106 protein-coding genes, 1 tRNA gene and 3 pseudogenes (1 of these 110 only partly in view) are annotated in these 110,631 nt (G+C 63.2%); 57 read left to right on the top strand and 53 right to left on the bottom strand.

Annotation, left to right across the window (positions count from 1 at the left end; translation table 11 throughout):
• Positions 1-119 carry the final stretch of a nuclear transport factor 2 family protein gene (locus tag FJ527_RS07615; protein WP_140712677.1) on the top strand. 253 nt of this gene lie to the left of the window's left edge, so the window shows 119 of its 372 coding nt (coding positions 254-372); its start codon lies off the left edge, out of view; its stop codon occupies positions 117-119.
• Positions 120-136: 17 nt separating this feature from the next.
• Positions 137-601 (top strand): SRPBCC family protein, encoded by a 465-nt coding sequence (locus tag FJ527_RS07610; RefSeq protein ID WP_140822495.1) that lies wholly within the window; start codon positions 137-139, stop codon positions 599-601.
• A 26-nt stretch (positions 602-627) separates the two neighbouring features.
• On the opposite strand, the gene FJ527_RS07605 is transcribed toward FJ527_RS07610, so the two are convergent.
• The 3 genes from FJ527_RS07605 to FJ527_RS07595 form a co-directional block, all read right to left on the bottom strand.
• Positions 628-891: a metalloregulator ArsR/SmtB family transcription factor gene (locus FJ527_RS07605; protein WP_010911936.1), complete on the bottom strand. Its 264-nt coding sequence runs from the start codon at positions 889-891 to the stop codon at positions 628-630.
• A gap of 31 nt (positions 892-922) precedes the next feature.
• Positions 923-2,170, bottom strand: a complete 1,248-nt coding sequence (locus tag FJ527_RS07600; RefSeq protein WP_140822493.1) for an MFS transporter — start codon at positions 2,168-2,170, stop codon at positions 923-925.
• A 90-nt stretch (positions 2,171-2,260) separates the two neighbouring features.
• A complete protein-coding gene (locus tag FJ527_RS07595; protein WP_140822490.1) occupies positions 2,261-2,455 on the bottom strand; it encodes a DUF1192 domain-containing protein in 195 nt (64 codons plus the stop codon).
• A 122-nt stretch (positions 2,456-2,577) separates the two neighbouring features.
• On the opposite strand from FJ527_RS07595, the gene FJ527_RS07590 reads away from it, so the two are divergent.
• The 3 genes from FJ527_RS07590 to FJ527_RS07580 all read left to right on the top strand — a co-directional run bounded on the left by FJ527_RS07590 (position 2,578) and on the right by FJ527_RS07580 (position 4,987).
• Positions 2,578-3,588, top strand: coding sequence for an NAD(P)H-quinone oxidoreductase (locus FJ527_RS07590; protein WP_140662729.1), 1,011 nt, complete (start codon positions 2,578-2,580; stop codon positions 3,586-3,588).
• A gap of 201 nt (positions 3,589-3,789) precedes the next feature.
• Entirely contained in the window at positions 3,790-3,930 is a 141-nt protein-coding gene (locus tag FJ527_RS07585) for a DUF1127 domain-containing protein (protein ID WP_013892619.1), read from the top strand.
• Positions 3,931-4,291: 361 nt separating this feature from the next.
• The gene (locus tag FJ527_RS07580; RefSeq protein WP_015315358.1) at positions 4,292-4,987 is read left to right on the top strand and encodes a DUF1013 domain-containing protein; all 696 of its coding nucleotides are present in this window, start codon (positions 4,292-4,294) and stop codon (positions 4,985-4,987) included.
• A 64-nt stretch (positions 4,988-5,051) separates the two neighbouring features.
• On the opposite strand, the gene FJ527_RS07575 is transcribed toward FJ527_RS07580, so the two are convergent.
• From FJ527_RS07575 to FJ527_RS07560, 4 genes and pseudogenes are all read right to left on the bottom strand, one after another.
• Entirely contained in the window at positions 5,052-5,771 is a 720-nt protein-coding gene (locus FJ527_RS07575; RefSeq protein ID WP_013529238.1) for a YafY family protein, read from the bottom strand.
• A 72-nt stretch (positions 5,772-5,843) separates the two neighbouring features.
• A pseudogene (locus tag FJ527_RS29900) lies at positions 5,844-6,070 on the bottom strand (hypothetical protein).
• 64 nt (positions 6,071-6,134) lie between these two features.
• Positions 6,135-6,725 carry a DJ-1/PfpI family protein gene (locus tag FJ527_RS07565; RefSeq protein ID WP_140822488.1) on the bottom strand — a complete coding sequence of 197 codons (591 nt, stop codon included), beginning with the start codon at positions 6,723-6,725 and terminating at the stop codon, positions 6,135-6,137.
• Between the two features lie 85 nt (positions 6,726-6,810).
• The gene (locus tag FJ527_RS07560; RefSeq protein ID WP_015315361.1) at positions 6,811-6,978 is read right to left on the bottom strand and encodes a hypothetical protein; all 168 of its coding nucleotides are present in this window, start codon (positions 6,976-6,978) and stop codon (positions 6,811-6,813) included.
• Between the two features lie 264 nt (positions 6,979-7,242).
• On the opposite strand from FJ527_RS07560, the gene FJ527_RS07555 reads away from it, so the two are divergent.
• Both FJ527_RS07555 and FJ527_RS07550 read left to right on the top strand, forming a co-directional pair.
• On the top strand, positions 7,243-8,196 hold the full coding sequence (locus tag FJ527_RS07555; RefSeq protein ID WP_140822486.1) for a ring-cleaving dioxygenase: 954 nt from the start codon (positions 7,243-7,245) through the stop codon (positions 8,194-8,196).
• A gap of 116 nt (positions 8,197-8,312) precedes the next feature.
• Entirely contained in the window at positions 8,313-8,474 is a 162-nt protein-coding gene (locus tag FJ527_RS07550; protein ID WP_015315363.1) for a hypothetical protein, read from the top strand.
• A 26-nt stretch (positions 8,475-8,500) separates the two neighbouring features.
• Here FJ527_RS07550 and FJ527_RS07545 read toward each other — a convergent pair whose 3' ends face one another.
• The 7 genes from FJ527_RS07545 to tkt form a co-directional block, all read right to left on the bottom strand.
• Positions 8,501-9,217: an SGNH/GDSL hydrolase family protein gene (locus FJ527_RS07545; protein WP_140822484.1), complete on the bottom strand. Its 717-nt coding sequence runs from the start codon at positions 9,215-9,217 to the stop codon at positions 8,501-8,503.
• A 154-nt stretch (positions 9,218-9,371) separates the two neighbouring features.
• Positions 9,372-10,115, bottom strand: a complete 744-nt coding sequence (locus FJ527_RS07540; protein ID WP_140822482.1) for a thioredoxin family protein — start codon at positions 10,113-10,115, stop codon at positions 9,372-9,374.
• Between the two features lie 175 nt (positions 10,116-10,290).
• Positions 10,291-11,316 carry a class I fructose-bisphosphate aldolase gene (locus FJ527_RS07535; protein WP_140822480.1) on the bottom strand — a complete coding sequence of 342 codons (1,026 nt, stop codon included), beginning with the start codon at positions 11,314-11,316 and terminating at the stop codon, positions 10,291-10,293.
• A gap of 144 nt (positions 11,317-11,460) precedes the next feature.
• Positions 11,461-12,657 (bottom strand): phosphoglycerate kinase, encoded by a 1,197-nt coding sequence (locus FJ527_RS07530; protein WP_140822478.1) that lies wholly within the window; start codon positions 12,655-12,657, stop codon positions 11,461-11,463.
• Between the two features lie 154 nt (positions 12,658-12,811).
• Positions 12,812-14,689 (bottom strand): potassium/proton antiporter, encoded by a 1,878-nt coding sequence (locus FJ527_RS07525; RefSeq protein ID WP_140822476.1) that lies wholly within the window; start codon positions 14,687-14,689, stop codon positions 12,812-12,814.
• Between the two features lie 185 nt (positions 14,690-14,874).
• A complete protein-coding gene (gene gap, locus FJ527_RS07520) occupies positions 14,875-15,885 on the bottom strand; it encodes a type I glyceraldehyde-3-phosphate dehydrogenase (protein ID WP_140822474.1) in 1,011 nt (336 codons plus the stop codon).
• A gap of 212 nt (positions 15,886-16,097) precedes the next feature.
• Positions 16,098-18,089: a transketolase gene (gene tkt / locus FJ527_RS07515; RefSeq protein WP_140822472.1), complete on the bottom strand. Its 1,992-nt coding sequence runs from the start codon at positions 18,087-18,089 to the stop codon at positions 16,098-16,100.
• A gap of 260 nt (positions 18,090-18,349) precedes the next feature.
• Here tkt and FJ527_RS07510 point away from each other — a divergent pair, with 260 nt between their 5' ends.
• From FJ527_RS07510 to FJ527_RS07495, 4 genes are all read left to right on the top strand, one after another.
• Entirely contained in the window at positions 18,350-18,622 is a 273-nt protein-coding gene (locus FJ527_RS07510) for a DUF4164 domain-containing protein (protein WP_140822470.1), read from the top strand.
• 11 nt (positions 18,623-18,633) lie between these two features.
• On the top strand, positions 18,634-18,999 hold the full coding sequence (locus tag FJ527_RS07505) for a cell division protein ZapA (RefSeq protein WP_015315372.1): 366 nt from the start codon (positions 18,634-18,636) through the stop codon (positions 18,997-18,999).
• A 208-nt stretch (positions 19,000-19,207) separates the two neighbouring features.
• Positions 19,208-19,867 (top strand): peroxiredoxin, encoded by a 660-nt coding sequence (locus FJ527_RS07500; RefSeq protein ID WP_015315373.1) that lies wholly within the window; start codon positions 19,208-19,210, stop codon positions 19,865-19,867.
• Positions 19,868-20,012: 145 nt separating this feature from the next.
• Positions 20,013-20,885, top strand: coding sequence for an MBL fold metallo-hydrolase (locus FJ527_RS07495; protein ID WP_140822468.1), 873 nt, complete (start codon positions 20,013-20,015; stop codon positions 20,883-20,885).
• Positions 20,886-20,971: 86 nt separating this feature from the next.
• Here FJ527_RS07495 and rpoH read toward each other — a convergent pair whose 3' ends face one another.
• Positions 20,972-21,883 carry an RNA polymerase sigma factor RpoH gene (gene rpoH / locus FJ527_RS07490; RefSeq protein ID WP_015315375.1) on the bottom strand — a complete coding sequence of 304 codons (912 nt, stop codon included), beginning with the start codon at positions 21,881-21,883 and terminating at the stop codon, positions 20,972-20,974.
• 190 nt (positions 21,884-22,073) lie between these two features.
• The gene (locus FJ527_RS07485) at positions 22,074-23,129 is read right to left on the bottom strand and encodes an RluA family pseudouridine synthase (RefSeq protein WP_140616706.1); all 1,056 of its coding nucleotides are present in this window, start codon (positions 23,127-23,129) and stop codon (positions 22,074-22,076) included.
• 26 nt (positions 23,130-23,155) lie between these two features.
• Here FJ527_RS07485 and FJ527_RS07480 point away from each other — a divergent pair, with 26 nt between their 5' ends.
• The 4 genes from FJ527_RS07480 (at position 23,156) to FJ527_RS07465 (ending at position 25,309) form a co-directional block, all read left to right on the top strand.
• Positions 23,156-23,539, top strand: coding sequence for a fimbrial protein (locus FJ527_RS07480; protein WP_140616707.1), 384 nt, complete (start codon positions 23,156-23,158; stop codon positions 23,537-23,539).
• A 36-nt stretch (positions 23,540-23,575) separates the two neighbouring features.
• Complete coding sequence (locus tag FJ527_RS07475) at positions 23,576-23,983, top strand: VOC family protein (protein WP_140616708.1); 408 nt, start codon at positions 23,576-23,578, stop codon at positions 23,981-23,983.
• An 89-nt stretch (positions 23,984-24,072) separates the two neighbouring features.
• Positions 24,073-24,147: transfer RNA gene (locus tag FJ527_RS07470), tRNA-Glu, on the top strand.
• 796 nt (positions 24,148-24,943) lie between these two features.
• Positions 24,944-25,309, top strand: coding sequence for a hypothetical protein (locus FJ527_RS07465; RefSeq protein ID WP_015315379.1), 366 nt, complete (start codon positions 24,944-24,946; stop codon positions 25,307-25,309).
• A gap of 96 nt (positions 25,310-25,405) precedes the next feature.
• On the opposite strand, the gene FJ527_RS07460 is transcribed toward FJ527_RS07465, so the two are convergent.
• Positions 25,406-25,621: a hypothetical protein gene (locus FJ527_RS07460; RefSeq protein WP_140616727.1), complete on the bottom strand. Its 216-nt coding sequence runs from the start codon at positions 25,619-25,621 to the stop codon at positions 25,406-25,408.
• 271 nt (positions 25,622-25,892) lie between these two features.
• Here FJ527_RS07460 and FJ527_RS07455 point away from each other — a divergent pair, with 271 nt between their 5' ends.
• From FJ527_RS07455 to phoB, 8 genes are all read left to right on the top strand, one after another.
• Positions 25,893-26,129, top strand: coding sequence for a hypothetical protein (locus FJ527_RS07455; protein WP_015315381.1), 237 nt, complete (start codon positions 25,893-25,895; stop codon positions 26,127-26,129).
• Between the two features lie 610 nt (positions 26,130-26,739).
• The gene (locus tag FJ527_RS07445; RefSeq protein ID WP_181166301.1) at positions 26,740-31,290 is read left to right on the top strand and encodes a PAS domain-containing protein; all 4,551 of its coding nucleotides are present in this window, start codon (positions 26,740-26,742) and stop codon (positions 31,288-31,290) included.
• A 532-nt stretch (positions 31,291-31,822) separates the two neighbouring features.
• The gene (gene pstS / locus FJ527_RS07440) at positions 31,823-32,878 is read left to right on the top strand and encodes a phosphate ABC transporter substrate-binding protein PstS (RefSeq protein WP_015315383.1); all 1,056 of its coding nucleotides are present in this window, start codon (positions 31,823-31,825) and stop codon (positions 32,876-32,878) included.
• A 66-nt stretch (positions 32,879-32,944) separates the two neighbouring features.
• A complete protein-coding gene (pstC, locus tag FJ527_RS07435) occupies positions 32,945-33,928 on the top strand; it encodes a phosphate ABC transporter permease subunit PstC (RefSeq protein WP_140712709.1) in 984 nt (327 codons plus the stop codon).
• Between the two features lie 3 nt (positions 33,929-33,931).
• Complete coding sequence (pstA, locus tag FJ527_RS07430; RefSeq protein WP_015315385.1) at positions 33,932-34,783, top strand: phosphate ABC transporter permease PstA; 852 nt, start codon at positions 33,932-33,934, stop codon at positions 34,781-34,783.
• On the top strand, positions 34,780-35,583 hold the full coding sequence (gene pstB / locus FJ527_RS07425) for a phosphate ABC transporter ATP-binding protein PstB (RefSeq protein WP_140509733.1): 804 nt from the start codon (positions 34,780-34,782) through the stop codon (positions 35,581-35,583). Before pstA ends, pstB begins: the two co-directional genes overlap by 4 nt.
• A 25-nt stretch (positions 35,584-35,608) precedes the next feature.
• The gene (gene phoU / locus FJ527_RS07420) at positions 35,609-36,316 is read left to right on the top strand and encodes a phosphate signaling complex protein PhoU (protein WP_140662983.1); all 708 of its coding nucleotides are present in this window, start codon (positions 35,609-35,611) and stop codon (positions 36,314-36,316) included.
• A gap of 19 nt (positions 36,317-36,335) precedes the next feature.
• Positions 36,336-37,025, top strand: coding sequence for a phosphate regulon transcriptional regulator PhoB (phoB, locus tag FJ527_RS07415; RefSeq protein ID WP_010911896.1), 690 nt, complete (start codon positions 36,336-36,338; stop codon positions 37,023-37,025).
• Positions 37,026-37,027: 2 nt separating this feature from the next.
• On the opposite strand, the gene FJ527_RS07410 is transcribed toward phoB, so the two are convergent.
• Positions 37,028-38,263, bottom strand: a complete 1,236-nt coding sequence (locus FJ527_RS07410) for an ROK family protein (RefSeq protein ID WP_140822466.1) — start codon at positions 38,261-38,263, stop codon at positions 37,028-37,030.
• A 264-nt stretch (positions 38,264-38,527) separates the two neighbouring features.
• Here FJ527_RS07410 and xylF point away from each other — a divergent pair, with 264 nt between their 5' ends.
• From xylF to FJ527_RS07390, 4 genes are all read left to right on the top strand, one after another.
• A complete protein-coding gene (gene xylF, locus FJ527_RS07405) occupies positions 38,528-39,568 on the top strand; it encodes a D-xylose ABC transporter substrate-binding protein (RefSeq protein ID WP_140822464.1) in 1,041 nt (346 codons plus the stop codon).
• Between the two features lie 238 nt (positions 39,569-39,806).
• Positions 39,807-41,156, top strand: coding sequence for a sugar ABC transporter permease (locus FJ527_RS07400; RefSeq protein WP_140822462.1), 1,350 nt, complete (start codon positions 39,807-39,809; stop codon positions 41,154-41,156).
• Positions 41,157-41,166: 10 nt separating this feature from the next.
• Positions 41,167-41,991, top strand: a complete 825-nt coding sequence (locus tag FJ527_RS07395; RefSeq protein WP_015315391.1) for an ATP-binding cassette domain-containing protein — start codon at positions 41,167-41,169, stop codon at positions 41,989-41,991.
• A gap of 140 nt (positions 41,992-42,131) precedes the next feature.
• Complete coding sequence (locus FJ527_RS07390) at positions 42,132-43,754, top strand: CHASE domain-containing protein (RefSeq protein ID WP_140662975.1); 1,623 nt, start codon at positions 42,132-42,134, stop codon at positions 43,752-43,754.
• Positions 43,755-43,845: 91 nt separating this feature from the next.
• On the opposite strand, the gene FJ527_RS07385 is transcribed toward FJ527_RS07390, so the two are convergent.
• The 6 genes from FJ527_RS07385 to FJ527_RS07365 all read right to left on the bottom strand — a co-directional run bounded on the left by FJ527_RS07385 (position 43,846) and on the right by FJ527_RS07365 (position 47,362).
• Positions 43,846-44,091: a YMGG-like glycine zipper-containing protein gene (locus FJ527_RS07385; protein ID WP_027141909.1), complete on the bottom strand. Its 246-nt coding sequence runs from the start codon at positions 44,089-44,091 to the stop codon at positions 43,846-43,848.
• Positions 44,092-44,173: 82 nt separating this feature from the next.
• Positions 44,174-44,500, bottom strand: a complete 327-nt coding sequence (locus FJ527_RS07380; RefSeq protein WP_140822460.1) for a hypothetical protein — start codon at positions 44,498-44,500, stop codon at positions 44,174-44,176.
• Between the two features lie 164 nt (positions 44,501-44,664).
• On the bottom strand, positions 44,665-44,841 hold the full coding sequence (locus FJ527_RS29260; protein WP_015315395.1) for a hypothetical protein: 177 nt from the start codon (positions 44,839-44,841) through the stop codon (positions 44,665-44,667).
• A gap of 133 nt (positions 44,842-44,974) precedes the next feature.
• A complete protein-coding gene (locus tag FJ527_RS07375) occupies positions 44,975-46,009 on the bottom strand; it encodes a sensor histidine kinase (protein WP_140822458.1) in 1,035 nt (344 codons plus the stop codon).
• A gap of 187 nt (positions 46,010-46,196) precedes the next feature.
• The gene (locus FJ527_RS07370; RefSeq protein ID WP_010911886.1) at positions 46,197-46,361 is read right to left on the bottom strand and encodes a DUF1328 domain-containing protein; all 165 of its coding nucleotides are present in this window, start codon (positions 46,359-46,361) and stop codon (positions 46,197-46,199) included.
• A gap of 206 nt (positions 46,362-46,567) precedes the next feature.
• Positions 46,568-47,362, bottom strand: coding sequence for a response regulator (locus FJ527_RS07365; RefSeq protein ID WP_015315397.1), 795 nt, complete (start codon positions 47,360-47,362; stop codon positions 46,568-46,570).
• A gap of 217 nt (positions 47,363-47,579) precedes the next feature.
• Between FJ527_RS07365 and FJ527_RS07360 the strand changes: the two genes are divergently transcribed.
• Together FJ527_RS07360 and FJ527_RS07355 are read left to right on the top strand one after the other, a co-directional pair.
• Positions 47,580-47,783, top strand: a complete 204-nt coding sequence (locus FJ527_RS07360) for a NepR family anti-sigma factor (RefSeq protein ID WP_140616734.1) — start codon at positions 47,580-47,582, stop codon at positions 47,781-47,783.
• Positions 47,784-47,787: 4 nt separating this feature from the next.
• Positions 47,788-48,339: an RNA polymerase sigma factor gene (locus tag FJ527_RS07355; protein ID WP_010911883.1), complete on the top strand. Its 552-nt coding sequence runs from the start codon at positions 47,788-47,790 to the stop codon at positions 48,337-48,339.
• Positions 48,340-48,384: 45 nt separating this feature from the next.
• Here the strand turns inward: FJ527_RS07355 and FJ527_RS07350 are convergent, their stop codons facing one another.
• Positions 48,385-48,765, bottom strand: coding sequence for a response regulator (locus FJ527_RS07350; RefSeq protein ID WP_167331110.1), 381 nt, complete (start codon positions 48,763-48,765; stop codon positions 48,385-48,387).
• Positions 48,766-48,906: 141 nt separating this feature from the next.
• Here FJ527_RS07350 and FJ527_RS07345 point away from each other — a divergent pair.
• The 3 genes and pseudogenes from FJ527_RS07345 to FJ527_RS07335 all read left to right on the top strand — a co-directional run bounded on the left by FJ527_RS07345 (position 48,907) and on the right by FJ527_RS07335 (position 50,599).
• Positions 48,907-49,666 (top strand): annotated as a pseudogene (locus FJ527_RS07345) (Crp/Fnr family transcriptional regulator).
• 119 nt (positions 49,667-49,785) lie between these two features.
• Complete coding sequence (locus FJ527_RS07340) at positions 49,786-50,112, top strand: DUF883 family protein (RefSeq protein WP_015315401.1); 327 nt, start codon at positions 49,786-49,788, stop codon at positions 50,110-50,112.
• Between the two features lie 10 nt (positions 50,113-50,122).
• Positions 50,123-50,599 carry a hypothetical protein gene (locus tag FJ527_RS07335; RefSeq protein ID WP_140822456.1) on the top strand — a complete coding sequence of 159 codons (477 nt, stop codon included), beginning with the start codon at positions 50,123-50,125 and terminating at the stop codon, positions 50,597-50,599.
• 23 nt (positions 50,600-50,622) lie between these two features.
• On the opposite strand, the pseudogene FJ527_RS07330 reads toward FJ527_RS07335, so the two are convergent.
• Positions 50,623-52,153, bottom strand: a pseudogene (locus FJ527_RS07330) (HWE histidine kinase domain-containing protein).
• A 145-nt stretch (positions 52,154-52,298) separates the two neighbouring features.
• On the opposite strand from FJ527_RS07330, the gene FJ527_RS07325 reads away from it, so the two are divergent.
• A complete protein-coding gene (locus FJ527_RS07325) occupies positions 52,299-52,499 on the top strand; it encodes a hypothetical protein (RefSeq protein WP_023774118.1) in 201 nt (66 codons plus the stop codon).
• 29 nt (positions 52,500-52,528) lie between these two features.
• Here the strand turns inward: FJ527_RS07325 and FJ527_RS07320 are convergent, their stop codons facing one another.
• Entirely contained in the window at positions 52,529-53,449 is a 921-nt protein-coding gene (locus FJ527_RS07320) for a diacylglycerol kinase family protein (RefSeq protein WP_140662967.1), read from the bottom strand.
• 288 nt (positions 53,450-53,737) lie between these two features.
• Between FJ527_RS07320 and FJ527_RS07315 the strand changes: the two genes are divergently transcribed.
• Positions 53,738-55,042 carry a PRC-barrel domain-containing protein gene (locus FJ527_RS07315; RefSeq protein ID WP_015315406.1) on the top strand — a complete coding sequence of 435 codons (1,305 nt, stop codon included), beginning with the start codon at positions 53,738-53,740 and terminating at the stop codon, positions 55,040-55,042.
• 66 nt (positions 55,043-55,108) lie between these two features.
• Here FJ527_RS07315 and FJ527_RS07310 read toward each other — a convergent pair whose 3' ends face one another.
• Positions 55,109-56,668, bottom strand: coding sequence for an alkaline phosphatase family protein (locus tag FJ527_RS07310; RefSeq protein ID WP_140822454.1), 1,560 nt, complete (start codon positions 56,666-56,668; stop codon positions 55,109-55,111).
• Between the two features lie 226 nt (positions 56,669-56,894).
• On the opposite strand from FJ527_RS07310, the gene FJ527_RS07305 reads away from it, so the two are divergent.
• The 4 genes from FJ527_RS07305 to FJ527_RS07290 all read left to right on the top strand — a co-directional run bounded on the left by FJ527_RS07305 (position 56,895) and on the right by FJ527_RS07290 (position 59,959).
• A complete protein-coding gene (locus tag FJ527_RS07305) occupies positions 56,895-57,827 on the top strand; it encodes a VOC family protein (RefSeq protein WP_140712723.1) in 933 nt (310 codons plus the stop codon).
• Between the two features lie 4 nt (positions 57,828-57,831).
• A complete protein-coding gene (locus FJ527_RS07300) occupies positions 57,832-58,452 on the top strand; it encodes an alpha/beta hydrolase (RefSeq protein WP_140822452.1) in 621 nt (206 codons plus the stop codon).
• A 2-nt stretch (positions 58,453-58,454) separates the two neighbouring features.
• Positions 58,455-58,754, top strand: a complete 300-nt coding sequence (locus FJ527_RS07295; protein WP_140822450.1) for a GNAT family N-acetyltransferase — start codon at positions 58,455-58,457, stop codon at positions 58,752-58,754.
• A gap of 146 nt (positions 58,755-58,900) precedes the next feature.
• Positions 58,901-59,959 carry a dipeptidase gene (locus FJ527_RS07290; RefSeq protein ID WP_140616741.1) on the top strand — a complete coding sequence of 353 codons (1,059 nt, stop codon included), beginning with the start codon at positions 58,901-58,903 and terminating at the stop codon, positions 59,957-59,959.
• Positions 59,960-59,965: 6 nt separating this feature from the next.
• Here FJ527_RS07290 and FJ527_RS07285 read toward each other — a convergent pair whose 3' ends face one another.
• Genes FJ527_RS07285 through FJ527_RS07270 form a run of 4 tightly spaced genes read right to left on the bottom strand, consistent with a single transcriptional unit; the run spans position 59,966 to position 64,676 of the window.
• Entirely contained in the window at positions 59,966-60,226 is a 261-nt protein-coding gene (locus tag FJ527_RS07285) for a hypothetical protein (protein ID WP_140616742.1), read from the bottom strand.
• A gap of 2 nt (positions 60,227-60,228) precedes the next feature.
• Positions 60,229-61,461 (bottom strand): aminomethyltransferase family protein, encoded by a 1,233-nt coding sequence (locus tag FJ527_RS07280; RefSeq protein ID WP_140823062.1) that lies wholly within the window; start codon positions 61,459-61,461, stop codon positions 60,229-60,231.
• A 43-nt stretch (positions 61,462-61,504) separates the two neighbouring features.
• Positions 61,505-63,070, bottom strand: coding sequence for an NAD(P)/FAD-dependent oxidoreductase (locus FJ527_RS07275; RefSeq protein ID WP_140822448.1), 1,566 nt, complete (start codon positions 63,068-63,070; stop codon positions 61,505-61,507).
• Positions 63,057-64,676, bottom strand: a complete 1,620-nt coding sequence (locus tag FJ527_RS07270; RefSeq protein ID WP_140822446.1) for an NAD(P)/FAD-dependent oxidoreductase — start codon at positions 64,674-64,676, stop codon at positions 63,057-63,059. The genes FJ527_RS07275 and FJ527_RS07270 overlap by 14 nt, the downstream gene beginning before the upstream one ends.
• Before the next feature lie 343 nt (positions 64,677-65,019).
• On the opposite strand from FJ527_RS07270, the gene betI reads away from it, so the two are divergent.
• Genes betI through FJ527_RS07255 form a run of 3 tightly spaced genes read left to right on the top strand, consistent with a single transcriptional unit; the run spans position 65,020 to position 68,165 of the window.
• A complete protein-coding gene (gene betI, locus FJ527_RS07265) occupies positions 65,020-65,733 on the top strand; it encodes a transcriptional regulator BetI (protein ID WP_140662953.1) in 714 nt (237 codons plus the stop codon).
• Positions 65,734-65,775: 42 nt separating this feature from the next.
• The gene (locus FJ527_RS07260; protein WP_140616746.1) at positions 65,776-66,858 is read left to right on the top strand and encodes an ABC transporter substrate-binding protein; all 1,083 of its coding nucleotides are present in this window, start codon (positions 65,776-65,778) and stop codon (positions 66,856-66,858) included.
• Positions 66,855-68,165, top strand: a complete 1,311-nt coding sequence (locus FJ527_RS07255; RefSeq protein ID WP_140822445.1) for a flavin monoamine oxidase family protein — start codon at positions 66,855-66,857, stop codon at positions 68,163-68,165. Before FJ527_RS07260 ends, FJ527_RS07255 begins: the two co-directional genes overlap by 4 nt.
• On the opposite strand, the gene FJ527_RS07250 is transcribed toward FJ527_RS07255, so the two are convergent.
• From FJ527_RS07250 to FJ527_RS07240, 3 genes are read right to left on the bottom strand one after another with little or no spacing between them, the layout of a single operon-like run.
• Positions 68,129-69,202 (bottom strand): ABC transporter ATP-binding protein, encoded by a 1,074-nt coding sequence (locus FJ527_RS07250; RefSeq protein WP_140822443.1) that lies wholly within the window; start codon positions 69,200-69,202, stop codon positions 68,129-68,131. The genes FJ527_RS07255 and FJ527_RS07250 overlap by 37 nt on opposite strands.
• 52 nt (positions 69,203-69,254) lie before the next feature.
• Entirely contained in the window at positions 69,255-70,076 is an 822-nt protein-coding gene (locus tag FJ527_RS07245; protein ID WP_140822441.1) for an ABC transporter permease, read from the bottom strand.
• Positions 70,073-70,990 (bottom strand): ABC transporter permease, encoded by a 918-nt coding sequence (locus FJ527_RS07240; protein ID WP_140712737.1) that lies wholly within the window; start codon positions 70,988-70,990, stop codon positions 70,073-70,075. Before FJ527_RS07240 ends, FJ527_RS07245 begins: the two co-directional genes overlap by 4 nt.
• A 268-nt stretch (positions 70,991-71,258) precedes the next feature.
• Here FJ527_RS07240 and FJ527_RS07235 point away from each other — a divergent pair, with 268 nt between their 5' ends.
• Positions 71,259-72,677: an aminotransferase gene (locus FJ527_RS07235; RefSeq protein WP_140712739.1), complete on the top strand. Its 1,419-nt coding sequence runs from the start codon at positions 71,259-71,261 to the stop codon at positions 72,675-72,677.
• A 113-nt stretch (positions 72,678-72,790) separates the two neighbouring features.
• Here the strand turns inward: FJ527_RS07235 and FJ527_RS07230 are convergent, their stop codons facing one another.
• On the bottom strand, positions 72,791-73,993 hold the full coding sequence (locus FJ527_RS07230) for an aromatic ring-hydroxylating dioxygenase subunit alpha (protein WP_140712741.1): 1,203 nt from the start codon (positions 73,991-73,993) through the stop codon (positions 72,791-72,793).
• 413 nt (positions 73,994-74,406) lie between these two features.
• Between FJ527_RS07230 and FJ527_RS07225 the strand changes: the two genes are divergently transcribed.
• On the top strand, positions 74,407-74,814 hold the full coding sequence (locus FJ527_RS07225; RefSeq protein WP_140712743.1) for a hypothetical protein: 408 nt from the start codon (positions 74,407-74,409) through the stop codon (positions 74,812-74,814).
• A gap of 129 nt (positions 74,815-74,943) precedes the next feature.
• On the opposite strand, the gene FJ527_RS07220 is transcribed toward FJ527_RS07225, so the two are convergent.
• Positions 74,944-77,031, bottom strand: coding sequence for a PAS domain S-box protein (locus tag FJ527_RS07220; RefSeq protein ID WP_181166300.1), 2,088 nt, complete (start codon positions 77,029-77,031; stop codon positions 74,944-74,946).
• A 76-nt stretch (positions 77,032-77,107) separates the two neighbouring features.
• Positions 77,108-77,881: a response regulator transcription factor gene (locus FJ527_RS07215; RefSeq protein WP_181166299.1), complete on the bottom strand. Its 774-nt coding sequence runs from the start codon at positions 77,879-77,881 to the stop codon at positions 77,108-77,110.
• Positions 77,882-77,926: 45 nt separating this feature from the next.
• Between FJ527_RS07215 and FJ527_RS07210 the strand changes: the two genes are divergently transcribed.
• A complete protein-coding gene (locus FJ527_RS07210) occupies positions 77,927-78,628 on the top strand; it encodes a response regulator transcription factor (protein ID WP_015315428.1) in 702 nt (233 codons plus the stop codon).
• A gap of 73 nt (positions 78,629-78,701) precedes the next feature.
• Here the strand turns inward: FJ527_RS07210 and FJ527_RS07205 are convergent, their stop codons facing one another.
• Together FJ527_RS07205 and FJ527_RS29565 are read right to left on the bottom strand one after the other, a co-directional pair.
• Positions 78,702-78,869, bottom strand: coding sequence for a hypothetical protein (locus tag FJ527_RS07205; protein WP_015315429.1), 168 nt, complete (start codon positions 78,867-78,869; stop codon positions 78,702-78,704).
• Positions 78,870-79,126: 257 nt separating this feature from the next.
• Positions 79,127-79,405 (bottom strand): hypothetical protein, encoded by a 279-nt coding sequence (locus FJ527_RS29565; protein ID WP_246673719.1) that lies wholly within the window; start codon positions 79,403-79,405, stop codon positions 79,127-79,129.
• Between the two features lie 175 nt (positions 79,406-79,580).
• Here FJ527_RS29565 and FJ527_RS07195 point away from each other — a divergent pair, with 175 nt between their 5' ends.
• Positions 79,581-80,036 carry a L,D-transpeptidase gene (locus FJ527_RS07195; protein WP_140712745.1) on the top strand — a complete coding sequence of 152 codons (456 nt, stop codon included), beginning with the start codon at positions 79,581-79,583 and terminating at the stop codon, positions 80,034-80,036.
• Between the two features lie 104 nt (positions 80,037-80,140).
• Here FJ527_RS07195 and FJ527_RS07190 read toward each other — a convergent pair whose 3' ends face one another.
• Both FJ527_RS07190 and FJ527_RS07185 read right to left on the bottom strand, forming a co-directional pair.
• Positions 80,141-83,224: an efflux RND transporter permease subunit gene (locus FJ527_RS07190; protein WP_140712747.1), complete on the bottom strand. Its 3,084-nt coding sequence runs from the start codon at positions 83,222-83,224 to the stop codon at positions 80,141-80,143.
• Entirely contained in the window at positions 83,221-84,585 is a 1,365-nt protein-coding gene (locus tag FJ527_RS07185; protein WP_140712749.1) for an efflux RND transporter periplasmic adaptor subunit, read from the bottom strand. The genes FJ527_RS07190 and FJ527_RS07185 overlap by 4 nt, the downstream gene beginning before the upstream one ends.
• A gap of 146 nt (positions 84,586-84,731) precedes the next feature.
• Here FJ527_RS07185 and FJ527_RS07180 point away from each other — a divergent pair, with 146 nt between their 5' ends.
• Positions 84,732-85,265: a TetR/AcrR family transcriptional regulator gene (locus FJ527_RS07180; protein WP_140712751.1), complete on the top strand. Its 534-nt coding sequence runs from the start codon at positions 84,732-84,734 to the stop codon at positions 85,263-85,265.
• 54 nt (positions 85,266-85,319) lie between these two features.
• Here FJ527_RS07180 and ugpC read toward each other — a convergent pair whose 3' ends face one another.
• The 6 genes from ugpC to FJ527_RS07150 all read right to left on the bottom strand — a co-directional run bounded on the left by ugpC (position 85,320) and on the right by FJ527_RS07150 (position 91,495).
• A complete protein-coding gene (gene ugpC, locus FJ527_RS07175; RefSeq protein ID WP_140822438.1) occupies positions 85,320-86,396 on the bottom strand; it encodes a sn-glycerol-3-phosphate ABC transporter ATP-binding protein UgpC in 1,077 nt (358 codons plus the stop codon).
• Positions 86,383-87,321: a PfkB family carbohydrate kinase gene (locus tag FJ527_RS07170; protein ID WP_015315436.1), complete on the bottom strand. Its 939-nt coding sequence runs from the start codon at positions 87,319-87,321 to the stop codon at positions 86,383-86,385. The genes ugpC and FJ527_RS07170 overlap by 14 nt, the downstream gene beginning before the upstream one ends.
• Entirely contained in the window at positions 87,321-88,343 is a 1,023-nt protein-coding gene (locus FJ527_RS07165; RefSeq protein WP_140822436.1) for an SIS domain-containing protein, read from the bottom strand. Before FJ527_RS07165 ends, FJ527_RS07170 begins: the two co-directional genes overlap by 1 nt.
• Positions 88,340-89,185 (bottom strand): carbohydrate ABC transporter permease, encoded by an 846-nt coding sequence (locus FJ527_RS07160; RefSeq protein WP_140822434.1) that lies wholly within the window; start codon positions 89,183-89,185, stop codon positions 88,340-88,342. The genes FJ527_RS07165 and FJ527_RS07160 overlap by 4 nt, the downstream gene beginning before the upstream one ends.
• Positions 89,185-90,069 carry a sugar ABC transporter permease gene (locus FJ527_RS07155; RefSeq protein WP_140822432.1) on the bottom strand — a complete coding sequence of 295 codons (885 nt, stop codon included), beginning with the start codon at positions 90,067-90,069 and terminating at the stop codon, positions 89,185-89,187. The genes FJ527_RS07160 and FJ527_RS07155 overlap by 1 nt, the downstream gene beginning before the upstream one ends.
• A 187-nt stretch (positions 90,070-90,256) precedes the next feature.
• The gene (locus FJ527_RS07150) at positions 90,257-91,495 is read right to left on the bottom strand and encodes an extracellular solute-binding protein (protein WP_015315440.1); all 1,239 of its coding nucleotides are present in this window, start codon (positions 91,493-91,495) and stop codon (positions 90,257-90,259) included.
• 216 nt (positions 91,496-91,711) lie between these two features.
• On the opposite strand from FJ527_RS07150, the gene FJ527_RS07145 reads away from it, so the two are divergent.
• From FJ527_RS07145 to FJ527_RS07135, 3 genes are all read left to right on the top strand, one after another.
• On the top strand, positions 91,712-92,926 hold the full coding sequence (locus FJ527_RS07145; RefSeq protein WP_140822430.1) for an ROK family transcriptional regulator: 1,215 nt from the start codon (positions 91,712-91,714) through the stop codon (positions 92,924-92,926).
• A gap of 105 nt (positions 92,927-93,031) precedes the next feature.
• On the top strand, positions 93,032-94,642 hold the full coding sequence (locus tag FJ527_RS07140; RefSeq protein ID WP_015315442.1) for an inorganic phosphate transporter: 1,611 nt from the start codon (positions 93,032-93,034) through the stop codon (positions 94,640-94,642).
• 89 nt (positions 94,643-94,731) lie between these two features.
• Entirely contained in the window at positions 94,732-95,754 is a 1,023-nt protein-coding gene (locus FJ527_RS07135; RefSeq protein ID WP_181166298.1) for a transporter, read from the top strand.
• A 63-nt stretch (positions 95,755-95,817) separates the two neighbouring features.
• Here FJ527_RS07135 and FJ527_RS07130 read toward each other — a convergent pair whose 3' ends face one another.
• Positions 95,818-96,978: a patatin-like phospholipase family protein gene (locus tag FJ527_RS07130; RefSeq protein WP_015315444.1), complete on the bottom strand. Its 1,161-nt coding sequence runs from the start codon at positions 96,976-96,978 to the stop codon at positions 95,818-95,820.
• A complete protein-coding gene (locus FJ527_RS07125; protein ID WP_140616765.1) occupies positions 96,971-97,759 on the bottom strand; it encodes an acetoacetate decarboxylase in 789 nt (262 codons plus the stop codon). The genes FJ527_RS07130 and FJ527_RS07125 overlap by 8 nt, the downstream gene beginning before the upstream one ends.
• Positions 97,760-98,003: 244 nt before the next feature.
• Here FJ527_RS07125 and FJ527_RS07120 point away from each other — a divergent pair, with 244 nt between their 5' ends.
• Together FJ527_RS07120 and FJ527_RS07115 are read left to right on the top strand one after the other, a co-directional pair.
• Positions 98,004-98,792 (top strand): 3-hydroxybutyrate dehydrogenase, encoded by a 789-nt coding sequence (locus FJ527_RS07120; RefSeq protein ID WP_140822428.1) that lies wholly within the window; start codon positions 98,004-98,006, stop codon positions 98,790-98,792.
• A gap of 66 nt (positions 98,793-98,858) precedes the next feature.
• Positions 98,859-99,638 (top strand): phosphodiesterase, encoded by a 780-nt coding sequence (locus FJ527_RS07115; protein WP_140616767.1) that lies wholly within the window; start codon positions 98,859-98,861, stop codon positions 99,636-99,638.
• Here FJ527_RS07115 and FJ527_RS07110 read toward each other — a convergent pair.
• Positions 99,625-100,524, bottom strand: coding sequence for a hypothetical protein (locus tag FJ527_RS07110; protein ID WP_246677692.1), 900 nt, complete (start codon positions 100,522-100,524; stop codon positions 99,625-99,627). The genes FJ527_RS07115 and FJ527_RS07110 overlap by 14 nt on opposite strands.
• A gap of 206 nt (positions 100,525-100,730) precedes the next feature.
• Here FJ527_RS07110 and FJ527_RS07105 point away from each other — a divergent pair, with 206 nt between their 5' ends.
• Both FJ527_RS07105 and FJ527_RS07100 read left to right on the top strand, forming a co-directional pair.
• On the top strand, positions 100,731-101,726 hold the full coding sequence (locus FJ527_RS07105; protein ID WP_140822426.1) for a hypothetical protein: 996 nt from the start codon (positions 100,731-100,733) through the stop codon (positions 101,724-101,726).
• Positions 101,727-101,746: 20 nt separating this feature from the next.
• Positions 101,747-103,720 carry a tripartite tricarboxylate transporter permease gene (locus FJ527_RS07100; RefSeq protein ID WP_140822424.1) on the top strand — a complete coding sequence of 658 codons (1,974 nt, stop codon included), beginning with the start codon at positions 101,747-101,749 and terminating at the stop codon, positions 103,718-103,720.
• On the opposite strand, the gene FJ527_RS07095 is transcribed toward FJ527_RS07100, so the two are convergent.
• Positions 103,717-105,189, bottom strand: coding sequence for a class I adenylate-forming enzyme family protein (locus FJ527_RS07095; RefSeq protein WP_140822422.1), 1,473 nt, complete (start codon positions 105,187-105,189; stop codon positions 103,717-103,719). The two genes, FJ527_RS07100 and FJ527_RS07095, sit on opposite strands and share 4 nt — an antisense overlap.
• Positions 105,186-106,241, bottom strand: coding sequence for an acyl carrier protein (locus FJ527_RS07090; protein ID WP_140616771.1), 1,056 nt, complete (start codon positions 106,239-106,241; stop codon positions 105,186-105,188). Before FJ527_RS07090 ends, FJ527_RS07095 begins: the two co-directional genes overlap by 4 nt.
• Positions 106,242-106,524: 283 nt before the next feature.
• Here FJ527_RS07090 and FJ527_RS07085 point away from each other — a divergent pair, with 283 nt between their 5' ends.
• The 4 genes from FJ527_RS07085 to FJ527_RS07070 form a co-directional block, all read left to right on the top strand.
• Positions 106,525-107,853, top strand: a complete 1,329-nt coding sequence (locus FJ527_RS07085) for an NAD(P)H-dependent oxidoreductase (RefSeq protein WP_140662917.1) — start codon at positions 106,525-106,527, stop codon at positions 107,851-107,853.
• A 2-nt stretch (positions 107,854-107,855) separates the two neighbouring features.
• Complete coding sequence (locus tag FJ527_RS07080; RefSeq protein ID WP_140616772.1) at positions 107,856-108,884, top strand: thiamine pyrophosphate-dependent dehydrogenase E1 component subunit alpha; 1,029 nt, start codon at positions 107,856-107,858, stop codon at positions 108,882-108,884.
• Complete coding sequence (locus FJ527_RS07075) at positions 108,884-109,882, top strand: alpha-ketoacid dehydrogenase subunit beta (protein WP_015315455.1); 999 nt, start codon at positions 108,884-108,886, stop codon at positions 109,880-109,882. Before FJ527_RS07080 ends, FJ527_RS07075 begins: the two co-directional genes overlap by 1 nt.
• 3 nt (positions 109,883-109,885) lie before the next feature.
• A partial coding sequence (locus FJ527_RS07070) for an E3 binding domain-containing protein (protein ID WP_140822420.1) occupies positions 109,886-110,631 on the top strand: 746 nt, incomplete at its 3' end.

Raw genomic sequence — 110,631 nt, 5'->3', positions numbered from 1 at the left:
AGACCTTTCGCAACACCGAGCTGCATTCGTTTCGCGGCGACCAGTTGCGCAGCGTCGAGGTCTATTTCGGCGCCAGCTATCGCGGTGGCGCCTTCATTCCGCAGAATCCATCAAGCTGACCAACGAGGACCCAACCGTGACCGAACGTTCCGTCGTCCACTCCACCTTCGTTATCGAGCGCCTCTATCCCGCGGCGCCATCGAAGGTCTTTTTCGCGCTCAGCAATCCGGACGCCAAGCGGCACTGGTTCACCGATCCGGGCAACCCGATGCCCGGCCGATACGAACTGGACTTTCGCGTCGGCGGCAAGGAGATCAACGCTGGTGGGCCAAAGGATGGGCCGATCCATGTCTACACTGCCACCTACTGGGATATCGTGCCCGACCAGCGCATCGTCTACAGCTACGACATGCTGTTCGGCGATATCAGAATCTCGGTGTCGCTAGCCACGATCGAACTTTTTGCCGAAGACGAGGGCACGCGCCTGGTGCTGACCGAGCAGGGCGCTTTCCTCGATGGCCATGACACGTCCGGCACACGCGAGCATGGGACCGGGGTGTTGCTCGATCTTCTCGGCAAGTTTTTGCGGATGGAAACCTGATCGTTGTGGCTGCTGACCGAAGAGGATCAGGCTTCCCAGAATTGATCGAGCCAGATGTTGAGTCTGAGGAAGCCGGCATTGCTCACCGTATAGACACGCCGCGTCCCTTCAGCCTTGGCATTGACCAGTCCGGCGTCGAGCAACACTTTCAGATGCTGTGATACCGCCGGGCGGGAGACTGGCAGCCCGGCCGCCAATTCGTTGACGGTCTTCGGACCGCGTCGAAGTTCTTCCAGAAGATGGCGCCGATTGGGATCGGCGATCGCCATGAAGGCGTCGGAAAACATCATGCCTCATTTGTGAGGCAAAGTTTTTCAAATCTCAACTGTTTGCTTCTGCTTTTCTTCTCGGATCGAGCCGCAATGCTTCGGGGGTCACCGAACGGTCGGCCGGCTGCGTCTTGAAGGCATCGCGATCTCCGATCGGCACCGGCGCGCGGCGGCTGATGCGCAGCAGCGTGTAGCCGGCCAGCGACAGATGCGCGAAGGCTGTCGCCAGGAACAGGCCCTCCGGGCGCATCCAGCCCATCAGCGCTGCCGCCAGCAAGGGGCCGATCATGGTGCCGAAGCCATAGAGCAGCAGCAGCCCGCCCGACACCTTGACGAAATCTTCCGACCGGGCGTGGTCGTTGGCATGCGCCACGGCGATCGAATAGAGCGTGTAGGCGAAAGCGCCGTAGGCGGCGGTGAAGACGAGGACGAAGACCGCCGAGCGCGGCTCGAACAGGAAGATGAGCAGCGCAAACAGCGCCGCGCCGAAGGCGGCACCGGCCAGCACGAAACGCCGGTCGGTCTTGTCGGAGAGGCGCCCGGCCGGAAGTTGCATGGCGGCACCGGCGACGACCACCAGGCTCATCATCAAGGCGATTTCGGCCGTGGAGATCCCGATGCGGGCGCCGTAGACGGCGCCGAGCGTGCCCCAGGCGCCATTGGCGATGCCGATCAAAAGGCAAGCGATCGCCGACACCGGCGAGTTGGCGTAGAGTCCCTTGACGTCGAGCTTGACGTCCTGCAGCGGCTTGGGATGCGAGGCGGTCGACACGGCGGTCGGGATCAGTGACAGGCAAAACAGGATGCCGGTGATCATGAACAACGACGCCGATTTCACGTCGCCGCCGGCGACGATCATCTGGCCGCCCATGATCGAGGCATAGGTGACCATCATGTAAAGGCCGAAGACGGTGCCGCGGTTCTCGTTGGTGGCCTTTTCGTTGAGCCAGCTCTCGATGACCATGAAGGCGCCGGCCATGGTAAAACCGGTGAAGGCACGCAGCAGGATCCAGACATATTCATCTATGACGAGGCCCGTCAGCAGTGCCACGATGGCGCCGGACGCGGCAAAGGCGCCGAAGGCGCGCACATGTCCGGCGCGGCGCACGATGCGCGGCGCAAAGAAACAGCCGGTGACGAAGCCGCCGGCCCAAGCCGTGCCCATCAGGCCGAGCGAAGCGGTCGAGAACCCTTCCACCTGGCCGCGCAAGGGCAGCAGCAGCCCGTGCAATCCCGATGCCGCCAGAAGAAAGGCGGTGCCGCGAAGCAGGGAAAGGATCGGTCTGTAGGCTGCGAGCATTTTTTGATCCGACTGGGGGACTGGGCGGGGACGCGGGTTTGAAGACAGTCGCATTCGGGCTTTTCGGCGGCGGGCGATTGCCCCAGCGATTTATCCGCGGCGGAACAGCGCCTCGGCAGCCGATTTGGTGGTGTCCTTGGCCTTGAGTTCGGCCTCCAGCCGGGCGATCTCGTCGCGCAGGATACCGATGCGCTCTGACAGTTCACCGACGGAAAGCAGCGACAGGTCTTGCCCGATCTCGTGCGGACGTGCCTTCTTCTTGGGTTCGTCGTCGAAGATCGCCATGGCTGCTCCTCCTCCGCCAGACCAGATTGGCCATTTGCCTGATTTGGCAATGAGCATACATAGGGCAAGGGCGTCGATGCAAACAGCCGGTAAGAGTGCGGCGAGGAAAGACGGAAAACTTCATGGCGAGCGGACAGAAAATTCCGGCACGGATGACGGCGATCGCTATCTCGGAGCCGGGTGGCCCAAGGGTGCTGAAACCGGAAACGCGCGACGTACCGCAGCCCGGCCCCGGCGAAATCCTGATCAAGGTGCATGCCGCCGGCGTCAACCGGCCGGACGTGCAGCAGCGCAAGGGGGCCTACCCGCCTCCGCCCGGTGCATCGGACCTGCCGGGCCTCGAGGTGTCGGGAGAAGTGGCCGCTCTTGGCGACCAGATATCGCGCTGGCGCATCGGGGACAGGGTCTGCGCGCTCACGCCCGGCGGCGGCTATGCCGAATATGTCAGGGTTCATGCAGGCAGCGTTCTGCCACTGCCGGCGGGCTTCACCCACACGGAAGCGGCGGCGGTGCCGGAAAACTATTTCACCGTCTGGCACAATGTGTTCGAACGCGGCGGCCTGAAGAAGGGTGAGACACTGCTCGTCCATGGCGGCTCGTCCGGCATCGGCACCACGGCGATCCAGCTCGCCTCGGCCTTCGGCGCTTATGTGATCACCACCGCCGGATCCCAGGAGAAATGCGACGCCTGCCTGAAGATCGGAGCCGACCGTGCGATCAATTACCGCGAGCAGGATTTCGTCACCGCGGTCAAGGAGGTGACCGAAGGCCGAGGCGCCAACGTCATCCTCGACATGGTCGGCGGCGACTATGTCCAGCGAAACTACGAGGCCGCCGCTGTCGAGGGCCGGATCGTGCAGATCGCGGTTCAGGCAGGCGCTGTCGCCAGTGCCGATTTTTCCAAGGTCATGGTCAAGCGGCTGACCCATACGGGCTCGACGCTCAGGCCGCGCACAGTCGAATTCAAGGCGGCGATCGCGGCGGCGCTGGAGGCACAGGTGTGGCCTCTGCTGGGCACGCGCAAGGTGGCACCGGTGATGGACATGATCTACCCGCTCACCGACGCCTGGCGTGCGCATGAGCGGATGGAGGAGGGCGAGCATATCGGCAAGATCGTGCTCGACGTCGGCTAGGACGCCAGCATTTTCGGCTCGGCCCGACCGGATCTCGACACGGTCTGGCCAGCGTCCTTCGCCCCTGCCTACAAGATGAACAGAAGCTTAATGGTGCAATGCAGCATTTGCATCATTGCTATGCAAAATCGGCTGTTCAAGTCCCGCCCGATGATCACTATTTGAGCATCATCGAAACGAACCCAATTCAGGAGGACTACCATGAACCCGATCCGTGCTTTCCGTAACTGGCGCATGTACAACGAGACCGTTCGCGAACTGAACCGCCTCAACGCCCGTCAGCTCAGCGACCTCGGCATCAACCGCGGCGACATCGAGCGGATCGCCCGTCAGGCGATCTGATTGCAAGCGCGACCCGCCGCAAGGCACGGTCGCAATGCAGAGCCGCCGCAGACGCTTGTCGTCGCCGGTTCCAAACCCGCTGGACCCTGTCCGGCGGGTTTTGTCTTTTGGGGGGGGTGGATTCATCTCGGCTTCGGCGTGATATGCCATGGCGATCCGCGGCAAATGCGGCGGCAGGGTTTGGACCGCCGTGGCAAACGTTAGCCGTCACCGCGTGCCTCGGTTGGCCACGTCGTTCCCAGCTCTTCCAAAAACGTTGCGAAAGCAGTCTGGAACGGTTATACAGGCCGCGAATTTCCCATTTTGGTGGCTCTAAACCACCGCCCGCGCGGGAACGCGGGCGAACGAGAAGGATTTGCACATGGCCAATACGCTGCTGATGCCCAAGGCGACCGCCGTCTGGCTGGTCGACAACACCGCGCTTTCCTTTGAGCAGATCGCGCAGTTCTGCGGGCTGCATCCGCTCGAGGTCAAGGCGATCGCCGACGGAGAATCAGCGCAAGGCATCAAGGGCATGGATCCGATCATGACCGGCCAGCTGACCCGCGACGAGATCGCGCGCGCCGAGAAGGACCCGAACCAGCGCCTGAAGCTTTCCGATCCCAAGGTGCGGGTGCCCGAATCCAAGCGCAAGGGCCCGCGCTATACGCCGCTGTCGAAGCGCCAGGACCGGCCGAACGCCATCCTGTGGCTGGTGCGCAACCATCCCGAGCTGAAGGACGCGCAGATTTCGCGCCTCGTCGGCACCACCAAGTCAACGATCGAGCAGATCCGCGAACGCAAGCACTGGAATTCGGCCAATCTGCAGCCGATGGACCCGGTGACGCTGGGTCTCGCCTCGCAGATCGACCTCGACATGGAAGTCAACCGCGCCTCGCGCGGCCGCGAACAGGCTCAGCCGGTCGGCGACACGCTGCTGCCGGCGGCATTGACCGAGCGGTTGGTGCCTGCACCGGAGAAGCCGAAGGATGAGGACGCGGAGCTCGATGCAAACGCCGTCTTCGCCAAGCTGTCGGCGCTGAAGTCGAAGGACACCGATACGGACGACGAGGAATAGACTTTTCGCCAACGCAACAAAATAGCCCGCTTCGAGCGGGCTATTTTGTGCGGCTCGGCAAGTCTTAGCTTCGCGCCGCGCGGTCGGGCGCCATGCCGTAGTCCTCGCTGCGCTCCACCGCCCGGTAGAAATCGGCAAGCTGCTTGCCGCGCTCCGGCTTGAAGATCCGGCCGGCGATGACCACGGAGGCAATGCGGTCGATGCGGAAGGCGCGGAAATCATCGCGCATCTCGCACCAGGCGACCAGCGTCCACACCTTGCCCCAGAACCACAGGCCGAGCGGCCTGATATCGCGCGCGGTGCCGCGGCCGGCTTCGTCCGAGTAGTCGATGGTCAGCACTTGGCGCTTTTCGACCGCGCGCTCGATCAGGTCGATCGCCTCGCGGGCGGCATCGCTGACCACCCACATCGGCGTGTGGATCTCGGTGCGGGCGATGCGGTCTTTCTCGGCATCGGGCAGCACGGCACCGATCTTGACCAGTGCCTCGTCGGCGGCCCGCGCCATGGCGGCGCCGCCAAAGGCGCGCACCATGCGGGCGCCGGCTACTAGCGCCACGATCTCGTCACGCGTGAACATCAGCGGCGGAAGGTCGAAACCCTCCCTCATCATATAGCCAACGCCAGCCTCGCCGTCGATCGGCACTCCGGTCGACTGCAGGTCGGCTATGTCGCGGTAAATGGTTCGCTCGGAAACCTCGAGCCATGTGCCGAGCTTCTGGGCGGTGACAAGGCGGCCACCACGCAGATGCTGCACGATTTGAAAGAGCCTGTCGGCGCGGCGCATCGTTTGCTTCCCCAGTGTTTTTCCCATGCATGCCGTGGCTCCCTGACCGGATCCACTTCCACATGACATGCATTACGGCTTCAGCCCTTCGCGCTTGCGCTGCGCGGCGACGAATTCCGCGCCGAAGGACAGTTTCCTCGTTGTCGGCGTCTTCGCATCGCGGCGACCGTACGCGGATGATAGCCCATGGTGACCGGGCATGTCACTTCGGCGCCATGCTCGATGGCAAGGGCCGTGCGCGGCGTGGGCTTCACGCCGTTGATGCCAGGCGCGTTCAGCCTGTCGTTCCAGTTTTTCATCGATCGTCCTCGGCCGGCCATGCGCATTGTCTCACCATCGCACGCACCTCCTGACAGCATGCTGTCAGGAGGCTTCAGCATACTCCTTGGCGAACAGCGTCCGCATCCGCGCGAGTTCGCTGCCTTTTTCCGGGTAGAGCGTCTGCAGGAAGGCAAGGGCGAAAGTGCCGGGCGCCGAACCTGGCGCGGACACGATTTTGCCGTCGGCCACGGCATGTGGCACATCCTGATAATTGCCGTCGCCGGCATAGCCGGACTCGTGACGGCTAATCCAGTCACGGCCATTGCTGGTATGCCTCGCGTTCTCGAACATGCCGGCTCGGGCCAGCGCCAGCGTTCCCGCACAGATGCCACCAACGATACCGCCGCGCGATGCGACAGCCATCAGCAGTTCGGCAGCATCCGGCGGCGCCTTGTCCGCCCAGTGGTCGGAACCGATGACCGCCACGGCATCGAGATCGGTATTCTCATTGATGCTGGCCGAGCGGTCTGGCGTCAGCTTAAAACCGCTGATTCCGGTCACCGGCTTGCCGTCGGGCGTCAGCGACACAGCGCGAGCGCCGAACCATTCGACCGCCGAGGCCGCCAGCAGCCCATATTCCCAGTCGGCAAAACCTTCGATGAACAGAAAGCCGATTGTCTTCTGATCGGACATGAGCTCGCTCCATCCCTCGCGCGCCGGACTTGATATCTGGGTGCTGACGCGTGAGCATCCAACCGCTGCGTTGAAAATTTTCGTCTCAATTGCCGTGATGTCGACGCTCGGCATACATGTCCGGCCAGCCGATATCCTTGCGAATGTCTGCGGGCAGCGCGTTCATGAACCGCTGGGTCCGGATCTCGTTGCGCATCGTGCGGATCTTGCCGACATAATGCTGCATGCCGCGCAGAATGGTAAAACCGTTCATGACCAATCTCCTCTCTCTAACCGGAGACACTATCGCACACCCCTCCTGACAGCAGTCTGTCAGGAGGATGGCAGGTCGTGTGGCGACTGTTCCGTTCTTGTCGTGACGGGTCGCGCGAGCGCGGATTGTTCACTAAGGAAGGGTTAATCGAGGCAGCATTGTTCATAGCTTGGCGACGAACTGTCGGGATAGGCGGCCTTCAGCGAAGTGACCGGAGTTCTGATATGAAAGGAGAAAATTCTTCCCAAAAACAGGGAGACCACCATGAGCTTGCAACTGACAGGAATTCACCACCTGACCGCCATCACCGCCAATGCGCCCGGCAATCTTCACTTCTACACGAAGGTGCTGGGGCTGCGGCTGGTCAAGAAGACAGTGAACCAGGACGATACCTCGGCCTACCATCTCTTTTACGCCGACGGCGAGGCAACGCCGGGTACCGACCTCACCTTCTTCGACTGGCCGATCGGCCGCGAACGGCGCGGCACACACAGCATCGCGCGGACCAGCCTCAGGGTCGGCAGCCAGGAGAGCCTTGGCTGGTGGAAGCAGCACCTTGCCAGCGAGGGCATCGTGACAGGAGAGATTGCCGATATCGGCGGCTACAAGTCACTGGATTTCGAGGACCCCGAAGGCCAGCGCCTGCGGCTCGTCAGCGATGGCGGCAAGGGCGGCAGCCATCCCTGGGCGCAAAGCCCGGTGCCGGCCGAGCATCAGATCCGCGGACTTGGGCCGATCGTTATCAGTGTTCCCGACATCGCCAACACCGAGGCGGTGCTGACCGGGGCGATGAACATGCGCAAGGTCCGCGACTATGCTTCGCCCGACGGCGAGGGCCAGGTCCACGTCTTCGAAATGGGCGCGGGCGGGCCGGCGGCGGAGCTTCATGTGGCCGTGCAGCCCGGGCTGGCACCTGCAAGGCAAGGCGCCGGTGCGGTTCACCATGTCGCCTTCAGGGCGCCAGACGAGGAGACGCTGCATCAGTGGACGGCGCGCCTGGCCGAATTCCGGCTGCCGTCAAGCGGCGAGGTCGAGCGCTACTACTTCCGCTCGCTCTATTTCCGTGAGCCGAACGGCATCCTGTTCGAGATTGCCACCGACGGGCCAGGGTTCACCGCCGACGAGCCGCTGGAGACGCTGGGCGAAAGCCTTGCCCTGCCGCCGTTCCTGGAAGCAAAACGCGCGTCGATCGAGGCTGGCCTCAAGCCGCTGAAGTAGATTGCTGCGCGGTCAAGGCGTGCATCGCGTTCCGCTTCGGGTTCGCGGCGCCTTTTCTTTCCCGAAGGCCGAACGAACCGCTTTGACAGGCGCAAGCGTTGCTGGTCAAAGGCAGCATGACGAAACTCCTCGCCCTTGTCATCGTCGGGTTCATGGTCATCCAGCTCATCAAGCCGCTCGGCTGGCCGGGGCTCAGGCGCCGCGGCGACTTCTGGAAATTGGCATTGCTCGCCATGGCGGCGATCTCGCTGGCGGCCGTGCTCGGGCACTTGACATAGGGCCTGGCGACAGCTGCGGTCGCTCTTCAGCCGGCAAGCACTGGGCCGACGAGATGTTCCGCCCAAGCCCGGTAGCCGGCCTCCGAGGCATGAAACCCGTCGGAAGCAAAACCGGCCTCGGGGTTGGTGATCGGCAGGCGCGGTGCCGGCACCGCGCCGCGCTCCAGGCAAAGCCGTTCGCCCATCCGGTTCATCGCGGTGGCCCGGATCTCGAGGATCTTGCCGAGCAGCGACGGCATGGCCGGCGCACGCGTGAACTCCAGCACCGGCGACCATACCACGCGCGCCTCCGGCCATTTGGCGCGCAGCGCGTAGAGGAGGCCGCCGAACTCCTTCTTGAAGCGCGGCACGGAATGAAAATTCTTGGTGTCGTTGGTGCCGATGGCGAGCACGATATGCGTCCACGGATCAGCCGACAGATTGGGCAGGACATGGTCGCGGATCTGACCAGATGTCGCCGAATTGAAGCCGGCGGCACGCCAGCGCACAGCGCTGCCGGTGCGCTGCGCAATCATGACAGCAAGCTGCGCGGCAAGTCCGTTTTCGGAATTGCCGATGCCGACCGAGGCGGCGGAGGAATCGCCCAGCACCAACAGCGAGATCGCCGGAGCTTGGCCTGAAATCTCGTGCATGACCGGTCCCCGCGCCGGCAGCATGCGCGAGGTGCGGCGGCGGACAGCCAAGCCCTGCCAGACATAGATCGGGTAGGCGAGCCAGGTGAGGAAGGTCGGAAAGCGTCGCATCGCTGGTCCATTGAACTGGTTTGCGGCCAGCATTTAACGCATGTCGCGAGAGAGGTGAACGAGCTTTTCCGGCGAAAACAGGATCGCCTCGAACGCTCTACCCCTTTGTTTTACGCAATTCCCGAAGGCAAAACCGCTCCGCACTTTTGCTGGGTCAGCCATCGTGGCAATCGCGCTCCGCTTGCGGCTCGCCTGCATATTCGTCATGCAGCCGCACCCAATCCATCAGATTGCGGTGGAGGCCGGTCTCATCGCGGCCCTTCGGCGTCAGGTCCAGATAGTGGTAGGCGCCGATCAGTTGTTCGCCGCCGCGGGCACGCGAAACGAAGGTCAGGAAAATGTCGCCGTTCTCGTCCCTGTAGAAAACGCTGGCGCCCGGAAGCTCCTTCGATGTCCGGGGTCGGGTCTCGAAATTGTAGGTGGTGTCGCCGGCCGCGATCTGCCTGTCGGTGAAGGAAACCTGCATATCGAAGTTGAAATCCGACGCATAGGACGACACCCAGTCGAACTTCCAGCCCATGCGCTGCCTGTAGGCTACAAGCTCGTCCAGCGGCGCGCGCGAGATCACGACCAGCGATACGTCGTGGTGCATGAGGTGCTGGTTGGCACCGTCGATATGATCGGCAAGAAAGGAGCAGCCTTCGCAACGATTGACGCAGCCCGGCCCGAACATGAAATGGTAGACGATCAGCTGGCTGTTGGCGCCAAACAGATCGGCAAGTTTCTTTGGCCCCCGTTCGGTTTCGAAGACGTAGTCCTTGCGGATTTTCAGCCAGGGCAGTTCGCGCCGCTCGGCCGCGACGCGCTCGCGAAGCCGCGTCAGTTCCTTCTCGCGGGCCAGATGTGCCTTATGAGCCTCGAACCATTCTTCGCGCGAAACGACCTTGTTGCGATGCATGAACTTCTCCCTGTCTGCACCCCAAGGACGTACGGGATGGGCTCGCCCCGACATCGCCGCTGTCAGGAATGCCCAGAGAAAATAAGAATTCGAATGCCTTGACCCAAGGCCGGTGCGCCAAAACAAAAAACCCGGGCATTTCGGCCCGGGTTCGAAGGGAGGGATAGCAGGGGCTTCAGGCAGCCCGTTCCAGGCTCGCCTTCCATTTCCCAAGTGCCGCCAGGTGGTTCATGTGAGCGCGGTGGGTGAAGGCGGCCTGGCCGGCGGCGATGTTCGAGTCCTTGCCGCTCCATGCCTTCTGCGGGGCGGCCTGCAGCGCGCGGCCATAGGAGAAGGTCAGCTTCCACGGATGCGGGCCGATGGCGTTGATGGCATTGAGGTTGGCGGTCGCCTCCTCGTCCTCCTGACCGCCGGAGAGGAAGGCAATGCCCGGCACCGCGGCCGGCACCGTCTCGCGGAACAGCTTTATCGTTTTCTCCGCGACTTGCTCAGGACTGTCCACCGTGCCCGACTTCTTGCCGGAAAGCACCATGTTGGGCTTCAGGATCGTGCCTTCGAGGACAACACCGGCAGCGTGGAGCTCGTCATAGAGTTTTATCAGCGTCGCCTTGGAGATCTCAAAACAAGTGTCGATGTCGTGAGCGCCGTCCATCAGCACTTCGGGCTCGACGATCGGCACGATGCCGGCCTCCTGGCAAAGTGCGGCATAGCGGGCAAGCGCATGGGTGTTCGAGTTGATCGAATTGACCGAAGGCACGCCCTTGCCGGTGTCGATGTCGATCACCGCGCGCCATTTGGCGAAGCGGGCGCCGAGCTTGTAATAGTCGGCAAGCCGCTCGCGCAAGCCGTCGAGGCCTTCGGTAATGGTGTCGCCGGGAAAGCCGGCCAGCGGCTTGGCGCCGGCATCGACCTTGATGCCTGGAATGGCGCCCGCCGCCTTGATGATATCGACCAGCGGCGTGCCGTCGGCGGCCTTCTGGCGAATGGTCTCGTCATAGAGGATAACGCCGGAAATGTATTTGGCCATCGCGTCCTTGGCGCGGAACATCATCTCGCGGTAGTCGCGGCGGCTGTCGGGGGTAGATTCGACGCCGATGACGTCGAAGCGCTTCTTGATCGTGCCGGAGCTTTCATCGGCGGCCAGCAGGCCCTTGCCGTTGGCCACAATCGCGGCGGCAATGTCTTCGAGACGTTCGCTCATCATGCTTCTCCTAACCGGTTGGTATCGGCCAGCAGGACACTACCGCCAAAGGAATGACGCCGGAAAGCTCGAATCGAGCGAAAGTGGCCGGCGCTGCCGCCAGCTCCCTTCGAGTTGATCGAATTGCCGGTGAGCCGTGTGCCCTCAGCGCTTCAGCACGTCCACGCCGGGCAATGGCTTGCCTTCCATCCATTCCAGGAAGGCGCCGCCGGCGGTCGAGACATAGGTGAAGTCGTCGGCGACACCGGCGTGGTTCAATGCAGCCACGGTATCGCCGCCGCCGGCAACCGAAACCAGCTTGCCCGCCTTTGTGCGCGCCGCCGCATGCTTGGCCGCCGCCACCGTGGCGTGATCGAACGGCTCGATCTCGAAGGCGCCGAGCGGTCCGTTCCAGACCAGCGTCGCGGCGCGGTCGATCCACTCGCCGATCGTCGTCACGGTCCTGGCGCCGACATCGAGGATCATGCCATCGGCCGGCACGTCGGAGATGGCGATGGTCTCGCAGGCCGCACCCGCCCTGAATTCCTTGGCCACGACGCCGTCGACCGGCAGGATGATGGCGCAGCCGGCCTCCGCCGCTTCGATCATGATCTGCTTGGCGGTCGGAGCCAGGTCGTGCTCGCACAGCGACTTGCCGACGTCGGTGCCGCGCGCGGCGAGGAAGGTGTTGGCCATGCCGCCGCCGATGACGAGAGCATCGACCTTCTTCACCAGGTTCATCAACAGGTCGATCTTCGTCGAGACCTTGGCGCCGCCGACGATGGCAACGACCGGACGGACCGGGTTGCCCAGGCCCTTCTCCAGCGCCTCGAGTTCGGCCTGCATGGTGCGGCCGGCGAAGGAGGGCAAGAGGTGCGCCAGCCCTTCAGTCGACGAATGGGCGCGGTGGGCGGCGGAAAAGGCATCGTTGACGAAGATGTCGCCATTGGCGGCGAGCCGTTCGGTAAAAGCGGGATCGTTTTTCTCTTCGGCCTTGTAGAAGCGGGTGTTTTCCAGGAGCAGCACGTCGCCCTTGTCCATTGCGGCGACAGCGCTGCCTGCCGTGTCGCCGATGCAGTCGGAGGCGAATCCAACGGGACGGCCGAGCACCTCAGCCGTCGCCCTGGCGATCGGCTCCAGCGAGAATTCAGGCGAGGGACCATCCTTGGGCCGACCGAAATGGGCGAGCAGGATGACCTTGGCGCCCTTGCCGGACAATTCGGCGATGGTCGGCGCGATGCGTTCGATGCGGGTGGCGTCGGTGACCTTGCCCTCAGCGACGGGAACGTTGAGGTCGACGCGCACCAGCACGCGCTTGCCGCTGATGTTGCCGATATCGTCCAGTGTCTTGAAGACAGCCATGCCGGTTCCCTTTCGTCTGAAATCGCCGGGACCATACCTCGCATCAATGACGATGCAAGGCTTGGCTGGGGCCGGGTGCGAAATTTTGAGGCGGACGGGGACATAGTCCGTGAAGACCGCCCGGCCTATGTCAGCGGGCAAACGGTCGCCCGCCTCAGCTTTCGGCCGACGCTTTCTCGACCGGGGGCTCAGGGGCGTCATCCGCCTGTGTTGCCCCCCGCGCCTCAGCCGGCTTGCGCCAGCTGCGGATAAAGGCGGCGAGACGGTCGCCGATCTCGCCGGCGCTCAGGAAGACAGGCACGCGCGCCACCGGCGCGGTCGGCTCGAAGGACAGGCCGAGCCCGGTGATTTTGCCCTTGTCGTCGACGTCGCGCACAATCAGCTCGATCGGACCAAGCAGCACGCGGTCGGCATATTCGGCATGGCCGCCGAGCCGCGCCGTGACCAGCGCACCGACGGTCTGTTTCTGCTCGGCCTCGCTGAGACCGGGCGCATAGGCGGCTTCCAGTTCGGCGGCGGATCGCGCCGGATCGACGGCGAATGCGCCGAAGAAATCGGCATCTTCCGGATCGACGACGGCGCGGCTGGCGAACAGCTTGTCGAGCAGGCGGGGATAGCGATCGGGCACGAAGATGTAGACTTGATCGCCGGCGGCGAGCCGGCCCATGTCCTGGAAACGCATCGAGCGGCCGTCACGCAGCACCAGCGAGGGCCGCGCCCAGCGCGGGATGCGTTCGCCGCGCGCCACCGGACTGCCCGGCGCCACACGATAGGCAAGGAGTTCGTGATGCGCGGAGCCGGGCAGTTCCAGTTCGACCTTGTCCAGCGGTCCGAGCCGGGCCGGCACGATCAGGCCGAGGCGCCGCGCCAGCGGGCCGACGGTCCAGCCCTGTATGACCAGGGACACCAGAACGATGATGAAGGCGGCGTTGAAGATGGTGCGGCCGTTTTCCAGCCCGCCGAGCAGCGGTGTGATGGCGAGCAGGATGGACACGGCGCCGCGCAGGCCGACCCAGGAGACGAAGGCGACTTCGGGACGCGGCAGGCGGAACGGGACCAGGCAGAGCCAGACCGCGACAGGACGGGCGACGAACATCAGGAACAGGCCAAGCGCTATCGCAGGCACCATGATCGCCGGGAACTGCGAGGGCGTCGCGAACAGGCCGAGGATGAGGAACATGATGATCTGCGCCAGCCACGACATGCCGTCCTGGAAGCGCTTCAGGATGGTGACAGCGCGGATGTCGGAATTGCCGGCGATGAGCCCGGCGATATAGACCGCCAGGAAGCCGGAGCCGCCGATGGCACCGGCGGCGGCAAAGACCATCAAGGACAGCGTCAGCACGAAGATCGGCAGCAGGCCATGGTCGAGGTTGAGCCGGTCGACAAGGCGCACGATGGCGAGGCCGCCGAGCACGCCGACGATCGCGCCAAGCCCCATGTTGATGAGGCCGAGGATGAGATTGGTGACCAGGACATTGGCTTCGGGGTTGGCGTGGGCGGCGATGATCTCGACCAGCGTGATGGTCAGGAAGATGGCGATCGGATCATTGGTGCCCGATTCCACCTCGAGCGTGGAGCGCACGCGCTCGCGCAGATTGATCTCGCCGGCGCGCAGCAGGAAGAACACGGCCGCCGCGTCGGTCGAGGCGACGGCTGCGCCGAGCAGGAAGGATTCCAGCCAGCTGAGGTCGAGCAGGTAGTAGGCGGCGGCGCCGAACAGGCCAGTGGTGAGAAGGACGCCGAAGGTCGCCAGCGACAGGGCTGGTCCTGCCGCCTGCCGCAGGGCGTTGAGTGGCGTGCCGAAACCGGAATCGAACAGGATGACGGCGAGCGCCAGTGAGCCGGCAAAATAAGCGATGCGGGCATTGTCAAACTGAATGCCGAGCCCGTCGGTTCCGGTGGCGAGCCCGATGCACAGAAACAGGAGCAGGAGCGGGGCGCCGAAGCGAAAGGCGATCAGGCTCGAAAACGCCGCGGCGACAACAAGCGCCGTGCCGACCAGCGTAACGAGATAGATCGCATGCTCCATCCGTGATTTGCCCCTCGAATTCCTCTGCCTCCTGGCTTCACGGCAGAGTGGGGCGAAGGCGTGACCAGTGCAAGGCGGGAGGGTGGTTTTTTGCCCGGCGCCGCCGATTTTCGCGTTGCTGCTCCGGCAAATGAAAACGCCCGGACGAAGCCGGGGGTTTCGAGTGTCGGGAGATCGATCTTCGATCAGGCGATGGTCTTGCCGAAAGCGACCGCGGTGTCGCCCATGCGGTTGGAAAAGCCCCATTCATTGTCGTACCAGGACAGCACCGAAACGAAGTTGCCGTCCATCACCTTGGTCTGGTCGAGCGCCATGATCGAGGACCGCGGATCGTGGTTGAAGTCGATCGACACGTTCGGGTGATGGGTGACTCCGAGGATGCCCTTCAGCTTGCCGTTGGAGGCGGCGATGACCGCCTCGTTGATTTCCTGCACCGTCGTCGAGCGCTTGGCGATGAACTTGAAGTCGACGACCGAGACGTTGGGCGTCGGCACGCGGATCGAGATGCCGTCGAGCTTGCCCTTGAGGTCGGGCAGGACGAGGCCGATCGCCTTGGCGGCGCCGGTCGAGGTCGGGATCTGCGACAGGGCGGCGGCGCGGGCGCGGTAGAGATCCTTGTGCATGGTGTCCAGCGTCGGCTGGTCGCCCGTGTAGGAATGGATCGTCGTCATCATGCCCTTTTCGATGCCGACCGTCTCATGCAGGACGGCCGCCAGCGGCGCCAGGCAGTTGGTGGTGCAGGACGCATTCGAGATGACGATGTGGTCCTTGGTCAGCTTGTCGTGGTTGATGCCGTAGACGACGGTCAAGTCAGCGCCGTCGGCGGGCGCCGAGACCAGCACGCGCTTGGCGCCGGCGGTCAGGTGCGCGGCGGCCTTGTCGCGGGCGGTGAAGATGCCGGTGCATTCGAGCGCGATGTCGATGCCGAGTTCCTTCCACGGCAGCTGCGTCGGATCCTTGATCGCGGTGACCTTGAACTTCTCCTTGCCGACGCTGATCTGGTCGCCGTCGACCGACACTTCATGCGGAAAGCGGCCGTGCACGCTGTCAAAGCGCAGCAGGTGGGCGTTGGTCTCGACCGGACCGAGATCGTTGACGGCGACGACATTGATATCCTTGCGGCCGGACTCATGGATGGCGCGCAGGATGTTGCGGCCGATGCGGCCAAATCCGTTGATGGCAACTCTGACAGTCATTTTTCTCTCCCGGGGAGCTGGAGGGCAGACGATTGGTCCGCAGCTTCATAGCGGCGGACGGGCAAAGAATCCAGCCGCATCGGGCTGGATCTAAATCGATTAGGTTGGGCCAGCCTGGCGAAACCGCTTTTCACGCGATCTCGCCGGGTATTTTGTTTCGTGCATGTCGTTATCCCAAGACCGCGACACACTTTGGGCGACATGCCCGGGCCTCATCCGCCGTGCAGGCGGGCTTCCGCCGCCTTGGCGGCCGCTTCGGCGGTGATGCCGAAATGCGGATAAAGCTGTTCGATCGTACCGCTCGCACCGAAGCCGGTCATGCCGATGAAGATGCCGTCCGAGCCGATGAGATGATCCCAGCCCTGGCGGATGCCGGCCTCGATCGCCATCTTGATCGGTGCCTCGCCGATCGTCTTCTTGCGATAGGCGTCGCTCTGCTTGTCGAACAGTTCGAAGCAAGGCACAGAGACGACACGGGTCGGGTGGCCATGTTTTTCCAGAAGGTCGCGTGCGCCAAGCGCGATCTCGACCTCGGAACCGGTGGCGAAGATCGTCACCGCGGCTTGGCCGCTGGCGGCGGCGAGTTCATAGGCCCCCTGGCTGCTCAGGTTCTTTTCGGTGAACTCGGTGCGCACCGTCGGCAGGTTCTGGCGGGTCAGCGCCAGGGTCGACGGCGTCTTTTCGGATTCGAGCGCGATCTGCCAGCATTCGGCGGTTTCCACCGCGTCGGCCGGACGGAACACATTGTGGTTGGGAATGGCGCGCAGGGCCGCCATGTGCTCGACCGGCTGGTGGGTCGGCCCGTCTTCGCCCAGACCGATGGAATCATGGGTCATGACGAAGATTGAGCGGATGCCCATCAGCGAGGCAAGCCGCATCGAGGGGCGGGCATAGTCGGAGAAGCACAGGAAGGTGCCGCCATAGGCAATAAGACCGCCATGCAGCGTCAGGCCGTTGATCGCGGCAGCCATGCCGTGTTCGCGGATGCCGTAATGGACATAGCGCTGGCCGTAATCGTCCGGCGTGATGTTCTTGGTCTGGCTGGTCTTGGTGTTGTTGGAGCCGGTCAGGTCGGCCGAGCCGCCGATGGTTTCCGGCACCGCGCCATTGATGACTTCCAGCGCCATTTCCGACGACTTGCGGGTCGCGACCTTCGGCTTGTCGGCTGAAAGCTTCTTCTTGTAGTCGGCGATGACGGCGTCGAAATTCGCCGGCAGCTTGCCACTGGTGCGGCGCTCGAACTCGGCCTTCAGCTTCGGATCGGCCTTGGCCAGACGGCCTTCCCAATCCGTGCGCGCCTTGACGCCGGCCTTGCCGGCGGTGCGCCAGGCATCGAGAATGTCAGCCGGGATCTCGAAGGGCGGCGAGTCCCAGTTGAAGAACTTGCGCGCGCCAGCGATCTCGTCTGGGCCGAGCGGCGAGCCATGCGCCTTGTTGGTGCCGGCCTTGGTCGGGGCACCGAAGCCGATGGTCGTCTTGCAGGCGATCATCGTCGGCTTGTCGGAATGGCGGGCGGCCTCGATGGCATAGGCGATCGCTTCCGGATCGGTGCCGTCGATGTGGCTGGCGTTCCAGCCGGAGGCCTGGAAGCGCGCGACTTGGTCGGTGTTGTCGGCGAGCGAAACCGGACCGTCGATCGAGATGTTGTTGTTGTCCCAGAAGACAATCAGCTTGTTGAGCTTGAGGTGACCGGCAAGGGCGATGGCTTCCTGGGAAACACCTTCCATCAGGCAGCCGTCGCCGGCCAGCACATAGGTGTAGTGGTCGACAAGGTCGTTGCCGAAGGCGGCGTTCATGATGCGCTCGCCGAGCGCGAAGCCGACCGAATTGGCGAGGCCCTGGCCGAGCGGGCCGGTCGTGGTCTCGATGCCGGTGGCGTGGCCATATTCGGGATGGCCGGCGGTTTTCGAGCCCAACTGGCGGAAGTGCTTGATCTGGTCGATGGTCATGTCTTCGTAGCCGGTCAGGTGCAGCAACGAATAGAGCAGCATCGAACCATGGCCCGCCGAGAGGATGAAGCGGTCACGGTCGGCCCAATGCGGGGCCTTGGGGTCGTATTTCAGGAAGCGGGTGAACAGCACCGTGGCAATGTCGGCGCAGCCCATGGGCAGGCCGGGATGGCCGGAATTCGCCTTCTCGACGGCGTCCATGGAGAGAAAACGGATCGCATTGGCCATCCGGTCATGTTGTTCACGCGACGTCATGGTACCTCCAGGGTGGGGGTTTGGGGGCTTGGGAGAGCCCTTGAAAAGGGTGCGCGACACATAGCAGGCGCGGGCTTTTAGTCAACAAATCGGGTGCAGATTTGCCGGTCTTGTGATGTCGGCGGCGGACCTACTTTAGCGTTAGCGGGGGACAGTCGCGAGAGCTTTATTGACGTTGCCTTCACCCGGTGCCTAATGTTTCCGGGATAACGCGTTCTGAACGCGAACGATTCGGTGATGGGCAGGCACAGGACGAAGCCATGACCGGGGAAACCACGCTCAAGGAAGTGATCGCCAGGCTGGGCAAGGCCATCGAAGGGCTGGAAAACGCCGTCGCGGCCAAGCTCGAGCATGAACGTGACTATTCGGAAGCCGAGGCCGAAGTACAGCGGATGAATGCCGACCGCTCGCGGTTGGCGCAGGAACTCGACAATTCCGAAGCGCGCGCCGAACGGCTGGGAGACGCCAACAAGGAAGTGTCGCGACGGCTGGTGACCGCGATGGAAACCATCCGCGCCGTGTTGGACAGATAGGAGCTGGCCCGATGGCACAGGTCACGGTTTCAATCGACGGCAAGCAGTACCGCATGGCCTGCGACGAGGGCCAGGAAGAGCATCTGATTGATCTCGCCGAGCGTTTCGACCGCTATGTCTCGCACCTGAAGGATTCCTTCGGCGAGATCGGCGACCAGCGGCTGACCGTCATGGCCGGCATCATGGTGATGGACGAGCTTTCCGAGCTGCAGAAGCGCGTCAAGGGCATGGAAAGCGAAGTGCTGACCTTGCGCAAGACGCGCGACGAGGCGCTGACCAAGGCCGACAAGAGCGACAGCGTGCTGACCAGCGCGCTCGGCGCCCTGGCGCAGCGTATGGAAGATTTGTCGGCGACGCTGGCAATCAACAAGGCCTGAGGCGTCTTCGCTGATCCCTGCCGCTTGTCTCATGCCCGATACCACGACGTATTTTTGGCCTGATCCCGCGTGTGGGGAAAAATTTTTGCCCATCGAGTGAATGGCCGTCATCTCCAGCGTTTAATCAGTCGCGCTGCGGTGCTACGATCAGGTGCCGGGCGCCGGGCGGCGAAGATCCGGCCACATTCACAAGGGGTAGGGATAGGTCATGAGTCTTCGTATCAACGATATCGCGCCGGACTTCACCGCCGAGACCACGCAGGGAGCCATCAAATTCCATGACTGGATCGGCGACGGCTGGGCGATCCTGTTCAGCCATCCGAAGAATTTCACGCCGGTCTGCACGACCGAGCTTGGCACGATGGCCGGGCTCGAGGGCGAGTTCAAGAAGCGCAACGTCAAGATCATCGGCATTTCGGTCGACCCGGTCGAAAGCCATGGCAAATGGCAGGACGACATCAAGACGGCGACCGGCCATTCGGTGCATTACCCGCTGATCGGCGACAAGGACCTCAAGGTCGCCAAGCTTTATGACATGCTGCCAGGCGGTGCCGGCGAAACTTCGGAAGGCCGCACACCCGCCGACAACGCCACCGTGCGCTCGGTCTACGTCATCGGGCCGGACAAGAAGATCAAGCTGGTGCTTACCTACCCGATGACCACGGGGCGCAACTTCGACGAGATCCTGCGGGCGGTCGATTCCATGCAGCTCACCGCCAAGCATCAAGTGGCGACGCCGGCGAACTGGAAACAAGGTGAGGACGTCATCATCACCGCCGCCGTTTCCAACGAGGATGCGATCAAGCGCTTCGGCGCCTACGAGACCATCCTGCCCTATCTCAGGAAGACCAAGCAGCCCTCCGCCTGAGCGAGCACGCCGGAATGGTTTCCGGCGTTTTCCGCTCCTGCGAACCAAGTCATGCTTGACTGGTTCGTCGGGGCGGACAACCATGCTCACGGTGGGTTCCGGCGGAGAAAATCGTTCCTGCCGGCTAGGTCTGGGGAAGCCGGACGTGCAGATAACTTTGGCGAAGCCGCTGGTCAGCGGTTTTTATGACAAGCCGACCGGGGCCATCCAGTATGTCGTCGCAGACCCGGCGACGAAGCGATGCGCCATTATCGATCCAATCCTCGACTTCGATGAAAAATCCGGCGCGACGAGTACGATGAGCGCGGATAGCTTGCTCGATTTCATTGGGGAAAACGGGCTGGAGCTCGAGTGGATCCTCGATACCCATCCCCACGCCGACCATTTCTCGGCGGCGCATTACCTGAAACAGAGGACCGGCGCGCCGATGGCCATCGGCGACAGGGTCGTCGACGTCCAGGCACTGTGGAAGGTGATCTATAACTGGCCGGACCTTCCGGCTGACGGCTCACAATGGGACAGGCTGTTCGCCGAGGGCGAGACCTTCCGGATCGGAACCCTTCCGGTCAAGGTGCTGTTCTCGCCTGGACATACATTGGCATCGATCACCTATGTGATCGGTGACGCCGGCTTCATCCACGACACCCTGTTCATGCCCGACAGCGGCACGGCAAGAACGGATTTTCCCGGTGGAAGCGCCGCGCGGTTGTGGCGCTCGATCCAGGGCATCCTGGCCTTGCCGGAGGAAACCCGGCTGTTCGTCGGCCATGATTACCAGGCCGGCGGGCGCGAACCGATGTGGGAAAGCACGGTCGCGGCGCAGAAGGCGACCAACATCCATCTTGTCGCCGCGCGTACAGAGGCCGAGTTCGTTGCGCTACGCGAGGCGCGCGATCGCACATTGCCGATGCCGCGGCTGATCCTGCACGCGCTGCAGGTCAACATCAATGGGGGGCGGCTGCCAGAGCCGGAAGCCAATGGTCGGCGCTACCTCAAATTTCCGCTGGATTCGCTTTGAGGCAACCGTCGTCCCGGCTGCGGCGTACAAAAAAAGCGGCGCCAGTTTCCTGACGCCGCCCTGCTACTTCCTGCGCGAAGCCGGCTTTAAGCCGCCGGCTGTGCCTCGATGGTGCGCAGCGCCTGCATCTGTCGCTTGGCGGCGGCCTTGACCGCATCCTGCACCTTCTCGAAGGCGCGCACCTCGATCTGCCGCACGCGCTCGCGGCTGATGTCGAACTCGGCCGACAGTTCCTCGAGCGTCAGCGGCTCCTCGGCGAGGCGGCGCGCCTCGAAGATGCGCCGCTCGCGATCGTTGAGCACGGCCAGAGCGCCCGACAGCATGCCGCGCCGGTTTTCCAGCTCGTCCTGCTCGATCAGCATCTCTTCCTGGCTTTCGTGGTCGTCGACCAGCCAGTCCTGCCATTCGCCGGACTCGCCTTCCGTCGCCCGGATCGGCGCGTTGAGTGACGCGTCGCCGGACAGGCGGCGGTTCATCGACACCACTTCGGCCTCGGAAACGTTCAGCCGCGTGGCGATTTCGGCGATCTGGTCGGGCTTGAGGTCGCCATCGTCCAGCGCCTGGATCTTGCCCTTCACCTTGCGGAGATTGAAGAACAGACGCTTCTGGTTGGCGGTCGTGCCCATCTTGACCAGGCTCCACGAGCGCAGGATGTATTCCTGGATCGAGGCCTTGATCCACCACATGGCGTAGGTGGCGAGGCGAAAACCGCGCTCGGGTTCGAATTTCTTGACGGCCTGCATGAGGCCGACATTGCCTTCCGAGATCACTTCGCCGATCGGCAGGCCATAGCCGCGATAGCCCATGGCGATCTTGGCGACGAGCCTCAAATGGCTGGTGACGAGCTTGTGCGCGGCCGTGGTGTCTTCATGCTCGGCGTAACGCTTGGCGAGCATGTACTCTTCCTGCGGCTGAAGCATGGGAAAGCGGCGGATTTCTTCCAGATAGCGGCTGAGGCCGCCTTCACCGGAAACGATACTGGGTAATGACTGGGCCATGATAGCGCCCCCTCTCTATTGGAGTGATGCCCCCGAAACGCGGCAGGCATGTGACGCGAACACCAAAAGGCTCGCTCGCGACAACAGATCTTATACAGGAACAAAACCAGAAAAGACAGGCATTTGTTCAACACGAAACAGTGTGTCACGCTGAAGTGAACAATGCCACTCAGGTTTTTTGATGGCAGGTTCAGAGCTTGCGAAAGCCGCCGACGAGTTCCTCCATGTCCCCCGGTAACGGCGCCTCGAACCTCATCGTTAGATGGGTAGTCGGGTGCCGAAATGCAAGGAGCCATGCATGCAAAGCTTGCCGGGAAAATGCCTCGACCTGGCGTTTCAGCGGTTCGGGCAGCCGATTGGCCTTGGTGCGGAAGGCTAGCCCGTAGTCCGGGTCGCCAATCACGGGATGGCCGATATGGGCCATGTGGACGCGGATCTGGTGGGTGCGACCGGTTTCCAGCCGGCATTCGACGAGGCTAGCGGCAGCGAATTCCCGCTGGCCCTCGCCGAAACGCTCCTGCACGGCAAAACGGGTGACCGCGTGGCGTGCGTCGTCGCGGCCTTCCGGCACCACGGCGCGGCGAACCCGGTCGGAGGCGCGGCCAAGCGGTGCATCGATCGTTCCGGTCGGCCTCTGCGGTATGCCCCAGACCAGCGCCAGGTAGGCGCGCTCGAGATCGCCGGTCAGGCCGTGGTCGGCGAACGCCTCCGACAGAGCCTTGTGGGCACGGTCGGTCTTGGCGACCACCATGACGCCGCTGGTCTCCTTGTCGAGGCGGTGGACGATGCCCGGGCGGCGCACCCCGCCAATGCCAGACAGGCTGTCGCCGCAATGATGAATCAGCGCATTGACCAGCGTGCCGGTCCAATTGCCGGCGCCGGGGTGCACGACGAGCCCCGCCGGCTTGTTGATGACGATCAACTCGTCGTCTTCGTAGAGCACGTCGAGCGCAATGTTCTCGCCCTGCGGCTGCGCCGGCTCCGGTTCCGGCATGGCTACGGACACATTTTCGCCCGCGCGCATCTTGCGCTTGGTTTCGTCGACCGGCTTGCCGTCGATGACGACGGCGCCTTGCCTGATCAGCATCTGCACGCGACTGCGTGACATGTCCGGGCCAAGGGCTGCCGCCAGCCACTGATCGAGCCGTTGGCCGGCCGCATCCGCGCCGGCGACCAGCAAGGTGGGCGCGGCCTCTATCAACAGGTCCTCTATCAATTCGGGGGCCTCTTCGCTATGAGCGCTCATCGAAAAACCATTCCGGAATGTTTGCCATGGCCCGGCCCGATGCCGATGAAGAGCAGGAAAAACCGCTCGCCCCCGAAGTCGACAAGCTGCGCGGCAAGCTCATCCGCTTCATGGCCATCAATCTCGGCCTGCTCTTTCTGGCTCTTATGGTGGTGATCGCGGCGATTGTCTACAAATCACGCAAGGCAACGCCGGTGAGCCCGCCGCTGGCCGGCGACGTCCAGGTGCCCGCTGGCGAACCGCTCAGCGGGGACATCGTTCTGCCGGTTGGCGCCAGGGTGGTCGGTCAGTCACTGTCGGGCAGCCGCCTTTCGATCGACGCCGAGCTTGCCGACGGCAGCCGTGCGATCTTCGTCTACGATATCGCCGAGCGCCGCCTGATCGGCCGTTTTGCGATCCGCAACAAATAGGCCGGCGCCAATGCGGCAAACACATTTGCCACCGACATGACCGGCTTCGCCGAACACCGTCGTGTCGCGACCGTGGCGCTGGTCGTCGCCAGCTATGACGAGGCGATCGCCTGGTATGTCGAGCGGCTGGGTTTTACGCTGACGGAGGATGTCGATCTCGGCGGCGGCAAACGCTGGGTCACGGTCGCGCCGGCCGAGGGGCAGGGCGCCAGGCTGTTGCTGGCCGAGGCGTCCGACGAGACGCAGAGGAAAAGCATCGGCAACCAGACCGGCGGCCGGGTTTTTCTCTTCCTCGAAACCGACGATTTTGCCGGCGACCATGCAGCGATGCTGGACAAGGGCGTCGAATTCCGCGAGGCGCCGCGTCACGAAGCCTATGGCACGGTGGCGGTTTTCGCCGATCTGCATGGCAATCTGTGGGACCTGATCCAGCCGAAACGGTAACGCGGGGCGGCTTTTCATTCGATGCGGCAAAGCCGCCGAACCCCAGTTGCTTTTTCCCGGCCGTCAGCCTATATCGCCCCTTCTTGAGCGCGCCCATCGTCTAGCGGTCAGGACACCGCCCTCTCACGGCGGGAACAGGGGTTCGATTCCCCTTGGGCGTACCAGGCAACGTTCCTGTCGTTGACCTACAGACAATCCTGCAGTTTCGGACCCGTCCCGCATGGGCTCCGCATACCTCGAAAGAGCACGCAAAGCCTGCGAGAGGCCGGGCTTCCCATACCCCGAATCCACCCAATTTAAGTCAAGCCGCGACGCTTGAAAGCACTGCGATCTCTGATACTTGCGGGAGCGGGGATAGCTTTCGCGGCAACGCGGGTTTGGGTCGGGTAGAGTTTGGAATGGCCTCTGTTGGGACGACATGCACGCACTGCCATGGCGGTGGAAAGGTTTTCGACTGCTCGAGATGGCGTGCCTCAAAAGGGTATTGCTGCCCGCACGGGACACATCAAAGCGGTTGCCCGGGAAAGACCATGATATGCGCGCAGTGTGCCGGACTTGGAACGATACCAGAAACCGAGTTCAGGGCCGTCGCGTAGGCCGTCCTATCGCGACAATCATGGACATCGCGGCCATCTATTCCTAGCCTTGCGGGTGGGGACGGCAGGCAGGTTAAGGTTTGGTTTACCAATAGCCTGTCTACTGGGGACAATTCGCTTTCGGCCTGCGACCACGGATGTACTGGCGCAGTTGTCGAGGCGGAAAGGAAAGGTCGGCTCCGTGCCGGCCTTTTTGCTTTTTCGGGCTACATGGCTCGCATCGGCCAGGCGCCAGGGCGGCTTCGCAGTCGGCTTTCTTCGAACAACTTTTTGGCAAGGGATATTGTCATTGCCCATGTCGGCTCTACCATCGATCCCAGCAGTCCGGCGGGTTGCCGGACCGTCGTGACGATGAGGGCTTGCGATGAAACGTGTTGCAAAACTGGCGATTGCGGGTGTGATGTCGGCAGGTGTCGTATGCGCATCTGCCGCAACGCTCAACACTATGGACGATGTCGGGACCGCGATCCAGTCCTGCTGGACACCGCCTGCCGGTGCCGGAGATTCGACTGTAACCCTGAGTTTCAGTTTCAAGCGCGACGGTACTCTGATAGGGCCGCCGCGACCAACCGCCGCCAAGGTGGCTGGCGACGACAAGGCACGTAAGGCGTTCATCGATGCGGCAATAGCGGCGGTGAAGAATTGCACGCCGCTGAGTTTATCGCCGGAGCTGTCGCAAGGGATTGCCGGCAACGTGTTCACGCAGCAATTCGTTTCGCCCAAGCAATAGCGGTAGCGCCCAAAGAACGCCTGCCATGGAGCGGCACGGGTGGTTCGTCGAACCGGAGAACCGGGTCGGGTGTCGTTTTCCCCCGATCGCCGCGGATCAATGGCTCAGGCGCCGTGCTTCGGCATGCCGTGCCAGATCCGGGGTCTCGAAGACGTAGTCGCTCCAGGCCGACTCCGGAATCTGCCCGGCCAGATAGCACTCCAGCAACAGGTTTTGCTCGGGGTTGAGCGGCCGTGGGGCACGCCCGTGATCCAGCCCGAGGGAGTGAAAAAGGCTTCTTGTCAGCTCCGATACGGTGAAATGCATCGACATCCCGCGTTCTCCTTTGCGCCTCAACGCAGCAGCACGGGCAAAGGTTTCAGCGCCGGACACCGGTAACGCCTGATTGATCGCAGGCTCGACGCATCGGCCTGCGACGGCCGCCCAGCTCCAGTCGATCGAGGCCGGCCAGCGGACGGTGCGTGTGGTCGGCCCCGCCTTTTTCCCGGCTGAATGACCCACGAGTGTTCTCGTGGGAACGGCCGTCTTCGGAACAGGGGCCGCTTCCTGGCGTTGTGGTCGATATCAGGCAGGGAGAAGCGCCATGGCCACGTTCAGGGAAATGCGGGTACTGGAGATCGTCGAAGACGGCTCCCTGACTACCGACCAGAAGATCGCCGAATTGCGCAAGATCGAGTCCGAGGCGCGCGGGCTGCAACGGGCGGCGTCGGAGAGCCCGATGGGCGACGATGACGGCTGGCAGGACGATCTGCGCCAGGTTCGGCTTGCTCTCGACAAGCTCGGCGCCAAGGAACCGAGGAAGGGCGCGGCAACGCTATAGAGCCGAACCGTTCCAAAGCACGCCGCGTCGAAGCGGATTCAGGCGCCGCGCTTTAGGTCTTTGTTTTTATGCATTAGTCGCAAACCATGCGAACTCTTTGGCCGGGAGCGCTTACGTTCCTGCATGCCAATTGTTTTTCGGGGCCCGATGACGGAGGAGAGGGCGTTGTCGCCCTGGTCTGAGACCGTCTGTGAGGCGCAGGCTTAACGACCCTGCGCTCGTTAAACCGCCCAGGAGGCTGGGGTGGACCCGGAAAGGCGCTGTTGTCGACCTGCGGCTGGTAGTCGACATTGGGCGGCGGCCGGTCCCAGATTCGCCTGGCGTCGAGCGGCCGCGGAATAACCACCGTGCCGTCATAGCTGCGAGAGCAGCCGCCGCCGAAAAGCAGCGCCACGCCCAGCAAGAAAGGCCCTATCCGTCCGTACATTAGCAACACCCCTGTGCATGCTTATAGCGCGGCCTTGCTCCGCGCCACAACCGGACGGAATAACGCAGCAGGAACAGGCCGGTTGCGCCGTTAAGGTTAGCGGATCGTTAATGCTTCTGCGGCACATTCCGCCGACGGACCGCGGAGGGAGGGTTCGGCCTTGATTTTCGGGGTGGGGACAGCATGGCGGAATCGGACGAAGCAATCGGCGTGCGCGGCAAGCGCAAGCCCGGCAAGGCAGCCGCGCCTGGCGGCGATGGGCCATCCGGCGTCGACATGGATTGCGCCGACGCGCTGCGCCAACTCGTCGAAGCGGGCTCGGACTGGATTTGGGAAACCGACGCGGAATTGCGCTTTTCCTGGCTTTCCCAAGATTACCAGGCGGCAACCGGTATCGATCCGGCAATGGTGCTTGGCCGGTTCCGCTTCGATTTTCTCAACCAGGTCCTGAAGGGCAACCGCGGTGCGGCGGCGCATCTGGAGGATTTGCAGGCGCACCGGCCGTTCCGCGACTTCGTCTACGAACTGAAGGGGGGCCGCCCCGACTGCAGCTGGGTGCTGACGTCAGGCTTCCCGCGTTTCGACAGCGAAGGAAAATTCGTCGGCTATCGCGGCCTGGGCCGCAACGTCACCGCGCTGGCCAGCGCCTTCGAGGCCATGCAGCCGGCGGCTGGCGGCGATGCCGTCCAGCATCTCGCCGATCTCGAGCGGACGATGGATGCCATGCATATGGGCGTCGTGCTTCTGGACGCCAGGCTCGATACGCTCATCGTCAACAAGGCCTACCGCGATCTCTCCAGGATTCCGGACGGGGCCGTGACGGTAGGCGCGCCGTTCAGCCTGCTGATGGAACTCAATCGCCGCAACGGCATCTATGGCGACATCGACGAAGAGCAATGGCAGCGCTACCTCGCCACGCGCATCGAAGAGATCAAGGCCGGCACCGTCGCACCTCGGGAGTTTGCCCACACCGACGGGCGCACCATGATGTTCTCCGTCACGGCTCTGTCGGGAGGCAAACGCCTGCTGACCTACTATGAGGTCACCGAGGTCAAGCGGCGGGACGCCGAAATCGAGAATGCCAACGCCAAGATAGCCGAGACTTTCGCCAATCTCCGCACCATGGTCGATCAGATGCCGATCGGTGTTCTTGTCCTCGATGCCGACATGCGTGCCGAGGTCATCAACCGCGCCTTTTACGATTTCTGGCAGATCGACGCCCGGCGCGCCGAGACCGGCTGCAGCTTCCTCGATCTGATGGAAGCCAGCCGCGACATCGACCCGTATGGTTCGGACGACGCGACATGGCACCGGCATGTCGCCGAACGCGAGGCTGAAATCAGAGCCGGCACAGCTGGAGCGAGGCAGTTCCCGCGCAATGACGGCAGGACGCTGATCTCGTCGATGGCGCCGCTGGCCGGCGGCAAGCGGTTCATTTCCTATGTCGATGTCACCGACATGAAGGATCGCGAGGCCGAACTTGCCGAAGCGCTGGAAAAGGCGCGGCTGGCGGAAGCAGTAATCAACGGGGTCAAGGATCCGATCTTCGTCAAGGATGACAATCTGCGCTTCGTCTTCGTCAACGAGGCCTTCGCGGCGCTGTTCAAGCAGGCGCCGCAAGCCATGCTTGGCAGGCCGGGAAGCGATTTCCTCGGGCCGGACGAGGTCGCGCTGTTCGAAAGCAGCGAACGCGAGGTGCTGGCCGGCGGACAGCAATACGAAGTGGAAGAAAGCTTCGAGGCCGGCGGCGGCACCCGTTCGCGTATCGTCAGGAAGAACCGCGTCCGCATGGCAAGCGGCCGCGACTATGTCGCCGGCTTTCTGTTCGACATCTCCGACATGAAACGGCGCGAGACCGAAGCCGAAGATGCGCGCAAGCATCTCGCCAGCGTGCTGGAATCGCTGCCGGCGGGGGTCATCATCTACGACCGCGACGACAAGTTCGTCTTCGCCAACCACAGGCTGCAGGATACGTTGCCGGCGCTGAAGCCTTTCTGGCAGCCCGGCCGCACCTTCCGCGAAGCGCTGGAGTTCGGCCATTCGGTGGGTTATTTCCGTTCGAGCGGCGATCCTGGGATCGACAGCCTGTACGTAGGCGATTCCGAACGCTGGCTTGACGGCATCCTGGCGCGTTACCGTCTGCCGAATTCCTCCTATGAGCGCCTCAATGCCGATGGCCGCTGGTACCAGGTCTACGACATGCGCACAGGCGACGGCACGTTCATCGGGGTGCGCGTCGACATCACCGACCTCAAGAGCCGCGAGGCGGCGCTTCATGACTCGATGCGCCAGATCGATCTCTTCCGCCATGTCATGGACGAGTTGCCGGTAGCCGCCTTCATCAAGGCGCAGGACCTGAGCATCGAATTCGTCAACAAGGCCTGGTGCGCGCTGACCGGTCTCGCCAAGGACGACGTCATCGGCCGGACCGACCGTCAGCTGTTCAACGGCGAGGAAGCGGAGGGCTTCAGCCAGGACGACACCGATGTCGTGACGAACGGCAATGTGCGCGAGGTCGAGGAGCCCGTCACTCATCGTGACGGAACGGTGCGGCAGTTGATGACGCGCAAGAGCCGCCTGGTGGCCACGGACGGATCGGTGCATCTGGTCGGATCCAGCACCGACATCACCGATGTCAAGGCGCGCGAGCAAGCTCTGGAAGAGAGCATGCGCGAGAACGAGGTGTTCCGCAGCCTGATCGACAACGTGCCGGTGTCGATCTACGCCAAGCGCTCCGATCTCAGGCAATTCTATGTCAACAAGGGCTGGTGCGATCTCACCGGCTTCAGCAAGCAGGAGGCGACCGGCAAGACCGACGTCGAGATCTTCGGGCCGGATGGCGAGGCCTTCGTGGCCAGCGATCTCGCCGTGCTGCGTACCGGCGAGACCCAGGAGATCGAGGAGACGGTGCGCCTTCCAGACGGCAGCGTCAGGCATCAGTTCGCCCGCAAGGGCGCAATGATCGCCTCCGACGGTTCGCTCTACCTGATCGGTTCGACCACCGATATCACGGAACTCAAGCAGCGCGAGGCGGAGCTCAGCGAGGCGCGCCGGCGCGCCGTGCTCGCCGACCGCGCCAAGTCGGAGTTCCTCGCCAATATGAGCCACGAGATCCGCACGCCGATGAACGGCGTACTGGGCATGGCTGAACTCCTGGCCAAATCCAATCTCGATCCCAAGCAGAAGACATTCACCGACATCATCGTCAAATCGGGCAACGCGCTCTTGACCATCATCAACGACATCCTGGATTTCTCCAAGATCGATGCCGGCCAGCTGGTGCTCGACCCGGCGCCCTTCAATCTCGCCGAGGCGATCGAGGACGTGGCGACGCTGGTATCGACACGGGCCAAGGAAAAGGATCTCGAGCTCATCGTGCGCATCGAGCCGCGGCTCGAAAGCCTGTTCATCGGCGATGTCGGCCGCATCCGGCAAATCGTCACCAACCTGCTCGGCAATGCGGTGAAGTTCACCGATGAAGGCCACGTGCTGGTCGACGTGACCGGCGAACGGGTTCCAACGGGAACCAGGCTGACGATCTCGGTCACCGATACCGGCATAGGCATCCCCGAGGAAAAACTGAAACTGGTGTTCGAGAAATTCAGCCAGGTCGATACGTCCTCGACAAGGCGCCACGAGGGCACCGGGCTTGGCCTTGCCATCACCTCGCGGCTGGTCGATCTGATGGGCGGCGACATTGGCGTCGAGAGCGCCGAAGGCAAGGGGTCGACCTTCTGGTTCACCGTAACGTTGCCAGGGGCCGGGCAGCAGAGCGGGCAGCGCATCACGCCGGTGGACGTGACGGGCGCACGCGTGCTGATCGTCGACGACAACGCCGTCAACCGCGCCATCCTGACCGAGCAGATGACCTCGTGGACGTTCGATTCCTGCGCGGCCGAAAGCGGCGCCGAAGGTCTCAAGGTGCTGATCGCCGCGGCAGCTTATGGCGTGGCGGTCGACTGCGTCGTGCTCGACTACCAGATGCCTGAAATGAGCGGCGCCGAAATGGCGCGTATCGTGCGCAACACCGAGGGCCTCGCGGACACGCCGATCATCATGCTGACATCGGTCGACCAGTCGCTTGCCAACACCAGCTACCGCGATCTTGGCATCGACGCCCAGCTGATCAAGCCGGCGCGCTCCTCGGTGCTCCTGGAAACACTGGTCGCGACCATCCAGCGCCATCGCCACGCCACCAGCGGCCACGCCGTTCAACCGCTCGCGGGCGAGGCGTCCGAGACTTCCCGGCCGCCGCCCCTGGCGCCATCCGAGCAGCGCGCGCAATTGCAGCTGCCACAGGTTCGCCCCAGGTTGCCTGCGACGGCCGGCGGGCACAGGCTGGATATACTGGTGGCCGAGGACAATGAGGTGAACCAGATGGTGTTCACGCAAATCCTCGGCGAGACCGGCTATGGTTTCGAGATCGTCGGCAATGGCCGCAAGGCGCTCGACGCCTTCGGCACGCTGAATCCGTGCATGATCCTGATGGATGTCTCGATGCCGGAGATGAGCGGTCTCGAAGCGACGGCCGCGATCCGCCTGCTGGAGCAGGAGACCGGCACGCATGTGCCGATCGTCGGCGTCACCGCGCATGCGCTCAAGGGCGACCGCGAGCGCTGCCTGGAGGCGGGCATGGACGACTATCTGCCCAAGCCGATCAGCCCCAGGGCCCTGCTCGAGAAGGTCGAGCGCTGGGTCGGCGCCGGCCGTCAGGTCCACCGCAACGCGGGATAGAGCCCGCGTCGCCTGAATTGCGGGATCCGGCGAGGCAATCAGGGAATCAGCGGGAGATTCGCTGCTACCGCTGCGTGCAATGACTATGGTGCGATCGCGCCATATCAAAGGCGGCGTCCAGCCGGAACAATAGCGAAATCGAATTCCGCTCTTCTCAGTTACGGGCGGGAGCAGCGACCGCCTGCAAGAAACAGTGTCACTCTACCCCAACGGACCTGTTTTTGGCGATGGCCCGGCCATGACACGCTCTGGCTGCGAGCAACGCGCTCCCGTCCGGATTTTCTTCATTTGGGAAAAGCCTGGTCGAGTCCGGGGTGATTCCAGCCGTCGAACGGCTCAAGCCCCTGATTCCGGCGGTAAACTCGGACCGCGCCGCGAGCGCCCGAGATCAGCGTCTTTCGCGTTGCCGGCAACGCGTTACCGGGCTGACATGAAACTGTCATGCGACTGTTATAATCGAAGGCTATTGGCCTCAGCGGGCGCCGGCAAGAAGTGGCGCCGAGAGACCATCTTCCGAACAGGAGCAGGCCACATGAGACATTTCATCCGCTCGGCGGCCGTTGCGATTGCAATGGCTGCGGCGTCCACCCTCACTCTTTCCGCAGCAATGGCAGCTGACCTTTCCGGCGCCGGCTCGACCTTCATCTATCCGGTGTTCGCCAAATGGGCCGACACCTACAAGAAGGACACCGGCATCGGCCTCAACTATCAGTCGATCGGCTCGGGCGGCGGCATCAAGCAGGTCATCGCCAAGACCGTGACCTTCGGCGCCACCGACAAGCCGATGTCCGACGCCGATCTGGAAAAGAACGGCCTCGTGCAGTTCCCGATGGTGATGGGCGGCATCGTGCCGATCGTCAACCTCACGGGCATCAAGCCGGGCGAACTCGTCCTCGACGGCAAGACGCTGGCCCAGATCTATCTCGGCGCGATCACCACCTGGGACGATGCCGCGATCAAGGCCCTGAACCCGGACCTTAAGCTGCCGTCGACCGCTATCGCCGTCGTTCATCGTTCGGACGGCTCGGGCACGACCTTCAACTTCACCGACTACCTCGTGAAGCTCTCGCCCGACTGGAAGGACAAGGTCGGCTCGGATACGGCCGTCGAATGGCCGACCGGCGTCGGCGCCAAGGGCAGCGAAGGCGTTGCCAACACCGTCAAGCAGACCGACGGCGGCATCGGCTATGTCGAATATGCCTATGCCAAGCAGAACAATCTCTCCTACTCCAAGATGCTGAACGCCGCCGGCAAGGTCGTCGAGCCGTCGCTCGAATCCTTCGGCGCGGCTGCTTCGAACGCCGACTTCAAGGGCGCCAAGAACTTCAACGTCATCATCACCAACGAGCCGGGCGACGCCACCTGGCCGATCGCTGCCTCGACCTGGGTGCTGATCCACAAGACCCCGGACGATGCCGCAGCCACCGGCGAAGCGCTCAAGTTCTTTGCCTGGGCCTACAAGGACGGCAAGGAAACCGCCAAGGCGCTCGACTATGTGTCGATCCCCGATAGCGTCGTCGACCTGATCAAGGCTTCGTGGAAGGCCGACATCAAGGCCGACGGCAAGCCCGTCTACGCCGGCGAGTAATATCTTTCTGGAGGAGCGCCGCCCCGCGGCGCTCCTTTTCAATCAACACAAAGAGCCGAGCTTGACATGAGCGCTGCCCACGAAGCCTTGCCAGCCATTCGAGGTTCACGCGACGCCACCGTCAGACGGTTCGCGTTGACCGATTCGATCTTCCATGGGCTGACCCGCGCCGCCGCCATTCTCGTGCTGGTGCTGCTCGGGGGCGTCGCCATCTCGCTGTTCGCCGGTTCCTGGCAGGCACTGTCGACCTTCGGCTTCTCCTTTCTGACCACCGAGAGCTGGAATCCCGTCACCGAGAAATTCGGCGCCCTGGCGCCGATCTATGGCACCATCATCACTTCGGCCATCGCCATCCTGATCGCTGTGCCGCTCGGCATCGGCATCGCCATTTTTCTTACCGAGCTTTGCCCGCGTCCGCTTCGGCGCCCGATCGGCATGGCGGTGGAACTGCTGGCCGGCATTCCTTCGATCATCTACGGCATCTGGGGCCTGTTCGTGCTGGCACCGTTCCTGCAGACGACAGTGCAACCTTTCATCATCAACGTGTTCCACGGCATTCCCGGCCTTAACAGCCTGTTTGCCGGGCCTCCTTATGGCATCGGCCTGCTGACCTCGGCGATGATCCTGGCCATCATGATCCTGCCTTTCATCACCTCGATCACCAAGGATGTGTTCGATACGGTGCCGCCGGTGCTGAAGGAGTCCGCCTACGGCATTGGCTGCACGACCTGGGAGGTAACACGCCGGGTCGTCGTCCCCTACACCCGCATCGGCATCATGGGCGGCGTCATGCTTGCGCTCGGCCGTGCACTCGGTGAAACCATGGCGGTCACCTTCGTCATCGGCAACGCCCACCGGATCAGCGCCTCGCTGTTCGCGCCGGCAACGACGATCTCGGCAACCATCGCCAACGAATTCACTGAAGCCGTCGGCGATCTCTACACCTCCTCGTTGGTGGCGCTCGGTCTGATCCTGTTCGTCATCACCTTCCTCATCCTTGCCATCGCCCGCTACATGCTGATGCGCATCGATGCCCGTACCGGAGTCTGACCGATGTCGACAGCCGCATCGCTTCACCAGAGCCGCAAGCGCAAGAACGGCGTGATGATGACGCTCTGCGTCATCGCCGCCGGCATCGGCCTTGCCTGGCTGGCGCTGATCCTCGGCGCGCTGCTCTATAAGGGCCTGTCGGGCGTTTCGCTCTCAGTGTTCACGGAAATGACCCCGCCGCCCGGTGATGCCGGTGGCCTGCTCAACGCCATCTACGGCAGCATCGTGATGACCATTATCGGCATCGTCGTCGGCACGCCGATCGGCGTGCTGGCCGGCACCTACATGGCCGAATATGGCCGCTTTTCGAAGCTCACCACCGTGGTGCGCTTTATCAACGACATCCTGCTGTCGGCGCCCTCAATCATCATCGGCCTGTTCGTCTACGAATTGATGGTACGGCCGATGGGGCATTTCTCGGCCATCGCCGGTGCCGTGGCACTGGCCATCCTGGTCATTCCCGTCGTGGTGCGTACCACCGAGGACATGCTCAACCTTGTGCCGAACGCTTTGCGCGAGGCCGGCACGGCGATTGGCGCGCCGCGCTGGGTGGTGATCCGTTCGGTGGCCTACCGCGCGGCGATGTCCGGCATCGTCACCGGCATATTGTTGGCCATTGCCCGCATTTCCGGCGAGACGGCGCCGCTACTCTTCACAGCGCTCAACAACCAGTTCTGGTCGAGCAATCTCAATGCGCCGATGGCCAGCCTGCCGGTGACCATCTTCCAGTTCGCTCTCAGCCCTTACGAGGAGTGGCAGCAACTGGCGTGGACCGGCGCACTCATAATCACATTGACGGTTCTCGCGCTCAGCATCTTTGCGCGCAGCCTGACCGGACGCAGAGAGGACAAATGAGCCAGATGTTGTCTCCAGACATGACGATTGCGACAGAGGCAGCCGCCAAGGCGAAGATCGAGGTCAAGAACCTCAATTTCTACTACGGCCAGTCGAAGGCGCTGAAGGACATCACCTTGTCGCTGCCCGAGCGCAGCGTGACGGCCTTCATCGGACCGTCGGGTTGCGGAAAGTCGACGCTGCTGCGCGTCTTCAACCGCATCTACGAGCTCTACCCCAAGCAGACCGCCGAGGGTCAGGTGCTGCTCGACGGCCAGAACGTTCTCGACCGCTCGCAGGACCTCAACCTGTTGCGCACCAAGATCGGCATGGTGTTCCAGAAGCCGACGCCGTTCCCGATGTCGATCTATGAGAATATCGCCTTCGGCGTCAGGCTCTATGAGAAGATCGGCAAGGCCGAGATGGACGGCCGTGTCGAGCAGGCGTTGAAACGCGCCGCGCTGTGGAACGAGGTCAAGGACAAGCTCAATGCCAGCGGCCTCAGCCTGTCGGGCGGCCAGCAGCAGCGGCTTTGCATCGCCCGCACCGTGGCGGTCAAGCCGGAGGTCATCCTGCTCGACGAACCGGCCTCGGCGCTCGACCCATTGTCGACCGCCAAGATCGAGGAATTGATCGACGAGTTGCAGGCCGACTACACGATCGTCATCGTCACCCACAACATGCAGCAGGCCGCGCGCGTCTCGAAGCAGACGGCTTTCATGTATCTGGGCGAGCTGGTCGAATTCGACAAGACCGAGAAGATCTTCACGTCGCCTCGCGAGAAGCGCACGCAGGACTACATCACCGGCCGCTTCGGCTGATCTCACGCATACGAGGACCAGGATCATGGCCGAACACACAGTCGCAGCCTTCGACGAGGATCTCGGACAGATCAGCAAGCTGATCAGCGACATGGGCGATCTCGCCGGCACGATGGTCGGCGGCGCCACCAAGGCGCTGCTGAATTCCGACAACGCGCTGGCACAGCGCGTCGTCTCCGACGACGCCATCATGGACGCGCGCCAGCGCGAACTCGATGATCGCGCCATCACCCTGATCGCCAAGCGCCAGCCGATGGCCGACGATCTGCGTCATGTCGTCGGCTCGATCCGCATGGCGGGCGATCTCGAACGCATCGGCGACCTTGCCAAGAACATCGCCAAGCGCGTCGGCTCGGTCGGCCTCACCGCCACGCCGCGCGACTTGTCGCATTCCATCGACTCCATGGCGCAGCTGGTGCTGATCCAGGTGCAGGGCGTCGTCGAGGAATATGCGGCCGGCGATGCCGCCGCCCTCGCCAAGCTCAGGAATGACGACGAACGCATCGACGTCAAATACACTTCGGTCTTCCGCGAACTCCTGACTTACATGATGGAGGATCCCCGCAACATCACGGCTTGCACGCATCTTTTGTTCTGCGCCAAGAATCTCGAACGCATCGGCGACCATGTGACCAACATCGCCGAGAATGCGTATTATGTGCTGACCGGCACGCAACTGCCCGCCAACCGTCCGAAGCAGGACGAGACGGCGATGTCGGTGCCGGCGGCTTGACGGCAGGGATGATCGATCGATGATCGCGCCACGCATCATGGTGGTGGAGGACGAGGAGCCGCTGGGCGTGCTCCTCCGCTACAACCTGGAGTCCGAGGGTTACCAGGTCGAGGTGGTGACACGCGGCGACGAAGCCGAGATACGCCTCCAGGAAAACGTGCCCGACCTGCTGGTGCTCGACTGGATGGTGCCGGCGGTTTCCGGCATCGAACTCTGTCGGCGCCTGCGCATGCGGCCCGAGACGGAGCGATTGCCGATCATCATGCTGACGGCGCGCGGCGAGGAGAGCGATCGCGTGCGCGGCCTCTCGACCGGCGCCGACGACTATCTGGTCAAGCCGTTCTCGACGCCGGAATTCATGGCCCGGGTCAAGGCGCTGCTGCGCCGCGCCAAACCGGAAGTGCTGTCCAGCGTGCTCAAGGTCGGCGACATCGTGCTCGACCGCGAATCGCACCGGGTCTATCGCAAGAAGAGCGAGATCCGGCTCGGACCGACCGAGTTCCGGCTACTCGAATTCATGATGCGCCATCCTGGCCGCGTGTTCTCGCGCAGCCAGTTGCTCGATAATGTCTGGGGCGAGACGATCTACATCGACGAGCGCACCGTGGATGTGCATGTCGGCCGCCTGCGCAAGGCGGTCAACAATGGCCGCATGCCCGATGTGATACGCACCATCCGTGGCGCAGGCTACGCAATTCGCGAGGATTGAGATCAGGCCACGTTCTTGCCGGATCTCACCTGCACGCCCGGCGCGAAAATCTCCTGGTCGACGAAGGTGAGCGCGCGCATGGCGCAGCCCTCGCGGATCAGCGGCAATTCGTTCGGCTCTGTATCGAAGGAAATCGACGTCGAATGCTGGCCGCCGGCGGTCTGGGCGATGGCCTCGCGCAAGGCCGGCTCGATCAGATCGAAGGCGGCGGCGCTGACGCCGACCATCGCAACCGGCGCCGGATCGATCAGCGCGAACAGGCTGCCAAGGCCATAGCCCAGCGCCTCGCCGGCCTTGCGATAGGCCTCGCGCTCCGGTCCGTCTCTTTCGCGCGCCGTAGCCGCCAATGCGCGCATGTCGGCGTCGCTGACGTCGACCGGTTTGGCGTCCTCACCCATCTTTCCTGCATTACGCCAGATGGCATAGTTGCCGGCATAGGCCTCGACGCAGCCGCGCCGCCCGCAGCGGCAGAGCGCGCCGCCCGGGCGATGGATCATGTGGCCGAACTCGCCGCCGGAGGAATGGGTGCCGGTGAACAGCTCGCCCTTCAGCACCAGGCCCATGCCGATGCCGTGCGAGAGCAGGATGGCGATGAAGTCGTCGCGGTAGCGCTCGGGGTCGCGCCAGCGCAGCGCCACAGCCATCATGTTGCAGTCGTTCTCCATGGTGGCGGGGATGCCGAATTCGGCTTCGAGTATGTCGGCGAAGGCAATGTCCGTCTGTGGCGTGATCGGCGACCACAGCATGGCGCGCGCCTCGGTGTCGGTGATGCCCTGGATCGCCAGCGCGATGCGGGCGATGCTGGCGACGTCAAGGTCGGGATCCTCGAGGCAGCGCCGGACGATGGCCACGCATTCGCCGATCAGCGCCTCGCGCGACATGGTCAGCGTGTCCAGCCGGCGCTGCTCCTCCGATATCACCTGGCCGGCGTAGTCGATGACGGCGACGGAGAGGAAATTCAGCGACAGCACCACGGTCATGACCGCCGCGGCCTCGGGGTTGAGACAAAGGCCCACCTGCGGCCGGCCGCGTTTCAGTGAGCCGGCCTCGTTCGGCTTGCCTTCGCTCAGGATACCTTCGCCGATCAGGTCGGCTGATATCGCCGATATGGTCGAGTGGCTCAGGGCGGTGGTGGCGGCGATCTCAGTGCGCGAGGGCTGGCCACCCCGGCGCACGGCTCCAATCACCATTGCGCGGTTGCGCCGGCGCAGATCGTCGTGGCGGATTCCGACCGACATGATTTCCTCCCCGTCGCCGCGGTTCTTGACGCCCCCTCGAACACCTCCGGCAACGGGTCGAATACTGGCAGAAGCGGCTAGGGCTGTCATTTATTTATTGCGGGGCTCGAAAAAAGGCTTCCGGCACCTCAAAATCCGTCAGAATCGATGTTGACAGTGTTCCGGCGATGGACGAGTGTTTTTTCGAGGCTCGAAAAAATAGGGCCTTTGTGCCGGCCTTAGGGCCAGTTTGGTCGCGCCACACGCGGGCGCAGGGAGGATATAATGAAGAGATTCACAGTCGCCATTCTGGCGGGTGTCGCCATGTCGCTGACGCTGGCGTCGGTCGCGCAGGCGAAGGGCAAGGTCATCGGCGTGTCGTGGTCCAACTTCCAGGAGGAGCGCTGGAAGACCGACGAGGCGGCCATGAAGAAGGCGATCGAGGCCGCGGGCGACAAGTACATTTCCGCCGATGCGCAGTCCAACCCCGGCAAGCAACTGACCGATGTCGAGAGCCTGATTTCGCAGGGTGCCAATTCGCTGATCATCCTGGCGCAGGACGCGTCGGCCATCGGCCCGGCGGTACAGAAGGCGCTCGACGAGGGCATCCCGGTCGTCGGCTATGACCGCCTGGTCGAGAACAAGGACGTCTTCTACCTGACCTTCGACAACAAGGAAGTCGGCCGCATGCAGGCCCGCGAAGTGTTCAAGGTGAAGCCTGAGGGCAATTACGTCTTCATCAAGGGCTCGGGCGCCGATCCGAATGCCGACTTCCTGTTCTCGGGCTCGATGGAAGTGCTGAAAGCGGCCATAGACAGCGGCAAGATCAAGAATGTCGGCGAAGCCTATACGGACGGCTGGCTGCCCGCCAACGCCCAGAAGAACATGGAACAGTTCCTCACCGCCAACGACAACAAGGTCGACGCCGTGGTCGCCGCCAATGACGGCACCGCCGGCGGCGTCGTCGCGGCGCTGACGGCGCAGGGGCTCGCCGGCACCGTGCCGGTCTCCGGCCAGGACGGCGACCACGCCGCGCTCAACCGCATCGCGCTCGGCACCCAGACCGTATCCGTGTGGAAGGACGCGCGCGAACTCGGCAAGAACGCCGCCGAGATCGCCTCGCAACTCGCCGACGGTAAGAAGATGACCGACATCGCCGGCGTGAAGGACTTCACGACGCCTGGCGGCAACACCGTAAAGTCGCTGTTCCTGACCCCGGTGGCCATCACCAAGGACAATCTCAACCTCGTCATCGACGCCGGCTGGATCAAGAAGGACGAAGTCTGCACGGGCGTTGCCGCGGGCAGCGTCGCGGCCTGCAACTGAGCTTGATCGCCTGAACAGTCGGAAGCGCCGCGGCGTGGAACGGTCAGTGTTCTGAACACTGGCCGTTCCAATTTCCTTGTTTTCGCAATTCCGGACGAAAAACCGCTACGCACTTTTCCCGGAATTGCTTCCAAGCCGCGGCGTTTTCCCAACAAGATTTGTGTTTCCGCCGTTGGCGGCTAACTTCTGGGCTCTGGTCCGGCATCCGCGTCAGGCGGCAAGCCGCTGGGAGGACATCATGACCGACACGACCGCAACCTCGCAGGCCGATACGGCGCGTGCGTCGGAACTCGGCGCGGTCGCGCGGTTCCTGAAGGCGACCGAGATCGATACCCGCATGCTCGGCATGATCGGCGCGCTGCTGCTGATCTGGGTCGCGCTGCATGTGATTTCGAGCCTGCGTCTTGGCGTCAATCCGCTCGATTTCGACAGCCGCACGTTTCTCACGCCACGCAATCTGTGGAACCTGTCGGTGCAGACGTCCGCGGTCGCCATCATGGCCTGCGGCATGGTGCTGGTCATCGTCATGCGCAACATCGACCTGTCCGTCGGTTCCGCCGAGGGCTTGATCGGCATGGTCATGGGCTTTGCGCAGGTACATTTCCTGGTTCGGTTCGTAGGACTTGAACTCGGCAACCCATGGATCTGGGTCCTGGCACTGGTCATCGGTCTGGCGCTCGGGCTTTTGATCGGCGCCTTCCAGGGCTTCGTCATCGCCTATCTCGAAGTGCCGGCCTTCATCGTCACGCTGGGTGGCCTGCTGGTCTGGCGCGGCGCCGCCTGGTGGGTCACGTCAGGCCAGACGGTGGCACCGCTCGACGCCACGTTCCAGCTTATGGGCGGCGGACCGGCCGGATCGATCGGCGCCACCTGGAGCTGGGTCGTCGGCATCGTCGCCTGCCTGGCCGTCGTGTTCGCGCTGTTCAACGGGCGGGTCCAGCGCAAGCGCTTCCGCTTCCCCCTGCGGCCGATCTGGGCCGAGACGCTGCTCGGCGTCGTCACCTGCGCCGTCATCATGGGCGCGGTCTGGCTAGCCAACTCCTATCCATGGCCGATCGGGATCGTGAACCGGTACGCGGCCGCCAACAACACCGTGCCGGAGGGCGGGCTGTTCATCGCCCACGGCATCGCCATACCGGTGCTGATGGCGGTCGCCGTCGGTCTGGTCATGACCTTCATCACCAACCGCACCCGTTTCGGCCGTTATGTCTTTGCTATCGGCGGCAATCCGGAAGCGGCCAATCTCGCCGGCATCAACACGCGCTGGATCACCATGAAGGTGTTCATGATCATGGGCGTGCTGGCCACGATCGCCGCCGCCATTTCGTCGGCCCGGCAGAACTCGTCCACCAATGTGCTGGGAACATTGGATGAGCTGCTGGTCATTGCCGCGGCCGTCATCGGCGGCACCTCGCTTGCCGGCGGCTCGGGAACCATCATCGGCGCCATGCTCGGTGCATTGCTGATGCAGTCGCTGCAGTCGGGCATGGTGCTGCTCGGTGTCGATTCGCCGTTGCAGAGCATCGTCGTCGGCGCCGTGCTGGTCATCGCCGTCTGGCTCGACACCGTCTATCGCAAGCGGGTTTAGGGATACGACCATGGCTGACAAAACCGCTCCCGTAAGGGCCCTCACAACTGCGCCCACTGGCACGCCGCTGGTCGACATGCGCAACATCTCGATCGCCTTCGGCGGCATCCGCGCCGTCGACGACGCCTCGATCGATCTTTTCCCCGGCGAGGTCGTGGCACTGCTCGGCCACAACGGCGCCGGCAAGTCGACGCTGATCAAGATCCTGTCCGGCGCCTACAAACGCGATGCGGGCCAGATCTTCGTCAATGGCGAGGAGGCAGCGATTTCCAACCCGCGCGACGCCAAGAAATACGGTATCGAGACGATCTACCAGACGCTGGCGCTGGCCGACAATGTCGATGCCGCCGCCAACCTGTTCCTCGGCCGCGAACTGATGACCGCCTGGGGCACGCTCGACGACGTCGCCATGGAGGCCGAGGCGCGCAAGGTGATGGGGCGGCTCAATCCCCGCTTCCAGCGCTTCAAGGAGCCGGTGATCAAGCTGTCAGGCGGTCAGCGGCAATCGGTGGCGATCGCCCGCGCGATCCTGTTCAATGCCCGCATCCTGATCATGGACGAGCCGACGGCGGCACTTGGGCCCCAGGAAACCGCCCAGGTCGGCGAGTTGGTCAGGCAGCTCAAATCCGATGGCATCGGCATCTTCCTGATCAGCCACGACATCCACGACGTGTTCGAGCTGGCCGACCGTGTCTGCGTGATGAAGAATGGCCAGGTGGTCGGTACCGCCCGCACGACTGACGTCACGCAGGACGAGGTGCTTGGGATGATCATCCTGGGCAAATGTCCTCCAGGTGCCATACCGGGGCCGGGCGCGCTGAAGATCGCCGCCTGAGGCCGGTCAGGCCGCTTCGGGCACGCCCCGTTGCCGGTCACGTGATATGCCAGTGATCACGATGGTGTGGCCTGACCATTGTGTTGGCCCGGCGACTTGCCCATAAAAGGTCCTGTTTTGCTCATGGACCGCATCATCCGTTGAAGAAGCTTTTTCCAATCGTCGCGTTCATTGCCGTTGCACTGATCAGCATGACCATGGCGGGGTTCGCTTATTTCGCGACGCAGGAAGCCGCCCGCATCAAGTTCGAAGGGGCGGCCGATGACGCCCTCAACCGGATCGAGAGCCGCATCGACCTGCACCTGTCGCTGCTGCGCTCGACACAGGCCCTGTTCGACGCACGCAACGGCGATATTTCCCAGAACGAGTTCAAGGCATTCTTCAAGGCGCTGGATGTCGACAACAATTTCGCCGGCCTGCGAGGCATCGGCTTCCTGCGGCTGGTCAGGACGGGCGACGAGGCAGCGGTGGAACGCGACACCCTCCACGATTTCGGCGCCAGTCATCCGGTCTATCCGGATACGACGCAGGCCTGGCGCACGCCGATCGCGCTTTTCGAGCCGCTCGATCCGTCCAACCAGACCATCATCGGCTACGACATGTTCAGCGAGCCGGTGCGGCGTGCGGCGATCGAAAAAGCCATGGCCGACGACCAGCAGCATGCGAGCGGGCTGGTCCAACTCGGCCAGGGCACGGGCGTGGCGCAGACTTTCACTGGCTTCCTGGTCTATGTGCGGCTCAATGTGGAAACGGCACCGGAGGTCATCAACGCATCGCGGTCCTCGACCGCCGGCTTTCTCTATGCGGCCTTTCGGGCCCGGGACCTGTTCCAGATCGCGCTCAGCCGTGCGCCGCTGCTGCCGGTCAACACCGAGATCTATGATGGAGCGGTGAACGGCGACAACCTGTTGTTCCGCTCGGAGACGCCACCGGCCTCATCCCTGGGAGACCGGCTGCTGGTCACCCGCAAGATGACCGTGGCCGGACGCCCGTGGACCGTATTGTTCAGGCCAACCAGCGCCTTCTCGCAACCCTCTTCGCGCGCCATCCCCGTGATGCTGGGGCTGTTCGGCCTGCTCCTGGCAGGCGCCATCGCGCTGGTGGCGCGCTATCAGGAGCGAGCCTATGACGCGGTGTCGGCCTTGCACGAGACGACGGAAAAAAGCCTGCTCGAAAAGGACCTGATGCTGCAGGAGATGAAGCATCGCATCAAGAACTCCATCACCAGGGTGCTGGCGATCGCGCGGCAGACGGCTTCGCGGGCAACCGACGTCAATGAGTTTTCCGCTTCCTTCTCGGCCAGGCTGCAGGCGATGGCCGCCTCGCAGGACATGTTGACGCGCTCGCGCTGGCAGAAAGCCGACCTTGCCGATCTGCTGCGCATCGAGCTTGGCCAGGTGTTCGGCAAGGAACTGCCGGACGGGCTCCTGTCAGGCCCGGAGGTGCTGCTCGATGAAACAACGACGCAGGCGCTTGGGCTGACCTTTCATGAACTCGCCACCAACGCGCTGAAATACGGCGAAGCCGGCAATTTCGTTGGCGCTCTCAAGGTGAACTGGTCGCTGGAAGGGCGGGGGCGCGAGCGGACGCTGGCGCTGAACTGGCGGGAGGCGGGGAAGAAGAGGGTAGAGGCGCCATCGCGGACGGGATTCGGCACCAAGCTGATCGATCTCAATGTCACGCGCGAGCTGCGCGGCACGATCAGACGCGATTTTCAGGCCGATGGCCTCAAGGTGGAAATCAAAATTCCACTGGCCGGCTGAAACCCACCCGTCAGCGGCCCTAGCGGCCGACTCCCAGCCACGAAAATCCGGAGGCCCCTGGGCCTCCGGATTTTGACTTGTTATCGCTGAATCAGTTGCAGCGGGCCGTGTAGATCCGGCCGCGATGGTCGCGATACTGGCAGTAGCCGTTGCGCAGGTTGCGAACCAGCAGGCCGGAGCCGGCACCGACGGCCGCGCCGATCAGGGCACCCTTGCCGCCGCCGACCAATCCACCCACGCCCGCGCCGATCAAGCCGCCGCCGACGACGTCCTGCTCGGTCGTGGTGCAGCCGCTGACGGCAACCACCGCAACCATGGCAATAAGTATTTTCCGCATAGAGTCACTCCTCACTTGTGTCCACACTTTGGTAAGCTCCAACCGCCATTTAGCACGAAACGACGGCCTTTGCTGCTGCAATTTATTGTTGGCTAAGGTCGTCTTTTTCTGGGCGGTTCGTGTTAGATGCCATGACGAGGTTGGATATGGCCAACGAAGCGTCAAGACTACCATCTGGCCGCACCTTCCAGACAATCTGATCATAGTCGTCCTCCAAGGCGGGATCGACCGCGAGGCATTTGGCGACGACATGCTGCGCCTGCCCCCGCACGTCGCCCATCGCGAAGGGGCGCTCTGCGGTGCATTCGTCAGCAGTCGCAAAAACACTGACAGGGACCTGCAATTCCCGGCATTCGGCCATCGTGTTCGAGCAGCCGATCACCAGCAGCAACGCGGCTATGTGTTCCATGACAGATGTTCCTCTGGCCGCATTAACGGCCGGCATCGTCAAAAAGTTCCTGTCATTCCAACAGCGTTACGCGAATAGTTCGGAGAAAACCGCGGCTCCTCACGATGCGGCGTTGGCCTGCCCGGCGACTTCAACTGGCGCGACGGAGAGGAGAGCAGATTTAGTCAGGTCAACTGCCAGAAAATGGCCAGCACCATGATCGCGGCCGCGGCAAGAACGATCCCCTTCATCAACCCCCTACCTGCTTCAGGGAGTGCCTCCATGGAGGGTTCGGATTCCAGAAATTCGCCCATCGAAATACGGGCGGCTTGTTCCAATCTGTTCATGTCGGCAATCGTCAAGACATTCCTCCCGTACCGTGCTTCGAGCCTGCCAACAATCTCCGAAAGCGGGGCAGGTTCCGACGGTATCTGGGAAAAACAGCATCCGCGCTTATGGTGAACAGCCGGTTAAGGATTGTTGTTTGCCACGCTCTCACTGCGTCTCGAAATTGCTGTGCGGCACGACAAGGCGATATTCGAGGTGGCTCTCGCCGATATCCAGGTTTGCGGTTCCATTCAGGGATGCCGGCACCACCCGCTCCAACGCGACGCTTCCGAATCGCCGTTGACCGCCGCCACCGCGATTGGCTTCTATCGTTTCGGCCCATGTCAGCGACAGCGCAACCTCCCCCGTGGCAGCAGCGTCGAGTTGGGCGGTAACCTCGACGAAGCCATCCGGCCGGGACAGGGCGCCGTAGCTCAACGAGTTGACGGCAAGTTCATGCATCGCCAGCCCGATATGCAGTGCGGCGTTGGGATTGAGGTAAGGATTGGCGCCACGAAAACGGAGGCTGTGCGACGGGTTCGCGCCATAGCGGCCGACCTGGCCCGCCACCAGTTCATGAAGGGCTGCCCCTCGCCAATTGGAGGATGTCACCAGATCCTGGGAGGAGGCCAGCGACTGCAGCCGGCCGCGGAAGCGCGTCAGGAAATCGCCGATGCCGTCGGAATAGCGACCGGTCTGGGTCGCGATGCTCTGGATGATCGCCAGGAGGTTCTTCGAGCGATGGCTGACTTCCCGCAGCAGCGTCGTCAACGTCTGTTCACGCCGCTTTTGCTCGGTCGTCTCGACCATGGTGGTGACGACGCCCTGTACATCGCCATCGTCGCCTCGGTCGGCATCGACCCAAATCTGAAACCAGCGAACGCCATTCTCGACCGGGACACTGATTTCAAGGCGCTGGGGATTGCCGGTCGCGATCACATCGCGCTTGGCGGCGCCGATGCGGTCGGTCTGCGCCGTCGGCAAAATGCCGTTGCCATCGACATCGTCGGAGGCCCACGGGGCGCGCATGTTGCGGGCCCATACGGTCTTCATCTCGCGATCCTGATAGAGGACGGAAATGCCGGCATTGTGGAGCGCGTGGAGAAGAGCCCGGCCAAGCTGCATGCCGCTCTCGGCGGGGTGCATGGCGATCACTTCATCGCCCCGTGCGCCTTCCTCTCTATCTGAAGTCCTCGAGCGCATCGGTCAACCTGTCCACCCCAACTCAGACTGAACCGCTCACCTGCCACATCGGTTCCAAATGAATCGGGATAACCACCCTTCCTAAAGCGGTCCGCCGGACGGCGTCCAGTAAAGGACACCGCCCGGCGGTGGCTGGAAACCGTTTGAGGGGTGCGGCTTCCAGTGTTCCTCTATTCAGTCGCCAGGCTCACGCCCGTCTGAAAAGGCCGGCCAAAAGCGAAATGACCAGGAATGCGAGGAAGATGAAGAACAATATCTGCGCGATACCGGCGGATGTGCCGGCGATACCGCCGAAACCAAGCGCGCCGGCAATAATCGCCACGACGAGAAATACGAGCGCCCAGTAAAGCATGGTTCATCTCCTTCCAATGATACGGTGAAAACGTGGGTAAATGCGGTTTGTTCCACCATTCGCCGAAAAAGCCGATGCTTGCAAACCGTTCCAGGCAGCGCGGGCTGGAAATTCGCTGGCGGCCGATCCGGCTTGTCAAGAAGGCCACCGAATGCATCGCACCCAGTGGCCTTTTATGTCCTTGTCCGGCTCGCGGAGGCCGCGATTTATGCAGCGGCCTTGGCCTGCCGGTCGAAGAAGAGCGCCTGGCTGATCAGCGCCTTCACCATGTCGGGATTGAACGGCTTGGTCACGAGGAAAGCAGGCTCCGGACGCTCTCCGGTCAGCAGACGCTCGGGAAAAGCGGTGATGAAGATTACCGGCACCGATGTCGACGAGAGGATTTCGTTCACCGCCTCGATGCCCGAGCTGCCGTCGGCGAGCTGGATGTCGGCCAGCACCATCTTCGGTCGGGTCTTGCCGAACATCGTCACCGCTTCGGCATGGGTGCGCGCCGTGCCCACCACCCGATGGCCGAGGCTCTCGACCATCTCCTCTATATCCATGGCAATGAGCGGCTCATCCTCGATGATCAGCACGTCGGTCGCCACCTGACGGGAAATCTCGTTGCTTGCCTGGGCAAGCAGCTCGGAGAACTGCTGGTCGCCGACATCGAGGATCTCGGCCGCCTCGTCCTCGCTGAAACCTTCGACGGCAACCAGCAGGAAGGCCTGGCGGGGAAGCGGCGCGATCGCATTGAGATTGGCGGCCGCGCGCTGTTCCCAGCCCGCCTGTGTCTGCTCTTGCGGAACGCGGATGGCAACCGATGTGAAGAGCTTGGCGAAAACCTTGTATAGTGCGATCCGGTCACTCGACGCCTCGGGGAAGATGTCGACATCGGCAATGATCGCCTCAAGCATCGCGGCGACCAGCGCGTCGCCGCTCTCCTGCGATCCCGAGACGGCACGCGAAAAGCGCCGCAGGAACGGCAGATGCGGAGCGATGGTGGCGGACAAGCTCATAATAGACGTCTCCCTCAGATGACGCGTTGAACGGATTCCAGGCTATGCCGATTGCAAGCCCCGTGGGAAACAACGCCGCTTTTCTGAAAAAGTTCCGCCGATATGGAACGAATCACCGGCAATGGCGTTTTAGTGCCGGGATGGGCAACCAGACGAGGGTGCCGCTTGCCTTGTGTTGTGTTGTGAGCGGCTTGAGTTCTGGGAAATAAAGGGCGAAATGAAGGACATGACCAAAGATATTCTGGCTGGCGTCACGGGCAGGCGCCGGAACGGCGACGGCGATCCGTTAGGGCCGAATTCCGAAATCGGACGCAAACTCAAACAATATTACGACGAGCTGGTCTCCGACAATGTGCCGGATCGCTTCGCCCAGTTGCTCAGCCAACTGGAACAGGCCGAACCCGCACAGAAGAAGGACTAGGGACATGGCAGCGGTCTCCCAAGGCTTCAAGACCGATCTGCTTGGGGCGATCCCGAGCTTGCGGGCCTTTGCCGTGTCGCTGACGCAGAATGCCGACAAGGCCGATGACCTCGTTCAGGAAACGTTGGTCAAGGCCTGGGACAAGCATGAAAGCTTCCAGCCCGGCACCAACCTCAAGGCATGGCTTTTCACGATACTGCGCAATGAATTCTATTCGCAAATGCGCAAGCGCGGTCGCGAGGTGCAGGACAGCGACGGCATCATGACGGCCCGGCTTGCAGTGCACCCGGCCCAGCACGGCCAGCTCGACCTCAAGGATTTTCGCGGGGCACTCGAGCAATTGCCGGAGGACCAGCGCGAAGCCATCATCCTGATCGGCGCATCGGGTTTTTCTTATGAGGAGGCCGCCGAAATCTGCGGGTGCGCGGTCGGAACGATCAAAAGCCGCGTCAGCAGGGCCCGCACGCGCCTGCAGGAAATCCTGAAAATCTCAGGTGAGGACGAGTATGGCCCCGACGCGATCTCGGCTCAGGTCACGGGAACGGCTGCGCATTGAAATGCGGGGCCGCATAACGGCGATTCGGACGTTGTCGCGTCAGTCTCAGCCAGGGGAGCCGCGACCATAGGCCAGCGCCACGGCCTCGACGAGGTCTTCGCCCGAATAGGGCTTGGTGACCAGCCTTACCCCCGGGAAAGACGCCTTGATCTCATCCGCATCCGAATAACCGGACGCAAACACGAACGGGACGCCGGTCTCACGAAGGCCCGCGGCAAATTCGAGCGTCGAGGCGCCACCCAGCATCAGGTCGACAATGGCCGCGTCGAAATCCTTCGCGACCTTCCGGCCATCGACCTCGGCCAAATCGCGGGCAACCACCACCTCGCCTGCACCGTGGTCACGGCAGAGTTGCTCGACATCCATGGCGATGAGGAATTCATCCTCCAGGACAAGAATGCGCAATCCATCAAGTAATTGGGGCACAGGCAATTGCTCCTTGAAACGCCGGGAGTCATGATCGCAATTTGGTGTGTTGTCATTTAAAAAAGACATCCGCCGACAGGCCGATCTCGGCAACACGCAAAAACAGACCTGCTCACGGCAGGCATTCGCAAGGGGGTCGAAATGCCGAGCCAGACCGGGCGCTCTTCCTCAAGCCGTCAATACCCCTGCGAGCAATGCCCGTTGCGGTCCCTGCCGGTGTTCCGGGAGTTCGAGAAGCCGGAGCTGGCCTTCATCAGCAAGTTCAAGAAGGGAGAACTCGCGGTCGACAAGGGTGCCACGGTTCTCGTGGAAGGAAGCCACAGCGCGCATCTCTACACGGTGCTGTCCGGCTGGGCGTTCCGCTACAAGCTGCTGCAGGACGGCCGCCGGCAGATCCTCAATTACCTCATGCCCGGCGATCTCATCGGTCTGCAAGGCAGCGTCATGGGGGAAATGCAGCATTCCGTCGAGGCGCTGTCGCCAATGCTGCTTTGCGTGTTCGAACGCGACAATCTGCTCGAGATCTACCGCAACCATCCGGGCCTCGCCTACGACATCACCTGGATCGCTTCGCGTGAAGAGCGGATGCTGGACGAGAACCTGCTCAGTGTCGGCCGCCGCAGCGCAATCGAACGCGCCGCCTATCTTGTCGCCTTCATCGCCAGCCGCGCCAAGGTCGTGGGCCTGAACGGCACGCAGTCCATCCAGATACCGATCACGCAGCAGCACATCGCCGATACGCTTGGCTTGTCGTTGGTTCACACCAACAAGACGATCCGCAAGCTGATGGACCGTCAGCTGATAGTCTGGCGACGGCGGTTGCGGTGTCGTCGACATTGAAGGTCTGAAACAGCTCGCCGGCTGGGAAGGGCTGGCGGAGGGCCGCCGGCCGCTGATCTGACCGCACCTTGCCGGGGCGGATCGGGTGCGCGTGACCGGGTTTTCGGGTAGTTTGTCCCGACATCGGAACCTTGAGACGCAAGGTGCGTTTGAAATCGAGCAATCACAAGGAGTTAAGCAATGGCCACCGTCGCAGGGAAGACAGCCAACGAAGCGCGGACGAATCCGGATCTGGAAGCCGACATCAGGCAGCTGAAGGCCGATATCGACAAGCTCACCAAACAATTGGCCAAGACCGGTGAACACGGCTACGGCACTGCGCGGCGCGCGGCGGCCGAAGGCGTCGAACAGTTGCGCGCCCAAGGGGAGGCCGCCTTCGACAGCTTGCGCGGTAATGCCAGGGATATCGAGGCGCAGATGGTGGCAAGCGTACGCGAAAAGCCGGTGACGTCGCTGGCTATCGCCGCCGGCGTCGGCTTCCTGTTCGCGCTGCTCACGCGTCGCTAGTTCCGCCGAGATGGGACTGCTGGCATCGTTGCTCTCGGGTTTCGCCTCGGGCGAAACCGTGGCCGCCATACGTCGAGCACGGACGGCGGCCATCGTCTATATGCTTGCCGCGCTGGCGGTGTTTTGCGGTATCGGCTTCCTGGTCGGCGCGGCCTATATCTGGGCATCGGCCCGCTATGGATCGCTGGCCGCGGCGCTTGGTTTCGGTGTCGGCTTTCTGGTCATCGCAGGCCTTGTTCTTTTGACCCATCGGCTGATGTCGGGCACGCGGATGCGCCGCGAGGCTAGGCGGCGCAAGACCGACATGAAAGCGATCGGCATTACGGCCGCGCTCGCTGTGCTGCCGGCATTGCTCAAAGGTGGGCTCAAGGGAAAAGGTGGGCTCGGGGTTATTCTTGGTCCAGCCGTGGCACTCGCGGCCTATGCCATCTACCGCGAGAATGTGAAGTCCGACACCGACCACCACCCGGATGCCGGCGAGGGGTAGTCGCGCCAGCGGCCATGCTCACGTCATCTCGACAGATCTTCCAGCGGCATCGATATTTCGGCGAAGACCCCATCGCGCCGGAATTCATGAGTTACTTCGCTCGAAATCACCTTGGCCAGGCTGCGCCGGATGAGGATCGAGCCGAAGCCTTGCCGCTCGGGCGGCGCGACTTCAGGACCGCCGCTTTCGCGCCAGGTGAACACCAGGCGCCTGTCACCATTCTTGCCTTGCGCTTTCCAGTCGAGATCAACCTTGCCTGACGCAACCGACAGTGACCCATACTGCAGCGCGTTGCTGGCCAATTCGTGCAAGATCAGCCCGAGGCCGACGGCCTGATCGGGCGACAGCAGCAGATCGGCGCCCGAGATTGCCAGCCGCGGCTGGGCGGCGTTGTCGAAAGGCCTGATCTCGATCTGGACGAGTTCGCGGATGCCGATACCGCGCCACTCGCGGTCGGACAGCAGACCATGGGCGATACCCAGGGCCTGAAGCCGCGCGCTGAAGGCTTCGAGGAATTCGCTCGGCTGGCGGGCATGGCGCACGGTCTGTGTCGCCAGCGCCTGGACCGTCGCCAGCGTGTTCTTGACCCGGTGGTTGAGTTCACGCAGCAGGAGCCGTTGCCGTTCGTCACCGAGCTTGCGTTCCGAAATGTCGTAGTTGACGCCGAAAATCAGCGTCGGCTTGCCTTCGCTATCGCGCTCGATGACACGGCCGCGCGTGGCCACCCATCGCGGTGGATGGAAGCCATTCACCCGGTATTCGCCAAAATAGTCGTCACTGCCGGTCAAGGCATCACGAAAGCTGGTTTCGGTCTGGTGGACGTCGCGGGGATCGATGGCTGTCAGAACGTCGCGGGCCCGCAACCGTGTCGAGCGCGGCAGGTTGAACAATTCCGGCAATCGGACGTCGCAGTCGATGACGTCGGTGCGGACGTCCCAGGCCCAACTTGCCAGCGAAGCAGCATCGAGGGCGACGGCGCGCCGCTTTTCCTCGCGCGAGCGCGGCTTCGGCGACAGCGCCGGTGCGGGTCGTGTGCTTCAGGGTGAATAGGCTGCCGGCGAGGCCGGCGAGCGTTTTCAACTGGTCGAGCCTGGAGCGGGACGGGTGGGCACCCGGCTTGCGGTGCATGACGCAAAGGGTTCCGATCCGCGCTCCCGCGACAATGATCGGGACGCCGGCATAGAAGCGCACATGATGCTTGCCGGTCACCAGCGGATTGGCATGGAAACGCTGGTCGGCTGCTGCGTCCGTCACCACCATCGGCTCATCGCCAGCGGCGATGGCGTGCGCACAGAAGGAGATGGCTGTCGTAATCTGTGTTTCTTCCATGCCAGAACAGGATTTGAACCATTGCCGATCGAGGTCGACAAGTGTGACCAGCGCGATCGGCGCGCGCATCACGGCGGCGGCAAAGCCGCCGATGCGGTCGAAATCCGGGTCGGGCGCCGTATCAAGCATCTCAAGCCAGTGCAACACGGCCAGCCGGTGCTCGTCCTGCACGGCGCGCGCAACCTCGGCCGGCAGATCGGCTGCTGTTTCCACCCTGCTATTCAAACCAAGTTCCCGTGGCTTGCCTTGATGTCCTCACCGTCGCCGGCCCGGGACAGCCCTGCAGCCGGAACCATCCTTGCGAGGGACCGTTACCCGAGCGTGATTTGCCGATCGCGTCAGCCGACGCGAAACCAGACGAGGACCCGCCATGGCCAGGAACATTCCCGAAAACAAAGCGCGTCAGGGGCGGTGGGGCTGGCATGGGTTCCGAATCCTGATCGCCGGACTGCTCCTGGTGCTCGTCGCCTGGGGCGTCGCCGAGATCTACGGCGTGTTGATCAAGGCGCCGAACAGCGACGAGCAACATGTCCCCACGCCGCCGAGCACCAGTCCGGCGCCCTCCGGCTGAAGTCAGTCCCTTGATGACTTCACACAGCATCAGGCGGCCTTCACCTGGGCGACGCTGGCCGGCACCAGCACATTGAGCGCTCCAGGTTTGATTTCGATCGTCGTCTCACGATCGAGCCTGACCAGTTCGCCGTCCATGACGGCGCGGAATTTCCTGCCGCCGGAATGGATTTTGAGGGTCACCCTGTCGGCCTGGTGGATTTCGACATGTTCGTTGTCACGCCACTTGCCGCGCGCCACGTTGAACAAAAACTTGACCAGTTCGGCGCGCTGCTGCGCTACCGTGACGTAAATGCCGAGCACGCCACCGGCCGGATTGTCGGCATAGGGCAGGTGACCTTCGCCGAAGAGATTGTTGGTCACGCCGAGGCCGGATATGCGGGCAGTCATCTCCGCTTCACCGATGCCGAGCGTGACCTTCATTGCCGGCGGGTTCTTGATCGTTGCCCAGGCTGCCTTGGCTGAAGCGCCGATCTTGCCCAGGCGTGAGCCGAATTCCATGCCCTGGCGCAGTTGCACCATCTTGGCATGCATGCCGATCGAGAACTGATGAACGAAAGGCTGGCCATTGGCCGTTGCCATGTCGACCGCGATGATTTCGCCGTCGGCAAAGGATTTCAGCGCCGCATCGAGCGACTGCGGAATACCAAGGCCGCGCGCGAACAGGTTCATGGTGCCGGCCGGCAATATGGCGAGCGCCTTTTTCCTGCCCATCAGCCTGGCGGCCGCGGCCGAGATGGTGCCGTCACCGCCTCCGGCGAGCACGACGTCGACGGTGTGGCGCGACGCAGCGCTGTCGAGAGTGTCCACGACGTCCTTGCCGGCAACGATGTCGATGCTGAGAGAGTGGCCCGCCGATTCCAGCGTCTGACGCATCCGGTCCGAAAAGGCGGCGAGATCGGTGGTGCGCAAGGTGCCGCCGTCCCGGTTCAGCACCGCTGCGAATTTCATGCCCCGCTCCGCTGCTCACCTCAAACCGGCCGGGGTAGCCCAGCCAACGGCTGAAACGCGTCAAACCAGGAATAGTTCCGGCAGGGCCGGAATCTCTGGCCAGACCCTGGTTTTCGGCAACGGGCGGTCGGATCCGCTTCTTGGATTCTGGCTTCGGCCATCGCGGTTTTTGTCGGAACAACAGCATGGTCACGACGTTGTGAACCTGCAGAGATGTCGCGTCCGATCCCCAGCGAGGGGTTCAACCGGGCGCGGCATGTACGAAATCAGGCACGAGGAGAGACCATCATGATCCGCACCCTTTTAGCGACGACCGCCCTTGCGACAATGGTTGCAACCGGCGCCTTCGCGCAGAGCGCTGCAACCCCAGCCCCAGCGAACCAGCCCGCCGCCCAGGAGCCGGCCGCGACGGCGCCGGTGCCGCGCGCTGAAGGCAGCATCGTCACCAACATCATCGGCGAAACCGTCTACAATGGCACTGGCGACAATGCCGAGAATATCGGCAAGGTCACTGACGTGGTCTTCGACAAGGACGGCATGGCGAAATCCGTCGTCATCGGCGTCGGCGGTTTCCTTGGCGTGGGAACCAAGAATGTCGCCTTCGACTACGACAAGCTGCAATGGGCCGAGAAGAACGGCGATCGCTGGCTGGTGGCGCAGACCACCAAGGACGAACTGAAGGCGCATCCGGAGTTCGACAGCAAGGCTTACGCGCCGGCCCCGGCCGCAGCGACGACCGCACAAGCGCCGGCCACATCGACCGACACCGCACAGCAGTCCACGAACGCCGAGCCGGTCAAACAGGCTGATGGCAACCTGGCCACAAACATCATCGGTGAAAATGTCTACAACGGCACCGGCGATGACGCCCAGAAGATCGGCGATGTGAACGACATCGTGCTGACCAAGGAAGGCAAGGCGCAGTCGCTGATTATTGGCGTCGGCGGGTTCCTGGGCATGGGCGAAAAGAACGTGGCTTATGATTTCGCCAAGGCGCAGTGGGCACAGAAGAACGGCGACCGCTGGCTGGTGGCGCAGACCACCAAGGAAGAGCTGCAGGCGCAGCCGGATTTCAACCGCAAGGCCTATGATCCGGCGCCGGCAACGACGGCATCCAATGAACCGGCGCCAACCGCGCCCGCAGCGGCGCCGTCCGCCGCGACAGCTCCCGCCGCCGCTCCGGCGGACAAGACCGCGGCGGCGCCGGCTGACGCCACGGCTCCTGACCAGACACAGACCGCCGCCATCGACAAGTCCAAGCTTACCGAGATGCCGGTTGGAGAGATCAGGGGCGACGACCTGAAGGGCACGACGGTCTATGGCGCCAACGACGCCAAGGTCGGTGAGATCGGCGATGTGGTGCTGACCCCCGACAAGAAACCCGACGCCGTGATCGTCGATGTCGGCGGCTTCCTCGGCATTGGCGAGAAGGAGGTCGCGGTCGGCATGGATAATTTGAAGTTCATGACCGACAAGAACGGCAAGAAGTACCTTTATACGACCTTCACCAAGGAGCAGCTCGAGAAGCAAGCGGCTTACGACAAGGGCTCCTACGCCCAGAAGCGCGACGAGCAGCGTCTGATCGTCCGGTAGGCAAGGATACTTCGACAGGTAAGAATACTTCGATAGGCAAGGATCCAGGGCGGTAGGGTAATCCCCCTACCGCCCTGCTTGCGAGCTGGAGTATCCAGTCACTCCGTTTTCCGTCAGTTCCAAGAGGGCAAGCGACTGGTCGAGATGTTCGGCCCGCCAGGCGAGCAGCCTTTCGGCGAATTCCAGCCGGGTCGAACGATGTGCCGGGCTGCCGGCGAGGTTCTTCAATTCGCCAGGGTCGTCCTCCATGTCGAAAAGCAGCGGCGGCAGGCCGCCGCCAAAATGCACGTATTTGAATTTCTTCGTGCGGATGACAGCGAGGTTGCACTGGCGCGAGGTGATGCCGAAGTGCCGTTCGGCTTCACCGCCGGCGATCGAGCGAAAGTCGAACTCCCAGTGCGCGGCGTCGCGCCAAATGGCGGGCGTTCCACCGCTCAGGAAGGGTTTCAGCGAGCATCCGTCAAGGTGCGGTTCGGGAGCCACGCCGAGCAGGTCGATGAGCGTAGGCAAAATGTCCACCGCTTCGGTGAAGCGATCGACAGCGCTGCCGGCAGCCTTGCGGTGGCGTGGATCGCGGATGATCAGCGGGATATGGTAGCTGCCGTCGAAATAGCCGCCCTTACCCAGCATGAAGTGGTCGCCCATCATTTCGGCATGGTCGGAGGTGAGCACGATGATGGTGTTGTCCCACGCGGCTTCGGTCTTCAGCGCTTGCCACAGGCGGCCGAGCTGCGCGTCCACCTCCGAGATCATGCCGTAATAGATCGCCCTGATGCGGCGGAAATCATCCTCGCTCCAGTCGTGCACTTTGCCCGCGGCGCCGGGGCGGAACTTCGCTCGTTTTTGGCGATCGAGATCATAGGCGACGTAGGGGTGGCCCTGAGATTCGGCGCGCCAACTTTCCGCGCGGTGAAAAGCGGGGCCGTCCGCGGGATCGTATTGAGTGTTGTACGGTTCCGGTACGATGAAGGGCGGATGCGGGCTGATAAAGGAAAGATGCGCAAACCACGGCGTGGCCTCGTCCTGCTCGCCCAGCCAGCGGATGAACTCGCCGGCAAGGAAGGCCGTCGGCGTCTGGTCCCTGGAGTAGACGGGTGGCGCTTCGGTCACCGCACCGTCGACCTCGCCCACCGGACGATGAATGTCAGGACTTCCAGCGCCGGCATCGATGCCTTGCTGCTTCAGCCAGGACAGCCACTGCTTCTGATGTTCGGGCAGCAATTGGCGCGCCGTGAAGCCGGGCAGAACACCCTCATAGCTGTGCAACCGCGGATCGGCCGGTGCAAGCTGGCGCGGATCGAGCGACACATCGGTATAGCCGAACAAGGTCGGATCGTAACCGACGCTGCGCGCGGCGAGCGCAATATTGCCATGGCGGGCGTCGAGCGGCGTGCCGTTGCGGCAGACACGATTGTTCATCTGATAGAGGCCGGTGTAGAGGCAGGCACGGGCCGGTGAGCAAGGCGCCGCGCCGCCGTAATGGCGCTTGAACAGCACGCCGTCGGCGGCCAGCGCATCGGCATTCGGCGTCTTCACCTGGGGATGGCCGACAGCCGACAGGCAATCGCCGCGCCACTGGTCGCAAGTGATGAGAAGGACATTTGGCCGCCTGCCTTTTCCAGTCACTTGCGCTTACCCCTCTCCAGCACGTCGAATGCGCACATGGAACCGATTCCATCCACCGCGCAAGACCAGGGCTGTTTGCCAAACGGTGAACAAGGATCTTGGGATTGTTCACTTTTAAGGCACAGTCCATCCTGTGTTTGCAGCCTTTGCCATACTCGCTCGTATCCTCATATTGGCCAGGAGAACGGCGAGGGCCGCACAAACACCAAGGGAAGGAGCAGAGACCATGCTCGACCAGATCAAGGGCCTGCATCACGTCACCTCGATGGCCAGGGATGCACGGCAGAACAATGATTTCTTCACCCACAAGCTCGGCCTACGCCGGGTCAAGAAGACCGTCAATTTCGACGCGCCCGACGTCTACCATCTCTATTATGGCGACGAGGCCGGCACACCCGGTTCGGTGATGACCTATTTCCCGTTTCCCAACATCGGCAAGGGCCGTCCTGGCGTCGGCGAAGTCGGCACCACGGTCTATTCCGTGCCGGAAGGAACGCTCGCCTCTTGGGAAAAACGCTTCACCGACGAAGGCGTAACCAATGTCGCCCGCGAGGAAAGCTTTGGCGAGAAGCGGCTCGCATTTGCCGGCCCGGACGGCGATGGCTTTGCACTGGTCGAGGACAAGGCCGACGGCAGGGCGCCCTGGGTGAAGGGCGGTATTGCCGCGGACGAGGCGATCCGCGGCTTTCACTCGGTTTCGCTGAGGCTGAAGGATGGCGGCGCCACCGAGGAGCTGTTGAAGTTCATGGGTTACGAGGAGGTCGACAAGTCAGGCAATGTCAGGCGGCTCGCCGTCAAGAACGGCAATGGCGCCGATTTTGTCGATATCGAAACGCTGCCGACCGCACCCTTCGCCGATCTCGGCGCCGGCTCCGTTCATCATGTCGCCTTCGCCGTCGAGAATCGCGCCAAGCAGCTCGAAGTGCGCAAGGCGCTGATGGATACGGGTTATGGGGTGACGCCGGTGATCGACCGCGATTATTTCTGGGCGATCTATTTCCGCACGCCGGGCGGCGTGCTGTTCGAAGTCGCCACCAATGAGCCGGGTTTCGACAAGGACGAGGACACCGCCCATCTCGGCGAGGCGCTGAAGCTGCCGACGCAGCATCAGCATCTGCGGCCGTATCTCGAACAGCATCTGCAGAAGCTGGAGGGTTGAGACGATGAGCAAGGACGCTTACGCCCACAAGGTGCTGCCTGGTTCGCCGGGTGGTCAGCTGCTTTTCGTCTTCCATGGCACAGGCGGCGACGAGAGCCAGCTTGTCTCGCTGGGGCGCGATCTCGCGCCCCAGGCCACCATCGTCTCGCCGCGCGGCGATGTGTCGGAGCAAGGTGCCGCGCGCTTCTTCCGCCGCACCGGCGAGGGCGTCTATGACATGGACGACCTGGCGCGGGCCACGGCCAAGATGGCGGGCTTCGTCCAGGCCCATGTCGAGGCGGCGAAGCCATCGGTCGTGCTGGGCCTCGGCTATTCCAATGGCGCCAACGTCCTGGCTTCGCTCGTGTTCGAAACCCCTGACCTGTTCGACGCCACGGTGCTGATGCATCCGCTGATCCCGTTCGAGCCGCAGGTGAAGGGCAGTCTTGCAGGTCGTCACATCCTGGTGACCGCCGGCAGGCGCGATCCGATCTGCCCGCCGAACCTGACGGCGCGGCTCGAAGCCTATTTGCGCGCCGACGGAGCCGATGTCACAGTGGAGTGGCACGAAGGCGGGCACGAGGTGCGGCCAAACGAAATCGAAGCGGCGCGGCGGCTTTTCGCCACCATCGCCCAAGGAGTGTAGAGATGCGCGATCAATTGCCAGAGATCGAACTTGAAGATCGCGGCTCCAAGGGTCGCTACGTGCTGCGCGGCGCCGGCGGCGCCGAGGCGGAGATGACCTTCACCAAGATCGGCGAGCACCAGCTGATCATCGACCACACCGAAGTGCCGGACGCCTTTCGCGGTCAGGGCGCCGGGCTTCGGCTCGTCACCCGTGCCGTCGAGGACGCACGGGCGGCAGGCAAGAAGATCATCCCGCTCTGCCCGTTCGCCAACGCCCAGTTCCGCCGTCACCCGGAATGGGCGGATGTGCTGAAGCAGTAGCCCCGCAAACACAAAGCGGATGTGCAGGAACAGAGCTAAACGGGCGGCCATAGCCGTCCCGTTGGCTTTGTAATTTGCCCCGGCGGCACATCTTGCCTAGATATGATACATCGCCCCGCCGACAAACAGACCGAATGATCCCCCATATGACCGAAACAGACCTCGTCCCCGTCTTTGACGGCCACAACGACACGCTGCTGCGTTTGCACCAGGCGAAAGACGCGGACGTCGAGAAGCTGTTCATCGAAGGGAAATCGGGCGGCCATATCGACTTGCCGCGCGCCAGGGCCGGCGGATTCGCCGGCGGCATGTTCGCCATCTTCCCGCCGCCGGTCGAGAAAGCGCGGCGCAGCGCCGTGCCTTCGGCGCCGAGCGACAGCGAACCGCTGCCGCCCGAGGTGCCGCGCGCCGATGCGCTCAACTCGACGATCGCGATGGCGTCCATCCTCTTCCGGCTGGAGCGCGCCGGTGCATTGGCGATCTGCCGCAGCGCCGGCGATGTGCGCAATGCCATGGCGCAAGGCACGATCGCCGCGGTGTTCCATATCGAAGGCGTCGAGGCGATCGATCCCGAACTCACCATGCTCGACGTGCTGCATGCCGCGGGCCTGCGCTCGCTCGGCATCGTCTGGAGCCGGCCCAATGCGTTCGGTCACGGCGTGCCGTTTCGCTTTCCATCCTCGCCGGATACCGGTCCGGGGCTGACCGATGCCGGCAAGGCGCTGGTCAAGGCCTGCAATGAACTGAGGATCATGATCGATCTCTCGCATCTCAACGAGAAGGGTTTTCGCGACGTCGCTGCGCTTAGCGATGCGCCGCTGGTCGCCACCCATTCCAACGTGCATGCGATCTGCGGCCATTCGCGCAACCTCACCGACTGGCAGCTCGGCGCGATCCGCGACTCCGGCGGCATGGTCGGGTTGAACTTCGCCACCGGCTTCCTGCGCGAGGACGGCCGCATGAATGCCGACACCAGCCTCGACATCATGGTGCGTCATATCGATTCCCTGCTGCAGGCTTTGGGTGAGGATGGCGTCGGTCTCGGTTCGGATTTCGACGGCGCCATGATCCCGGCGGTCATCGGCGACGTTGCCGGCCTGCCGAAACTCATCGATGCGCTGGCGGCGCGCGGTTTTGGCCGCGCGCTGATCGAAAAGATTGCCTACCGCAACTGGCTAAGCATGCTGGAAAGAACGATAGGTTAGGACGCCTTATTCGAAGCCCATGCGCTTCAGCCAGTCCTTGCCGACGCCGCGATCGCGAATGATCGGCAGCGGGTTTTCCGCATCGAGCCGAGCGCAAATGCGATAGACCTCCAGCGTCTCGGCGCTCATCTCGCCGCGCTTGTAGAAGAACATGGCGGCGGCATAGCGCGTGCGGCCAGACCATTTCTCGCCGAGCGGCGTGTTGACCAGCTCCCACTGTTCGGCGGCTTCACCTTCTTCCTGTTGCTTGCCCGCTCCCTCGGTCATGGTCAGAAATCCGCCGGCGGATTGGCGGTACGGCGGTCGAGCTTGATGAAGGGTCGCGCCACCACCTTGGCCCGTTTCATCAGCTTCTGGTACTGCAGCTCGCGCATGGCGTAGATCTCGACCCAGAGGTCTTCCACGACGGTATCGCCATAGGGCCGCGCCAGCGAGGCGATGGCGATGTTGCGCTTGGCCATCGGCGACCACATGGCGGCGCTGACTAGGCCGACCTCCTGGCTCTTCCTGTGATAGACGATCGCGTGTTCGGCCGGGATGTTGCCTTCAATCTCCAGTCCGACGAGGACATGCCGAAGCTTGCGTTTGGCGCGGGCCTCGAGGATGGCGCGGCGGCCATTGAAATGGCCCTTGTCCAGATCGACCATGAAGCCGAGCCCGATCTCGTCGGGCATGCGCAACCGGTCGGCGCGGATGGCATGTTCGGCGGTGGTGAAATCGGCGTTGGCGACGATCAGCCCAGCCTCGATACGGGCACGGTTGAGGGCGGTGTAGCCGATTGCCCTGATGCCGCGCAGTTCCCCAGCTGTCATCAGCCGATCCCACAGGCTCAGCGCCTTTTCGGCCGGAACGAACAGTTCGTAACCGAGATCGCCGGTAAAGCCGGTGCGTGAAATTATGGCCGTGCCGCCGTCGTGCGGGAATTCGGCAAGGTCGAATATTTTCAGCCTCTCGACACCGGCAAAACCGGCGTCGCGCAGCACAGCGAAGGATGTGGGCCCCTGCAAGGCGAGCCCGGCGACGGCCTCGGTCTCTTCCTCGACGATGACGTCGAAACCAAGGGCGCTGTCCAGCAGCCACGGCAGATGCCGCTCCTGCGAACACAGCCGGAAGTGGGTCGGCGAAAGTCGGAACAGCGTCCCGTCGTCCAGCACAAAACCCTCGTCGTCACACCAAGCGGTGTAATGAACGCGGCCGGTCCTGAGCTTGGTGACATCGCGCAAGGTGACGCGGTCGAGGAAGGCCTGGGCATCCGGTCCTTCGATCCGGTATTTGGTCATCGGCGAGATGTCGAAGAGTGCTGCCTGACTGCGGATGGCGAAATATTCGAGCTCCTCGTCCCAAAGCGAATGCGGCGCGCGGTAGCCGGCCCAATTGTACCAGTCCTGGGTCTTGGCCAGCGCGTCGAGGCGCGGCTGGAACGGCGTGCCGAGGCGCAGCGTGCGGAAGTGGGATTGGGCTGCGATGCGGGCTGTCAACGGAATGGAGGCTTGATGGGTCATGATGGCGCCATGGAGTGCAGCGTCGGCCAGTTGAGACATCAAGTCACCCCTTCATCGCAATGACGCGCCGCGCGGCATTCAATCCTGGCGCACCCGAAACTCCGCCACCAGGATGCGAGCCCGCGCCGGCCAGGAACAACCCGTCGAGCGGCGTGTCGTAGCCCGACCAACCGGAGACGGGACGCGAGATCAGCATCTGATCGGCCTGCAATTCACCGTGGTGCCAATGGCCGCCCGGCATGCGGTAGCGCTTCTCGATGTCCGCAGGGGTGAGCAGTTCGGCATGAATCACGGTCTTACCAATGCCAGGCGCGTAGGCTTCCAACTGGGCCATGATTGCCTCGAGAAATTTCGGCTTGCCGGCATCCCAGCCCTCTTTCAACCGATAGGGCGCGTATTGCACCACGGCGGACAGCACGCAGGCGCCGTCGGGCGCGAGCGACGGATCGGCGAGACTGGGCAGCGTGATTTCCATCACCGGCTCGGGCGAGAACTCGCCATATTTGGATGGATTGAAGGCACGTTCGACGTGGTCGGGAGAGGACGCGATCACCAGTCGGCCCTTATGGCCGGCGGCGTCGACACCGGCAAACCGCGGCGGCCGGTCGAGCGCCAGATGGAGCTTGGCGGCATCGCCCCTCATGCGGATGTTTTTCACTTTGCGCACGAAGCCGGTGTCGATCTCGCGCGGTCCGACGAGATCGAGGAAGGTGGTCGTCGGATTGATGGCCGAGACGATCGTTCGGGCGCGAAGCTCCTCGCCATTGTCGAGGGCAACGCCGACGGCGCGGCCTTTCTCGACAATGATCCTGGCGACGGGCATCGATGCGCGGATCATGACGCCAGCCTTTTCGGCAGCCGTGCGGATGGCGGCGACCACCGCGCCCATGCCGCCCTTTGGCAGCAATTGCGCTCCGGCCGCACCGCCGCTCTCTCCGCTCAGACGATAATAGAGGCCGAGCAGCGAGGTCGGCGAGCGCGGGCCGAGATGGCTGCCGAGCGTGGCGTCGAAGGCGAGCAGCCCCTTCAGCCTGTCGTCGGCGAGTTGTTCGTCAAGCAAGTCGGCAACGTTCATCAAAAGCACGCGCAGGAAGTCGCGCATGTCTTCCTTGCCAAGTTTCTTCAGCGCCACGGCGGTGCGGCCGAGCGAAGCGGCCTCCAGCAGCGACATGCCGCCGAGATCGGGCGGCCGGCGCGACAGGAAGGGTTTCAGGATGCCGGCATAGCGCAGCAGTTGTGCGCGTAGTTCCTTCCAGGCGGACTGTTCCGACGAACCGGCGCCGGTCAGCACCTCGCCATAAGCGCCATGCAGGACAAGCGGCGGTCCATCTTTCGACAACGCGACCGACGGCAGGAAGTCGGCGCGAGCGATCTGCAGCCCGTGCTTTTCCAGCTCCAGCGTTTTCACCACATCGGGATGCAGCCGGTTCAACACATGCGCGATGGACGAAGCGCGAAAACCGGGCGCAAATTCCTCGGTCCGCGCGGCGCCGCCGGGTTCGGCTCCTGCTTCCAGCACCAGCACCTTGCGGCCGGCCTTCGCCAGCGTGGCGGCAGCCACAAGCCCGTTGTGGCCGCCGCCGATGACGATGGCATCAGATGACGTCATGGGCCGGGCTCATATGCGAGGTGGATTTTGCGAGATCGCGCAGGATTTCGGCGGCTGCGTTGCGGCCGGGCGCACCCATGACGCCGCCGCCGGGATGGGTTGAGGAGCCGCACATATAGAGGCCGCCGACCGGCGACCGATACTGCGCGTAACCGGGCACCGGGCGGTTGAACAGCAGCTGGTCGAAGGTCAGCTCGCCCTGAAAGATGTTGCCTTCGGTGAGGCCGACCTCGGCCTCGATCTCGCGTGGCGTGCGCACCTCCATATGGACGATGCGGTCGCGGAACCCGGGTGAATAATCCGATATCTGCGCAATCACGCTTTCAGCAAAACCGTCACGATCGGCGTCCGTCCACTCGCGACCAGCGATCTTGGGCGGAGCGTACTGAACGAAGCAGCTCATGAAATGCTTCCCTGGCGGCGCCATGGTCGGGTCGAGCGTCGTCGGGATGACCATGTCGAGGAACGGATCGGCGGACCAGCGGCCGGCCTTCCAGTTGTCATAGGCGCGCTCCATGCGCTCCATCGAATCGGTGAAATGCATGTCGCCGCGATAGACCGGCGAATCCTTCGGCAGCGCCGGGAATTCCGGCAGCGAATCGAGTGCTATGTTGACCTTTCCCGAGGATCCGCGAATCTTGAAGTTCTTCACCCGGCGCAGGAAGATGTCGGGCAGTTCCTTCTCTTCGACCAGCTTCAGGAAAGTGCGCTTCACGTCGGCATTGGAGACGACCAGCTTGCCGTAAATCTCCTCGCCGCTGGCCAGCACGACGCCCCTGGCCTTGCCACGGCTCACCAGCACATGGTCGACCTCGGCGCCGGTGCGTATGGTTCCACCCGAGGCCTTGAACGAGGCGGCCAGCGCCTTGGTCACGGCGCCCATGCCGCCGCGCGCATAGCCCCAGGCGCCAACCGATCCATCGACCTCGCCCATATAGTGGTGCAGCAGCACGTAAGCGGTGCCGGGCGACATCGGCCCGAGTGCCGTGCCGATGATGCCAGACAGGGCGAAGTTCGCCTTGATGACGTCGGTCTCGAAATATTCGTCGAGGAACTCAGAGATAGACATGGTCCAGAAGCGCAGCGTCAGTGCCATTTCCTCGGCGGAGAGACCCGCGAATTTCTTGCCGAGATAGAGCAGTTCGCCGAGGTCGCGCGGGCACAGGCTGGTTGGGTCCGGCGCGGTGCGCATCAACAGCGGCTGGATGAAGCGGCACTGCCGCGTCACGTCGCGGGCGTAGCGGTCATAGGCCTCGGCATCCCTTTTGGAGAAACGAGCGAATTCCCGCCGGTGCGCGTCGTGGTCGCGATAATTGGCGAGATAGTCGCCATCCCGGGTGAACACCGCGCCGCCCTCATAGGAGATGACTTGCAGGCCGAAGCGGGGGAGCTCCAGATCGCGCATGATCTCGGGTCGGAACAGCGAGCAGACGTAGGAGCAGTTGGAGTAGAGGAAGCCCGGCGTCAGTTCCCTGCTTGTGGCGGCGCCTCCGACCCAGTCGTTCTTCTCCGCAACCAGCACGTCGAGGCCGGCGCGCTGCAGGTAACAGGCGTTGACCAGGCCGTTGTGTCCGCCGCCGATGATGATCGCATCCCAAGCTTTCATTGTGGCCCAGTGCTCATCTGCGTCCCGCTCTTCATTTCTGCGTGAACTGTCCCCTAATGCGTGGAATTTGGCACGGCACCAGCCATTGTGTCCAGCCATACTGAATGAATGTTCAACAAATGATATTGCGTTTTTCCGGACATGAGTTACGCTTTGCCGACGTTCGAACCCAGTAATCCGTCCATTGGGAACCGAGGCTGATGATTGAAATGGCAGACGTCACCCCGGACTATGACGTGGCCGCCATCATGGGCTGGGAGGCCATGCAGAAGGTGCTTGACAGTGCGAGCACCGTCCCACTCATCTTCGCGGGTGGAAGCCGGATGCAAAGGGATAGCCGGCGATGCTGGAGACCATCACACGCATGAAAACGGCAGACGCCAGGGACGCGCTTCTTGAACCGGCGCGGAAAGCCGAATCCGAGAAGCGCGGGCGCAAGGCCTCCAAGGAGGTCAGGCAGCTTCAGCTCATCGAGGCGACGATCGATTCGCTCGCCAAGCGCGGCTATTCGGAAACGACGATGGCCGATGTCGCCGACGGCGCCGGCCTGTCGCGCGGCATCGTCAATTTCCATTTCGAGAGCAAGGAAAAGCTGCTCGTCGCGACGCTGCAATATATGTACGACGAGTATTCCGCGCACTGGCGCAATGCCTTGCAAAAGGCAGGAGACGATCCCGCGCGTCAACTCCAGGTTCTCGTCGCGGCCGATTTCGACCGCTCCATCTGCAACAAGCGCAAGCTTGCCGCATGGTGCGCCTTCTGGGGAGAGGCCAAGTCGCGGCCGACCTACCAGGCGCTGAGCAGCGCGCGGGATGCCGTTTACCAGAATATATTCATCGACCTGTGCGCGGCTCTGAAACAGAGCGGCGGCTACGCCTATGAGCCGCAGGTCATGGCGCTGGCGCTCAGCGCCATGCTGGAAGGCTTGTGGCTGCGGTTGATGATGGGAACCGAGGACACCACGCGGGAGACCTCCTTGCAGGCGGCCAATGAATTCCTGTCGGCGGCTTTTCCGAAACACTACCCGCTGAAGGCCGCCAGCCCAACGAGATCATAAGAAGAGACGAAACCATAAGAAACCGCAGAGGATGGAACAGCAATGAAGACACTGACAAGGCGCCTGACGCTGACGCTCGCGCTGGCGGGAACACTGGCGGCTTCGGCCGCGGCGCTGGCGATCGCGGCCGACAAGGATCTGATCGTGTTCGACTGGTCAGGCTATGAGGATCCGAGCTTCCACCCGAAATATGTCGAGAAGAACGGCGATTCGCCGACCTTCGCCTTCTTCGGCGACGAGGACGAGGCGTTCGAAAAGGTCCGTTCCGGCTTCAAGGCCGACCTTGGCCATCCCTGCTCGCAGAGCGTGACGAAGTGGCGCGAGGCGGGCCTGCTGCAACCGCTCGATACCTCGAAGATCACGGGCTGGAAAGACCTCAATCCCGGCATCATGGCGATGAAAAATCTCGCCACGACCGAGGACGGGAAAGCCTGGTTCATGCCTTGGGACTGGGGCAACACGCAGCTCACTTACAACTCCTCCAAGATCGACGAGAAGGACGTGCAGTCGCTGAAGGCGTTCGCCGATCCGAAGTTCAAGGGCCGCGTTTCGATCGGCGACAATGTCGACGATGCCTATGCGCTGGCGAGCCTCGCCATCGGCCTGAAGGACTGGACCAAGATGACCGACGACCAGTTCAAGCAGGCCTCCGACTTCCTGCGCCAGGTGCACAAGAACGTGCGCTCCTACTGGACTGATACCACCGACGTCGTCCAGCTTCTGAGCGGTGGCGAAGTCGATCTCGCCTGGGCCTGGAACGATGCGACCGTACAGTCGGTCGCTGCCGGCGTGCCGATCAAGTCTAAGAAGGACACGGCGGAAGGCATCTCGACCTGGGTGTGCGGCTACGTGCTGTTCAAGGATGCGCCCGGCAATACCGACAAGGCTTATGACTATCTCAACGCGGTCAACGATCCGGAGACCGCCAAGGTGCTGGTCAAGGACTGGGGCTACGGCCAGGCCAACGCCAAGGGCATGGCCGGCGTCGATCAGGCCATCCTGAAGGAAAAGGGCTATGACGACGTGCAGAAATTCGTCGACAAGACGCTGTTCCAGCAGCCGCTCCCGTCAGATCTCAAGCTCAAGATGATCGCCGAGTTCGAGAAGATCAAGGCTGGCTATTGAACGACAAGACAGAAAGAACCGACGTCGTCATCGTCGGCGCCGGCTTCACCGGGCTGTCGGCGGCGCTCGAGCTGAAGAGGGCCGGCGTCGGCTTCCTGCTGCTCGAGGCACGCGACCGCGTCGGCGGGCGGGTCGAGGCCATGTGGAACGGGCTTGGCGAGCGCATCGATAGCGGCGGCCAGTTCCTGTGCGAGGACATGCCGCAGCTGATGGAACTGGCCCAGGCTCGCGGCAAGACCTTCGTCGAGACTTATGTTGAGGGCGATTTCATCACTTGCCCGTCAATGTCGGTCGGTCGGGCCGAGCGGACCTATCACGCCTCGATGGCTATCCGCGAACGCATGAACAGCATCGAGCCCAACGATCCCGCCATTGCGGGATTGACCGTTGCCGAGTGGCTGGAGCAGCAGGATGACGTGGGCGAGGCCAAGGCGGCCTTCCGGTCGATGATCGAGGGCCTGTGGTGCCTGGCATTGGAGAAGGTGCCGCTCTGGTATCTGATCGACAATGACCGGCGTATCACCAATGAGGTGCCGGAGCTGCAATATTCCCTGCGCGAGACCATGCAGTCGTTGGCCGATGATCTGGCGGAGGACCTCGGCGACCGGGTGAGGCTCGGCGAACCTGTCACCCGCATCGAATACGGTCCGCCAGGGGTTCGTGTCGTCTCGAGCAATAGCGTGATCGAAGCGCGAGAAGTTCTGGTCGCCGTGCCGCCGGCGACAGCCGCGAAGCTCGATTTTACGCCCGCCTTGCCGGCAGCCCTGGAAGCGGCGCTCGGCGCCTGGGAAAGCGGCGCGGTGATCAAGGTCCTGGTGCGCTATCCCAAGCCATTTTGGCGCGAGCGGGATTTGAGCGGGATGATGATGTGGCGCGATCTGCCGGGGCTGTTTGCCTGCGACGCCAGCAGGGATCCCGATCATGCGGCGCTTGTCGTCTTCGTTGGCGGACCGCTGGCGCTGCGCTGGCACGAACTCGGCGAGTCGGATCTGCGGACACAGGTGACGACGAAGCTTGTGGAGGCGCTGGGTCCGGAGGCGGCGGATGTTCTCGATTTCAGCCGCCGTGACTGGACGCATGATCGCTGGAGCGGCGGTGCCTATAGCGACCTAATCGTCGATGTGTCGGCCAGGGATGCCGAGGCCACCATTCTTGCCGGCGCACCGCCGATGCATTTCGCGTCGTCGGAATTGTCGCCGTCATTCCCGGGCTATGTCGAGGGCGCGATCGTGGCCGGGCGTATCGCGGCGCGCAGGATCATCGCCGGAGTTCAGTCGGCCATCGCGACCAGCGCTTCCGGATCATAGGCGAGGCGAATCGAGGTGCCGACTGGAATATCATCGGCGCCGAAATCGTTGGTCTCGGTCACCGAGAGCGGCTTCTCCAGGCCAGGGATTTCGACGATCAGATGGGTGATCTCGCCGAAATAGTGGCGTTCCACCACCTTGCCGGCGACCTCGAACTTGGCCGTCGCATTGTCCCACAGCACGCGCAGGCGCTCCGGTCGGATGCCGAGCGTCGCGCCGCCGCCATTGCGCACGAAAGCCTTCGGCTTGTCGGTCTTGATACGGCCGAAACCCAGCGTGTCGACGATCAGCGAGGCGCCGTTCTCCTCGACGATCTCGGCCTTGACGAAATTCATGCCGCCAAGGAAGTCGGCGACCTGGCGGTTTACCGGGCGCTGGTAGATTTCCTTCGGGGAGGCGACCTGCGCGATCTTGCCGCCGAACATCACGGCGATGCGGTCGGACATTGCGAGCGCTTCATACTGATCGTGGGTGACCAGGACGAAGGTAATGCCGACGGCCTGCTGCAGGCGGCGCAGTTCGACCTGCATCTGCTCGCGCAGCTTCTTGTCGAGCGCCGACAGCGGCTCGTCGAGCAAAAGCACCTTAGGTTGCATCACCAGGGCGCGGGCGAGCGCCACACGCTGCCGCTGGCCGCCGGAAAGCTCGGTGGCAAGCCGCTTGCCGAGGCCGGTGAGCGAGACCTGCGCCAGCGCCTCCTCGACCCGGCGCTTCTCTTCGCCACCCTGCAGCTTCAACCGCTTCAGTCCGTAGGCGACGTTCTGCTCGACATTGAGGTGCGGGAAGATCGCGTAGCTCTGGAACACCATGTTTGTCGGCCGGCGATTGGCCGGTATGCCTTCCATGGGCTGGCCGCCAACCGCGATCGAGCCGCTGGTCGGATTGTCGAAGCCGGCGATCATGCGCAAAAGCGTGGTCTTGCCGCAGCCCGACGGGCCGAGCAGCGAGAAGAACTCGCCTTCCCTGATGGTCAGGGAGGCGTCGTCCAGCGCCTTGAACGCCCCATAGCTGCGGGTGACATTGCGGATATCGATCATCGATCTTTCGGATTGGATCCTGTCCGCGTGAGGGCGCTCGATCCGCGGCTGCTCAAGCATAGAGGCCTCCCTCGTTCTGGGTGCGTCTGGCCGCGCGGCGACGCAGGACTTCAGCAATTGTCATCAACAGGAAAGAGGCAACCAAAAGCAGCGTGCCCAGCGCCAGCACGCCGGGCAGTTTCGAGGCGAAACGCAACTGGCCCCAGATGTAGATCGGCAGCGTCGCCTCGGTGCCGGTGAGGAAGAAGGCGATGATGAATTCGTCCAGCGAGATGGTGAAGCAGACCAGCAGGCTGGAAATGATCGCCGGCGCCACCATCGGCAGCGTCACGCGCCGGAAAGTGCCGAAGGCGCTTTCGCCGAGATCGGCGGAGGCTTCCTCGAGGCTGCGGTCGAAACCCTCGAAGCCGGAAGTCAGCACCGTCATCGAATAGGGAATGCAGACCAGGACGTGGCCGAGCACGACGGTGAACAGCGAAAGACTGAGGCCCAACTGCAGCATCACCAGCAGCATCGAGATGGCGACGATCACTTCGGGCAGCACAAGCGGGGCCATGATCAGACCGTTGATGGCGCGGCGGCCGGGATAGCGGTAGCGGGTGATCGAGCGGGCGGCGAGGATGCCGAGTACGGTGGAGAGGATGGCCGCCGAGACGCCGACGATCAGGCTGTTCCAGGCGGCATCGAGCAGCGCCGGCGTGCGCGGCAGGTCTTCGTACCATTGCAGGGTGAAGCCGGTCAGCGGGAATTTCGGCGTCGCCGCCGTGTTGACCGAGAAGATCGGCAGGAAGATGACGGGCAGATAGAGGAAGACGATATAGAGGAACGCATAGGCCGACAGCCAGCCGCCCGGCAGGAAGCGCCGCGCCTTCATCGCGCCATCCTTTGCAAGCCGCGGATGATCAGCACCGTGCCGCCGGCCATCAGAGAGACGATCAGCATGGTGGTGACGGAAAGTGCGGCACCGAGCGGCCAGTTGGCGGCTTTGCCGAACTGCGCTTGGATGGCATTGGCGATCATGACGCCATCCTTGCCGCCGACGAGCTTTGGCGTGACATAGTCGCCGACAGTCGGGATCATGACGATCAGCGCCGCGGAAATGATGCCTGGCGCCGACAGCGGCAAGGTCACGCGCAGGAACGACCGGAAGGGTCCATCGCCAAGGTCGGTGGCCGCTTCGACCAGCGTGCGGTCGACCTTCTCCAGGGACACGAAAATCGGCAGGATGGCGAAGGCCGCCCAGGCATGGGTGAGCGTGATGATGACGGCGCTCGAATTGTAGAGCAGGGCGGTCGACGGTTCGTCGATGATGCCCAGACCCATCAGGCCGGAATTCAAGACGCCGTTATAGCCCAGGATGACCTTCCACGACATCACGCGCAAGAGATAGCTGGTCCAGAACGGGATGGTTATGAGGAACAGCCACAGGCTCTTGTGACGGCCGCCATGGAAGGAAATGAAATAGGCGATCGGGTAGGCGAGGACGACGGTGAACAGGCTGACCGTCAGCGAGATGTAGAGCGAGCGCCACAACAGATCGCGGTAGATCGGCTCGGTCAGTGCGACGCGATAGTTTTCCAGCGTGAAGGTGCGGTCGATGGTCAGGTAGTGCTGCGTCCAGAAGGAATGGGCGATGACCACCAGGATCGGCAGGACCAGAAGGATGAGAGCGTAGAGAAAGGTCGGGCTGATCAGGGCAAAGCCTTGTACAGGCTCGGATTGCAGAAGGGCATTTCGTCTGGCCCGCGTCAGGCCCAACGGGGGCGACCCTTCCGCAGCCACCGTCATTGCCAGACTCCGGGGGGACGGGCTCCGGGTGTGATCTCGATTGCTGGCCTGGACTGTCCCGCCATACGGCATCCCATTGGGCTGGCGCCGGCTATTGTTCCCCTTGCCGGCTTTCTTTCATCATGCGCGCATCCGCGGATTGAAATCAAGCGCTAATTCTGCAATATTGATTGAACGGACATTCAAAATCATGCGAGCGGGGCGGCGATTTCGGCCGTGGCGAACCGGATTGATGCCCGGAAAATTCGGGGATGATGTGGAGGCGATAATGGCGGCTGTGAGGGATCTGAAGGCACGCGAAACGGCTGGTTCTGGCGGCGACGATGCGGTCGAGCTGGCCAGGCGTCATCTCATCCAGCCCTGGCCCTACGCCGGCTCCGTCGGTTCGGAGGCGCGCGCGCTGATCGGCGAGGGCGATGGCATCTACATTACCGACAGCACCGGCAAGCGGCTGATCGACGGCCCGGCCGGCATGTGGTGCGTCAATGTCGGGCATCGTCGCGAGGAACTCGCCAAGGTGATGTACGACCAGGCGATGGCGCTGTCCTACAACACGCCCTGGTACACGATGAACGCGCCGTCGGCGGAGCTTGCCAAGCGCATCGCCGGCCATGCCCCAGGCGACCTCAGCCACGTCTTCTACACCACGGGCGGTTCCTCGGCGGTCGAGACGGCGCTGCGCTTCATGCAGTTTTACAACAATGTGCGCGGCCGGCCGGAAAAGAAGCTGATCCTAAGCCGTGGCGGCGCCTATCATGGCTCAACCTATCTCTCGGCCTCGCTCAACGGCCGCCCGCGCGACCGCGACTGGATGGATGGCGCCGACGATCTGGTGGTCAAGCTCGCCTCCCCCGACCCGTTCCGCCGGCCGAAAGGCATGAGCATCGCCGCTTTCACCGATTTCCTTGTCGACCAGTTCCGCGATACGGTCGCGCGTGTCGGTGCCGACAGAATAGGCGCGTTCGTCGGCGAACCCATACAGGCGTCCGGTGGCGTCATCATTCCGCCGGACGGCTACCTCAGGCGCATCCGCGAGATCTGCCGCGCCAAGGATATTCTTTATATCTCCGACGAGGTGGTGACGGGCTTCGGACGTCTGGGCCATGTCTTTGCCTCGGGCGACGTGTTCGGCATCGACCCCGACATGATCACTTTCGCAAAGGGCGTCACCTCGGGTTATTTCCCGCTTGGCGGCGTCATCATCTCGGAGCGGTTGCTGGAGGAATTACGCCGTTCCAACCATCCCGACGCGATGTTCGGCCATGGCCTGACCTACACCAGCCATCCGGTCGGCTGTGCCGTGGCCTTGAAGAATCTCGACCTGCTGGAAGAGAGCGTGCTTGCTCACACGCAGGCGGTCGCGCCCTATTTCCAGGCGCAATTGAAGACGCTGGAAGAGCTGCCGCTGGTCGGCGAAGTGCGCGGCGTCGGGCTGATGGGCTGTGTCGAATGCGTCGCCGATCGCGAAAGCAAGGATCCGCTGCAGCTCGACAAGGATGTCGGCAAACGCATCGACGCCCACTGCCACGAGCTTGGCCTGCTGGTGCGGCCGCTGATCAACATGTGCGTTATGTCGCCGCCGCTCGTCATTACGCGCGAGCAGATCGACGACATGGTCGGCATCCTGCGCGAGGGTATTTCACGCACGATGGAAGATCTCAGGAAAGAGGGTGTGTGGCAGGGGTGAGTTTCTTCCTTCTCCCCGTTTTTACGGGGAGAAGGTGCTCGAAGGCGGATGAGGAGCAGCGCTGATGGGGAGAGGGGCGCTGTCATCGGCGGCTTCGCCAATCAGCAGGGTTGTTACGCCCGGCTCCGCAGCGCGTCGTTCAAATTCCACATGTCCTTTTCTTCCGGCGCTGTTTCCAGGCCGAGCACCGGAACCTGCTTGCGCAGGTGGTCGTGGTGGGTGCGCACGCCATATTCGAGGTCGGAGAGATAAAAGCCATCGAAAGCCTCGGACAGCATGGATTCGTTCGACCAGACCGAGAGCTGCACATCTTCCGACATGGTGTCGCGATCGATGCGGAAGGAGAGGTAGCGGGCGGCGGCCTGCTCTCGGCTCTCGTCGCGGTAGCGATAGATGGCGCCGCGCAGCAGCGTCTCACCCGTCGACAGCGGGAACTCCTGATAGAACTGCACTGATTCCGGCATCACCGACAGAACGGCGTTGGGGAAGATGCCGTAATAGACCCAGGCCTTCCTGAGATGGTCAGGCAGATGCGTCGGCTCCGGCGCGATCTTGACGTAGTTCTTCACGCTCCAGCGGCGGCCGGCATGCGGGTTGTAGGTGGCGAAGGAGCGCGACACGCCATTGACGAAGGGCTCGTCGAAATAGGTGGCGCCGTAGAGATCCTGCAAGGCCGGATGCGCCATGGCGACATGATAGCCTTCATTGTCGACGTCGCGCACCGACTTCCAGTTGACCGGCGTCTTCTGGGTCCAGATGCCCCAGGAAGGCACCATGTCGGCGGCCTTGTAATGCGCGAATTCGGGTTCGATCGGCCTCAGCAGCTCGGCGACGGAGGGTTGTGGCCCGCCATTGCGGAAGCGGATGAAGATGAAGCCCATCCAGATTTCGAGGTCGAGCGGCATCAGGCCGAACTCGGTCTTGTCGAGGTCGGGGAAGGAGCGCGGGCGGGCGGCACCGCGCAGCGTGCCGTCGAGATTGTAGACCCAGCCGTGGAACGGACAGACCAGCGCGTTCTTGCAATTGCCCTGGCTGTCGGCCACGACGCGGCTGCCGCGGTGGCGGCACATGTTGTTGAAACCGCGCACCACGCCGTCCTTGCCGCGCACGATCAGGGCGCGTTCGCCAATGACATCCATGGTGAGGTAGTCGCCGGCGTCCGGGATGTCGCAGACATGCCCGACGATCTGCCAATGATTGCGGAACACATGCTCTTTCTCCAGTTCGAGAAGGGCGTCGGAATGGTAGCTCCAGCCCGGCAGTCCCCGCCGGTCCCAATCGTTCGGGATTGCCACGTCACGGAGGTGCGGGTTCATAAAACGTCTCTTCTTTTATTGAATATGCATTCAATATAATCATATTTTGCATTGAAATGCAATGGCTTGTGGAAATGTGACTGTTCCGCAGCGAAAATGTCGGCGCTGGTTCCATGGGAATCCCGCGCCGTTGCGGGCTTCGAAAACCCCGGAAAATCCGGATCTTAGCCAGAGTTCCGTAACTGCCCCCGATCGCTGGCTCGCGCCGCCAATCGTTCACGCGGCTACCGGTCGTGCACGTCTTGCAACCGCCACCCCCCGGGCCAAAACAGCCAATGACCGACCCTGCCCGGTTTTGCCCGTATCGATGTTTCAATCCGGTTACATTGCCAAGCTCTCGTCACCTTTGCACCGTTACAAGGCGCGATTAAATTCGTTTAATCGCAAAAAGAAAATCAACGAAGGGGATGATGATGCATGCGAAAGTCCAGATCACCAGCGGCAACCGCTTTCAAGCTCCAGAGCGCGCTGGCCGCCGCCCGAAGCTGGCCCTTCGCCAGCGCGCCAGCGACCACCCGATGGGAATGTTCATGGCGCTGGCTGCTTGCGCCTTCGCCGGCATGGCGTTCACGCCGACGGTCGGCCCAGCCTTCGCTTCGTTGAACCCGCCCGCCAACGTCATCGAAGGCGCGCCGACCACGACCACGACCGCCCGCCTGCCTATGCCGACAATCGATTTCGCCTGCAGGGGGCAGGCCTGGGGCGCCGAGAGCGTGGATTGCCTGCGCGCCATTGCCGAGGAGTCCGGAACGCACAAGACCCGCGCGATCCGCATGATCGCCAACGCCGCGCCGCTGACCAGCACGCCCAACATCTTCTGATTTCTGCCTCTGCGTTTCTGCCGGGGCATGATCCCGAAACCGGTTCCCGTTTGGGGATCATGCCCTACCTCCCCGAGCGCTTCTCGCGCTCGCTTCGGCTCCCGCCGCGATGTCGGCCGGGAGCCTTTTTTATGCTTTCAACGCGGCCTGCTCGGCGATGGTCGAAAGCACACTGCGTACATCCAGCGTGCTGAACGGTTTTTCGAGGATCTGTGGCCGCTGCTGCGACGGCAAGGCTTCGACTTCCGCCTTCGCGCCGATCAGGTCGCCGGTGACGAGCACGAAACGCCGCGCCAGGTCGGGCCGTTCGGCGAGCAGTTCGCGGTAGATCGAAATGCCTGATATGCCGGGCATGCGCAGATCCGAAAAGACGATATCGGGGGGCATGTGGCCACCCAAGGTGGCGGCGCCCGATTCCCAGAGCGGCGCGATCCGCGACTTGATGCCCATCAGTTCGAGAATATCGGACAGGGAACCGGCGACGTCAGGCTCGTCATCGATGATCAGCGCATGGCGCAGGCCGCTCGATCGTGGCTGGCTTTCGCCGCCGGCGGCGATGCCCGCAGAGATCGCCGGCAACTGGACGACGAAACGCGCGCCTCTCGGCAACACCTCCTCGAACCAGACATTGCCGTTGTGCCGTTCGATGATCGATTTCGAGATCGACAGGCCAATGCCGGTGCCGACGCCGACCGGCTTGGTGGTGAAATAGGATTCGAAAATGCGCGAACGGATGGCTTCGGGAATGCCGGGCCCGTTGTCCTCGACCGAGAAACCGGGATTGCCCCGATCGCTGCGGAAGCTCCGCACCTTGATCAGGCGGTCGCCGGCGACGCCGGCTAGGGCATGCTGGCTGTTGATGAGGAAATTGGCCGCCACCTGTGTCACGTGGTCGGCATCGGCCATGGCGAGCAGCGGACCTGGCGCGAAATCGGTATCGATGACGATGCCGCTCGAGCGCGCGCCGTAGGCGGTCACTTCGAGAGCGGCGCGGATCACCTGGTTGAGATCGGTCTCGGCCTGTGCCGCCGGATGGAGGCGGACCATCGACAGGAAGCTTTTGACGATGCGCCCGCAGCGCTCGGCGGCGGCACGAACCTTTTCGGCCCGGACCTTGGTCTGCGGATCCGAGGCGAATTCATGCAGCAGCGTCGACTGGGCCACGACGACGGCCAGCGGATTGTTGAGTTCGTGCGAGACGCCGGCAAGCAGCGAGCCCATCGCCGCCATCTTCTCGTTCTGGTGCAACTTCTCGCGCTGCCGGTTGATCTCTTCCTCGGCGCGCAGCCTGTCGCGCAGGTCGCGGATCGAGCCAAAGATTAGGCGGCGGTCGGCGACCCGCATCTCGGTCGCCGTCAGTTCGATCGGAAACACCTCGCCGGCGGCATTCTGCGTCACGGTCTCGAGCCGCTGGCCGACCATCGGGGCGCCGCGGCCGGACATGTAGTCGGCCCCCGAGGCATAGCCCTTGCGGTAATATTCAGGAACGACCGTGTCGAGCAGGTCCTTGCCGAGGATATCGCTGCGCAGGAAGCCGAACATCTTCTCGGCGGCCGGATTGAATTCGATGATCGACCCGGCCTCGTCGATGACGATAATGGCGTCGAGCGAGGCCTGCAGCATGGTGCGGCGGATCACTTCGCTGGCATGGGCGTCCGAGGGCGAGTGTTCGATAGCGTCGCCGATGGCGAGGGCGACGATGTGCAGCGTCGCCTCCTCCTCGTCGGTCCATTCCCGCTCTTCGACGCAGTCATTGACGGCCAGCGTGCCCCACAGATGGCCGTGCGCGAAGACCGAGACCGACAGGAACGACTTGATGTTCTGCTTCTCGAAATCGGCCCTCAGGAATCCTTCGAGATCGCGCGTATGGCCAGCGAAAATCTTGCCCTGCCGCTCATCCTCGGCCAGCCGCTCAAGCAGCGGATCCGAATTGACGATCGACTGCATGATGACGGTCGGTGAGGCCAGTTCGCCGCCGAAGTCAGGATCGATCCAGTAGGCAGCGACCGACTGGGCGAAACCCTGGCCGGGCAATTCGCGCAGGCGGAACAGGATGCCGCGCTGGCACTCCATGGCGTGGCACAGCGTCTCCAGTATGCCGTCCATTTCGCGCTGCCAGTCGCCGGCCTCGCGCAGCCGGCGCACGACACGCACGGCGGCCATCGCCGCGCCCTGCCTGAAACCCTGCATGTCCGTGCTTGCCGTGTCGCCCATCATTGTCAGCCATTAGTCCAGAGTCACGCCAATCGATCGGCTGGCAACGGCTGCGGAGCGGACTTCCTCGGTCTGACGCTCAGCTGCCGTCGCCGGCCGGCAGCGAGAAAATATAGCCTTCGCCACGCACCGTGCGCAGGAATTTCGGGTTGGCCGGGTCCGTCTCGATCTTCTTGCGCAGGCGCATGATGCGGATATCGACGGCGCGCGACGATTCCGGATCCTCGGTGAAGCCGATCGCCTCGGAGATCGCGGCCCTGGTCAGCAGCCGGTTGGCGCGGGTCAGGAAAACCTCCAGCACGTCGAATTCGCTCTTGGCCATGTCGATCACCGTGCCGTTGGCGCCGGTGACCATCCTGCCGTCGAGATCGGCCTGGAAGGGGCCGAAAGCGACGGAGCGGCGATCCGTGCTGGCCTTCCTGTCCTGCGGCTCCGTCGGCTGGGGAACACGGCGCAGCACGCTGCGCACCCTGGCCAGCACCTCGCGCAGTTCATACGGCTTGACGATATAGTCGTCGGCGCCGAGTTCCAGTCCGACGATGCGGTCGAGCGCGGTGCCGGCAGCGGTCGCATAGATGATGCCGATCGGCATTTTCGAGCGCAGCCAGCGGCCGAGCGACAAGCCATCCTCGCCCGGCATGGCGATGTCGAGGATAGCCAGATGGAAGGACTGCGTCTCGATCAGGCCGCGCGCGGCGGCCGCGGTTTCAGCGGTCGAAACATCATAGCCGGCGGCGCCGAGATATTCGGCGACCGCGTCCCTGAGGTCGGGCTCATCCTCGACGATGACAATTCTTGCCCGCACGATGCTCTCGCTCCCACTTTCAGTGGAAAGTAGATTGGGTATAAACATGATGTCCAGCACTCATATCCGGTTGCCAGGGAACGGTTGGAAAACATGGCCGCACGAGCCGTCATCGCGCTTGTTTCCGTCGCCGAGGTCGTCGCGAGCGAGCTTGCCGACCATCTCGAGCGGCGGGGCCACGACGTGCGCCGGGCGCGGCAGCCCTGGGAGGCGGAATCGCTGCTGTCGGGCGGCGGCATCGACGTTGTCGTTGTCGGGGACAGTCTCAGCCAGGCGGAAGGGCGGGATCTGCTCAGGCGTTTTGGCGGCCAAGCTGGGGGTGGGGAGCATGGACCGGATTTCATCCTGATATGCCGGCCGGCCGATCTCCTCGACAAGGTGTTGGCGCTCGAGCTCGGCGCCGCCGACGTCGTCGAAAGTCCGCTCAATGTCAGGGAACTCGCCGCGCGTGTCGGTGGCCTGCTTTCGCGGCGCGGCAGGGGTACCCAGGAGCTGATCGTGCTGGAGAACGCAACCGTCGACCTGAGATCGGCGATGGTCATGCATCGCTCCGGTACGCAGGAGCAGCTCTCGCCCGGCCAGGTGGCGCTCCTCAGGCTGTTCCTGGCGAGCCCGCGCAAGGTACTGACGCGGGACGACATTATCGCAGCCGCGCCGGCCGAGAATGCCGACGCCTTCGATCGCTCGATCGACTCGCGCATCGTGCGACTGCGCCGCAAGCTCGACACCGAGACCATCACCACCATACGCGGCGCCGGCTACAGGTTCGATCCGCCACGGCAATTCGCCGACTGACGGCTGTGTTTTCCTGCTGGTTCGCCGGATGAGCATCGGACTTTCCATTTTCCCGCGCCGATGCCCGCGAGGTTCAGCGCACTACCAGCAATGACGGGCCCGAGGCCATTTCGCCGCCGACGGCGAACTCGCTTGCGTGAGCGCGTTCCTTGAGCAGCACGCTGGCGAGTGCGGCAAAGCCGAGCAGGCCCTGCGCATAGAGCAGTGCGGAAAGCACGGAAGCCGCGAATTTTGTCTTCATGATCTGAATTCCCCAAAAAGATGACTGTGTAGCGGGTCGCTTCAGGAACTCCCGAAGTGCCCGCGCCGCCCACGGAGCCCCCCGTCGCGGCGCGGGCCTTCGGTCCTCTCGGCAGCAAGTTGCCGGAGGGGCCGCGCAATGCCAGCAGCCGAAGGCCAACCCGCCAGAGGGCCTTCAACTGGGCGATGCGCAGGCTGGAAACGATCCAGACCGTGGCGCAAACAGGGCGACGTGCAGGGTCGAAATGCCGCTCGAACTCATCGCCGCCAGCCGCGCACGGGGCCGCCGGCAATGGTGCCGCCGCCGACAGCCGCCGCCGTGATGCTGATCCTGAAGAGCCAGGAGCGTATGTTCGTTTTCGTTCCCTTGGTCGTTGCCGTCTGCTTTCGTTGCGTCAACTTTTGCATCCGGTCGGTATCCGGATCATGCCGCCCAAAACCGCACTTTGTTGCAGATTGGTTTCGGATTGAGACAAACTCTTTCATGTAGGAGACAACTCGAACTTTCGTTTCAGAGTGAATGCCTGACTCCTTCATCCTTGGCCCCGTGTCCGGAATGGAGCGCCATCAAACAGGGTGATTGTCCTGTTAATCAGCGGAAACAGATTCGAAACACAAACGAGCATTTAGCGAAGTCCTTTCGAAACATGCCGCTGGGATAAGCCGCGTCATCAAATTGGAGCCGGCCGGGCCGGCAGAGAGAGGGGACATCATGCACACCACCATTTCCGCAAAGTTGATCAACATCACCGCCGCCACGCTCATGGGCAGTGCACTTCTGTTCGGCGCCAACGCCGCCCATGCCGCCAACAGCATCGTTGCCCGCGTTTCGCTGTCGCAGCAGGTCATGGAAGTCTCGGTCGACGGCCGGCCGACTTTCGCCTGGAAGGTTTCCACTGGCGACAGGGCGCACGTGACGCCGACCGGCTCGTTCAAGCCGACGCGCATGCATGAGATGTGGTACTCGAAGAAATACGACAACGCGCCGATGCCACATTCGGTGTTTTTCAGCGGCGGCTACGCGGTCCACGCCACCTATGCCATCAAGCGCCTCGGCCAGCCCGCATCGCATGGCTGCGTACGGCTGCACCCGGACAACGCCGCCGATTTCTACCAGCTCGTCGAGACGTTCGGAGCGGCCAACACCAGCATCGTCATCGTCAAGTAGCAGGCAGGTTGCCGCATTCGGCCATTATGCCGGAGTTGCTGGAGCGATCGCCAAAAAAAGGCCGGAGAAATCCCGGCCTCTTTTTGTGTCTTGCGCCCCGTGCCTCAGCTCGGCAGCGCCGGCATCAGCTTGGGATCCGGCTTTTCCGCCAGATGCGGCAGGTCCTTGCTGGCGATGAAGGTATAGAACATCGGTACGACGAACAGTGTGAACATGGTGCCGACCAGGATGCCGGTGAAGATGACCAGGCCCATCGAATAGCGGGCCGCGGCACCGGCGCCGCTGGAAACGATCAGCGGCACCACGCCCAGCGCCATCGCCGCCGTCGTCATCAGGATCGGCCGCAGGCGCACCTTGGCCGAGGCGATGATGGCGTCACGCCGCCGCATGCCATGCAGTTCTCGCTGCTGGTTGGCGAATTCGACCAGCAGGATGCCGTGCTTGGTGATCAGGCCGATCAGCGTGATCAGTCCGACCTGGGTATAGATGTTGAGCGTGCCGAGGCCCAGATTGAGCGGCACGATCGCGCCGAAGATCGACAGTGGCACCGCCATCATGATGATCAGCGGATCGCGGAAGCTTTCGAACTGCGCCGCCAGCACCAGGTAGATGACGATGACGGCCGCGCCGAAAGCGATCAGGATCGTGTTGCCCTGTTCCTTCTCCTGCCGGGACTGGCCGGAATAATCGATGAAGAAAGTGTCGGGCAGGCTCTCCCTGGCGATGTCCTCGAGCACTTTCAAACCGTCGCCCGTGGTGACGCCGGGCAGCGGCAGCGCCGAGATCGTCGACGAATTCAGCTGGTTGAACTGCTCGATCGCCGCCGGCGACGCATTGTTCGAAATCGTCACCACGGCCGACAACGGCACCATCTCTCCCGTCACGCTGCGCACGAAGTATTCGCCGAGCTTTTCAGGGTTGTCGCGGAATTCCTGCGGCACCTGCGGGATGATGTCATAGGAGTTGGAGTCGCGGTCGAATTGCGCCACTTCGGCACCGCCGACCAGCAGCGTCAGCGTCCGGCCGATATCGGCGATCGGCAGGTTGAGGGCGGCGGCGCGGTCGCGATCGATGGTCACCGTCACCTGCGGTGCGTCATAGGCCATCGAATTCTGCACGACGATGAAGCGGCCCGAGGCCTGCGCCTTGTTCTTGATTTTCTCGGCTTCCTCGTAGACCTGAGCGGAATCGCCGGTCGAGCGCACCACCATGGAAATCGGCAAGCCGCCGCCAGAGCCCGGCAGAGTCGGCGGCGCGAAGACGAAGGCCTGGACACCCGCCACCTTGGCGATACGAGCCGTAATGTCGGCCTGCAGCTCCTTCGAATTGCGCTTCCGCTCCGCCCAATCCTTGAAGGCAAAACCGACGAAGGCGCTGTTGGTCGTACCACCGAAGGCGACGGCCGAGAATTGCGCCCGCGTTTCGGGAATGTCCTTCACCAGGCCCAGGATCTGATTGACGTACGTCTCGGTATAATCGGAGGTCGCATAGCGCGGCCCCGTCACCAGCGAGAGCAGGAAGCCCTGATCCTCTTCCGGCGCCAGTTCCGTCGAGGTCTTGGTGAACATGAAGCCGGTCACACCGACAAGCGCCAGCACGATGAGCAGCGTCAGCGGGCGATAGTTAAGAGATCCGGTGACGGCGCGCTCGTAGACATGCTCGACGCGCGCGAAGGTGCCGTCGACGATGCGCTGGAAACGGCCGGCATTGCCGGGCTTCAGGAGGCGCGCCGACATCATCGGCGTGATGGTGATAGCAATGATGCCAGACAGCACCACCGATCCGGCGAGCGTCACCGCGAATTCGCGGAACAGGGCGCCGGTCAGGCCGCCGGTGAAGGCCAGCGGCGCGAACACGGCGGCCAGCGTCATGGTCATGGCGACGATGGCCGACGCGATCTCGCGCATGCCGCTGAAGGCTGCCTGCATGGGCGGCATGTGATCCTCTTCCATGTGACGGTGGATATTTTCCACCACCACGATGGCGTCGTCGACCACAAGGCCGATCGCCAGCACCATGGCCAGCAGCGACAGAAGGTTGATCGAATAGCCTACCGCGAACAAAAGGAAGCAGACGCCGATCAGCGACAGCGGGATGGTGATGATCGGCATCAGCACCGAGCGGAACGAACCGAGGAAGAGGAGGATGACGACGACGACGATGGCGACCGCCTCGCCGATGGTCTTGAACACCTCGTCGATCGAGGCGCTGATCTGTCCGGTCGCGTCGTAGACGACTTCGATCGTCATGCCCTTCGGCAGCGTCTCCTGAATCTGCGGGACGAGCTTGGTGAGTGCCGCCGCCGTGGTCAGCGGATTGGCTGCCGGGGTCGGGAAGATGGCGAGGAAGGTGCCGGGCTTGCCGTTGAAGGAAACCCTGGTGTCGGTGTTCGCGGCGGCCAGTTCGACGCGGGCCACGTCGCGCAGGCGCACGACATTGCCGTCGGTCGAGCGCAATGGCAGCGCGGCGAAGGCTTCCGGTGTCTGCAGCGTCGAGCGCACGGTGATCGACGAGACGACATATTCGTTCTGGGTGTTGCCGGGCGCCGACAGGAAGTTGGAATTGTTGATCGCTGTCAGTACTTCGGCCGCCGTCACGCCGCGCGCGGCAAGCCTGACCGGGTCGATCCAGACGCGCATCGAGTATTCCTGGGCGCCGAAGATCTGCACGTCGGCGACGCCTTCGACCGTTGACATGCGGGGCCTGATGACGCGCTCGATATACTCGGTCAGCTGCTCCTTGGTCATGTTCGGATTCTGCATCGAGATGTACATCATCGCGAACTGCTGACCCGTACCCTTGACGATGACCGGGTCCTTGGAGGCGTCCGGCAAGGTGCCGCGCACGCCCTGGACCTTGGACAGCACTTCGGTCAACGCGACGTCTGGGTTGGAACCGAGCTTCATCTGCACCGTCACGGTGCTGGAGGAGGGACGGCTGGACGAGGTTACGTAGTCGATGTTCTCGGTCGAGGCGACGGCGCGCGCGATCGGGGCGGAAATGAAGCCCTGGATCAGGTCGGCGCTGGCGCCCGGATAGGCTGTCGTGATTGTGATCGCGGTCTCGTCGACCTTCGGATACTGCCGGATCGACAGGTTGAAGATGCCCTGGAAACCGAGCAGCAGGATCATGCAGGCAAGAACCGTCGAAAGGACGGGCCGGCGGATGAAGAGATCGGAAAAGCTCATTGCTGGTCGGCCTGCTTGTTCGCCGATTTGGTCGGGTCGATCGTGTTGTCGACGTTGACGGTCATGCCGTTGAAGAGGCGGTTCTGGCCCGCGGTGACGACCTCGTCGCCGGCCTTCAGCCCTTCGACGATCTCGACCATGCCTTGATTGCGGCGGCCGGGCTTGACGAAGACCTGTGACAGCACAAGCGCCGGTTTGTCGCCTTCCGCCGCCGGCTTGGCCGGATCGGCCGCCGCTGGCTTGGCGGCATCGGCAGCGGCCTTGTCCGCTGGCTTGGCTGCGTCAGCGGCCGGCTTCATGGCATCGGCGGCGGGTTTCATGGCGTCTGCCGGCTTGGCGTCTGCCGCCTTGGCATCCGCGGGCTTGTCGGTGGCCGCCGCCGGCTTTTCGTCCGGCTTGGCTGGCTGCGCCGGGGCTGCCCCGGCGGGCTTCGCCGGCTGCACCACGAATATGTAGTCGCCATAGAGGCTGGTGGTCAGTGCCGTCTGCGGCAGTGACAGCACGTTCTGCTCCTCGGGCAGTTCGACACGCACCTGCACGAACTGACCTGGGGTCAATTTGCCTTCGGGATTGGCAACTTCCGCCCGGATGTTCACCAGCCGGCTGGAGGGGTCGATCTTGGGGTCGATGCCGCGAATGGCGCCGGCAAAGGGCATGTCGTCGCTGCCGCCAAGGCCCAGGCGGACCGTCTGGCCAATCTTGAGCAGCGGCAGCTGCTGTTCGGGAACCGAGAAGTCGACCCGCATCGTGTCGAGGTCCTGCAGCGTCACCACCGCGGTGCCGGGTGCCAGATACTGGCCGAGGTCGATCCTCGGAATGCCGACCGTGCCGGCGAAAGGTGCGGTAAGCTGCTTCTGGTCGAGCACGGCCTGCAGCCTAGTGACCTGGGACGCCGAAGCGGACGCCGCCGCACGCGCCGTGTCCAGCGTCGAGTCGGAGCCGACGCCACGCCTTGTCAGTTCGACGGCGCGGGTCAGCGTGGTCTGATCGAGTGCCGCCTGCGCCTTCTGCGCATCGAGATCGGCGCGCTCGACGGCGTCGTCGAGTTGCAGCAGCACCGCGTTGGCCGCCACCTTCTGGTTGGCATGGAAGGGGATTTCCTTGACGATGCCGGCGGTCTCGACCGTCAGGTCGACACCGCGCACGGCCCGCACCGTACCGATGGCCTCGACGCCCGGTGTCCAGTTCGACGGCTTGGCGATGGTTGTCGACACGGTCGCCGCCGGCGGCTTCATGGTGGCGAAATACTGCTTGATGCCGTTGTCGCGCAGGAAGTTGAAACCGACGATCCCGCCGACCACGATGACGAGCACGGCAAGGACCACAATAACGATAAAGACACGGAGTATGCGCTTGAACAAGGAAGTCCCCTCAGTCGAAAATCCGGCGCGAAGCGCGGACATCGGGACACATATCGACTGCGGGTCCCGATTTCAAATAGTGGCGGTCTTACTGTACCGTCTGGACGGTCTTGTCAATTGGGCCTAAGCTTGCGATGGGAGGCGCCATGAGAGCCCAACGACCGAACTCGCGCGAGAAGATTCTCGCCGCGGCGGCTGATGTTGCCCGGGAATCCGGGCCCGGCAGCCTGTCGCTCGATGCCGTCGCCAACCGCGCCGGCGTGTCGAAGGGCGGGCTGCTCTACAACTTCCCCACCAAGGCGAAATTGATGCAAGGCCTGGTCGAAGGCTATCTGCGCGATTTCGAGCAAGCGCTGGAATCCGCCAACAGCAACGACAAGGGCAAAAATCCCCTCGCCGTCTATATCAAGCTGTCAGCCGAGGATTGCGAGGAGAAGCAGCCATCGGCGTCCTGGATATTCTCGGCGATCGCCGAGGATCCCGATTTCATGATGCCGATCAAGACATTCAAGCGGCAGCTTTTCGAGCGCCTGAAGGGCGAGGCGCCGGACCTCAAATCCCTTCTGGTCTGCTATCTCGCCATTGAAGGACTGCGCAGCATGAACCTGTTCGATTCCGACGTGCTGTCAAAGGACGAACGGGACCTGCTGGTATCGTCACTTCTCGATATCGCCAAATAGGCTTGCCTGCGCGCGAGGAGGACGACGCTGCCGCGATCGTTCAATCGACGGCGCTTACAGGGCCTTGCCCGTCGAAGGATCGAACAAGCGAAGCGCGGCCTCGTCGAAGGCGAGGTTGCGCTGTTCGCCCTTGGCGAATTGGGCCCGCGGCGGCAGGCTAGCCGTCAGCCGTTGCGTGCCGATCCGCGCCGTGGTGACCAGCTCGGGCCCGGTCAGTTCGACGACCTCGATCTCCACGGGCAGTGACGGCTCCGCGGCGGCTCCGGTCGCCGCACGCAGCGCTTCCGGCCTGATGCCGACGACCATTTGTGCGCCCTCGCGTGCCGCATTCGCATAGCGTGCCGGCACTGGGATCCGTACATCGGATCCGGCAATGGCCAGCTTGCCGTCGGTGACGGTGGCCTGCAGCATGTTCATCGACGGCGCGCCGACAAAGCCGGCGACGTACAGTGTCGCCGGGTCGTTATAGATCTCCTCGGGGGTGCCGAGCTGCTCGATCCGGCCGTCGCGCATGACGGCGATGCGGCTGGCCAGCGTCATCGCCTCGATCTGGTCATGGGTGACGTAGACGACGGTCGTCCGCAGCATTTGGTGCAGGCGCTTCAATTCCGTGCGCATTTCCAGGCGCAGTTTGGCGTCGAGATTGGACAGCGGCTCGTCGAACAGGAAGACCTGTGGCTTGCGCACCAGGGCCCGGCCGATGGCGACGCGCTGGCGCTGGCCGCCGGAAAGCTGACTCGGCTTGCGGTCGAGCAGAGCCTCGATCTGCAGCAGCCTTGCCGCTTCGTTCACCGCCCTGTCGCGCTCGTCGGCCGCGACGCCGCGCATCTCCAGTCCAAAGCCGATGTTGCGGCGCACGGTCAGGTTCGGATAGAGCGCGTAAGACTGGAAGACCATGGCGATATCGCGGTTCTTGGGGTGGACGCCGAGGATCGAGCGGCCACCGATCAGGACGTCGCCGCTGGTCGCCTCGGCAAGGCCGGCGATGATGTTGAGAAGCGTCGATTTTCCGCAACCCGACGAGCCGAGCAGCACCAGGAATTCACCGCTCTGCAGCGCGATGTCGATGCCTTTCAGCGTCTCGACGCTGCCGTAGCTCTTGCGGATGCCGCGGATTTCAAGCGCGCTCATGCATGGGACCCTCAAACTGCACTGGCCCGCCATAGTTGCGGGGCAAGGTGGAAATGGCGCGCGAGGCGACGTGCGTAGCGGCGCGGAGGCAAGCGGACAGCGGCCGTTCCTGTGCCAATGCGGCCAAGAAGGCGGCATTGAAGACGTCGCCGGCACCGATCGTGTCGACCACCCTGACGTCGGGCGCGGCGGCTTCGACGAGAGTGCCGTCCGGGCTGATGGCGATGGCGCCGCGTGGCCCGCGCTTGACGACGAAGGTCGCGCCTTGCCTCATGCTGGATCGGATTTCACGCGCCGCTTCCGCCGGACTTGGCAACCCCGCCAGGGTCACCGTCTCAACCTCGTTGAACAGCGCCAGCGCGCAGCGCGACAGCCATGTCCTCGTCGCGGCGCAATTGGCCGCGGTCCAGCCATCGATCGGCCAGCCTGTATCGAGTGCCACGGCAACGCCGTGGCTGTCGGCCCAGTCGAAAAAAGCATTGTAGTCGCGCGTGAGGTCTTCCGTCAGGAAGGAGCCGCAGAGCAGGGCGTAGCCACCGGAGAGTACGGGGCCGTCGAGAACCGACAAGACATCGGCGAGGCCGAAGCGTGGCAAGTGCCCGCGTGTGGTGAAGAAGGTCCGTTCGCCATCGGGGTGGGTCATCCCGACCGACAATGTCGTGCCTTCGGGCCGGATAGCCCATTTCGCGGCGCGGACGCCAAAAGCCTCACCAAGCCAGCGGCCGAACTGGTCGTCACCGACATTGGCGGCAATCGCAAAGTCGACGCCCAGCGCTTGCCAGGCGAGCCCGGTGTTGCCGGCCTGGCCGCCGACGCGCAATTCGTCATGGTCGACGACGGTCTCGGTTCCCGCCTTCGGCCATGGCGCGACCGGGCCGACGATCAGGTCGACATTGACGTTGCCGATCACCGCGAGCGGGCGCATCACTCGCTCCTGGTGATCTTGGTGGTGCGCACCGGCGTGCCCGCATTGTCGACGCGACCGTCCGCGAAGGCGATCATCAGGCGCTGTGCCACCGGCAGCATTGCGAGGATAGCGGCCATCCCCGAGGCTGGTTTGAACGAGAGCGTGACGGCCCCGGCGACCGGCGTTTGTCCGGACGCGTCGAAGATGACCAGCGGCGCGCCGGTTTCGACCACCGAAAGTGCCATCGCTGTCACCAGCTCCGAAGTCGGGTCGGCACCGCGAAACAGGATGACGCCGATCTGAGGGCCAAGCATCTCCATCGGCCCGTGCCGCAACTGGCCGCCCTCGAGCGAAAAGCAGGGCAGCCGCGACAGTTCGGTCAAGCCAAGCGCCAGGGCTTCGGCCACGCCCTGCAGGCGACGGCCGGAGGTGACGATCGTGGCCACCTTGCCAAGCGCGGCGAGTGCTTGGGCGATATCGCAATCCTGCGGAGCCTCGAGCATGGCAAGGGCAGGGGCCGGATCCTCGCCCAGAGCCGCGAGGATGGCCAGGTGCAGGGCCAGGGTCACGGTCAGGCTGCGGGTCGCGGCGAAAGCCAGTTCGGTGCCGCCGGCGCCGACCAGGCAAGGCGCGGTGCGGGCAAGAAATGAACCGCCTTCGAGCGTCAGGCCGAAAACGTCCGAGCTGCCGCCGGCCTGCGCAAACCATCTGACGAGTTCGGCGCTCTCGCCGGATTGCGAAGTCACAAGCACCGTCCGGTCCGCCAGCGGCAATGGCTGGCCGAGCTGCTCGGACAGTGGCAGCGCCAGCGCATCGATGCCGAGTGCACGATAGAGCGGCTCGACGGCACGGCCGACCGCATGCGAGCCGCCCATGCCAAGCAGAAGCAGGCGGCCGCTCTTCCTGATCGAAGCGGCGACGTCTGCCGCCATGGCAGCGTTGTTCTCGAACGAAGCACGCGCATCGGCGTGCTGGCGCGCCATTTCGCGGTCGATGGCGGTCAGTCCGGCCGGCCGTTCTTTATCTGCAGTCATGTTCATCCTTTCACACCGCCGCTGGTCAGGCCCGAGATCAGCGCCCGCTGCATGACGAGGCCGATCAGCACCGGCGGCAAGGCGGCCAGCACGCCAGCCGTTGCAATCAATCCGTAGTCGGAAACACGGCCGCCGGCCAAATCGGCGATGGCGACGGTGAGCGTCTTGGCGCGCTGGTCGGAGGTAAACAGCAGCGCGTAGAAGAATTCGTCCCAGGCCAGCAGCACGGCGAACAGTGCCGATGTCGCCATCACGGGCGCGGCCAGGGGCAGTGTGATGATGCGCAGTGTCTGGAACAGGCCGGCGCCGTCGATCATCGCCGCCGCCTCGATCTCGCGCGGGATGGGATCGAAGCCGGATTTCATCAGCCAGGTGGTGAAGGGCGCCAGTATGGTGAGATACACCAGCGCCAGGCCGAAGACATTGTTGAGCAGGCCAAGATGCGACAGGCCCATATAGAGCGGCACGGCGAGCGCCACCGGCGGCAGCATGTAGGTGGCGATGACCATCGACAGCGACCAGCCGATCGCGGGTGTGCGCGAAACCGCCCAGCCGGCGGGGATGGCCAAGGCGAGTGCCGCCAGCGTCGCCATGGCGGCGATCTCAAGACTGTTGCGCAGCGACGAGGTGAAGGCGGCGCCGGCGCTGTTTTCGGCCGTCGACAGCAATTGCTGGTAGCGGGAGAAGTCGGCTGCCTGCGGCCACCAGCGCAGCGGCTTGGCGGCGAGATCGGCGGCCGGCGAAATGCTCATGATGAACAGCCAGGCGATAGGCGCCAGGATGATCGCGGCAAGCAGCAGCGCGCAGGCATAAATGAAGACGGTGAAGGCGAGGCTCTTGCGCTCCATCAGGCGGCGCTCCCGGCGGTCTTTCGCACCAGGGCGGCGTAGGCGACGGCGAGCAGTGTGACGAGCAAGGTGACGATCAGCGCCAGCGACGCGCCCGAACCGGCGCGCTGGAAGGAGAACGCTTCCTGGTAGACGAGGATCGAGAGTGTTCGCGTGGTGTTTGCCGGACCGCCGCGTGTCATCACCCAAATGATATCGAAGACCTTGAAGGCCTCGATGGTGCGCAGCACCAGCGCCACCATCAGCGGGCCGGCGAGATAGGGCAGGATGACGAAGCGGAAACGGTTGAACGGTCCCGCTCCATCGACGAGCGAGGCGGCGGTGATGTCACGCGGCACCGCTTGGAGGGCGGCGAGCGCGATCAGCGCCACCAGCGGAAAGTTCTTCCAGCAGTCCGCAACGATGAGGGCAGCCAGCGCCGTTCCCGGCTCACCGAGCCAGGACCGATAGGCGTCGATGAGGTGCAACTGCGTCAAGGCGGCATTCAGCGCGCCATATTCGGGATTGTAGATCAGCCGCCACAGCGTGGCGTTGACCACCGTGGGCAATGCCCAGGGCAGGATCATCAGGGCGCGCAGGAGCGCGCGCCCACGAAACTCCTGGTTGAGCAGCAGGGCGGCGAGGACGCCGATCACCATTTCGGCGGCAACCGAAATAATCGCGAACAGGGTCGTGGTGATCAGTGTGCGCGAGAAGTTGGTGCTCGACAGCATGTTGGAATAATTGTCGAAGCCGACAAAATCGCCAGCCGTGCCGACCAGCTTGGCATCGGTGAAGGAGAGCCCGACCGTATCGACCAGCGGCCAGCCGATGACGGCGACCATGACCACGAGCAACGGCAGCATCAAAAACCATGCGCGGGTCGTCATCCAGGTGCTCGACATCAGAGCAGCCTCTCTTCTCTCATCTGTGATCTGGACATAGCACGGGCGGCACTCGTGCATGACCCCGGAAATCGGAGGCCGATTTCCGGAAAGGATCATGCGCAAGATAGAAAGTGCTACAGCGTTTTTTGCGCGTCATAAGGGACGCAACGCTGTAGTGCCGCCCGTATCGAACGACTGGCTTGTCTCAGAGGCCGCTGTTCTGCGCGGCGGTCTTCAGAGCGTCTTCCGGAGAAGACGTACCAAGCAGCGATTCCTGGATTGCCTGCTGCAGCGCGGTCGACAGCTCCTGGTATTTCGGCGTGGTCGGACGCGGATACATGGCGGCCAGGCCGAGCTTGGCGGCGGCGATCAGTTCTTCCTGGCCCTTGGTGACCGTAGGGTCGTCATAGGACGAGGCCCAGATCGGCAGCGAGAGCTTGGCGTACTGGTTCTGCGTCGCCTGCGAGGTCATGAAGGTGATGTACTTCCAGGCTTCGTCCGGATGCTTCGAGACCGCGGTGACGCCGAGACCCATCGAACCGTTGACGGCCGACACCTCGCTGGTGCCGGCAACGCCCGGCGCCGGCACGACGCCGACCTTGCCGGCCACCTTCGAGTCCTTCGGGTCGTTGGCCATGTTATACATGTAGGTCCAGTTCAGCGCGAAGGCGGCATCGCCGTTTTCGAAAACCTTGCGCACGTCCTCTTCGAGGAATTCCTTGGAATTGGGATTGGTGAGACCCGACTTGTAGCTGTCGACCATGTATTTCAGGGCCAGCAGGCCGCCGCCATTCTGGAAGTCCGGCTTGCCGTCCTTGAGGAAGTCGCCGCCATAGGCGCTGACCAGCGTGGTGTAGTCGCAGATGGCCGCTTCCGCCTGCGACCAGCTCCACGCGATCGGCGTCTTCAGCAGGCCCTTGTCCTGGATGATCTTGGCCTGTGCGCCGAGCTCCTCCCAGGTCTTCGGCGGGGCCTTGATGCCGGCCTTTTCCAGAATATCCTTGTTGTAAAACAGGTATTTGGTGTCGAGGATCCACGGCATGCCATAGGACTTGCCGTCATACTGCACCGTGGTCCAGGCGCCGGGCAACACGCCCTTCTTCATGTCGTCGGTGATCTTGGAAGACACATCGACCAGAACCTTGTTGGTGGCGTATTCGGCCGGCCAGATGACGTCGAAGAGGACGACGTCATAGCCTCCGCCCGACCCTTGGGCGAGCACGGTCTTGTCGTGCAGGCCCTCATAGGGGACGAATTCGAGATTGACCTTGACGTCCGGATTGGCCTTGGTGAAGGCGTCCGTCATCGCACGCACGTCGGCCTCGCTGTAGGCGGCCTGCGCCATGAAAAGCGCGTTGAGCGTCGTCTCGGCGAAAGCGTGGGGGACGAACAGTCCTCCGGCAAAAACAGCGCCGACCAGTGTCTTGGTGATCGTCTTAAGCATTTTCTTCTCCCATTGCAGCGTTGACGGGCCGGCGCTGCCAGACGTTTGGCATCGTCTTCCCGGGTCCATGTCGCGTGACCTGATGGTGCCGGCTGACCAGTGGCGGCAGCAGAAGCCTTGGCCATCTTGTTTTGCGGTGCTCGGTTCACATTAAGTCAACTCGCTTGACTTAATTAGTCGATCAATATTCTAATGGTGTCAAGTGGGGAAACGCCGGTGGACGACATCAGCCCGATTCGTGCCAAGAGCGGCACCAACCAGGAAGGCACGAGCGCGCATAACCGCCGTGTCATGGTCGAGGCGTTGCGTCTCAATGGCGCGCTGTCGCGGGCCGATTTGGCGCGGGCGACGCAGCTTACCAAGCAGGCGGTTTCCAACATCATCGAGGACCTGGAACGCGACGGCCTGGTCGTTGCGCTCGATGCGGTGCGCAAGGGCAGGGGGCAACCGTCGACCCCCTACAGGCTGGTGCCGGAAGGCGCTTTCGCCATCGGCCTTCAGATCGACCGTCACCTGACGCGTGCGGTCGCGGTCGACCTGATGGGCAGCGTGCTGGCGCGGGCCGAGGCGAACCTGCCTTTCGATGAGCCGTCCAGAGGCGTCGAGGTGATCCTCGGCCTGATCGATGGTGTCCGGCGCGAACTGGCCGGTATCTCGTTGCAGTCGGAAAAACGCCTCGTCGGCCTGGGTGTCGCCATGCCCGGACCGTTTGGCCTGAAAAATTCGGATGACAAATGGATGATGCCGGCCTGGCAGAAGTTTCCGCTGCTGGACATGCTGGCCAAGGGCACGGGACTGAATGTCGGCCTGCAGAACGATGCCGCCGCCTGCGCGACGGCCGAGCGCATCGTCGGCGCCGCGCACGGCGTCGACCACGCAGTGTGTCTTTATGTCGGCTATGGCATTGGCGCCGGACTGATGCTCAACGGCGAACTGTACAGCGGCGGCCATGGCAATGCCGGCGAAATCGGCATGGCCTTGCTGTCGCCAGCCGGTCCCGGCTCGACACCGCTCGAACATCGCGCGTCGCTCGCCTCGCTCTACCAGCATCTTGGCCTCGATCCCGCCGACGAGGACCTCTACGGAAAGATCGGCGCGCTGGCCGCGGCGGGTGATGTGAAGATCATGCGCTGGATCGAGGGCGCGGCCCATGATCTGCGCTGGAGCGTGCATCTCATCGAAACCATCTTCGACCCACAGACAGTCATCCTGACCAGCGGCGCGCCGGAAGCGCTGGCGCGCCGGCTTGTCGAGGCCATGCATCCGCTGCTTTCGTCGATCGCCGACCGGCCAGGCCGGACCTTGCCACGCCTGCAGCTCGGCACAACCGATCCCTGGTCGATCGCGCTGGGAGCCGCGGCGGCGCCGATCAGCCGCGCCTTCGATCCGCTGTTCTCGGCGATCCTGAAGACACGCTCCGGTCCCGCCTGAAGGCGACCGCGCGTAAGGCCAAGCCTCTCCCGGCGTCACACAGGGTTCATCGTCCGGACATAGCGTCTTTTCCAGTTCTTTGCTGCAATGCAATAGGAGTGGGACATGGTGGACATAGTTTCTAGTGAGGCGGGCATTCCAAGGCCGGATCATCCGCTGGATAGTTCGGGTGGCGCGAAGTGGTTCCTGCCGGTCTTCGGTGTGCTGGTGCTGGTCGGCGTGGTCTATGTCGGCTACGCGCTTAGCCAGGACCTGGCGGTGGCCAAGACGGTGCCGTGGATCCTGCTCGGCATCGCCTTGCTGATCGCGCTCGGCTTCGAATTCGTCAACGGGTTCCATGACACCGCCAATGCGGTGGCGACCGTCATCTACACACGCTCGCTGCCGGCGGAGTTCGCCGTCATGTGGTCGGGCGCCTTCAATTTCCTCGGGGTTCTCACTTCCAGCGGCGCGGTCGCCTTCGGCATCCTGTCGCTGCTGCCGGTCGAGCTGATCCTGCAGGTCGGTTCTTCCTCCGGCTTTGCCATGGTGTTCGCACTGCTCGTAGCCGCCATCCTGTGGAACCTCGGCACCTGGTTCCTCGGCCTGCCGGCGTCGAGCTCGCACACGATGGTCGGTTCGATCATAGGTGTCGGCCTCGCCAACCAGTTCATGGCACCTGCCGGCAGCGCTACCAGCGGCGTCGACTGGTCGCAGGCGACCAATGTCGGCGTGACCCTGCTGGTGTCGCCGATCATCGGCTTCTTCGCCGCGGCGATCCTGCTCTACGCGATGAAGCTTCTCGTCCGCAATCCGGCGCTCTACGAGGCGCCGAAAGGCAATGCGCCGCCGCCCTGGTGGATCCGCGCGCTGCTGATCTTCACCTGCACCGGCGTCAGCTTTGCGCATGGCTCCAATGACGGCCAGAAGGGCATGGGCCTGATCATGCTGATCCTGATCGGCGTGGTGCCGACGGCCTACGCGCTCAACCGCACGCCCGACATCAACTATCTCGAAGCCTACAAGTCGGCCTCGGTCAGCGTGGAGACCGCGCTGGGCAAATATGTGAAGCCCGGTGTCACCGTCGCCGATGCGAAGGATGCCAAGGCTGCCGTGCAGGATGCCGTGCGCACCCGGAGCTGGAGCGACAAGACGACCGTCGCTCTGCAGAGCTACATCCACAACACGACGGCCGAGCTGCAGCCTTACGCTTCGGTCGACACCGTGCCGACCGATCTGGTCAGCAACGCCCGCAACGACATCTATCTGATCGGCGAGGCGCTGAAACTGATCGACAAGAAGCAGTTGCTGCCGATGGAGGCCGCCGATCTCAAGGCGGTGACCGACTATCACAAGGCCGTCGACAACGCGACGAAGTTCATCCCGATCTGGGTGAAGGTCGCGGTGGCCCTGGCGCTTGGCCTGGGCACCATGGTCGGCTGGAAACGCATCGTCGTCACGGTCGGCGAGAAGATCGGCAAGAGCCACCTGACCTATGGCCAGGGCGCTGCCGCCGAACTCGTGGCGATGGTCACCATCGGCATGGCCGACCGTCTGGGTCTGCCGGTGTCGACGACCCATGTGCTGTCGTCCGGCGTCGCCGGAACCATGGCGGCCAACGGCTCGGGCCTGCAATGGTCGACGGTGCGCAACCTGCTGCTCGCCTGGGTGCTGACCCTGCCGTGCTCGATCACGCTGGCCTTCGTGCTGTTCATCATCTTCCGCCAGGTGTTCTGAGCGGGCGAAGCGACAACACTACCGACGGCGCCACAATGGCGCCGTCTCGTTTTCCGGCGACAGGTTCGCGACCATTTCGGGCGGCAGTCATGAACGACGCATCGCATCTGGCCTTGCTTGCCGTCGACGACCAGCATCCGGCGCCTGGCCTGGTCTGGGCTTATCACCGCTTGCCAGGCAAAACCCCGGTGGCGCTTGCTCCCCGCGATATCGGCGCGGCACTGGCGATGCCTGGCTGGGTCTGGCTGCATGTCGATCTCGTCGATCAGCGCGCCCATTCCTGGGTCAGCCACGCCTGCGCCTTGCCGGCCTCTGCCCATGCAATCCTCGAAGGCCATGAGGACAGCCCTGCGCTGGCTCATGACGATGGTGTCGTCCATGGCATTTCCGCCGACCTGCACAGCGAAATCGCGCGTCAGTCGACGACCATAGGCAGGTTGCGCTTCGCGGTTTCGGAGCGGCTGCTGGTGACCGGCCGCCGCCATTCGCTGGCAGCGGTCGAGGAGGTGCACAAGGCACTGGCCGCGGGGCTGCGGCCCGCCACCGCCTTCGAACTTTTCGAGGCGATCGTGCTGGCGTTCTGCAGCAGCACCAGCCTGCGGCTCGCTGCCGCCACCAAGCGGCTCGACGAAGTGGAAGATCATTTGGTGACCGAGCGGCTTGCCGACGAAAGGCGGCGGCTGAAAGATGTTCGCCGTCTGGCGGTCTCCCTGCACCGCCCGATCTCGGCGCTGGCGGCACTTTTCCAGGACGAGGACCGCTCGGACTGGAAGCTGTCGGCGGGGGCGCACGAGATCCTGCGCCGGCTTACCACGCGGCTGGAAAGGCTCGACCGCGAAGTCGTCATGGTCAACGACCGTGCACGGCTGTTGCAGGAGGAGGTCGCCGCCGAGCTCGCGGACGAATCCAACCGCAGCCTTAAGGCGCTGGCTGTGATGAGCGCGCTGCTTCTGCCGGGCTCGCTGATTGTCGGCATGTTCGGCATGAACACCGCCGGGCTGCCGCTTACGCAAACGCCGGGCGGATTCGAACTGGCGCTGTTGATCGCGGGGGGCGCGACCGGCCTGTTCTACTGGCTCCTGCTGAGAGCCGGCGCCAATCTTAGGTTCTGAGCCAAAATAGACAGCTAGAGCGGCTCTGCGTTCCGAGGAAACGGAGAACCGCTCTTGGGTCGCTCAGGTCGGATCTTCGCGATGCAGGTCGTGGATGGTGACGCCGTCGGCATTGGTCGGCAGCATCAGCCATTTCTTGTGACGCAGCGTGCGCTCGGTGTCCTCGAGGCCCATCTCCCAATGCTCGCGCATCGAGGTGCCCGAAAACTCATAGTCCTTGGCGTGGCCCTCATAGCCTTTGTGCTGGTAGATCAGGTGGACGATGTTGACGACGCCGGCGTTGGAATAGTCGGCGATCAACTCCTGCTCGCCTTCCCTTAGCTGCTCCGACGGCACGCGCTTCAGCGCATCGAGCAGCTTCATCTTCAGCGCATGGATGCGCTCGAAATTGTCGGTGTTCTGCCGCGTGCGGCTCGAATACATGATGTCCTTGTGGCGCGACAGCACGTCGGCCATGCCGCGCGGCAGCACGCCGCGGGCGCTGAACAGATCGACCTGGAAGACCAGCGAGGAACGGTCCTCTTCCTGGTCGAGCAGGTATTGCAGCGGCGTGTTGGAGACGATGCCACCATCCCAATAGTACTCGCCCTCGATACGGATCGAAGGAAAGGCCGGCGGCAGCGCGCCGCTGGCCATGATGTGCTCCGGCTCGATACGCACCTTCTCGGTGTCGAAATAGACGAAGTTACCGGTCCTGACATTGACCGCGCCGACGCTCAGCCGCTTCTTGCCGTCGTTCAGCACGTCGAAGTCGATCAGGCTCTCCAGCGTGTCCTTCAATTCGGCGGTGTCGTAGAAGCTGGTGGCGCCTTCGGCGCCCGACAGCTGGAACCAGGGATTGGGATTGCGCGGCTTGAAGAAGCCGGGCTGGCCCATCGTCATCGTCATCAACGACGAGGTCTGGTTGCGGATATCGCGGTAGATGTCGCCTTCGGGCGTATAGGACCAGATCTTGCGGCCGGAAATCGTCTGCCAGAACTGTTCCAGCCGCTGCAGCCGGCGGCTCGGCTCGTTGCCTGCGATGATCGCGGCATTGATGGCGCCGATGGAGACGCCGGATAGCCAGGTCGGCTCGCAGCCGGCATCGGCCAGCGCCTGATAGACCCCGGCCTGATAGGCGCCGAGCGCGCCGCCGCCCTGAAAGACCAGCGCGATGCGGTCATACTGCGCCGTGATTTCCTCGATGGTGGCGACGGCTGCCTTGTTGCGGTTACGATCAAGCACTGACTTTCTCCAGCTGGGTTGCGCTGGCAGCGGATCGGCTGTGGTCAGCGAGGTAATCATGCACGACTTCGCCCAGGCCGAGCGTCAGATCGGCCTTGAAGTGAACCGCCGACACGATGTCGAGCACGGGCAGCTTCGCCACGTCGGCCATGACATGGGGCCGCAGGTCGAGCGCAGCGGGCGCCGTCCACGCTTCCTTCAGCGTGATATCGGTGAGGTAGTAGCGGACCAGCTCGCAGATGCGCGGCGTGCCGTCGACATGGGGGATGATCTTGATCAGGAAATTGGGGGCGGCGAGCGAGGCGAGCACCTGGTCATGATCAGCCTCACGATGCTTGTAGCCCATCGTGCCGGTGGCGCACAGAACGCTGCCATAGTGCAGCGTGCCGACGATCACCTCGCCTTCATGGACGATCTTGGGATTGGCGAGTTTCTTTGGAAACCCCCACAGCTCGCGACCGCCGGCAATCGGCGCGTCATCGTCGAGATACATCGAATGGACGTAGCCGCCATGCTGGCCCTTGTAGCGCACGGGAATGACCTGACCGGTCTCGGTATAGTCGCCGAAGCCGGTGGAGTCCGGCATGCGGATGAATTCGTACTTGACCAGCGGCTCGTCGATTTCCAGCGGCGCCGGCACGACGGCCTCGAGCGCCTCGCGTGTCGTGCGATAGGTGATGATGATGTATTCGCGGTCGAAGAAGCGATAGGGACCCGGCGGGAACGAGGGATTGGTGAGCGGCATCGCATAGGCGCGCTTCACGACATCGGCGATTTCCATGCTGGTGCCCCAAGGTTCTGTCGGACGAATTCGTTCAGGAAGGACCGCGCGAATGCGCAACGGTTATGTTGCACGGCACCATGACAGTGCCGTGTCAGCCTAACGACCATGGTTTCCGAACCGGGCGAGGATAAGCAGGCGTTGTCGTCTGGCTGTAATCGCATCGACACATGGCTCTGCCATTGTCATGCTGCGACGCACAATTATATCGTCATGTTCCCTCCCACCTCGCGCGAGATCTCCCATGGGTTCCCTGTCTTCGAAGAATGCCCTCGTCACCGGCTCGACCAGCGGTATCGGCCTGGCAATCGCCCGCGCCTTTGCCGCCGAGGGCGCCAACGTCACCATCAACGGTCTTGGCGATGCTGCCGCCATCGAGCGGGAGCGCGCCGGCATCGAGAAGGATTTCGGCGTCAAGTGCCGCTATTCCGATGCCAACATGATGGATGGCGCCGCGGTCACCGCCATGATCCATGACGCGGAAGAGGCGCTCGGCAGCCTCGACATACTGGTCAACAATGCCGGCATCCAGCATGTGGCGCCGATCGAGGAGTTTCCCGACGACAAATGGGAAGCCATCATCCGCATCAACCTTTTGGCCGCCTTCTACGCCATCAAGGCGGTGGTGCCCGGCATGAAGGCACGCAAATGGGGCCGCATCATCAACACGGCTTCCGCGCACGCGCTGGTCGCCTCGCCGTTCAAGTCGGCCTATGTCTCGGCCAAGCACGGCATATCAGGCCTGACCAAGACGGTGGCGCTGGAAGTCGCGCGGGACGGCATCACCGTGAACGCGATCGCGCCTGGCTATGTCTGGACGCCGCTGGTCGAAAAGCAGATCCCCGACACGATGAAGGCGCGCGGCATGACCGAGGAACAGGTCAAGCACGACGTGCTGCTGGCCGCGCAGCCGACCAAGGAATTCGTTACTGTCGAAGAGCTTGCGGCACTGGCATTGTTCCTGTGCTCGGATGCGGCCAGGCAGATCACCGGCACGACGTTACCGATGGATGGCGGCTGGACGGCACAGTAAAATTGGTCGAAACATGCCGCCTTCAGGCCAACGCCAGGGCGCCGGCAGGAAGGCAGTGCGCGGCCCATGAAAATCATCCAGCTCTCCGATCCGCATCTGATGCCGCCGGGTGGCCTTCTCTACGGTTCCGATCCGCTCGCGCGGCTGGAAGCCTGCCTGGCGGATATCGGCAGGAACCATGCCGATGCCGACCTGGTGGTGATATCAGGCGACCTGAGCAATGATGGCGAGCGCGCGGCCTATGCGGCGTTGCGAGGGGCGCTGGCGCGGTTCGTGCCGCCTTGCCGGCTGATGCTCGGCAACCACGACGACAGGGCGCTTTTTCTCGAAATGTTCCCGGAAGCGCCGGCCGAGCGCGGGTTTGTCCAGAGCGTTTTCGATGGCGGCGATGGCCGCCTGATCCTGCTCGACACGCTGGACAGCGGACATGTCGAGGGCAGGCTGTGCGCGGCCCGTCTCGACTGGCTGGACGAGAAGCTGCACGAAGCGCGCGACAGGCCGGTCTTCCTCTTCATGCACCACCCGCCGTTCCGCATTCACATGCCGGTGCTCGACGAGGTCAGGCTCGCCGACGCCGATGCCTTCCATGACATTCTCCGGCGCCACGGCAATGTCGGCCACATCTTTGCCGGCCATGTCCACAGGCTGATCGCCGGCAGCTGGCGCGGCATACCGGTCAGCACGCTGCGCAGCACCAATCATCAGAGCGCCCTCGATTTTTCGGACAGCTGGCGGCTGGGCCACGAGCCGCCCGCCTATGCCGTCATCTTCATCGATGCGGATGGAGTGGTCGTCCATTTCCACGATTTTGAGACGGGCCGGCCCGAGCCGGTCAAGGATCCTTGACGAGGCGGCTTTCGCCGCCGCCAAGATGGGTCTCCCATACATAATCGGAGATCAGCCGCCGATACTGTGGGGTCATGACCAATTTTCTGTGCGAGGCGCCGCCGACGTGGAAAAAGGCGCCGCCCAGCATCCGATGGTCCGCTTCCATCCCATCAACATCGAGATCGGCTGCCGTCTTTTGCGCATCGGAAACATCGTTCTCGCCAAGTCCGCGATACAGCAGGCTCCAGTTTCCGCCGCCGGTGTCCATTCCGCTGACAAAACGCGGTGTGAAGTCCAGGTCCAGTCCTTGCACGGCGCTGAAGCGGAAGAAGCAGAACCCAGCCCACATGAACCAGGCCTCGGGGTCCGCTTGCGCTGGGCGCTTTGAGCCGTGGACGATTTTTCCCTCCATCGTCGCGGCGATGTCCACGGGGACGGTCGGAAAGCAGTCGTGATCCAGAAATCCGAAAAGCTCCGGCCGCAAAGGCCGAACGATGTTGTGGAAGATCCAGTTCATGGATATCCCGTGCGATCGGTTGGGATGGCTCTCCCGGTTCCGGGGCAGACCGAAATAAGCGATTTTTCGCGCCCGGCAGATGTCCGCGATACGCACCCTTGCCGATCGATCGGATGAATTGTCGATGACCACCAGCGTCATCCCAGAGGAATACAATTGCCAGGCTCGGGTGAGCGCATCGATGACCCAGGGCGTATTGAAGGCTATGACAAAGCAGAAGCGTCGGGAACCGGTTTGCAGCAGCTCCTCGGCGAATTTCAGGCCTTCGGGAACGCCGCGCCCGCGAAAATCACGCTCAATCAAGGCGTTGCGAAAAGCCTTGGCCTTTCTGACAGGCCAGTTGTGGTTCAGCAGATCAACAAGGCCCTTGGCCGGCTTCCAGCTCATTACAAACTTCGCCATTGCTCCAAATCGGATGCATGCTCCCATAAGGCGAAGCTCATCTTCCCACAACCCCGGCCTTGAACCGCGAATTTTTGCGACCACCGGCTTGTCGTACACGCATGCTGTATTTCAACCTGATCTGGTCGCGGGCGCTATCAATCGCGACATCGTAGCGCTAAAACGCCATCCGGGTTCTGCACGGGGTTGATATGTTGGTTGCGATCTTCCGCGCATTGCGCGCCATTCCCTTCGTTGCCGCCAGCATTGCCTTTGCCACGGGCGCCCGGGCGCAAGCGGTCGAATTCAAGACAATCACGATCAAGGTCGGCTATGGCCCCGGCGGGGGCTATGACCAGACATCGCGGCTGATCGCTCGCCACTTCGGCCGGTTCCTTCCCGGCAATCCGGATATAGTCGTCCAGAATGTGCCCGGGGGCGGCAGCCTGAAGCTCACCAAGATGGTGTTGGGCAGCGAGCCGGCCGACGGCAGCGTCATCGCTTCCGTCAGCGAAGCCATGTCATATGCGCCGGTGCTCGATCCCCAGAACGCCAATTTCGATCCGCTTGCCCTGCAATGGATTGGCTCGCTCGTCAACGAGCCGGCCTATTGCCTGACGGCCAAGAGTTCCGGCGTCGACACGATGGACAAGTTCCTGCAGTCCGATTTCCTGATTGGGGCGACCGGCAAGAGCAGCGTGACCTATATTTTCGCGGCGCTGGTCAAGAACGGCTTGAAGGCAAAGTTCAAGGTCGTCACCGGCTTTGAAGGCACGGCCGATATCGAACTGGCGATGCAGCGAGGCGAGATCGCCGGAATGTGCGGAGTCTCCAGTTACAACATCTCCGAAAACCGCGACGCGCTCAACCTCATTGGTACCTTCGGCCAAGGCATCGTTGCAGGCCAGGAGAAGTTCACTGCTAGGATCGACGACCCGAAGGTCCGTGAAGCGGCCGCGCTGATCGAGACGGCTTTGCAGTTCCATCATCCGTTGGTTGTCCCGCCGGGCACGCCCAAGGAAACGGTCGAAACGCTGCGCAAGGGATATATGGAGATGGTCAGGGATAAGGCGTTCCTGGCCGACATCGGCAAGCTTAGCGAAATGACCGTCAACGCCACCAGCGGCGAAGACATAAGCCGGCTTGTCTCGGAGCAGTTGAAGGTGGATCCGGATGTGTTCGAGACCGCCAGAAATCTGGTGAAGTAGATTCCCGGCGAGGCTCAACGGTGGATCTGATACTCACCGCCGTCGTCGAGATGGCCCAGCCGTTTCGCATGCTGATGCTGGTGACCGGCGTTTTCGTCGGCCTCGTCGTCGGCGTTGTCCCGGGCATTGGCGGGCTGTTCGCGATGGCCCTGCTCATCCCGATGACCTACAACATGGACGCCTATGCCGCCTTCGCGCTCCTGCTCGGTATGGGATCGGTCAATACCACCTCCGATACGATCCCGGCCATCCTGTTTGGGGTTCCGGGCTCGGTCGGAGCGGCGGCGACGGTGCTCGACGGCCATGCCATGGCCAAGAAAGGCGAAGCCGCGCGCGCCTTCGGCGCCTCCTATTCGGCGTCGATGATTGGCGGCGTGTTCGGCGCTCTGGTGCTTGCCGCGGCTATTCCCATCATGCGACCGCTTGTCCTCTATCTAAAGACGCCGGACTTCTTCGCCATCTGCGCCTTCGGGCTCTCCATCGTCGCGATGCTGGCCGGGAGCCAGCCGCTGAAGGGGCTGGCCGCGGCCATGTTCGGCATGCTCGCTTCATTTGTCGGCATCGATAAGATCGCCGGCATCGACCGGTGGACCTTTGGTGAAATCTATCTCTGGGACGGTCTGCCGGTGGCCCTGGTGTTTCTCGGCCTGTTCGGCCTACCGGAGCTGGCTTCGCTCCTGTTGCGAGGTTCCATCCAGGGCAATGCGGAGCGACCGACTTATGCGGGCATGTGGCAAGGCATCAGGGACACGCTGCGGGAGTGGCCGCTGGTGCTGCGATGCAGCAGCATCGGTTCGCTGCTGGGCGCAGTTCCCGGTGTCGGCATCGCGGTGCTGGACTGGATCGCCTATGGCCATGCGTCACGGCGGCCTGGCTCGGGACCGAAATTCGGCGAAGGCAATGTCAGGGGCGTCATCGCGCCCGAGAGCGCCAACAATGCCAAGGAAGGCGGCTCGCTCATCCCGACCATCGCCTTCGGCGTGCCGGGTTCGGCCTCGATGAGCATCCTGCTCGGCGCCTTTGTCGTCCATGGGCTCATTCCCGGCCCCGACATGCTGGGCAAGAATGCCGCGCTCACCATGTCGATGGTGTTCAGCATCGCCGTGGCAAATATCGTAGGCGCGGTGACCTGCCTTGTGCTGACCCGGCCTCTGGCGCGCGTCGCGCAGGTTCCGGCCGCCATACTGGTGCCGCTGGTGGTCACCTTCATCGTGGTTGGTGCATACCAGACCAATATGAGCGCCTTCGATTTCGCGCTGGTCATCGGCGTCGGCGCCGTCGGCATGGCGATGAAGGAACTCAACTGGCCGCGCTCGGCCTTTTCATTGGGATTCGTGCTCGGCCCGAGCCTCGAGAACTATTTCTTTCTCGCCTATCAGATTTCCGGCTGGTCGTGGCTTGCCCAGCCGCTGGTGCTCATCCTGCTTGGACTGGCCGTGGTCGGTCTCGTCAGGCAGACGCTGTCGTGGATCAGGGCCAGAAATCCCGGCGGGCCGCTGCCCCCCGCGCTGCCCGACATTGTCGCAGGTGCCACCATGACATTGCTGGCGTTCGCGGCGTTGGTGACGGCTGTGACCGGCTTTCCCTTCGAGGCCGCCATTTTCCCGGTCATCACGGCTGGATTCCTGATGGTGTTTTCGCTGGTGACCACAGTGCAGGCGTCGCTGCGATGGCGCAGGCGGGCCACGCCTGTCCTATCCGCGCCTGCCGCGATACCAGGCGAATGGTCTCCGGTTTCGGAACCCACCATGAAAGGCAATCTCGCGATCATCGGCCTTTGCCTGGCCCTCGCCTTTCTCATCCTGTTGGTCGGTCACCTGGCAGCGACCTTCATCTTCGTTGCCGGCAGCATCACGGTGCTTGGGACGAAGTCGAGGCGGTCATCCCTGGTGATCGCTGCCGCCGCGACGGCCTTCGTCTATTCGGTCTTCGACATGCTGGCATCCCAGCCCTGGCCGACTCCGTGGCTCACAGGCATTAGCGGAATTTTCTAAGAACCCTTATGCGGCGCCAGCGTTTCGACCAGTTGGCGGCGTAGCAGCTTGCCGTTGCCGCTGTAAGGCAACGAGGCGACCAGCCTGATCTCGCGCGGCCGCCGGTCGGGCGCGATGTTGGTGCGCATGAAAGCCTGGAATTCCTCGACGGTTCCGCGGTCGGAGACGATGAAGGCGGCGATTTCCTGCCCCATGGTCTCATCTGGAAAGCCGGCCACGGCGACGTCCTGCACCTTGGCATGGGTGCGGATCAGTTTTTCAAGCTCCTGCGGCGCGACACTGACGCCGCCGCGAACGATCATATCGGCCTCCCGATCGACGATCGTGATAAATCCGTCGGCGTCCAGAAATCCGATATCACCGGGGATGCCCCAGTCGGAGCTCATGATCTGCGGATCGACGAACAGGCGGTTGCCGGGCATCAGGACCGCGGATGCCATGGTCGGCGTCCATGCCTTGATCAGCCCGCGCTCACCTTGCGGCAACACGCGGCCATCGGCACCGAGGATTTCGACCTGTGCGCCGGCGACCGGACGGCCGGCGCTTTCGGGCTTTGCCAGAATATCCTCACCCCATAGCGAGGATATGATGCCGGTAAGGCTCGATGAGTAGCTTATCCGGTATCCAGATGAGAGATAGCGGTAGGCAGCGATCTTGTCTTCGCCTCTGGCCGGTCCGCCTACGCTGTAGAGAACGGAAAGTTGGGGAAGCAGGTGGGTTGCGCGTTCGCCCACCTCCTTGACCATCCGGGCAATGACTGATGGCGCCAGCGCCGTGCCGCTTGCCTGGAACGAGAGCAGCGCCTCGATGAGCTCCGAGGGGGTGAACAAGGGAGGAAAGAACCGAACGATTCCCCCGTAAAGCAGATAGCCGAAGACCTGGTGACGCATTGCCGAGTATGACAGGGCCATCGGCGTCAGGAATCGTTTGGCGGTTCCCTCCACCACGCCGCGGCGCGCCGCGATGCGCCTGGCGAGTGCCTCATGCGACTGGGTGTAGGCCTTTGGATCGCCCGTCGTGCCGGACGAAAAGATCAAAAAGGCCGGGGCGGCATCGCTCGCCGGGGGGCGGATGTCGGATCCCGGCGCCGAAGCCGATTTCCAGCCAGCCTCGAAAAGGGCGTTCGGATAGACCTCATCGCCCGGCATGGCGCGGCTTTCAAAAACCATTCTCAGATCGAAGTCGCGGGCCTGCCTGGCTCGCTGACTCCTGGGCGTTCGAAAGTCGACGACAACAGGGGTCGCGCCGATTTTCCAGCAGGCGAGGATCGAAAGGATCACGTCGATGTTGTCGAGCATGGCGAGGCCGACGCGGTCGCCCGGTCGGATGCCCGATGCGCCGAAATTGGCTGCAAGATGTCCGCTCTGCGTCAGGGCCTGGGAATAGGTGATATCAGACCGGCCGCTGACCATCGCGACCTTGTCGCCATGGGCAGCGAAGGCCTCCAGTATCTGCCAACCAAAACTCATTGACGATGCGGGTTTTCGCGTGGGGCCTCGCTTCGGGCGGAGAGGAACGTCAAGATCTCCGCGTCGATCGCGTCCATGTTGGCCTTGCGGAATTTGTTGTGCGTACCCGGCATGACGACCGTTTTCACGCTGGCCTCGTTAGACGCCCAGCCCTTGTAGTCCTTCACGGTGGTGGCTCCCCATTCGGAACTGGCGAGGATGAGGATGTCGCAGGGGTAGGACGAGGGCACAAAACCGGCTGCGGCCTGCAGCAGCGCGCTCTTGTATGCCTTCTTGCGCAGATGGCGCCCCAGGCGTGTCTGTCCGAGACCGACCGCCTTCAGCGTGTCTCGCAACAGGCGCCAGTAGACCACCTTGCGCACGATATCGCGCCGCCTCCTCTCGGTGAGGCGATCGTCGGGCATCGGCTTCAGCCAGGCCGAACCTGGCGATGGCGGATCAATGAGCACGATTGCCGGCCGCTTGCCCGTTGCCTCATGGCTCAGCCGGCCGACCTCGATCGCGAGCAGGCCACCCACGCATATGCCGCCGATGACTTCGGGGTGCCTGCCTGTTACCGAGGTGAAGGCTTCAAAATAGTTGGTGCCAATTTCGGCCATGGTGGAATAGGGCGTCTCGCCGAGTTCCGTGCCCATGCCGCGCACCGCCATGATCGCGTATTTCTCTTTCAGACGCCTGCTGAAGCGATTGGCGAACAAGGCCGAGCCGGTGATGCCGTGGATCATCGCGATCGGCTCCTGGCCGACGCTGCCGGACACCGGCACGATCAGCTCACGGGCCGGATGCTCCGGCACCAGCGATGCGATCAACCGGCCGAATTCCCGCGGTGTCTGCGCTTCGAGCAGGACGGAAGTCTGCAATCTCACGCCGAACCGCTTCTGCACGGCAAGCACCAGAGTCTCCGCCATCAGCGAATCGCCGCCGAGATCGAAGAAATTGTCGTCGAAGCCGACGGCCGGCACCTTCAATTCCGCGGCGAAGATGCCGGCAATCGCATGGGCCGGTCCATCGCCCGGCGGTGGCACAGGTCTAACCCGTTGTTGGACGTTCATCGGAAAAGCCCCTAACCGACGGATGTTCACTGCTAACGCTTTTACGCAGGGTGAGAGCCCCTAACAAGTGTCCTGTGCGCCGCGCGTCGAGCCGCCGCTGGCGTGCTTGTCTCGCCACGGCAACGCGGAAAGTCGCGATTTGCCGGCTCCGCAACGGCCTTTTGTCCAGTTGTGTAAGTGTTGCAAAAGCACGCAGATTTGGACATTAGTCTTGACAGAAATACAGATGTTCAATACCCGTCAGGCAATTGAACAAGCCTGCATTATGGGAGGAATGAGCGGTATGGCGTCCAATGTTTCGTTGACGGGCCTTGCCCGCGATCTCGAGGAACGCGGCAAATCGGGCAAGCCGATCCGGATCGGGCTGATCGGCTCGGGCGAAATGGGAACCGACATCGTCACCCGCGTCGCCCATATGTCGGGCATAGAGATCGGCGCGATCTCCGAGCTGAACCTGCCCGCCGCCAGCAAGGCGGTGGATATCGCCTTCCAGGAAACCGGCCATGCGCGCGAGGTATCGAACGCCTCGGCAATGACGGCCGCCATGGAAGCCGGTAAGGTGGCGGTGACAAACGACGCCAGCCTGGTCATCAACAACGATCTTATCGACGTCGTCATCGATGCCACCGGCGTTCCCGCCGTCGGCGCCGAAATCGGCTTGCGCGCCATGGAGCACGGCAAGCATCTGGTGATGATGAATGTCGAGGCCGACGTCACCATCGGCGCCTATCTCAAGAGCGAGGCCGACCGGCTCGGCGTCACCTATTCGCTCGGCGCCGGCGACGAGCCGTCCTCCTGCATGGAACTGATCGAATTCGTCTCGGCGATGGGCCACCCGATCGTCGCCGCCGGCAAGGGCAAGAACAATCCGCTCAACATCGATGCCACGCCGCCCGCCTATGAGGAGGAGGCCATGCGCCGGCACATGAATGTCCGCATGCTGGTGGAGTTCGTCGACGGCTCCAAGACCATGGTCGAGATGGCGGCGATCGCCAACGCCACCGGGCTGGTGCCCGACAAGGCCGGCATGCATGGCCCGGCCGCGACGCTCGGCGAATTGAACAAGGTGCTGGTGCCGCAGAAGGATGGCGGCGTGCTGTCGAGGGTCGGCGTCGTCGACTATTCGATCGGCAAGGGTGTCGCGCCCGGTGTCTTCGTCGTCGCCGACATGTCGCATCCGCGCATTTCGGAGCGCATGGAAGATTTGAAGATGGGCAAGGGCCCGTACTTCACGTTCCATCGTCCCTATCACCTGACCTCGCTCGAAGTGCCGCTGACCTGCGCCCGCGTCGTGCTCTACGGCAAGGCCGACATGGTGCCGCTGGCCAAGCCGGTAGCCGAAGTGGCCGCCGTGGCCAAGAAGGACATGCAGCCCGGCGAGAAGCTCGATGCGATCGGCGAATATTGCTACCGCGCCTGGATCATGACTGCACCGGAAGCGCATGCCGCGAGGGCCATTCCCTGCGGCCTGCTGCAGGGCGGGTCGGTTACGGCGCCGATCAAGAAGGGTGAGCTCATCACCTACGCCAATGCCGCCCCGGCAGCGGGCTCCAAGATCGCCGAACTGCGCGCCCGTCAGGACAAGCTCGTCTACGGAACCGTGGAGGCGTAACCATGGCCGGAGCCAGCAAAGCCGTCGCGGACAGCCGCGCCAACCTGCCCTTCGTCTATCGCCAGTACAGCGCCGAGCAGCTGAAGCAGGTGCTCTACAAGATGTACCTGATCCGCCGCTTCGAGGAGGGCGCGGAAGAAAGCTACACGCGCGGCCTCATCCACGGCACCATGCATCTGTCGATCGGCCAGGAGGCGAGCGCCATGGGCATCTGCATGCCGCTTGGCGAGGACGACCAGATCACCTCGACCCATCGCGGCCACGGCCACTGCATCGCCAAGGGCGCCGAGGTGAAGCGCATGTTCGCGGAATTCTTCGGCAAGACCACCGGCTATTGCAAGGGCCGCGGCGGTTCGATGCACATCGCCGATGTCGCCAAGGGAAATCTCGGCGCCAATGGCATTGTCGGCGGCGGCATTCCGATCGCCGTCGGCGCCGCGCTCTCCGCCAAGATGATGAAGACCGGCAAGGTTGTCGTCTCCTTCTTCGGCGACGGAGCCAACAATGAAGGCGCCTTCCACGAGGCGCTCAACATGGCGGCGGTCTGGAAACTGCCCGTTATTTTCGTCTGCGAGAACAATGGCTACGGCATGTCGACGTCGACTGCCCGGTCCACCGCGGTCAAGAACATCGCCGACCGCGCCGCCGCCTATTCGATGCCGGGCGTCATCGTCAACGGCAACATCTTCTCCGAGGTCGCCGAGGCTTCGTACAAGGCGGTCGAGCGGGCACGGGCGGGTGAGGGGCCGACGCTGATCGAGTCCAAGACCTATCGCCATCGCGGCCATTCCAAGAGCGACCGCAACCGCTACCGGACCAAGGAAGAAATAGAGGACTGGATGTCGAACCGCGATCCGATCACGCTGTTCGAGAACGAATTGCGGGAATTCGGATTCATCGACGACAAGGGCATCGAAGCCATCCGCGAGGTGGTGGCGCGGGAGATCGCCGACGGCATCGAGTTCGCCAAGGCGAGCCCGTCGCCTGACGTCAGCGAGACCGGCAATTACGTGTATACGGAGCAGGCGTGATGGACGCGATGGTGCGTGAACTGAGCTACGCCCAGGCGATCCAGGAAGCCATGGCGATCGCCATGGACATGGACGAGCGCGTCTTCCTGATGGGCGAGGACATCGGCGTCTATGGCGGCGCCTTCCAGGTGACCGGCGACCTCGTCGATCGTTACGGCGCGGACCGGGTGCTGGACACGCCGATTTCCGAACTGGGCGGTGCGGGGGTCGCTGTCGGCGCCGCGCTGACCGGCATGCGGCCGATCTTCGAATTCCAGTTCTCCGATTTCGCCACGCTGGCGATGGAGCAGATCGTCAACCAGGCTGCCAAGATGCGCTTCATGCTGGGCGGCGAGGTTTCGGTGCCCGTCGTGATGCGCTTTCCCGCCGGCTCCGGTACCGGTGCCGCCGCGCAGCACAGCCAGAGCCTGGAAGCTTGGCTTGGCCACGTGCCGGGCCTGAAGGTTATCCAGCCGGCGACGCCCCATGATGCCAAGGGCATGCTTCTGGCTGCGGTCGCCGATCCCGATCCGGTGATGATCTTCGAGCACAAGCTACTCTACAAGATGAAGGGCCCGGTGCCCGAAGGCTATTACACCGTGCCGATCGGCAAGGCAGATATCCGCCGCGAGGGCCGTGATCTCACCATCGTCGCCACCTCGATCATGGTGCAGAAGGCGCTCGACGCCGCTGCCGCGCTGGAGGCCGAAGGCATCGACGTCGAAGTCGTGGACCTCCGGACCATCCGGCCGATGGACAAGCAGACCGTTATCGACAGCGTCAAGAAGACCTCGCGGCTGATATGCGTCTATGAAGCGGTCAAGACGCTGGGCATCGGCGCCGAGGTCAGCGCCATGATCGCCGAAAGCGAGGCGTTCGACTATCTCGATGCGCCGATCGTGCGGCTGGGCGGTGCGGAAACGCCGATCCCCTACAATCCGGAGCTGGAAAAAGCGACGGTGCCGCAGGTTCCAGACATCGTCACCGCCGCGCGCGACCTCGTCAAAGGGGTTCGCTGATCCATGCCGACCGAAGTCATTCTTCCCAAGGTCGACATGGATATGGCGACCGGACAGATTTCGCGCTGGTTCGCCGAGGAAGGCGCCACGGTCAAGAAGGGCGACGTGCTGTTCGAGATCGAGACCGACAAGGCCGCGATGGAGATCGACGCTCCGGCCAGCGGTGTGTTGCGCGACGTGACCGGCAAGGAAGGAGTCGATATCGCGGTCGGATCGGCGGTGGCTTGGATTTATGCTGACGGCGAGGCTTATAAGGACAAGGCGCCAATCTCACCCCTTGAGGGGGAGATGTCGACGAAGTCGACAGAGGGGGTTGCCTCAGAAGGCACCGCCCTCGCGCTGAGTCCGGTCGAACCGACCCCACCCGACCGGCCCTTGGCCGGCCACCCTCCCCTCGAGGGGGAGGGGAAAACCCGCGCTACACCCTTGGCGCGTCGATTGGCTCGTGAAGCAGGACTGAATCTCTCCGGCATATCAGGGACAGGCCCACATGGCCGCGTCGTAAAGGCGGATATCGATGCGGTACTCTCCTCCCTCCCCGAGAGGGGGGTGTCCGCGAAGCGGACGGAGGGGGTCGCCTCAGGAGGCACCGCTTTTGCGCCGAGCCCCGTCGAAGCGACCCCACCCGACCGGCCTTCGGCCGGCCACCCTCCCCTCAAGGGAGAAGGGGACGTGCTGAAACTGTTCGAGGAAGGCTCCTACGAACTCGTCCCGCACGACAATATGCGCAAGACCATCGCGCGGCGCCT

This window comes from Mesorhizobium sp. B2-4-18 (assembly GCF_006441385.1).
GTDB classification, from domain to species: Bacteria; Pseudomonadota; Alphaproteobacteria; order Rhizobiales; family Rhizobiaceae; genus Mesorhizobium; species Mesorhizobium australicum.
Note: the sequence above shows the minus strand (reverse complement) of the source record. Positions and strands in the feature narration are given on the sequence as shown.

What these genes read in the sequence shown, in the direction of transcription:
- FJ527_RS07605 (WP_010911936.1), bottom strand. Translation starts at nt 891, where the DNA reads ATGATGTTTTCCGACGCCTTCATGGCGATCGCCGATCCCAATCGGCGC.
- FJ527_RS07600 (WP_140822493.1), bottom strand. Translation starts at nt 2,170, where the DNA reads ATGCTCGCAGCCTACAGACCGATCCTTTCCCTGCTTCGCGGCACCGCC.
- FJ527_RS07595 (WP_140822490.1), bottom strand. Translation starts at nt 2,455, where the DNA reads ATGGCGATCTTCGACGACGAACCCAAGAAGAAGGCACGTCCGCACGAG.
- FJ527_RS07590 (WP_140662729.1), top strand. Translation starts at nt 2,578, where the DNA reads ATGGCGAGCGGACAGAAAATTCCGGCACGGATGACGGCGATCGCTATC.
- FJ527_RS07585 (WP_013892619.1), top strand. Translation starts at nt 3,790, where the DNA reads ATGAACCCGATCCGTGCTTTCCGTAACTGGCGCATGTACAACGAGACC.
- FJ527_RS07580 (WP_015315358.1), top strand. Translation starts at nt 4,292, where the DNA reads ATGGCCAATACGCTGCTGATGCCCAAGGCGACCGCCGTCTGGCTGGTC.
- FJ527_RS07575 (WP_013529238.1), bottom strand. Translation starts at nt 5,771, where the DNA reads ATGCGCCGCGCCGACAGGCTCTTTCAAATCGTGCAGCATCTGCGTGGT.
- FJ527_RS07565 (WP_140822488.1), bottom strand. Translation starts at nt 6,725, where the DNA reads ATGTCCGATCAGAAGACAATCGGCTTTCTGTTCATCGAAGGTTTTGCC.
- FJ527_RS07560 (WP_015315361.1), bottom strand. Translation starts at nt 6,978, where the DNA reads ATGAACGGTTTTACCATTCTGCGCGGCATGCAGCATTATGTCGGCAAG.
- FJ527_RS07555 (WP_140822486.1), top strand. Translation starts at nt 7,243, where the DNA reads ATGAGCTTGCAACTGACAGGAATTCACCACCTGACCGCCATCACCGCC.
- FJ527_RS07550 (WP_015315363.1), top strand. Translation starts at nt 8,313, where the DNA reads ATGACGAAACTCCTCGCCCTTGTCATCGTCGGGTTCATGGTCATCCAG.
- FJ527_RS07545 (WP_140822484.1), bottom strand. Translation starts at nt 9,217, where the DNA reads ATGCGACGCTTTCCGACCTTCCTCACCTGGCTCGCCTACCCGATCTAT.
- FJ527_RS07540 (WP_140822482.1), bottom strand. Translation starts at nt 10,115, where the DNA reads ATGCATCGCAACAAGGTCGTTTCGCGCGAAGAATGGTTCGAGGCTCAT.
- FJ527_RS07535 (WP_140822480.1), bottom strand. Translation starts at nt 11,316, where the DNA reads ATGAGCGAACGTCTCGAAGACATTGCCGCCGCGATTGTGGCCAACGGC.
- FJ527_RS07530 (WP_140822478.1), bottom strand. Translation starts at nt 12,657, where the DNA reads ATGGCTGTCTTCAAGACACTGGACGATATCGGCAACATCAGCGGCAAG.
- FJ527_RS07525 (WP_140822476.1), bottom strand. Translation starts at nt 14,689, where the DNA reads ATGGAGCATGCGATCTATCTCGTTACGCTGGTCGGCACGGCGCTTGTT.
- gap (WP_140822474.1), bottom strand. Translation starts at nt 15,885, where the DNA reads ATGACTGTCAGAGTTGCCATCAACGGATTTGGCCGCATCGGCCGCAAC.
- tkt (WP_140822472.1), bottom strand. Translation starts at nt 18,089, where the DNA reads ATGACGTCGCGTGAACAACATGACCGGATGGCCAATGCGATCCGTTTT.
- FJ527_RS07510 (WP_140822470.1), top strand. Translation starts at nt 18,350, where the DNA reads ATGACCGGGGAAACCACGCTCAAGGAAGTGATCGCCAGGCTGGGCAAG.
- FJ527_RS07505 (WP_015315372.1), top strand. Translation starts at nt 18,634, where the DNA reads ATGGCACAGGTCACGGTTTCAATCGACGGCAAGCAGTACCGCATGGCC.
- FJ527_RS07500 (WP_015315373.1), top strand. Translation starts at nt 19,208, where the DNA reads ATGAGTCTTCGTATCAACGATATCGCGCCGGACTTCACCGCCGAGACC.
- rpoH (WP_015315375.1), bottom strand. Translation starts at nt 21,883, where the DNA reads ATGGCCCAGTCATTACCCAGTATCGTTTCCGGTGAAGGCGGCCTCAGC.
- FJ527_RS07485 (WP_140616706.1), bottom strand. Translation starts at nt 23,129, where the DNA reads ATGAGCGCTCATAGCGAAGAGGCCCCCGAATTGATAGAGGACCTGTTG.
- FJ527_RS07480 (WP_140616707.1), top strand. Translation starts at nt 23,156, where the DNA reads ATGGCCCGGCCCGATGCCGATGAAGAGCAGGAAAAACCGCTCGCCCCC.
- FJ527_RS07475 (WP_140616708.1), top strand. Translation starts at nt 23,576, where the DNA reads ATGACCGGCTTCGCCGAACACCGTCGTGTCGCGACCGTGGCGCTGGTC.
- FJ527_RS07465 (WP_015315379.1), top strand. Translation starts at nt 24,944, where the DNA reads ATGAAACGTGTTGCAAAACTGGCGATTGCGGGTGTGATGTCGGCAGGT.
- FJ527_RS07460 (WP_140616727.1), bottom strand. Translation starts at nt 25,621, where the DNA reads ATGTCGATGCATTTCACCGTATCGGAGCTGACAAGAAGCCTTTTTCAC.
- FJ527_RS07455 (WP_015315381.1), top strand. Translation starts at nt 25,893, where the DNA reads ATGGCCACGTTCAGGGAAATGCGGGTACTGGAGATCGTCGAAGACGGC.
- FJ527_RS07445 (WP_181166301.1), top strand. Translation starts at nt 26,740, where the DNA reads ATGGCGGAATCGGACGAAGCAATCGGCGTGCGCGGCAAGCGCAAGCCC.
- pstS (WP_015315383.1), top strand. Translation starts at nt 31,823, where the DNA reads ATGAGACATTTCATCCGCTCGGCGGCCGTTGCGATTGCAATGGCTGCG.
- pstC (WP_140712709.1), top strand. Translation starts at nt 32,945, where the DNA reads ATGAGCGCTGCCCACGAAGCCTTGCCAGCCATTCGAGGTTCACGCGAC.
- pstA (WP_015315385.1), top strand. Translation starts at nt 33,932, where the DNA reads ATGTCGACAGCCGCATCGCTTCACCAGAGCCGCAAGCGCAAGAACGGC.
- pstB (WP_140509733.1), top strand. Translation starts at nt 34,780, where the DNA reads ATGAGCCAGATGTTGTCTCCAGACATGACGATTGCGACAGAGGCAGCC.
- phoU (WP_140662983.1), top strand. Translation starts at nt 35,609, where the DNA reads ATGGCCGAACACACAGTCGCAGCCTTCGACGAGGATCTCGGACAGATC.
- phoB (WP_010911896.1), top strand. Translation starts at nt 36,336, where the DNA reads ATGATCGCGCCACGCATCATGGTGGTGGAGGACGAGGAGCCGCTGGGC.
- FJ527_RS07410 (WP_140822466.1), bottom strand. Translation starts at nt 38,263, where the DNA reads ATGTCGGTCGGAATCCGCCACGACGATCTGCGCCGGCGCAACCGCGCA.
- xylF (WP_140822464.1), top strand. Translation starts at nt 38,528, where the DNA reads ATGAAGAGATTCACAGTCGCCATTCTGGCGGGTGTCGCCATGTCGCTG.
- FJ527_RS07400 (WP_140822462.1), top strand. Translation starts at nt 39,807, where the DNA reads ATGACCGACACGACCGCAACCTCGCAGGCCGATACGGCGCGTGCGTCG.
- FJ527_RS07395 (WP_015315391.1), top strand. Translation starts at nt 41,167, where the DNA reads ATGGCTGACAAAACCGCTCCCGTAAGGGCCCTCACAACTGCGCCCACT.
- FJ527_RS07385 (WP_027141909.1), bottom strand. Translation starts at nt 44,091, where the DNA reads ATGCGGAAAATACTTATTGCCATGGTTGCGGTGGTTGCCGTCAGCGGC.
- FJ527_RS07380 (WP_140822460.1), bottom strand. Translation starts at nt 44,500, where the DNA reads ATGGAACACATAGCCGCGTTGCTGCTGGTGATCGGCTGCTCGAACACG.
- FJ527_RS07375 (WP_140822458.1), bottom strand. Translation starts at nt 46,009, where the DNA reads ATGCGCTCGAGGACTTCAGATAGAGAGGAAGGCGCACGGGGCGATGAA.
- FJ527_RS07370 (WP_010911886.1), bottom strand. Translation starts at nt 46,361, where the DNA reads ATGCTTTACTGGGCGCTCGTATTTCTCGTCGTGGCGATTATTGCCGGC.
- FJ527_RS07365 (WP_015315397.1), bottom strand. Translation starts at nt 47,362, where the DNA reads ATGAGCTTGTCCGCCACCATCGCTCCGCATCTGCCGTTCCTGCGGCGC.
- FJ527_RS07360 (WP_140616734.1), top strand. Translation starts at nt 47,580, where the DNA reads ATGAAGGACATGACCAAAGATATTCTGGCTGGCGTCACGGGCAGGCGC.
- FJ527_RS07355 (WP_010911883.1), top strand. Translation starts at nt 47,788, where the DNA reads ATGGCAGCGGTCTCCCAAGGCTTCAAGACCGATCTGCTTGGGGCGATC.
- FJ527_RS07340 (WP_015315401.1), top strand. Translation starts at nt 49,786, where the DNA reads ATGGCCACCGTCGCAGGGAAGACAGCCAACGAAGCGCGGACGAATCCG.
- FJ527_RS07335 (WP_140822456.1), top strand. Translation starts at nt 50,123, where the DNA reads ATGGGACTGCTGGCATCGTTGCTCTCGGGTTTCGCCTCGGGCGAAACC.
- FJ527_RS07325 (WP_023774118.1), top strand. Translation starts at nt 52,299, where the DNA reads ATGGCCAGGAACATTCCCGAAAACAAAGCGCGTCAGGGGCGGTGGGGC.
- FJ527_RS07320 (WP_140662967.1), bottom strand. Translation starts at nt 53,449, where the DNA reads ATGAAATTCGCAGCGGTGCTGAACCGGGACGGCGGCACCTTGCGCACC.
- FJ527_RS07315 (WP_015315406.1), top strand. Translation starts at nt 53,738, where the DNA reads ATGATCCGCACCCTTTTAGCGACGACCGCCCTTGCGACAATGGTTGCA.
- FJ527_RS07305 (WP_140712723.1), top strand. Translation starts at nt 56,895, where the DNA reads ATGCTCGACCAGATCAAGGGCCTGCATCACGTCACCTCGATGGCCAGG.
- FJ527_RS07300 (WP_140822452.1), top strand. Translation starts at nt 57,832, where the DNA reads ATGAGCAAGGACGCTTACGCCCACAAGGTGCTGCCTGGTTCGCCGGGT.
- FJ527_RS07295 (WP_140822450.1), top strand. Translation starts at nt 58,455, where the DNA reads ATGCGCGATCAATTGCCAGAGATCGAACTTGAAGATCGCGGCTCCAAG.
- FJ527_RS07290 (WP_140616741.1), top strand. Translation starts at nt 58,901, where the DNA reads ATGACCGAAACAGACCTCGTCCCCGTCTTTGACGGCCACAACGACACG.
- FJ527_RS07285 (WP_140616742.1), bottom strand. Translation starts at nt 60,226, where the DNA reads ATGACCGAGGGAGCGGGCAAGCAACAGGAAGAAGGTGAAGCCGCCGAA.
- FJ527_RS07280 (WP_140823062.1), bottom strand. Translation starts at nt 61,461, where the DNA reads ATGACCCATCAAGCCTCCATTCCGTTGACAGCCCGCATCGCAGCCCAA.
- FJ527_RS07275 (WP_140822448.1), bottom strand. Translation starts at nt 63,070, where the DNA reads ATGACGTCATCTGATGCCATCGTCATCGGCGGCGGCCACAACGGGCTT.
- FJ527_RS07270 (WP_140822446.1), bottom strand. Translation starts at nt 64,676, where the DNA reads ATGAAAGCTTGGGATGCGATCATCATCGGCGGCGGACACAACGGCCTG.
- betI (WP_140662953.1), top strand. Translation starts at nt 65,020, where the DNA reads ATGCTGGAGACCATCACACGCATGAAAACGGCAGACGCCAGGGACGCG.
- FJ527_RS07260 (WP_140616746.1), top strand. Translation starts at nt 65,776, where the DNA reads ATGAAGACACTGACAAGGCGCCTGACGCTGACGCTCGCGCTGGCGGGA.
- FJ527_RS07250 (WP_140822443.1), bottom strand. Translation starts at nt 69,202, where the DNA reads ATGATCGATATCCGCAATGTCACCCGCAGCTATGGGGCGTTCAAGGCG.
- FJ527_RS07245 (WP_140822441.1), bottom strand. Translation starts at nt 70,076, where the DNA reads ATGAAGGCGCGGCGCTTCCTGCCGGGCGGCTGGCTGTCGGCCTATGCG.
- FJ527_RS07240 (WP_140712737.1), bottom strand. Translation starts at nt 70,990, where the DNA reads ATGACGGTGGCTGCGGAAGGGTCGCCCCCGTTGGGCCTGACGCGGGCC.
- FJ527_RS07235 (WP_140712739.1), top strand. Translation starts at nt 71,259, where the DNA reads ATGGCGGCTGTGAGGGATCTGAAGGCACGCGAAACGGCTGGTTCTGGC.
- FJ527_RS07230 (WP_140712741.1), bottom strand. Translation starts at nt 73,993, where the DNA reads ATGAACCCGCACCTCCGTGACGTGGCAATCCCGAACGATTGGGACCGG.
- FJ527_RS07225 (WP_140712743.1), top strand. Translation starts at nt 74,407, where the DNA reads ATGCATGCGAAAGTCCAGATCACCAGCGGCAACCGCTTTCAAGCTCCA.
- FJ527_RS07220 (WP_181166300.1), bottom strand. Translation starts at nt 77,031, where the DNA reads ATGATGGGCGACACGGCAAGCACGGACATGCAGGGTTTCAGGCAGGGC.
- FJ527_RS07215 (WP_181166299.1), bottom strand. Translation starts at nt 77,881, where the DNA reads ATGTTTATACCCAATCTACTTTCCACTGAAAGTGGGAGCGAGAGCATC.
- FJ527_RS07210 (WP_015315428.1), top strand. Translation starts at nt 77,927, where the DNA reads ATGGCCGCACGAGCCGTCATCGCGCTTGTTTCCGTCGCCGAGGTCGTC.
- FJ527_RS07205 (WP_015315429.1), bottom strand. Translation starts at nt 78,869, where the DNA reads ATGAAGACAAAATTCGCGGCTTCCGTGCTTTCCGCACTGCTCTATGCG.
- FJ527_RS29565 (WP_246673719.1), bottom strand. Translation starts at nt 79,405, where the DNA reads ATGAAGGAGTCAGGCATTCACTCTGAAACGAAAGTTCGAGTTGTCTCC.
- FJ527_RS07195 (WP_140712745.1), top strand. Translation starts at nt 79,581, where the DNA reads ATGCACACCACCATTTCCGCAAAGTTGATCAACATCACCGCCGCCACG.
- FJ527_RS07190 (WP_140712747.1), bottom strand. Translation starts at nt 83,224, where the DNA reads ATGAGCTTTTCCGATCTCTTCATCCGCCGGCCCGTCCTTTCGACGGTT.
- FJ527_RS07180 (WP_140712751.1), top strand. Translation starts at nt 84,732, where the DNA reads ATGAGAGCCCAACGACCGAACTCGCGCGAGAAGATTCTCGCCGCGGCG.
- ugpC (WP_140822438.1), bottom strand. Translation starts at nt 86,396, where the DNA reads ATGAGCGCGCTTGAAATCCGCGGCATCCGCAAGAGCTACGGCAGCGTC.
- FJ527_RS07170 (WP_015315436.1), bottom strand. Translation starts at nt 87,321, where the DNA reads ATGCGCCCGCTCGCGGTGATCGGCAACGTCAATGTCGACCTGATCGTC.
- FJ527_RS07165 (WP_140822436.1), bottom strand. Translation starts at nt 88,343, where the DNA reads ATGAACATGACTGCAGATAAAGAACGGCCGGCCGGACTGACCGCCATC.
- FJ527_RS07160 (WP_140822434.1), bottom strand. Translation starts at nt 89,185, where the DNA reads ATGGAGCGCAAGAGCCTCGCCTTCACCGTCTTCATTTATGCCTGCGCG.
- FJ527_RS07155 (WP_140822432.1), bottom strand. Translation starts at nt 90,069, where the DNA reads ATGTCGAGCACCTGGATGACGACCCGCGCATGGTTTTTGATGCTGCCG.
- FJ527_RS07150 (WP_015315440.1), bottom strand. Translation starts at nt 91,495, where the DNA reads ATGCTTAAGACGATCACCAAGACACTGGTCGGCGCTGTTTTTGCCGGA.
- FJ527_RS07140 (WP_015315442.1), top strand. Translation starts at nt 93,032, where the DNA reads ATGGTGGACATAGTTTCTAGTGAGGCGGGCATTCCAAGGCCGGATCAT.
- FJ527_RS07135 (WP_181166298.1), top strand. Translation starts at nt 94,732, where the DNA reads ATGAACGACGCATCGCATCTGGCCTTGCTTGCCGTCGACGACCAGCAT.
- FJ527_RS07125 (WP_140616765.1), bottom strand. Translation starts at nt 97,759, where the DNA reads ATGGAAATCGCCGATGTCGTGAAGCGCGCCTATGCGATGCCGCTCACC.
- FJ527_RS07120 (WP_140822428.1), top strand. Translation starts at nt 98,004, where the DNA reads ATGGGTTCCCTGTCTTCGAAGAATGCCCTCGTCACCGGCTCGACCAGC.
- FJ527_RS07115 (WP_140616767.1), top strand. Translation starts at nt 98,859, where the DNA reads ATGAAAATCATCCAGCTCTCCGATCCGCATCTGATGCCGCCGGGTGGC.
- FJ527_RS07110 (WP_246677692.1), bottom strand. Translation starts at nt 100,524, where the DNA reads ATGAGCTGGAAGCCGGCCAAGGGCCTTGTTGATCTGCTGAACCACAAC.
- FJ527_RS07105 (WP_140822426.1), top strand. Translation starts at nt 100,731, where the DNA reads ATGTTGGTTGCGATCTTCCGCGCATTGCGCGCCATTCCCTTCGTTGCC.
- FJ527_RS07095 (WP_140822422.1), bottom strand. Translation starts at nt 105,189, where the DNA reads ATGAGTTTTGGTTGGCAGATACTGGAGGCCTTCGCTGCCCATGGCGAC.
- FJ527_RS07090 (WP_140616771.1), bottom strand. Translation starts at nt 106,241, where the DNA reads ATGAACGTCCAACAACGGGTTAGACCTGTGCCACCGCCGGGCGATGGA.
- FJ527_RS07085 (WP_140662917.1), top strand. Translation starts at nt 106,525, where the DNA reads ATGGCGTCCAATGTTTCGTTGACGGGCCTTGCCCGCGATCTCGAGGAA.
- FJ527_RS07080 (WP_140616772.1), top strand. Translation starts at nt 107,856, where the DNA reads ATGGCCGGAGCCAGCAAAGCCGTCGCGGACAGCCGCGCCAACCTGCCC.
- FJ527_RS07075 (WP_015315455.1), top strand. Translation starts at nt 108,884, where the DNA reads ATGGACGCGATGGTGCGTGAACTGAGCTACGCCCAGGCGATCCAGGAA.